Origin of the sequence: Necropsobacter massiliensis (assembly GCF_000827595.2) — a bacterium.
Taxonomy (GTDB): Bacteria; Pseudomonadota; Gammaproteobacteria; order Enterobacterales; family Pasteurellaceae; genus Necropsobacter; species Necropsobacter massiliensis.
Window position 1 is genome coordinate 1 of sequence record NZ_LN776184.1, and the last position, 115,343, is coordinate 115,343.

Annotated in this window: 111 protein-coding genes, 1 pseudogene, 1 CRISPR repeat array and 1 riboswitch (1 of these 114 running past the window's edge); of the genes and pseudogenes, 51 read left to right on the forward strand and 61 right to left on the reverse strand. The window is 46.9% G+C overall.

The genetic code is table 11. The annotated features are described in order from the left end of the window. Both BN3349_RS06310 and BN3349_RS06320 read right to left on the reverse strand, forming a co-directional pair. A pseudogene (locus BN3349_RS06310) lies at nucleotides 1-302 on the reverse strand (IS4 family transposase); the annotation flags it as partial. A gap of 261 nt (nucleotides 303-563) precedes the next feature. After that, a complete protein-coding gene (locus BN3349_RS06320) occupies nucleotides 564-1,154 on the reverse strand; it encodes a recombinase family protein (RefSeq protein ID WP_014064968.1) in 591 nt (196 codons plus the stop codon). 643 nt (nucleotides 1,155-1,797) lie between these two features. Here BN3349_RS06320 and BN3349_RS06325 point away from each other — a divergent pair. From BN3349_RS06325 to BN3349_RS06360, 7 genes are all read left to right on the forward strand, one after another. Beyond that, complete coding sequence (locus BN3349_RS06325) at nucleotides 1,798-2,142, forward strand: type II toxin-antitoxin system RelB/DinJ family antitoxin (protein ID WP_014064967.1); 345 nt, start codon at nucleotides 1,798-1,800, stop codon at nucleotides 2,140-2,142. After that, nucleotides 2,126-2,392: a type II toxin-antitoxin system YafQ family toxin gene (locus BN3349_RS06330; protein ID WP_014064966.1), complete on the forward strand. Its 267-nt coding sequence runs from the start codon at nucleotides 2,126-2,128 to the stop codon at nucleotides 2,390-2,392. The genes BN3349_RS06325 and BN3349_RS06330 overlap by 17 nt, the downstream gene beginning before the upstream one ends. A gap of 581 nt (nucleotides 2,393-2,973) precedes the next feature. Then, nucleotides 2,974-3,273 carry a hypothetical protein gene (locus BN3349_RS06335; protein ID WP_040976640.1) on the forward strand — a complete coding sequence of 100 codons (300 nt, stop codon included), beginning with the start codon at nucleotides 2,974-2,976 and terminating at the stop codon, nucleotides 3,271-3,273. Between the two features lie 273 nt (nucleotides 3,274-3,546). Continuing rightward, on the forward strand, nucleotides 3,547-4,797 hold the full coding sequence (locus tag BN3349_RS06340; protein ID WP_040976517.1) for a hypothetical protein: 1,251 nt from the start codon (nucleotides 3,547-3,549) through the stop codon (nucleotides 4,795-4,797). Between the two features lie 157 nt (nucleotides 4,798-4,954). Continuing rightward, entirely contained in the window at nucleotides 4,955-6,856 is a 1,902-nt protein-coding gene (gene mobH / locus BN3349_RS06345) for a MobH family relaxase (RefSeq protein WP_040976641.1), read from the forward strand. Between the two features lie 60 nt (nucleotides 6,857-6,916). Next, complete coding sequence (locus BN3349_RS06350; RefSeq protein WP_011271867.1) at nucleotides 6,917-7,759, forward strand: tyrosine-type recombinase/integrase; 843 nt, start codon at nucleotides 6,917-6,919, stop codon at nucleotides 7,757-7,759. Between the two features lie 639 nt (nucleotides 7,760-8,398). Further along, nucleotides 8,399-8,749, forward strand: a complete 351-nt coding sequence (locus tag BN3349_RS06360; protein ID WP_040976519.1) for a SirB2 family protein — start codon at nucleotides 8,399-8,401, stop codon at nucleotides 8,747-8,749. A gap of 52 nt (nucleotides 8,750-8,801) precedes the next feature. Here BN3349_RS06360 and yciH read toward each other — a convergent pair whose 3' ends face one another. The 7 genes from yciH to cmk all read right to left on the reverse strand — a co-directional run bounded on the left by yciH (nucleotide 8,802) and on the right by cmk (nucleotide 14,207). Then, nucleotides 8,802-9,122 (reverse strand): stress response translation initiation inhibitor YciH, encoded by a 321-nt coding sequence (gene yciH / locus BN3349_RS06365; protein WP_040976520.1) that lies wholly within the window; start codon nucleotides 9,120-9,122, stop codon nucleotides 8,802-8,804. 1 nt (nucleotide 9,123) lies between these two features. Beyond that, the gene (pyrF, locus tag BN3349_RS06370) at nucleotides 9,124-9,819 is read right to left on the reverse strand and encodes an orotidine-5'-phosphate decarboxylase (protein ID WP_040976521.1); all 696 of its coding nucleotides are present in this window, start codon (nucleotides 9,817-9,819) and stop codon (nucleotides 9,124-9,126) included. Between the two features lie 17 nt (nucleotides 9,820-9,836). Further along, nucleotides 9,837-11,027, reverse strand: a complete 1,191-nt coding sequence (gene lapB / locus BN3349_RS06375; RefSeq protein ID WP_040976522.1) for a lipopolysaccharide assembly protein LapB — start codon at nucleotides 11,025-11,027, stop codon at nucleotides 9,837-9,839. 2 nt (nucleotides 11,028-11,029) lie between these two features. Further along, nucleotides 11,030-11,323 (reverse strand): LapA family protein, encoded by a 294-nt coding sequence (locus tag BN3349_RS06380; RefSeq protein ID WP_040976523.1) that lies wholly within the window; start codon nucleotides 11,321-11,323, stop codon nucleotides 11,030-11,032. 94 nt (nucleotides 11,324-11,417) lie between these two features. Further along, nucleotides 11,418-11,702 (reverse strand): integration host factor subunit beta, encoded by a 285-nt coding sequence (locus tag BN3349_RS06385; protein WP_040976524.1) that lies wholly within the window; start codon nucleotides 11,700-11,702, stop codon nucleotides 11,418-11,420. A 70-nt stretch (nucleotides 11,703-11,772) separates the two neighbouring features. Then, a complete protein-coding gene (gene rpsA, locus BN3349_RS06390; RefSeq protein ID WP_040976525.1) occupies nucleotides 11,773-13,422 on the reverse strand; it encodes a 30S ribosomal protein S1 in 1,650 nt (549 codons plus the stop codon). A 68-nt stretch (nucleotides 13,423-13,490) separates the two neighbouring features. Continuing rightward, entirely contained in the window at nucleotides 13,491-14,207 is a 717-nt protein-coding gene (cmk, locus tag BN3349_RS06395; protein WP_048736557.1) for a (d)CMP kinase, read from the reverse strand. Nucleotides 14,208-14,520: 313 nt separating this feature from the next. On the opposite strand from cmk, the gene BN3349_RS06400 reads away from it, so the two are divergent. Genes BN3349_RS06400 through nadE form a run of 3 tightly spaced genes read left to right on the forward strand, consistent with a single transcriptional unit; the run spans nucleotide 14,521 to nucleotide 17,444 of the window. After that, complete coding sequence (locus tag BN3349_RS06400) at nucleotides 14,521-15,639, forward strand: nicotinate phosphoribosyltransferase (protein ID WP_040976526.1); 1,119 nt, start codon at nucleotides 14,521-14,523, stop codon at nucleotides 15,637-15,639. A gap of 5 nt (nucleotides 15,640-15,644) precedes the next feature. Next, the gene (locus BN3349_RS06405) at nucleotides 15,645-16,667 is read left to right on the forward strand and encodes a PTS sugar transporter subunit IIC (RefSeq protein ID WP_040976527.1); all 1,023 of its coding nucleotides are present in this window, start codon (nucleotides 15,645-15,647) and stop codon (nucleotides 16,665-16,667) included. A 30-nt stretch (nucleotides 16,668-16,697) separates the two neighbouring features. Further along, entirely contained in the window at nucleotides 16,698-17,444 is a 747-nt protein-coding gene (gene nadE / locus BN3349_RS06410; protein ID WP_040976528.1) for an NAD(+) synthase, read from the forward strand. A gap of 140 nt (nucleotides 17,445-17,584) precedes the next feature. Here nadE and BN3349_RS06415 read toward each other — a convergent pair whose 3' ends face one another. Next, nucleotides 17,585-18,496, reverse strand: a complete 912-nt coding sequence (locus BN3349_RS06415) for a VirK/YbjX family protein (protein WP_245853760.1) — start codon at nucleotides 18,494-18,496, stop codon at nucleotides 17,585-17,587. A 302-nt stretch (nucleotides 18,497-18,798) separates the two neighbouring features. Here BN3349_RS06415 and BN3349_RS06420 point away from each other — a divergent pair, with 302 nt between their 5' ends. From BN3349_RS06420 to BN3349_RS06435, 4 genes are all read left to right on the forward strand, one after another. After that, complete coding sequence (locus tag BN3349_RS06420; RefSeq protein WP_040976530.1) at nucleotides 18,799-19,803, forward strand: ornithine carbamoyltransferase; 1,005 nt, start codon at nucleotides 18,799-18,801, stop codon at nucleotides 19,801-19,803. Between the two features lie 12 nt (nucleotides 19,804-19,815). Beyond that, on the forward strand, nucleotides 19,816-20,745 hold the full coding sequence (arcC, locus tag BN3349_RS06425; RefSeq protein ID WP_040976531.1) for a carbamate kinase: 930 nt from the start codon (nucleotides 19,816-19,818) through the stop codon (nucleotides 20,743-20,745). Nucleotides 20,746-20,818: 73 nt separating this feature from the next. Then, complete coding sequence (locus BN3349_RS06430) at nucleotides 20,819-22,336, forward strand: YfcC family protein (RefSeq protein ID WP_040976532.1); 1,518 nt, start codon at nucleotides 20,819-20,821, stop codon at nucleotides 22,334-22,336. A 172-nt stretch (nucleotides 22,337-22,508) separates the two neighbouring features. Continuing rightward, on the forward strand, nucleotides 22,509-22,976 hold the full coding sequence (locus BN3349_RS06435; RefSeq protein WP_040976533.1) for an Lrp/AsnC family transcriptional regulator: 468 nt from the start codon (nucleotides 22,509-22,511) through the stop codon (nucleotides 22,974-22,976). Nucleotides 22,977-23,090: 114 nt separating this feature from the next. Here BN3349_RS06435 and argG read toward each other — a convergent pair whose 3' ends face one another. The 3 genes from argG to BN3349_RS06450 form a co-directional block, all read right to left on the reverse strand. Beyond that, nucleotides 23,091-24,422: an argininosuccinate synthase gene (gene argG / locus BN3349_RS06440; protein ID WP_040976534.1), complete on the reverse strand. Its 1,332-nt coding sequence runs from the start codon at nucleotides 24,420-24,422 to the stop codon at nucleotides 23,091-23,093. 101 nt (nucleotides 24,423-24,523) lie between these two features. Next, on the reverse strand, nucleotides 24,524-25,351 hold the full coding sequence (locus BN3349_RS06445) for an SDR family oxidoreductase (protein WP_040976535.1): 828 nt from the start codon (nucleotides 25,349-25,351) through the stop codon (nucleotides 24,524-24,526). A gap of 74 nt (nucleotides 25,352-25,425) precedes the next feature. Further along, nucleotides 25,426-26,286: a phosphoribosylaminoimidazolesuccinocarboxamide synthase gene (locus BN3349_RS06450; RefSeq protein WP_040976536.1), complete on the reverse strand. Its 861-nt coding sequence runs from the start codon at nucleotides 26,284-26,286 to the stop codon at nucleotides 25,426-25,428. Between the two features lie 203 nt (nucleotides 26,287-26,489). On the opposite strand from BN3349_RS06450, the gene prfC reads away from it, so the two are divergent. Both prfC and aphA read left to right on the forward strand, forming a co-directional pair. Next, nucleotides 26,490-28,070, forward strand: a complete 1,581-nt coding sequence (gene prfC, locus BN3349_RS06455; RefSeq protein WP_040976537.1) for a peptide chain release factor 3 — start codon at nucleotides 26,490-26,492, stop codon at nucleotides 28,068-28,070. A 163-nt stretch (nucleotides 28,071-28,233) separates the two neighbouring features. After that, a complete protein-coding gene (gene aphA, locus BN3349_RS06460; protein ID WP_245853762.1) occupies nucleotides 28,234-28,920 on the forward strand; it encodes an acid phosphatase AphA in 687 nt (228 codons plus the stop codon). Nucleotides 28,921-28,986: 66 nt separating this feature from the next. Here aphA and qseC read toward each other — a convergent pair whose 3' ends face one another. From qseC to BN3349_RS12225, 4 genes are all read right to left on the reverse strand, one after another. Continuing rightward, a complete protein-coding gene (gene qseC / locus BN3349_RS06465) occupies nucleotides 28,987-30,366 on the reverse strand; it encodes a quorum sensing histidine kinase QseC (RefSeq protein WP_040976539.1) in 1,380 nt (459 codons plus the stop codon). Further along, nucleotides 30,353-31,024, reverse strand: a complete 672-nt coding sequence (locus tag BN3349_RS06470) for a response regulator (protein WP_040976540.1) — start codon at nucleotides 31,022-31,024, stop codon at nucleotides 30,353-30,355. Before BN3349_RS06470 ends, qseC begins: the two co-directional genes overlap by 14 nt. A 46-nt stretch (nucleotides 31,025-31,070) precedes the next feature. Then, a complete protein-coding gene (gene tenA / locus BN3349_RS06475; RefSeq protein WP_040976643.1) occupies nucleotides 31,071-31,718 on the reverse strand; it encodes a thiaminase II in 648 nt (215 codons plus the stop codon). Nucleotides 31,719-31,800: 82 nt separating this feature from the next. Next, a riboswitch (TPP riboswitch) is annotated at nucleotides 31,801-31,895 on the reverse strand. A 42-nt stretch (nucleotides 31,896-31,937) separates the two neighbouring features. Further along, nucleotides 31,938-32,486 carry a YgiW/YdeI family stress tolerance OB fold protein gene (locus BN3349_RS12225; RefSeq protein WP_040976541.1) on the reverse strand — a complete coding sequence of 183 codons (549 nt, stop codon included), beginning with the start codon at nucleotides 32,484-32,486 and terminating at the stop codon, nucleotides 31,938-31,940. Nucleotides 32,487-32,605: 119 nt separating this feature from the next. Here BN3349_RS12225 and BN3349_RS06485 point away from each other — a divergent pair, with 119 nt between their 5' ends. Further along, nucleotides 32,606-33,979 carry an L-cysteine desulfidase family protein gene (locus BN3349_RS06485; RefSeq protein WP_082024887.1) on the forward strand — a complete coding sequence of 458 codons (1,374 nt, stop codon included), beginning with the start codon at nucleotides 32,606-32,608 and terminating at the stop codon, nucleotides 33,977-33,979. An 81-nt stretch (nucleotides 33,980-34,060) separates the two neighbouring features. Here the strand turns inward: BN3349_RS06485 and glyA are convergent, their stop codons facing one another. The 5 genes from glyA to BN3349_RS06510 form a co-directional block, all read right to left on the reverse strand. Beyond that, nucleotides 34,061-35,323 carry a serine hydroxymethyltransferase gene (gene glyA / locus BN3349_RS06490; protein WP_040976542.1) on the reverse strand — a complete coding sequence of 421 codons (1,263 nt, stop codon included), beginning with the start codon at nucleotides 35,321-35,323 and terminating at the stop codon, nucleotides 34,061-34,063. Nucleotides 35,324-35,482: 159 nt separating this feature from the next. Continuing rightward, nucleotides 35,483-36,772, reverse strand: coding sequence for a phosphoribosylamine--glycine ligase (gene purD, locus BN3349_RS06495; RefSeq protein WP_040976543.1), 1,290 nt, complete (start codon nucleotides 36,770-36,772; stop codon nucleotides 35,483-35,485). 69 nt (nucleotides 36,773-36,841) lie between these two features. Further along, nucleotides 36,842-38,443, reverse strand: coding sequence for a bifunctional phosphoribosylaminoimidazolecarboxamide formyltransferase/IMP cyclohydrolase (purH, locus tag BN3349_RS06500; protein ID WP_040976544.1), 1,602 nt, complete (start codon nucleotides 38,441-38,443; stop codon nucleotides 36,842-36,844). 155 nt (nucleotides 38,444-38,598) lie between these two features. Further along, nucleotides 38,599-39,003: a DoxX family protein gene (locus BN3349_RS06505; RefSeq protein WP_040976545.1), complete on the reverse strand. Its 405-nt coding sequence runs from the start codon at nucleotides 39,001-39,003 to the stop codon at nucleotides 38,599-38,601. 140 nt (nucleotides 39,004-39,143) lie between these two features. Beyond that, the gene (locus tag BN3349_RS06510; protein WP_040976546.1) at nucleotides 39,144-40,898 is read right to left on the reverse strand and encodes a protein-disulfide reductase DsbD; all 1,755 of its coding nucleotides are present in this window, start codon (nucleotides 40,896-40,898) and stop codon (nucleotides 39,144-39,146) included. Between the two features lie 195 nt (nucleotides 40,899-41,093). On the opposite strand from BN3349_RS06510, the gene BN3349_RS06515 reads away from it, so the two are divergent. The 3 genes from BN3349_RS06515 (at nucleotide 41,094) to arcA (ending at nucleotide 42,474) form a co-directional block, all read left to right on the forward strand. Next, complete coding sequence (locus tag BN3349_RS06515) at nucleotides 41,094-41,360, forward strand: type B 50S ribosomal protein L31 (RefSeq protein WP_040976547.1); 267 nt, start codon at nucleotides 41,094-41,096, stop codon at nucleotides 41,358-41,360. Nucleotides 41,361-41,372: 12 nt separating this feature from the next. Next, the gene (gene ykgO, locus BN3349_RS06520) at nucleotides 41,373-41,513 is read left to right on the forward strand and encodes a type B 50S ribosomal protein L36 (protein ID WP_032109749.1); all 141 of its coding nucleotides are present in this window, start codon (nucleotides 41,373-41,375) and stop codon (nucleotides 41,511-41,513) included. Nucleotides 41,514-41,760: 247 nt separating this feature from the next. Then, a complete protein-coding gene (gene arcA / locus BN3349_RS06525; RefSeq protein WP_040976548.1) occupies nucleotides 41,761-42,474 on the forward strand; it encodes a two-component system response regulator ArcA in 714 nt (237 codons plus the stop codon). Between the two features lie 100 nt (nucleotides 42,475-42,574). Here the strand turns inward: arcA and BN3349_RS06530 are convergent, their stop codons facing one another. Together BN3349_RS06530 and ubiD are read right to left on the reverse strand one after the other, a co-directional pair. After that, complete coding sequence (locus BN3349_RS06530) at nucleotides 42,575-42,760, reverse strand: NF038104 family lipoprotein (protein ID WP_040976549.1); 186 nt, start codon at nucleotides 42,758-42,760, stop codon at nucleotides 42,575-42,577. 27 nt (nucleotides 42,761-42,787) lie between these two features. Continuing rightward, nucleotides 42,788-44,272 (reverse strand): 4-hydroxy-3-polyprenylbenzoate decarboxylase, encoded by a 1,485-nt coding sequence (ubiD, locus tag BN3349_RS06535; protein WP_040976645.1) that lies wholly within the window; start codon nucleotides 44,270-44,272, stop codon nucleotides 42,788-42,790. A 132-nt stretch (nucleotides 44,273-44,404) separates the two neighbouring features. On the opposite strand from ubiD, the gene smpB reads away from it, so the two are divergent. After that, nucleotides 44,405-44,887 (forward strand): SsrA-binding protein SmpB, encoded by a 483-nt coding sequence (smpB, locus tag BN3349_RS06540; RefSeq protein ID WP_040976550.1) that lies wholly within the window; start codon nucleotides 44,405-44,407, stop codon nucleotides 44,885-44,887. Between the two features lie 70 nt (nucleotides 44,888-44,957). On the opposite strand, the gene xseA is transcribed toward smpB, so the two are convergent. From xseA to BN3349_RS06560, 4 genes are read right to left on the reverse strand one after another with little or no spacing between them, the layout of a single operon-like run. Beyond that, nucleotides 44,958-46,295 (reverse strand): exodeoxyribonuclease VII large subunit, encoded by a 1,338-nt coding sequence (xseA, locus tag BN3349_RS06545; protein WP_040976551.1) that lies wholly within the window; start codon nucleotides 46,293-46,295, stop codon nucleotides 44,958-44,960. A gap of 2 nt (nucleotides 46,296-46,297) precedes the next feature. Further along, nucleotides 46,298-47,512, reverse strand: coding sequence for a ribosomal protein uL16 3-hydroxylase (locus BN3349_RS06550; RefSeq protein ID WP_040976552.1), 1,215 nt, complete (start codon nucleotides 47,510-47,512; stop codon nucleotides 46,298-46,300). Next, nucleotides 47,505-47,867, reverse strand: coding sequence for an RnfH family protein (locus tag BN3349_RS06555; protein WP_040976553.1), 363 nt, complete (start codon nucleotides 47,865-47,867; stop codon nucleotides 47,505-47,507). The genes BN3349_RS06550 and BN3349_RS06555 overlap by 8 nt, the downstream gene beginning before the upstream one ends. Before the next feature lie 10 nt (nucleotides 47,868-47,877). Then, nucleotides 47,878-48,309: a type II toxin-antitoxin system RatA family toxin gene (locus tag BN3349_RS06560; protein WP_040976554.1), complete on the reverse strand. Its 432-nt coding sequence runs from the start codon at nucleotides 48,307-48,309 to the stop codon at nucleotides 47,878-47,880. Nucleotides 48,310-48,385: 76 nt separating this feature from the next. Between BN3349_RS06560 and BN3349_RS06565 the strand changes: the two genes are divergently transcribed. From BN3349_RS06565 to BN3349_RS06595, 7 genes are all read left to right on the forward strand, one after another. After that, nucleotides 48,386-48,802, forward strand: a complete 417-nt coding sequence (locus BN3349_RS06565) for an EamA family transporter (RefSeq protein ID WP_040976555.1) — start codon at nucleotides 48,386-48,388, stop codon at nucleotides 48,800-48,802. Between the two features lie 178 nt (nucleotides 48,803-48,980). Continuing rightward, nucleotides 48,981-49,565: an aminoacyl-tRNA hydrolase gene (gene pth, locus BN3349_RS06570; protein WP_040976556.1), complete on the forward strand. Its 585-nt coding sequence runs from the start codon at nucleotides 48,981-48,983 to the stop codon at nucleotides 49,563-49,565. Between the two features lie 29 nt (nucleotides 49,566-49,594). Then, nucleotides 49,595-50,686, forward strand: coding sequence for a redox-regulated ATPase YchF (gene ychF / locus BN3349_RS06575; RefSeq protein WP_040976557.1), 1,092 nt, complete (start codon nucleotides 49,595-49,597; stop codon nucleotides 50,684-50,686). A gap of 233 nt (nucleotides 50,687-50,919) precedes the next feature. Then, nucleotides 50,920-51,810 carry a homocysteine S-methyltransferase family protein gene (locus tag BN3349_RS06580; RefSeq protein ID WP_040976558.1) on the forward strand — a complete coding sequence of 297 codons (891 nt, stop codon included), beginning with the start codon at nucleotides 50,920-50,922 and terminating at the stop codon, nucleotides 51,808-51,810. 156 nt (nucleotides 51,811-51,966) lie between these two features. Next, nucleotides 51,967-53,361, forward strand: coding sequence for a basic amino acid/polyamine antiporter (locus BN3349_RS06585; protein ID WP_040976559.1), 1,395 nt, complete (start codon nucleotides 51,967-51,969; stop codon nucleotides 53,359-53,361). Between the two features lie 137 nt (nucleotides 53,362-53,498). Further along, the gene (locus tag BN3349_RS06590) at nucleotides 53,499-54,809 is read left to right on the forward strand and encodes a nucleobase:cation symporter-2 family protein (RefSeq protein WP_040976560.1); all 1,311 of its coding nucleotides are present in this window, start codon (nucleotides 53,499-53,501) and stop codon (nucleotides 54,807-54,809) included. 126 nt (nucleotides 54,810-54,935) lie between these two features. Beyond that, the gene (locus BN3349_RS06595; protein WP_040976561.1) at nucleotides 54,936-55,268 is read left to right on the forward strand and encodes a zinc ribbon domain-containing protein YjdM; all 333 of its coding nucleotides are present in this window, start codon (nucleotides 54,936-54,938) and stop codon (nucleotides 55,266-55,268) included. Between the two features lie 40 nt (nucleotides 55,269-55,308). On the opposite strand, the gene BN3349_RS06600 is transcribed toward BN3349_RS06595, so the two are convergent. The 5 genes from BN3349_RS06600 to BN3349_RS06620 are packed head-to-tail and all read right to left on the reverse strand — an operon-like array spanning nucleotide 55,309 to nucleotide 58,383. Beyond that, the gene (locus BN3349_RS06600; RefSeq protein WP_040976562.1) at nucleotides 55,309-55,950 is read right to left on the reverse strand and encodes an energy-coupling factor ABC transporter ATP-binding protein; all 642 of its coding nucleotides are present in this window, start codon (nucleotides 55,948-55,950) and stop codon (nucleotides 55,309-55,311) included. Beyond that, complete coding sequence (locus tag BN3349_RS06605) at nucleotides 55,937-56,593, reverse strand: energy-coupling factor transporter transmembrane component T family protein (protein WP_040976563.1); 657 nt, start codon at nucleotides 56,591-56,593, stop codon at nucleotides 55,937-55,939. The genes BN3349_RS06600 and BN3349_RS06605 overlap by 14 nt, the downstream gene beginning before the upstream one ends. Beyond that, nucleotides 56,590-57,201: a cobalt transporter CbiM gene (gene cbiM / locus BN3349_RS06610; protein WP_040976564.1), complete on the reverse strand. Its 612-nt coding sequence runs from the start codon at nucleotides 57,199-57,201 to the stop codon at nucleotides 56,590-56,592. Before cbiM ends, BN3349_RS06605 begins: the two co-directional genes overlap by 4 nt. 1 nt (nucleotide 57,202) lies before the next feature. Further along, on the reverse strand, nucleotides 57,203-57,700 hold the full coding sequence (locus BN3349_RS06615) for an HI_1622 family ECF transport-associated protein (protein ID WP_040976565.1): 498 nt from the start codon (nucleotides 57,698-57,700) through the stop codon (nucleotides 57,203-57,205). Continuing rightward, a complete protein-coding gene (locus tag BN3349_RS06620) occupies nucleotides 57,700-58,383 on the reverse strand; it encodes a DUF4198 domain-containing protein (protein WP_040976566.1) in 684 nt (227 codons plus the stop codon). Before BN3349_RS06620 ends, BN3349_RS06615 begins: the two co-directional genes overlap by 1 nt. A 79-nt stretch (nucleotides 58,384-58,462) precedes the next feature. On the opposite strand from BN3349_RS06620, the gene BN3349_RS06625 reads away from it, so the two are divergent. Further along, a complete protein-coding gene (locus tag BN3349_RS06625) occupies nucleotides 58,463-58,876 on the forward strand; it encodes a MerR family transcriptional regulator (protein WP_040976567.1) in 414 nt (137 codons plus the stop codon). Between the two features lie 19 nt (nucleotides 58,877-58,895). Here the strand turns inward: BN3349_RS06625 and BN3349_RS06630 are convergent, their stop codons facing one another. From BN3349_RS06630 to dsbC, 4 genes are read right to left on the reverse strand one after another with little or no spacing between them, the layout of a single operon-like run. Next, the gene (locus tag BN3349_RS06630; protein WP_040976568.1) at nucleotides 58,896-59,588 is read right to left on the reverse strand and encodes a 5'-methylthioadenosine/adenosylhomocysteine nucleosidase; all 693 of its coding nucleotides are present in this window, start codon (nucleotides 59,586-59,588) and stop codon (nucleotides 58,896-58,898) included. Between the two features lie 2 nt (nucleotides 59,589-59,590). Continuing rightward, entirely contained in the window at nucleotides 59,591-60,274 is a 684-nt protein-coding gene (locus BN3349_RS06635; protein WP_040976569.1) for a thiol:disulfide interchange protein DsbA/DsbL, read from the reverse strand. A gap of 5 nt (nucleotides 60,275-60,279) precedes the next feature. After that, on the reverse strand, nucleotides 60,280-62,001 hold the full coding sequence (recJ, locus tag BN3349_RS06640; protein WP_040976570.1) for a single-stranded-DNA-specific exonuclease RecJ: 1,722 nt from the start codon (nucleotides 61,999-62,001) through the stop codon (nucleotides 60,280-60,282). Nucleotides 62,002-62,034: 33 nt separating this feature from the next. Continuing rightward, nucleotides 62,035-62,721, reverse strand: a complete 687-nt coding sequence (gene dsbC, locus BN3349_RS06645) for a bifunctional protein-disulfide isomerase/oxidoreductase DsbC (RefSeq protein WP_040976571.1) — start codon at nucleotides 62,719-62,721, stop codon at nucleotides 62,035-62,037. Between the two features lie 255 nt (nucleotides 62,722-62,976). Here dsbC and prfB point away from each other — a divergent pair. The 4 genes from prfB (at nucleotide 62,977) to hypA (ending at nucleotide 67,486) form a co-directional block, all read left to right on the forward strand. After that, nucleotides 62,977-64,075, forward strand: a protein-coding gene (gene prfB / locus BN3349_RS06650; RefSeq protein WP_101430485.1) for a peptide chain release factor 2 whose coding sequence is annotated in 2 segments (ribosomal slippage) — nucleotides 62,977-63,051 and nucleotides 63,053-64,075 — 1,098 coding nt in all. Because the reading frame shifts where the segments join, the coding sequence is not laid out codon by codon here. 65 nt (nucleotides 64,076-64,140) lie between these two features. Further along, a complete protein-coding gene (lysS, locus tag BN3349_RS06655) occupies nucleotides 64,141-65,652 on the forward strand; it encodes a lysine--tRNA ligase (protein WP_040976572.1) in 1,512 nt (503 codons plus the stop codon). Nucleotides 65,653-65,875: 223 nt separating this feature from the next. Beyond that, nucleotides 65,876-67,114, forward strand: a complete 1,239-nt coding sequence (locus BN3349_RS06660) for an MFS transporter (protein ID WP_082024888.1) — start codon at nucleotides 65,876-65,878, stop codon at nucleotides 67,112-67,114. 30 nt (nucleotides 67,115-67,144) lie between these two features. Then, the gene (gene hypA, locus BN3349_RS06665) at nucleotides 67,145-67,486 is read left to right on the forward strand and encodes a hydrogenase maturation nickel metallochaperone HypA (protein ID WP_040976573.1); all 342 of its coding nucleotides are present in this window, start codon (nucleotides 67,145-67,147) and stop codon (nucleotides 67,484-67,486) included. 87 nt (nucleotides 67,487-67,573) lie between these two features. Here hypA and yedF read toward each other — a convergent pair whose 3' ends face one another. The 14 genes from yedF to BN3349_RS06735 form a co-directional block, all read right to left on the reverse strand. Further along, on the reverse strand, nucleotides 67,574-67,843 hold the full coding sequence (yedF, locus tag BN3349_RS06670; RefSeq protein WP_040976574.1) for a sulfurtransferase-like selenium metabolism protein YedF: 270 nt from the start codon (nucleotides 67,841-67,843) through the stop codon (nucleotides 67,574-67,576). 18 nt (nucleotides 67,844-67,861) lie between these two features. Then, entirely contained in the window at nucleotides 67,862-69,079 is a 1,218-nt protein-coding gene (gene yedE, locus BN3349_RS06675) for a selenium metabolism membrane protein YedE/FdhT (RefSeq protein ID WP_040976575.1), read from the reverse strand. 242 nt (nucleotides 69,080-69,321) lie between these two features. Continuing rightward, the gene (gene fdhF / locus BN3349_RS06680; protein WP_503102587.1) at nucleotides 69,322-71,478 is read right to left on the reverse strand and encodes a formate dehydrogenase subunit alpha; all 2,157 of its coding nucleotides are present in this window, start codon (nucleotides 71,476-71,478) and stop codon (nucleotides 69,322-69,324) included. A gap of 100 nt (nucleotides 71,479-71,578) precedes the next feature. Continuing rightward, nucleotides 71,579-72,040 (reverse strand): hydrogenase maturation peptidase HycI, encoded by a 462-nt coding sequence (gene hycI, locus BN3349_RS06685; protein WP_032109720.1) that lies wholly within the window; start codon nucleotides 72,038-72,040, stop codon nucleotides 71,579-71,581. Then, nucleotides 72,033-72,440 carry a formate hydrogenlyase maturation HycH family protein gene (locus tag BN3349_RS06690; RefSeq protein WP_040976577.1) on the reverse strand — a complete coding sequence of 136 codons (408 nt, stop codon included), beginning with the start codon at nucleotides 72,438-72,440 and terminating at the stop codon, nucleotides 72,033-72,035. Before BN3349_RS06690 ends, hycI begins: the two co-directional genes overlap by 8 nt. Nucleotides 72,441-72,449: 9 nt before the next feature. Then, nucleotides 72,450-73,226 (reverse strand): NADH-quinone oxidoreductase subunit B family protein, encoded by a 777-nt coding sequence (locus BN3349_RS06695; protein ID WP_040976578.1) that lies wholly within the window; start codon nucleotides 73,224-73,226, stop codon nucleotides 72,450-72,452. After that, nucleotides 73,223-73,795: a formate hydrogenlyase complex iron-sulfur subunit gene (locus BN3349_RS06700; protein WP_040976579.1), complete on the reverse strand. Its 573-nt coding sequence runs from the start codon at nucleotides 73,793-73,795 to the stop codon at nucleotides 73,223-73,225. Before BN3349_RS06700 ends, BN3349_RS06695 begins: the two co-directional genes overlap by 4 nt. Nucleotides 73,796-73,806: 11 nt before the next feature. Further along, a complete protein-coding gene (locus BN3349_RS06705) occupies nucleotides 73,807-75,537 on the reverse strand; it encodes a hydrogenase large subunit (RefSeq protein ID WP_040976580.1) in 1,731 nt (576 codons plus the stop codon). A 15-nt stretch (nucleotides 75,538-75,552) separates the two neighbouring features. Then, nucleotides 75,553-77,094 carry a hydrogenase 4 subunit F gene (locus BN3349_RS06710; protein ID WP_040976648.1) on the reverse strand — a complete coding sequence of 514 codons (1,542 nt, stop codon included), beginning with the start codon at nucleotides 77,092-77,094 and terminating at the stop codon, nucleotides 75,553-75,555. A gap of 4 nt (nucleotides 77,095-77,098) precedes the next feature. Next, entirely contained in the window at nucleotides 77,099-77,737 is a 639-nt protein-coding gene (gene hyfE, locus BN3349_RS06715; protein WP_040976581.1) for a hydrogenase 4 membrane subunit, read from the reverse strand. 9 nt (nucleotides 77,738-77,746) lie between these two features. Next, complete coding sequence (locus BN3349_RS06720; protein ID WP_040976582.1) at nucleotides 77,747-79,183, reverse strand: hydrogenase 4 subunit D; 1,437 nt, start codon at nucleotides 79,181-79,183, stop codon at nucleotides 77,747-77,749. Nucleotides 79,184-79,192: 9 nt separating this feature from the next. Continuing rightward, on the reverse strand, nucleotides 79,193-80,155 hold the full coding sequence (locus BN3349_RS06725; RefSeq protein WP_040976583.1) for a respiratory chain complex I subunit 1 family protein: 963 nt from the start codon (nucleotides 80,153-80,155) through the stop codon (nucleotides 79,193-79,195). Between the two features lie 10 nt (nucleotides 80,156-80,165). Next, a complete protein-coding gene (gene hyfB, locus BN3349_RS06730; RefSeq protein ID WP_040976584.1) occupies nucleotides 80,166-82,187 on the reverse strand; it encodes a hydrogenase 4 subunit B in 2,022 nt (673 codons plus the stop codon). A gap of 30 nt (nucleotides 82,188-82,217) precedes the next feature. Continuing rightward, nucleotides 82,218-82,817, reverse strand: coding sequence for a 4Fe-4S dicluster domain-containing protein (locus tag BN3349_RS06735; protein WP_040976585.1), 600 nt, complete (start codon nucleotides 82,815-82,817; stop codon nucleotides 82,218-82,220). 331 nt (nucleotides 82,818-83,148) lie between these two features. Between BN3349_RS06735 and hybG the strand changes: the two genes are divergently transcribed. After that, nucleotides 83,149-83,424, forward strand: a complete 276-nt coding sequence (gene hybG / locus BN3349_RS06740) for a hydrogenase maturation factor HybG (RefSeq protein ID WP_040976586.1) — start codon at nucleotides 83,149-83,151, stop codon at nucleotides 83,422-83,424. Between the two features lie 11 nt (nucleotides 83,425-83,435). Further along, nucleotides 83,436-85,697: a carbamoyltransferase HypF gene (gene hypF, locus BN3349_RS06745; RefSeq protein ID WP_040976587.1), complete on the forward strand. Its 2,262-nt coding sequence runs from the start codon at nucleotides 83,436-83,438 to the stop codon at nucleotides 85,695-85,697. 143 nt (nucleotides 85,698-85,840) lie between these two features. Here the strand turns inward: hypF and hypE are convergent, their stop codons facing one another. Genes hypE through hypB form a run of 3 tightly spaced genes read right to left on the reverse strand, consistent with a single transcriptional unit; the run spans nucleotide 85,841 to nucleotide 88,779 of the window. Continuing rightward, the gene (hypE, locus tag BN3349_RS06750) at nucleotides 85,841-86,854 is read right to left on the reverse strand and encodes a hydrogenase expression/formation protein HypE (RefSeq protein ID WP_040976588.1); all 1,014 of its coding nucleotides are present in this window, start codon (nucleotides 86,852-86,854) and stop codon (nucleotides 85,841-85,843) included. Between the two features lie 2 nt (nucleotides 86,855-86,856). Continuing rightward, a complete protein-coding gene (gene hypD, locus BN3349_RS06755; protein WP_040976589.1) occupies nucleotides 86,857-87,969 on the reverse strand; it encodes a hydrogenase formation protein HypD in 1,113 nt (370 codons plus the stop codon). A 9-nt stretch (nucleotides 87,970-87,978) separates the two neighbouring features. Next, the gene (hypB, locus tag BN3349_RS06760; protein WP_040976590.1) at nucleotides 87,979-88,779 is read right to left on the reverse strand and encodes a hydrogenase nickel incorporation protein HypB; all 801 of its coding nucleotides are present in this window, start codon (nucleotides 88,777-88,779) and stop codon (nucleotides 87,979-87,981) included. A 163-nt stretch (nucleotides 88,780-88,942) separates the two neighbouring features. Between hypB and BN3349_RS06765 the strand changes: the two genes are divergently transcribed. From BN3349_RS06765 to rnb, 6 genes are all read left to right on the forward strand, one after another. Then, nucleotides 88,943-89,698: a Nif3-like dinuclear metal center hexameric protein gene (locus BN3349_RS06765; RefSeq protein WP_040976591.1), complete on the forward strand. Its 756-nt coding sequence runs from the start codon at nucleotides 88,943-88,945 to the stop codon at nucleotides 89,696-89,698. A 95-nt stretch (nucleotides 89,699-89,793) separates the two neighbouring features. Next, nucleotides 89,794-90,105, forward strand: coding sequence for an ElaB/YgaM/YqjD family protein (locus BN3349_RS06770; protein WP_040976592.1), 312 nt, complete (start codon nucleotides 89,794-89,796; stop codon nucleotides 90,103-90,105). 71 nt (nucleotides 90,106-90,176) lie between these two features. Then, nucleotides 90,177-90,569: a phage holin family protein gene (locus tag BN3349_RS06775; protein ID WP_040976593.1), complete on the forward strand. Its 393-nt coding sequence runs from the start codon at nucleotides 90,177-90,179 to the stop codon at nucleotides 90,567-90,569. Next, nucleotides 90,569-90,847: a hypothetical protein gene (locus tag BN3349_RS06780; RefSeq protein WP_040976594.1), complete on the forward strand. Its 279-nt coding sequence runs from the start codon at nucleotides 90,569-90,571 to the stop codon at nucleotides 90,845-90,847. The genes BN3349_RS06775 and BN3349_RS06780 overlap by 1 nt, the downstream gene beginning before the upstream one ends. Before the next feature lie 93 nt (nucleotides 90,848-90,940). After that, a complete protein-coding gene (locus BN3349_RS06785) occupies nucleotides 90,941-91,729 on the forward strand; it encodes an SDR family oxidoreductase (RefSeq protein WP_040976595.1) in 789 nt (262 codons plus the stop codon). Between the two features lie 71 nt (nucleotides 91,730-91,800). Continuing rightward, nucleotides 91,801-93,780, forward strand: coding sequence for an exoribonuclease II (rnb, locus tag BN3349_RS06790; protein WP_040976596.1), 1,980 nt, complete (start codon nucleotides 91,801-91,803; stop codon nucleotides 93,778-93,780). 75 nt (nucleotides 93,781-93,855) lie between these two features. On the opposite strand, the gene miaB is transcribed toward rnb, so the two are convergent. Next, complete coding sequence (gene miaB / locus BN3349_RS06795) at nucleotides 93,856-95,277, reverse strand: tRNA (N6-isopentenyl adenosine(37)-C2)-methylthiotransferase MiaB (protein ID WP_032109699.1); 1,422 nt, start codon at nucleotides 95,275-95,277, stop codon at nucleotides 93,856-93,858. Nucleotides 95,278-95,486: 209 nt separating this feature from the next. Here miaB and BN3349_RS06800 point away from each other — a divergent pair, with 209 nt between their 5' ends. The 10 genes from BN3349_RS06800 to cas2 all read left to right on the forward strand — a co-directional run bounded on the left by BN3349_RS06800 (nucleotide 95,487) and on the right by cas2 (nucleotide 106,331). Then, on the forward strand, nucleotides 95,487-96,659 hold the full coding sequence (locus tag BN3349_RS06800; RefSeq protein WP_040976649.1) for an FAD-dependent monooxygenase: 1,173 nt from the start codon (nucleotides 95,487-95,489) through the stop codon (nucleotides 96,657-96,659). Between the two features lie 134 nt (nucleotides 96,660-96,793). Next, nucleotides 96,794-97,003 (forward strand): HD domain-containing protein, encoded by a 210-nt coding sequence (locus tag BN3349_RS06805; protein ID WP_048736564.1) that lies wholly within the window; start codon nucleotides 96,794-96,796, stop codon nucleotides 97,001-97,003. Continuing rightward, complete coding sequence (locus BN3349_RS06810; RefSeq protein WP_040976597.1) at nucleotides 96,991-99,495, forward strand: CRISPR-associated helicase/endonuclease Cas3; 2,505 nt, start codon at nucleotides 96,991-96,993, stop codon at nucleotides 99,493-99,495. Before BN3349_RS06805 ends, BN3349_RS06810 begins: the two co-directional genes overlap by 13 nt. A gap of 233 nt (nucleotides 99,496-99,728) precedes the next feature. Then, nucleotides 99,729-100,373 (forward strand): type I-C CRISPR-associated protein Cas5c, encoded by a 645-nt coding sequence (gene cas5c / locus BN3349_RS06815; protein ID WP_040976598.1) that lies wholly within the window; start codon nucleotides 99,729-99,731, stop codon nucleotides 100,371-100,373. After that, nucleotides 100,370-102,166 carry a type I-C CRISPR-associated protein Cas8c/Csd1 gene (cas8c, locus tag BN3349_RS06820; protein ID WP_040976599.1) on the forward strand — a complete coding sequence of 599 codons (1,797 nt, stop codon included), beginning with the start codon at nucleotides 100,370-100,372 and terminating at the stop codon, nucleotides 102,164-102,166. The genes cas5c and cas8c overlap by 4 nt, the downstream gene beginning before the upstream one ends. Before the next feature lie 12 nt (nucleotides 102,167-102,178). Continuing rightward, nucleotides 102,179-103,030: a type I-C CRISPR-associated protein Cas7/Csd2 gene (cas7c, locus tag BN3349_RS06825; RefSeq protein ID WP_040976600.1), complete on the forward strand. Its 852-nt coding sequence runs from the start codon at nucleotides 102,179-102,181 to the stop codon at nucleotides 103,028-103,030. Between the two features lie 2 nt (nucleotides 103,031-103,032). Next, nucleotides 103,033-103,686, forward strand: a complete 654-nt coding sequence (cas4, locus tag BN3349_RS06830; protein ID WP_040976601.1) for a CRISPR-associated protein Cas4 — start codon at nucleotides 103,033-103,035, stop codon at nucleotides 103,684-103,686. A gap of 11 nt (nucleotides 103,687-103,697) precedes the next feature. After that, a complete protein-coding gene (locus BN3349_RS06835) occupies nucleotides 103,698-104,852 on the forward strand; it encodes an HNH endonuclease (protein WP_040976602.1) in 1,155 nt (384 codons plus the stop codon). Nucleotides 104,853-105,019: 167 nt separating this feature from the next. Continuing rightward, on the forward strand, nucleotides 105,020-106,033 hold the full coding sequence (gene cas1c, locus BN3349_RS06840) for a type I-C CRISPR-associated endonuclease Cas1c (protein ID WP_040976603.1): 1,014 nt from the start codon (nucleotides 105,020-105,022) through the stop codon (nucleotides 106,031-106,033). A 4-nt stretch (nucleotides 106,034-106,037) separates the two neighbouring features. After that, nucleotides 106,038-106,331: a CRISPR-associated endonuclease Cas2 gene (cas2, locus tag BN3349_RS06845; RefSeq protein ID WP_040976604.1), complete on the forward strand. Its 294-nt coding sequence runs from the start codon at nucleotides 106,038-106,040 to the stop codon at nucleotides 106,329-106,331. Between the two features lie 188 nt (nucleotides 106,332-106,519). Further along, a CRISPR array of direct repeats spans nucleotides 106,520-110,933; the repeat unit is 32 nt; unit sequence CCGGCTACCTACGCGTAGCCGTGTGTTGAAAC. A 301-nt stretch (nucleotides 110,934-111,234) separates the two neighbouring features. Here the strand turns inward: cas2 and cpdA are convergent. From cpdA to BN3349_RS06875, 6 genes are all read right to left on the reverse strand, one after another. Beyond that, a complete protein-coding gene (cpdA, locus tag BN3349_RS06850; protein WP_040976605.1) occupies nucleotides 111,235-112,068 on the reverse strand; it encodes a 3',5'-cyclic-AMP phosphodiesterase in 834 nt (277 codons plus the stop codon). 150 nt (nucleotides 112,069-112,218) lie between these two features. After that, nucleotides 112,219-112,851, reverse strand: a complete 633-nt coding sequence (gene nudF / locus BN3349_RS06855) for an ADP-ribose diphosphatase (protein ID WP_032109685.1) — start codon at nucleotides 112,849-112,851, stop codon at nucleotides 112,219-112,221. Nucleotides 112,852-113,000: 149 nt separating this feature from the next. Continuing rightward, on the reverse strand, nucleotides 113,001-113,426 hold the full coding sequence (gene psiE, locus BN3349_RS06860; protein ID WP_032109684.1) for a phosphate-starvation-inducible protein PsiE: 426 nt from the start codon (nucleotides 113,424-113,426) through the stop codon (nucleotides 113,001-113,003). Nucleotides 113,427-113,429: 3 nt separating this feature from the next. Then, on the reverse strand, nucleotides 113,430-114,122 hold the full coding sequence (locus BN3349_RS06865; protein ID WP_032109683.1) for a M15 family metallopeptidase: 693 nt from the start codon (nucleotides 114,120-114,122) through the stop codon (nucleotides 113,430-113,432). Between the two features lie 22 nt (nucleotides 114,123-114,144). Next, complete coding sequence (gene dapE / locus BN3349_RS06870) at nucleotides 114,145-115,314, reverse strand: succinyl-diaminopimelate desuccinylase (protein ID WP_040976606.1); 1,170 nt, start codon at nucleotides 115,312-115,314, stop codon at nucleotides 114,145-114,147. Nucleotides 115,315-115,331: 17 nt separating this feature from the next. Continuing rightward, nucleotides 115,332-115,343: the end of an ArsC family reductase gene (locus BN3349_RS06875; RefSeq protein ID WP_040976607.1), read on the reverse strand. Its footprint extends 342 nt past the window's final position; 12 of the gene's 354 nt are visible here — the last part of the coding sequence; the start codon falls outside the window, past its right edge; it ends in the stop codon at nucleotides 115,332-115,334.

The window sequence follows — 115,343 nt, forward strand, 5'->3', positions numbered from 1 at the left end:
ATATCAGACCAGTCAACAAGTACAATGGGCATCGTATTGCCCGAACAGATAAAGCTAGCATGCCAACGGTATACAGCGAGTCGCTCTTTGTGGAGGTGACGATTACCTAACAATCGGTCGATTCGTTTGATGTTATGTTTTGTTCTCGCTTTGGTTGGCAGGTTACGGCCAAGTTCGGTAAGAGTGAGAGTTTTACAGTCAAGTAATGCGTGGCAAGCCAACGTTAAGCTGTTGAGTCGTTTTAAGTGTAATTCGGGGCAGAATTGGTAAAGAGAGTCGTGTAAAATATCGAGTTCGCACATCTTGTTGTCTGATTATTGATTTTTCGCGAAACCATTTGATCATATGACAAGATGTGTATCCACCTTAACTTAATGATTTTTACCAAAATCATTAGGGGATTCATCAGCTTAAGGCCTTTAAGTTCACCTGCATCATTTTTAATTTTTTTTTCAATTTTTAGTTTAATGAAATTTGTCATAAATTGACTCCTAGTTATTTAAATCCTAACTGCTTAGACAATATATTTTACATTAAATTCTTCATAAAAAAGAATTTATTAGTTAATTCTTATTCTCTCTGTTATAAATACCTTTTAGTCTCGCCACTGTTGATTTAGATAAATCATATCGTTTCATTACTGTTGAAATAGAATCACCAGCTTTAAAATCCGCATAAATCTTTTTACGTATTTTATCTGTCACTTTAGGTGGACGGCCGCCTAATGCATTTTTATGACCTGAAGCAAGTTTTGTTCGCTTCCCTTCCTGAGTACGCTCGACAATAAAACTTCTTTCCAATTCAGCAAAAATACCTAACAATTGAATTAAGGCCATCCCCATAGGATTGTTTTGGGTTCGGGTATCTATTCCTTGTTGTATTGCAACAAAACCAATATTTTTATTCTTAAATAGTTCAAGTGTATTCAAACACTGAGTAAGACTCCTTCCTAAGCGATCAAGCTTAGTTACTGCAACAACATCCCCCTCTCGAATGTAATCTAGTAATTCATTTAATTGCGCTTTATTTTTCTCAGCTTTACCGGAATGCTTCCCTGAAAAAATTTTTTTGCAGCCATATTCTTTTAATGCTTGAATCTGTTCACTTAAATCCTGCTGCTGGGTTGATACCCTGGCGAAACCTATTAATGCCATATCACTCACCTTAATTAGAAAAATGGAAATCATTCATTCTTATATAACCCTTCTGACTCGTGAAAATAAAATAATCATTTAAATGGATATCTGTAAACATATCCATTTCATCTATATTTACTTCACAATCATTTTCGCTTTTATCTAAAGTAAAGAATTATCTTCGTAACTTCGAGCCCTTTTCTATTTCTGACCTAGACTCCTGAAATTTCTCCTCTAAATTGTTTCATTCTATTAACCCAAACTCTTGCTGAAAGGTTTCTAAATCAGATTAGGAGCTACTTACTAGTGGTAATGGAGCAATATTTACTTCACCTTTCGTAGCCTGAAAGTATATTTGCATTTTATCTGTACGCTACCATAATTCCCGCCAGCTTTAGCTTAATCATCTCCACCTTTAGCTCCATTATTTTTAACTACTGGCATTAATTCTACATTTAGTTTTTTATCATTATTATCGTTATTAATCATTTTTTATCCTTATATGTATTTTAAGCTTAACAATATAAACATCTAAAAATCTTTTTACCCTCAATCAAATGTCTTGCATTGAAATACATTCTTCCATATAATAGGTGCTGTCTTTCAATGTAAGACATATCTAGTTGGTTATCCAACTGTAAGTAACTTAAAGGAGATTATCATGGCTATCACAAACACATCATCTTTCAGCTTTAGATTAGCTGGGGATTTAAAACAGGAGGCGTTCAATATTCTGGAAAATTATGGTTTCACCCCATCTCAAGCATTAAATTTATTTTTAACTGAAATTGTTAATACAAAAACAGTTCCATTAAACCTCTCTTACTTACAGCCAAATGCTACAACACTTAATGCGATGCAAGAAGCTGAAAGCGGAGAATTAGAAATTATCACCTCAGCTAACTCAAATGAGAATATTGTTGAGGTTTTACAAAAAGTAAAAGGAGACCAATTTGGACAATCATCAGCGTCCGACACTTCAAGTCGCTATGACAAAAGAGTTTAGGAAAGACATCAAAAAATTAGCACCAAATCAACTTTGTTCACCACAATTTTCTGAGGTCATGTATTTACTGCAACGAGATCTCACTCTACCGGAAAATTACTTAGATCATCCCTTAAGGGGTGAGATGAACGGTTACCGAGATTGTCATATACTTAACGATCTTGTACTTATCTATCAAATTTTGGAGAAAGAAAACAAAAAAGAACTTAGATTAATCAGAATAGGAACGCACGCAGCCTTATTCAAATAAATTCATACAAATAGACTAAAACGCCTAGCAAAATTCCTTGCTGGGCGTTTTAGTTTATAAAAATAGAACCCGACATTGAACTAGCATTACCTTGGATATTACCTAATACTTGGATATTTCAAGACATACTTTTGACTGAACCAAATACATTGCCACTTACATTTCTTGTTGACCTACGGAACCTTTACTCATAGAGGTATGGAGTATTTTTATAGTTTGACTGCCATTTATTCCTACGTTCAAGTTTTGGATGTTACCTTTAACTAAAATTTCTAAGTTGCTTATATCACATTCAGCAAATTTTCTATTGATAAAAATTCTAGTTTACACTTTCATCTCCTTATACATTCAAAACTTAAAACTTTTTAGACTACCCATGCAGTATAGTCCCAAAACTTTAACAAAGCAAGTTTTTAGACAGTCCAAAAACATGAATAAAAGTTTCTGCACTAAATCATAGTATTTTACCTCTCGTATTCACTGACAATCTGTTTTTATTTTTAAAAGACTTTCTAAATAAAACTACTTACTAGAAAATCGGATGTTTAGAATTGGTTAAATTTTCAAATACTGCCCCAAATATGAAACGCTACCTACTCTATATAACATGCATTATTACAATTCAAAGTACTGAATCTATAGCTAATATAAGAGACCCTCACGAAGGGGGAATTTGTCACGTTGAAGCAGAATATTTTTATCCAGGAGTATGGGAAAAATATGGCGAAAAGGAGTTGATTTGTAACTACTGGAAATTTTTAGGTGATGAAGAACGAAGAATACTCGAATCAGAATTAAATGAGGGAGAAACTGAATCAGAGAATGAATATGGTGATGAATACAGCGATTATGATAGCCAGGATGAAATGTATAGTAACTAAATCAAAAAGGTTAAAGGAGTCTCAAAAGGATTAAGGGTAATGTAATAAAGGTAACCTTTCCAAAGGAAAGGTCTTACCTAAAAAGGCCAAAAGGCTTTTTTTCAAAAGGCTAAAAATGGCATCAATATCATTGATTAAACATTATTAACGGAGTTCTAAAACGAATAAGGTTAAGATAAAATTTTACAACTTGAAAGATAACGTTTATGTGAATAAACGTAAATTATGAATGGTTATAGAAATTAGCAATGTGATAGAAAATAAGGAGAACTAATGATTATAAGTAAAGGATTAAAATGTGAGTTATGCGGACATCGCTACAGAATAAGGGTTGGAATTGGGTTTGATTCTTATCAGAAACACTATTTTGATTGTTCTAATTGCAATATTAATATAGTCTTTGCTATAAGGACTAAGCCTCCAAGAGCTGATGTAGAAGCCGTAGAAAATTGTTCTCTTTTTTCGGGAGAGCCAAACATTGAACTCGAAGTCTTAAATTTTCACCCAAATTGTGCATTTAATAAAGATGATTTACATGATCCTCTTTGTTTTCCTACATTAATTTCGTGGCCTCTAATAATTCCACATATAAGGTTTAAACCAGGTAGAATGCAAAGTTTTGATAATCAATTTGATATACCAAATGCACCACACAAATGGTCTTTGATTAAAGGAATGATAACTAATATCCAAGATAACAAAAAAGCTTCAAATTTTGTTTTGCAATACACTAAACATAGAAACAAGGATATGAACCCATCATCTAATTTTGTGCGCGATGAAGAAATTATAGTTTATAAATCAGGTAGTGTTTATAGTGAATTTGATATCATTCATGAATTTTTTGATTCCCTTTTTTACCCTATGTTAGAAAACATTGTAGAACCGATAATTAATACGATTAAAAATATTCCTGAAAGCAAGCTTTCTAGTTTTATTAGGTATTGGCAGAGTGAGTTAAAACAAGAAAATCAATATCGCTATTTAAATACATTCTCTGAATATTTTCGCCATAGAGATCACTTCGGTCAAATAGTAATGTATTCTAGAATCGGACATAATGTTGATGATTTAATAGTGTCATCTAATGGGTTTGAGCAGATAAAGCTATATTATGGAGATGCCTATGAAGCGCTAACTTCAAATATGACTATTATTGCTTGTTTGAATAATATCATGGACGGTAGAGAGTTTGATGAATTTAAGTCAATGAAGCTATCAAAATACCTAGAAATAAATAAAGCAAATAAATCAAATCCATTTAAATTAACTCCTATATTTTCGGTCTTTGCAGAAAATGATATTGAATCTTCTATTCGAAATGGTTCTCATCATGCGTCAATATGGCGTGATGGTGAAAAAATAATGTATAAAAGTGGAGGGACTGGAGCTGAACATTGCATTCCATACACTCGATATCTGGATTATTGTAACAGGTTGACCATTAAATTAGCCGCTTTATTTATAATAGAATGCTACCTTAGTGAATACGTTAATGATTCAAAAAGTTTTGTAGTAAATTAAGAATAAGTAAGAGTATCAATCTATCCATGCTTGGTAGCTACTCTTTCTAGCGATATTAAGCTTGTATTAATATTTATTCTTGAATCAAAGTCATTTATTTATTGAGATTAACTCATAAATCGGTAGCATTTTGCAAAAATTTATGGGTTATTTTTTTATGTTTTCATCAATTTTTTATCGATTAAAAGGGAAAAAACAAGATTCCTTTACTATTCCAGTTCTAGATTCCCATAACCATTCAATGTCAAAGATTGATAGTGAGGGATGGATAACTCCGTTCTCTGCGTCAGAATTACTCAATTCTGAATTACGCCAAAAATACTTAAATTTACTTTGGCAACAAGTATCAATGACGCAAGATATGTTTAATGAGCTCTATAAAAAACCTATCGAGCGCTACGCTGAAATGGTTCAATTATTACCTGCCTCAGAATCACATCATCACTCACATTTAGGTGGTATGCTTGATCATGGCCTAGAAGTTCTTTCATTTGCAGCTAAATTACGACAAAGTTATGTATTGCCACAAAATGCTGCTCCGGAAGAACAATCTAAGCAACGTGATGCTTGGACTGCTGCTGTTATTTATGCTGCATTGGTTCATGACATTGGTAAAGTTATTGTTGATATAGATATACAATTAAAAGATGGTTCTCGTTGGTTTCCTTGGTTAGGAGTGCCAACTCAACCTTATAAATTCAAATATATTAAAGGGCGAGATTATGATCTTCACCCGGTTATGGGTAGTTTTCTTGCAAACTATTTAATTCCTAAAGAAGCATTTGCATGGTTAGCAGAATACCCGGAAGCTTTTTCAGCTTTAATGTATGCCATGGCTGATCATAAAGATAAAGCTGGTTTATTATCTGAAATAGTACAAAAAGCAGACCAAAACAGTGTAACTCTTGCACTAGGTGGAGACGTATCAAAACTGACTCAGAAACCTATAACATCATTTGCAAAACAGCTAGTCATGGCTTTACGTCATTTACTGCAACATAAATTTAAAATTAATACACCTAAAGGCCCATCTGATGGTTGGCTTACAGAGGATGCACTATGGTTAATGAGCAAACCCACTGCAGACCAAATTCGAGCTTATTTATTGGAGCAAGGGATATCAGCTCCAGCAGACAATCCTAAATTATTTAGTGAAATGCAATCGCTGGGGATTATTGAAAGTACAAATGATGGTACAGCAATTTGGCATTGTCGAATTAAAGCTGATTCAGGCTGGTGCCCACCTAAAGCATTTTCTTTACTCAGAATTAAACCGGAAGTAGCTTGGGAAAATCTTAATGACAGACCTGGTATATTTTTAGGTCGAGTCGATATTGAAAATGAAGAACAATTAAATTCAGGTGAAGATACTAAAGAAGAAAATTCAGTGATTATGGAATCTGAAATGCCACTTCCTGCAATAACAGGTACACTGAATAAACCGGATTTGTCTGAAAATACATCCTCTCAAAACACTCAAATCAATACCCAAAACTCAGAAACCGAGACGGATATGACTGATTTGGTAATGAATTTATTTTCACCTGTAGAAGAATCTCAAGACTCTACTGATAAAAAACCATCTCAAGAAAGTGAAATAAATAAAATCGCCTCTACCCCATCTATAGCAACGGATGATGATACAAAGGAAACTGAGGCTGTCTCAGGAGAGATTTTTGTTGAATGGCTAAAATCCGGAATTATCGGGAATACCCTAACTATTAATAATTCAAATGCTAAATTACATATAGTCAAAGGCAAACTTTTCCTTGTAACACCTGGAATCTTTCAGCTATTTTTCAATAGTAAGGGCATTACTAACTTTACTAAAAAAGATATCGAAAATTTGCAATATAGTTTCCAAGACCTTAAATTACACAAGAAATACCGTCAATCAAACAATGATAGTATTAATTTTTGGCGCTGTAAGGTTATTGGCCCAAGAAGAACCTCTCAATTGATTGGGTATTTGATTGATAAAACCGACTATTTTTTCGGTAATAGAATTCCAATTGATAATTTGCATTTATCACTTATTGAGGAAAATGAAAGTGAATAGAACCACATTTGATATGTTACTTAGTAATTTTTTTTATACCGTCATTTACGTATAGATACTATTAAAAGCTATGAAAAAGCAATTAGACAATTACAGAAAAATTGTAGTATTCAATATCCTGATGAAATATCAGACTCATTAATACTCCAATGGAGAAAGAGAGTTGTTGGACAATCTATCATTGAAGTGACTTGGAACAGCTATATTCGTCAGCTAAAGACTATTTTCAAATTTGGAATTGAAAAACAACTTCTCCCATTTACAAAGAACCCTTTCGATGGTTTGTTCATTAGAGAAGGAAAGAAGAAAAGGAAAGTATATACTTCTTCAGATTTAAAAAAACTTAGCTTTGGAATCACTGAATCAAAGCATCTTCCTTCTATTCTTCGCCCATTATGGTTTACTAAAACCATAATTATGACTTTCCGCTATACGGCAATTCGACGCTCTCAGTTAAATAAATTAAGGATTAAAGATGTAGATTTGCTGAATCAAGTTATTCATATTCCATCTGAGATAAATAAAAATCACGAGTATCATATACTTCCTATATCAACTACGCTTTATCCTTATCTAAAGAAATTATTAACTGAACTAAGTAAATTGAATCAGCCTGTAGAATCTCAACTATTTAACATTAATTTATTTTCAAATGCTGTTAAACGAAAGGGAGAAAAAATGACCAATGACCAGGTGAGCTATATCTTCAAAGTTATTTCAAAATATACGGGAATTATTAGCTCCCCTCACAGATTTAGGCATACAGCAGCAACAAATCTAATGAAAAAACCTGAAAACCTGTATATAGCCAAACAATTACTAGGACATAAAGATGTCAAAGTTACATTGAGTTATATTGAAGATAATATTGATTCAATAAGAGAATATACAGAATTACTTTAGATAGTCATGCAAGGAGCATCCAAGGGTGTTCCTTGCGAAATAAATTTAAACCGCTCATTCTCAGCTTATTCATCCTTATAAAAATATTTTTAAAATTAATACATTCAGGCTTTACAAACTAGTATTTTTGTGTAAGATCTAACCTATCCACAGAGCGTTAGTGGGTAGATCATGGTGTATTGGCTAGGTACACGGAATTGGTCTAAACAAATAGTTTTCAAACTTAACAAATAGTTTTCAAACTTAAATGATGTACACAAGGGATTTAAAATCCCTCGCCTTTCGAGGCGTGGCGGTTCAAGTCCGCCCTCGGGCACCATCTAAAACGGCTAAATTTTAGCCAAAAGCTCATCTAAGAGCTTACTTTTTAGACAGAATTAAAAGATTTAGTTTAATTTTGATAAAAAGTGAGTTCGTCATGACAAGTTCAGTGCTAAATGCTTTTAAAACCCGGTTCGCAGTCACCGTGTTATCAATTAAAGGTGGCGCGAAAAGCACTAATGCCGCTAACAAATATAGCGCCTGTTTAATTTTTATGATCCAAATCAGAAAATCCATTCTTTCCCACCGCGGCTGATTTCTTTTCAACCGGCTGAATGTTAGAATCCCTGCAACTCAACGAACATTACACGATGACAAATGACATTTTCATTAATTTATCTTCATATTATCTGCGCTTTCACCAGCTTGGCATTATTAATTGTACGTGGATTGATGCAGCTTTTCGGTAAGAACTGGCGGGCGATAAAACTGTTAAAAATTCTACCGCACTTATCCGACACACTATTGATTATCAGCGGGGCGATTATTTTATTTACGATGTCATTCGGCTTCCCATGGTGGATTATCGGCAAACTGGTGCTGCTCATTTGCTATGTGATCTGGGCAACGAGCTACTTCCATAAAACGGCAACGCCCCCCAACGTCAGTAAATTATTGCTGGCTTGTGCGGCATTTGTCGGCGCAATGCTGTTAGGTTACTTTCATTAAAAAATGCCGAACGATATTTACCGTTCGGCATCCGCAATTTATTTATCGAGCGCTAACCACCCGCTAATTTCACGCTAAAGCCTTTCTGCACTAAGAGCTGCTTCAGTAATTCACGTTTTTCTCCCTGAATTTCAATGCAGCCGTTTTTCACCGCGCCACCGCAACCGCAACGTTTTTTTAATTCGGTGGCTAGTGCTTTCAGTTCATCATCATTTAAATCCAAGCCACTAATCAGGCTGACACCATTGCCTTTTCGTCCGCTCACTTGACGATGAATACGCACGATACCATCACCCTTTGGTCTGTCTGGCTGTTTTTTCTGCTCTTTTATTCGTCCGCTTGCCGTCGAATAAACCAACACGCTGTCTGACATATCAACCTTCGATTGACGCGTTAATCGCCCGTAATACTTCCGCCGGATTTTCCGCTTGGGTGATTGGGCGTCCGATTACCAGATAATCGGAACCGGCCTGAATCGCGGCTGGCGGCGTCATCACTCGGCGCTGATCGCCGAAATCCGACCCGATAGGACGAATTCCCGGCGTGACCAGCGTAAAATCTTTACCGCAGTGAGCTCGCAAAATTTCCACTTCCTGAGGCGAACACACTACACCGTCCAAGCCGGCACGCTGAGTTAAATTAGCCAAGCGAATCACCTGTTCCATCGGCGAGGCGTTAATTCCAATCTGCAATAAATCCAGATCCTCCATACTGGTCAACACCGTTACACCAATCAAAATCGGTGCATCTTTGCCGTACGGTTCGAGAATTTTTTTCGCTTCTTCCATCATGCGCAAACCGCCGCTGGCGTGTAAATCCACCATCCAGACACCTAAATCCGCTGCCGAGCGCACCGCTCTGGCAACCGTATTGGGAATATCATGAAATTTTAAATCCAAAAACACATCAAAATGACGCTGCTGCAACTGCTTGATAAAATGCGTGCCCAGCGTGGTAAACATTTCTTTTCCCACTTTCAAACGACATAAACTCGGATCGATTTGATCGACCAGTGCCAGCGCCTGTGCTTCTTTTTCATAATCCAATGCAACGATGACTTTACTGCTCATAACTTTTCCTTATTAAATCAATTGTGTTCAATTCCACGAATCGGTTTGATACTTTCCCACTGACGGCAGGACGGACAACACCATGTCAGTTTGTGAGTCTGATAACCGCAGTTTATACAACGATAATCAAATCCTTGTTTTATCCGTTCTCCGACCATTTTATGCAACAGAATCAGGCTGTCTTTGGCTCTTCCCGGCTCCGCATTATCAATCTGGTATTGAATAAAACGATGGAAAATAAACGTGCTTGGGTTCTGATTCAGCTGCTGATACAATTTAGTCTGGGCGGCAAACGAGCCGTCTTTTTCCGCAATCAGATCTGCAAGCGCCAAATCCACTGCGCTGTTACGACAAATCTGGCTAGCTTTAATCAAAAACAGCTCGAAATTATCCAGCTGATTTAATTCCTGATAACAGTATTTCAGCGCTGGCAACACTTCGCCGATATAAGCGGCATTTTGCTGCAAAATATTTTCAAAATTTTTGACCGCACTTTGGTAATCCAATCGCACCATGTAGGCTTCCGCCAGCAGCATTGAGGCGCGCACGCAATTCGGTGCAACTTTCAACGCCTGCTGTAAAATATCAATCGGTTTATCTTTGCTTTCCGCATTCAGCCCCAATGCATATTCACAATAATAATGAGCCAGTTCAATGTTATCTTCTTTGGGAGCGATTTTTGCCAGTTTCTCGGCAACATTAACGGCTTTTTTCCATTCCTTCGTTTTTTGATAAATAATCGCCAGCTGCTGTAGGGCGCCTTCAGCAAACTCCGGTTCATCCACTAATGTAATATACAGATTCTCTGCACGATCAAAAAAACCGACGGTCATAAAATCTCTGGCAAGCTGCTGTTTTGCCAGTAATTTTTGTTCAAAGCTATAATTCGGACTGCGATCTAACGCCTGATGAATGCGCAATGCGCGATCCACCTCACCGCGCGAACGGAACAAGTTGCCTAAAGTCAGTTCCGCTTCAAACTGAGAGGCACTTTCTATTTCGTTTTCAGCTTCCTGCTTTTGCAGCATATCTAAAAACAAATCCACCGCTTTATCCGGCTGATTAGATAACAAAAAGTTTACGCCGGTAACATAATCGCGGGAAAGTTTATTACTGATATCTTCCTGATCTTTTTTCGCGCTGCGATGCCCCATATACCAACCATAAGCGGCGGCAATCGGTAACAACAGAAAGAGCAGTTCAAGCATTATTAGGCGGCCTTATCGCGGCTAGTAGCTAATTCGTTAATTTGTAATGTCTGACGTTTAATCTGACGAGCAAGAGACATATTTTTTAGCTTTAATTTCAAATAAAAAAACGCGCAAATCAACCAGCCCAAAAATAATCCCAACCCGAATAAAATAGCAACCAGCGTGGAAAGCTGCACTTCGCTTTGCGCAACGATATAATTAAATGAAATGATTTGATCATTATTGGCGCCAACAGTAATTGCAACCAACACAACGGCGAGCAAAATAATAAATCCGAAAATATATTTAATCATAACTGTTCTCCCGGGAAATACGTGCGTATCATTATGCCAAAAATAAACACAAAAAACGACACTTAAAGTGTCGTTATTTCAATTAGTTGATATATTATGCCCGAACGTCCACGCGTTCTCTCAGCTCTTTACCCGCTTTAAAGTGAGGTACCGATTTGGCTTCCAGTTTTACCTGATCGCCAGTCTTCGGATTACGCCCGATACGCGGTTGGCGAAAATGCAATGAAAAACTGCCGAAACCGCGCACTTCAATACGATCACCCTTCTCTAACGTCTGCGACATCTGTTCTAAAATATCCTTTACCGCGTTTTCAACATCTTTCACCGCGATAGAAGGATTTTTTTGAACTAAATTTTCAATAAGTTCTGACTTGGTCATAATATTCTCCTCATCTCTTACCGATCGGCACGATAAAATACCGCGCCGACCATTTTAAGGGAATGCTTAATTATTCGCCTTTTGCCGCTTTGAACGCTTCAGCAAACGCATTCGGCATAGCAATATCTTCTTGCTTGTTGTTGACGCTTGCAACCGCTGCTGCTTCTTCAGCCTGATCTTTTGCTTTCACTGATAAGTGAACGATACGGGCTTTACGATCCACACCGGTATATTTTGCTTCAACTGTATCACCGGCAGCAACTTCGCTGGTTAAATCGCCTGCACGGATATAGCCTTCAACACCGCCGTCCAATTCGACTTTAGCGCCTTTTGCATCTGCTTCAACGACTTTAGCCGTAACGATAGCACCTTTTTTGTTTAATGCGACGAAGTTATTGAACGGATCTTCTTCCAGTTGTTTGATCCCTAAAGAGATACGTTCTTTGGCAGAGTCCACTTGCAATACGATAGCAGATACTTCATCGCCTTTCTTATAGCTGCGAACCGCTTCTTCGCCCGGTACATTCCAAGAAATATCAGACAAATGCACTAAACCGTCGATGCCGCCTTCCAGACCGATGAAGATACCGAAGTCAGTGATGGATTTGATTTTACCGGAAACTTTATCACCTTTATTGTGAGTTTCGGCAAATTGTAACCATGGGTTAGGTTTGCACTGTTTTAAACCTAAAGAAATACGACGACGTTCTTCATCGATTTCCAATACCATGACTTCAACTACATCACCAAGACTAACCACTTTAGACGGATGAATGTTTTTGTTTGTCCAATCCATTTCGGAAACGTGAACTAAACCTTCAACACCTTCTAAAATTTCCACGAAGCAGCCGTAATCAGTTAAATTGGTCACTTTACCGGTTAATTTGCTGCCGACCGGGTGGTTTTCAGCGATAGCAACCCATGGATCCTGACCTAATTGTTTTAAGCCTAAGGATACGCGAGTGCGATCTTTATCAAATTTCAATACTTTAACTGTGATTTCATCACCAACGTTCACGATTTCGCTCGGATGTTTAACGCGTTTCCAAGCCATATCGGTGATATGCAACAAGCCGTCAACGCCGCCTAAATCAACAAACGCACCGTAGTCGGTAAGATTTTTCACTGTACCTTTCACTTCAGCGCCTTCAGACAGGCTGGCTAAAATTTCTTCGCGATCTTGGCTGTTTTCAGATTCGATTACCGCACGACGGGAAACAACTACGTTATTACGTTTTTGATCCAGTTTGATAACTTTGAATTCCAGCTCTTTGCCTTCAAGATGTGCAGTGTCACGTACCGGGCGGGTATCAACTAATGAGCCAGGTAAGAATGCACGTACACCGTTCAGCTCAACTGTGAAGCCGCCTTTCACTTTACCGTTGATTAAACCGGTAACAGTTGCTTGTTCTTCGTATGCTTTTTCCAGTTCGATCCAAGATTCGTGACGAACGGCTTTCTCACGGGATAATTTAGTTTCACCGTAACCGTCTTCAACGGCGTCCAACGCAACATTGATCACATCGCCGACTTTCACATCCAGTTCGCCTTGAGCATTCTGGAATTCCTCCGCCGGAATACGCGCTTCGGATTTTAAACCTGCATCGACATATACGAAGCCTTTTTCAATCGCGACAACGGTACCGTTAACGATAGAACCCAAGCGGGTTTCCAGGCCTTTTAATGATTCTTCAAATAGTTGAGCAAAAGATTCTGACATAATTAATCTTCTAAGTTAGTTAATAACGTCCACTTCTTATCCATAAAAGTGGGGCTGATCATACATGTTTATTCGTTCCCTGAATAAACGGATTGCGATGATTTCGACCGCAAGTCAAGCCGTTGCCGAATATAGACTAACGCGCGCTCAACAACCTGATCAATACCCAATTCGGTACTGTCTAATAACAGCGCGTCCTGCGCCGGTTTGAGCGGCGCCACCGCACGGTTTCTGTCACGGCAGTCACGCGCCTTTATCTCGGCCAAAATCTGTGCAAAGTTACCATTAATCCCTTTATTTTGCAACTGATTATAGCGTCTTTTCGCTCTTTCTTCCGCACTGGCGTCTAAAAACAGTTTAACCTGCGCCTCGGGAAAAACCACCGTGCCCATATCACGCCCGTCGGCAATCAGCCCTTTTGGTGTGGCGAAATCGCGCTGTAGCTGTAACAACGCCGCACGTACCTGCGCAAATACCGCAATTTTGGAAGCCGCCTCCGCCACTTCTTGCGTACGAATCTGCGCACTGACATCATCCCCATCAAGGATAATCTTCACTTCCCCCGCCTGCGGCAAAAATTGAATCGCCAGCTTGTCCGCCAGCTCGGCGAGCGCAGCTTCATCTGTCAACGCCACTTGCCGTTGCAGCGCCGCCAACGCGGTCACACGATAAATTGCGCCGCTATCCAATAACGCAAAACCCAGCTGCTGCGCTAAGGCATAGCATAATGTGCCTTTTCCCGCCCCGCTCGGACCGTCGACGGTAATTACAATATTGTTTGTCATTATTTACTCTTTTAACCTAAAAAAATTCTTTAAATTCGACCGCACTTTTTACCTATCTCAATACGATCATTGCCCACCTGATTTTACCTGAAGATCGGGATAATCCATAAAGAATAATTTCACAGTAAAAAACTGTTTATCTTTCATTATGTTATAAATCGTAATCAGCATAACTCGCCGCATTCGCGTTAATTTGCCGGGTATCAGACTGACTAACGCTTGCTTTTTTGAAAAAATAGGTATAGTTTACGCCTATTATTTTGTAGCAAACACTTTCCATTTATACAATATATACCGATATAGGGAGACCAATATGGAAACGATAAATAAAGAATTCGAACTAAAACGGCAAGGAAAAATTCCACGTTTAACCAATAAAACCTTTAAGTTCGATCCCCGCATTAAAGACGGTTGGTTCTCCGCGGTGTATTTCCTGAAAACAGCAGAAATCATTAAACAGCGCCGACCAAAACAACGGGTGACAATGCAGTTTTTCCAGAAAAAAGACGCCATCCTGTGCGGTGTTGATGAAGCAATCGCATTGCTGCACACCTTTGCCGTTAATCCGCACGAGTTAACCGTTTGGGCATTACATGACGGTGATAAAATCAAACCTTTTGAAACTGTCTTAATGATTGAAGGCTATTACGAAGACTTCGGTTATCTGGAGGGCTTAATCGACGGCGTGCTGGCTCGCCGTACCGCGGTCGCAACCAATGTCTATAATGTGGTGCAAGCTGCTGGCAATAAACAGGTGATTTTTATGGGAGACCGCGACGATCACTTCTCTCAACAGGCGGGCGACGGCTATTCCGCTTATATCGGCGGAGTGGCAGCGCAAGCCACCCATGCAATGAACGAATGGTGGGGGCGAGAAGGTGTCGGCACCATGCCTCATGCGCTGATTCAATTATTCGACGGTGATTTAATCAACGCCTGCGAGGCGTATTTAGCCACTTATCCGGAAGATAATTTAGTCGCGCTGGTGGATTACCACAATGACGTGATCACCGACAGCCTAAAAGTTGCCCGCCATTTCGGCGAGCGTCTGTACGGCGTTCGTCTGGATACCGCCGCCAATATGGTAGATCAGTATTTTTTACGCAATCAACACGAATTCGGTCAGGAAGATCTGCGCGGCACCAATGTCTGTCTGGTACGCCGCTTACGTGAACATTTGGATGCCGCCGGCTTTCAACGGGTTAAAATTATCGTCAGCGGCGGTTTTGACGCCGATAAAATCCGCCGTTTTGAAGCGCAAAACGCACCGGTGGACTCTTACGGCGTGGGTTCAAGTTTGCTCAAAGTCAATATCGGTTTTACCGGCGACTGTGTCCGCCTTAACGGCAAACAACAGGCGAAACAGGGGCGCCGCTACAGCTTTAACCCGCGCCTAAGTGCGGTGCAATTTTCGGCAGTTTCTGAAGGCTAATCACAATGACAAACAAGACGTTGAAAACCTTTCTGGCTGCGCGCAATATTGAATTCAGCCTGCGCCGTTATGCGATCGATGCCATGAACTTTATGGCGCTGGGTTTATTCGGTTCCCTGATTATCGGGCTGATTCTGAAAAATCTGGGCGGCTGGTTGGCTCAACCATGGCTGGTTGAACTGGGTGCACAAGCTCAAGCAAGCATAGGAGCGGCTATCGGTGTGGGTGTGGCTTACGCCTTAAAAGCGCCGCCGCTGGCGCTACTCACCAGTACCACCACCGGCATGTTAGGTGCGGCATTAGGCGGACCTATCGGTTGTTTTATCGCGGCGGCAATCGGTGCCGAATGCGGTAAGTTGGTCAGCAAACTCACGCCGATCGATATTTTAGTCACCCCTGCCGCTACACTGATAACCGGCATGCTCGCGGCGACATTAATCGGTCCGCTGCTCGCCTCATTTATGCGCGAAACCGGTGAGTTGATCATGTGGGCAGTGGAACTTCAGCCGATTCCGATGAGCATTATTGTTTCCATCCTCATGGGAATGATTCTAACCCTGCCGATATCCAGTGCCGCAATTGCGGTAACCCTGTCATTAAGCGGTCTGGCAGGCGGCGCTGCAACCATTGGCTGCTGTGCACAAATGATCGGTTTTGCGGTGATGAGCTTCCGTGAAAACCGTTGGGCAGGTTTACTTAGCCAAGGACTTGGCACCAGCATGCTGCAAATGCCGAATATCGTGAAAAATCCTAAAATCTGGTTGCCGCCGACATTAGCCGGCGCCATTATCGCACCTTTTGCGACAGTCTGGTTTCAGATGCAGAATATTCCTTCCGGCGCTGGCATGGGCACCAGTGGACTGGTAGGGCAAATCGGTACAATCGATGCCATGGGTAACAGCTTGTCGGTCTGGTCGGCAATTATCTTGCTGCATTTTGTGTTGCCTGCCGTATTCACCTTATTATTGGCCGCCTTTATGCGCCGCAAAGGCTGGATTAAGCCGGACGACCTCAGACTTGATGTATAGTATTTGCTACAAACACCAAAGGACACCTTGATGAAAAATTATCTGAATTATTTATTGCAATGGCTGGAACAACAGCGTCTGGATTACGGCGCAAACGGTTATGTAGTCGGTATCAGCGGCGGCATTGATTCCGCTGTGGTCACTCATTTATTAATGCGCTGCGGTGCGCCGGTACAGGGCTTAATTCTGCCGTCCGAAACCACTTCCGTGCAGGATATTGAAGACGCCTATCTGGTCGCCGCAAGCGCACAATGCCCCGTGCTGGAAGTGCCGATTATCGACACCTACCGCACCTTTATGCAAACTATGCAATCGCTGTTCAACGCGCAGGCAGAACGTCAGAATGTCATCGCCGGCAATTTGCAAGCGCGTTTACGCATGATGTCATTATATGCTTATGCGCAAAGTCATCAGGCAATCGTGGTCGGCACCGATAATGCGGCAGAATGGCTGACCGGCTATTTCACCAAATTCGGCGACGGCGGCGTGGATATCGCCCCGCTGCTGCGACTGCGTAAAGAGCAAGTATACGAACTGGCGGCATTGTTACAGGTTCCACAACAATTATTGCAAAAATCACCAAGCGCGGGCTTATGGCAAGGACAAACCGACGAAGACGAAATGGGCGTCAGCTACCGCGATATTGACGCCTTTCTACGCGGCGAACCGGTATCCGCACAAGCCTTGACGCAAATCGAATTCTGGCATAACCGTTCACACCACAAACGCCGTTTGCCGCCAGTGCCAAAATCCGTCGAGGAAATTACAAGTGTATAAAAAACATTGAAAAAACCGACCGCACTTTGCATCTCACCTCAACCTCTGAGGCGACTAAGCTGACTAAAATGTTGCCCCCGTTATCCGCAGGGCTTTTAATTTAATGAGTGTTGATTCTGCACGCAAAGTGCGGTGGTTTTTTAACAGGTTTCTGTGGCAAAAAAAGCCTTAATCTGCTGTGCGGTGTGATCAAGCATGGCGTAGCGTTTGCGGTACATAGAACGCTTTTTGCTTGGAATCATCGTCGGACATTTGCGTTCAAGGTTGCGCGGTAACAGCCAATATCCGCGCGATTTGTCATAAACGCCGCCGTTTTCCCGCCAAAATTCGTCATAATTAAACAATAATTTAGTCGAATCATTCCAGCGGTATTTAGCCTGATTTTTATGCGGAATACCGCATAATTCACAGTTTAAGGTTTCACTTAGCAACTGAAAGGCGTTAATCAGCATAAACATCGGGCGCATGCCATGTAAATTTTTGGTTGTTTCGCGGATCAAGCTCTGTGCCTGCGCACCATGCGGTCCTTGAATTGAGGTAATCAGCAATGTGTTAGGTGGCAAAAAAGCAAAAGAGGCATCGTACATGCTTTCTTTATGCGAATTGATAATATTCAACGAAAAAAAACCTTCAAACGGATCGATTTTGTTGATATTTAAATACAAATCCAATGCTTCTGTCAGCGTCGCCAGCCGCAAACTCTCTTCCTGAATCAGCGATTGCGCTTTAGCATAGCTAAATTTTTGTTCCGCCAACATAAAATTCGCTGTAATCGCCCCAAACCGCCGCCTGATGCCAAAACGTTTGTCGCAGTATTTCGCCAGCAGCGTATTGATGCGATAAGGTAGACGGGCAAACAGAGTTTCCCATAATGGATGGAGGTGTAAAAAATACATTAATTCCCGACAATAACGGGCATAAATTAATGTATAAAAACGATAACGAAGATAGCTGCGGAGCTTTTTCTGCCAGCGTTTTTCGGCAGGATACATTTCCGCAAAAGTTGGAAAATGAGATAATTTATACATGTGATATACCATTAATACGAACATATTAACGGCGGCGGATTTTAGCAAAAAACAACCGCACTTTTAAGTCCGACACTTGCTAATCGTCGAAAAAAAAGTCAATCATCGGTAAAAATATTTCATTCTGTAAAATAGCAAGCCAGTCCAAATCTTAAAATTTAATATCAATTCACCACGTTAAATTAGAATTTAATTTCAAAAATTTACATTACATCGGTAAAAACGCAACCAAATTCAATTCAAGGACTGATACTCTTTTGCACGTCGTACAAGAGGATATGCAATATCCGTTTAATAATCCATCCGTTAATTAAGGAGAATTGATTATGGCTTTTAATCTTAAAAACCGGCATTTGCTCAGTCTGGTACATCATTCCGAACGCGAAATAAAATACCTGCTCGATTTATCAAGAGATTTGAAACGGGCAAAATACGCCGGTACTGAACAGCAGAATCTGAAAGGCAAGAATATCGCGCTCATTTTTGAGAAAACCTCAACCCGTACCCGCTGCGCCTTTGAAGTCGCGGCATACGATCAGGGCGCCCGGGTGACCTATATTGATCCCACTTCATCACAAATCGGACATAAAGAAAGTATGAAAGATACCGCGCGCGTGTTAGGACGGATGTATGATGCCATTGAATACCGCGGTTTCAAACAAAGCGTGGTGGACGAGCTGGCGCAATACGCCGGGGTGCCGGTGTTTAATGGGCTGACCGATGAATTTCATCCGACGCAGATGCTGGCGGATGTGCTGACCATGATCGAACATTGCGATAAGCCGCTTAGCGAAATCAAATATGTGTATATCGGTGACGCCCGCAATAATATGGGCAATTCTCTGCTGCTGATCGGTGCGAAACTCGGTATGGACGTGCGGGTGTGCGGACCGAAAGCATTATTACCGGATGACGAACTGGTGGACTTATGCCGACAATTTGCCAACCAAAGCGGCGCACGCTTAACCGTTACCGACGATATTGACAAAGCGGTGAAAGATGTGGACTTCGTACATACCGACGTTTGGGTCTCCATGGGCGAGCCGTTGGACAGCTGGGGTGAACGTATTGATCTGCTGATGCCGTATCAGGTCACCCCCGAATTAATGAAACGGACAGGTAATCCAAAAGTAAAATTCATGCACTGTCTGCCAGCATTCCATAACAGCGAAACCAAAGTCGGTAAGCAAATCGCGGAAAAATATCCTCAACTTGCCAACGGTATTGAAGTAACTGAAGCGGTGTTCGAATCGCCGATGAATATCGCCTTTGAACAGGCGGAAAACCGCATGCACACCATTAAAGCAGTGATGGTCGCCAGCTTAATTTAATCGGAGGATACCATGAGAATCGTTATCGCTTTAGGCGGAAATGCGTTGCTGCGCCGCGGTGAACCGTTATCCGCCGAAAACCAACGGCAGAATGTGCGCATCGCATGCGAACAAATCGCCAAAATTTATCCGAATAATGAATTGGTGATTACCCACGGCAACGGACCGCAAGTCGGTTTGCTGGCATTACAGGGCGCCGCGTATAAAGAAGTCTCCACCTATCCGCTGGATGTGCTGGGCGCGGAATCCGTCGGCATGATAGGCTATATGATCCAACAGGAGCTGGGTAATTTGCTGCCATTTGAAGCACCGTTCGCCACCCTGCTTTCACAAGTGGAAGTGGACCCGAACGATCCGGCGTTCAAAAAGCCGACCAAGCCCATCGGTCCGGTTTATACCAAACAAGAAGCAGAAAATTTGGCGCAGGAAAAAGGCTGGACAATCGCCCAAGACGGCGATAAATATCGCCGCGTCGTGCCAAGCCCGCTGCCGAAACGGATCTTTGAAATCCGTCCGGTGAAATGGCTGTTGGAAAAAGGCAGTATTGTGATTTGTGCCGGTGGTGGTGGCATTCCGACTTATTACGATAAACAAGGCAATCTGCAAGGGGTTGAGGCGGTCATTGATAAAGATCTCTGCTCTGCGCTACTGGCTGAAAATCTGGATGCCGATTTATTTATCATCGCCACCGATGTCTCCGCAGTATTTGTGGATTGGGGTAAACCGAGCCAAAAAGCCATCGCCAAAGCTAATCCCGATGCCATCGGGAAAATGGCTTTTGCCTCCGGCTCCATGGGACCGAAAGTGCAGGCAACACTGAATTTCGTGCGGCATTCCGGGCATGACGCCGTTATCGGCTCGCTTTCCGATATTGTCGATATCGTAAAAGGTAAAGCGGGAACAAGAATCACCGCACAGACAGAGGATATCGAGTATTATTAATCCGCTCGTCAAAGATGCGTCTGCATAGGCGCATCTCTGATTTTAACCTAAGCCGTATCACGAGGAGTTCATCATGGGCACAAAGAAAACATTTAAATTTCCTACGGCGTTTTCAATTTTATTCATTATTCTGATTATTGCCGTCGGACTGACTTGGATTATCCCGGCGGGTTCTTATTCCAAGCTCACCTACAACCCGTCCACGAATAATTTTGTGGTTAAAACTTATCAACAACCCGATCAAATTCTTCCGGCGACAACCGAATCGCTGGAGAAGCTAAATATCAAAATCGCATTAAACAATTTTACCGAAGGCACTATCAGAAAACCGATTGCGATTCCCGGTTCTTACCAACGGGTCGAACAAAATCCAAAAGGCATTAAAGATATCACCATTAGCATGGTGGAAGGCACGATTGAAGCCGCCGATGTCATGGTGTTTATCTTCGTGCTGGGCGGGATGATCGGTGTAATCAACAAAACCGGCGCATTTAACGCCGGACTGAGTGCGCTGGCTAAGCGGACAAAAGGCAATGAATTTCTGATTGTGTTCAGCGTTTGCGTACTCATGGCGATCGGCGGCACAACCTGCGGGATCGAAGAAGAAGCTGTGGCGTTTTATCCGATTTTGGTACCGGTATTTCTGGCGCTGGGCTATGACGCTATCGTCTGTGTCGGTGCCATTTTTCTTGCCTCATCCATGGGTACCGCCTTTTCTACCGTCAACCCGTTTTCCGTGGTGATCGCCTCCAATGCTGCCGGTATTCAGTTTACCGAAGGTATCGCGTTCCGCTTTATCGGGTTAATCTTAGGTTCCGCCTGCGTGATTAGTTATATGTACTGGTATTGTAAAAAAATCAAAGCGGATGCCAGTTTTTCTTATACCTATGATGATAGAGAAGAATTCTATCACCGCTATATGCACAACTATGATCCGAGTACGGAACTGCAATTCAGCACCAGACGAAAAATCATTCTCAGCATTTTCTGTATCGCCTTTCCAATCATGATCTGGGGCGTGATGGCGGGCGGCTGGTGGTTTCCGCAAATGGCGGCGTCATTCCTGACTCTGACAATTATTATCATGTTTATTTCCGGACTCTCGGAACAGGATATTATTGATTCCTTTACCCGCGGCGCCTCGGAACTGGTTGGCGTATCGCTGATTATCGGGCTGGCGCGCGGGGTTAATCTGGTGTTAGACGAAGGCATGATTTCAGATACCATTTTGGCTTATATGTCCGATATTGTCGCCGGTATGCCGACGACGATCTTTATTCTCACCCAACTGGTGATCTTTATCATACTGGGATTGTTTGTACCGTCGTCTTCCGGACTTGCTGTGCTGTCGATGCCGATTATGGCACCGTTAGCGGATGCAGTGGGCATTCCGCGCTATATCGTAGTCTCCGCCTATAACTGGGGACAATATGCCATGCTCTTTCTGGCGCCGACCGGTCTGGTGCTTGTCACACTGCAAATGCTACATATTCCGTTTGACCGCTGGGTCAAATTCGTATTGCCGATGATCGGCGCATTATTGGTGATCGGTTCCGCGTTGCTTGTCATTCAAGTGCAGATGTACGCTTAACCCCTGCAATATGAACAGGTTACTTTGCCTATCCAATAATCAAAGTAACCTGTCCGACCGTGAATTTTATATAATCAATCTCTTTTACAATAAAAATATGAATTCAGCATAACCGTTTCAGAAATGGATGTTCCCTGTCCCTGACAAAAAAGACAGATTTAAGGAGGAAAATATGTCCAATCAAATATTGGATAACATTAATACCCGAATCTTACGCGCCTTACAGCAAAACGGTCGTTTACAAAATAACGAACTGGCACAGGAGGTCGGCTTATCGAATTCCGCCTGTCTCAGACGCGTTAACCTGTTGGAACAAAACGGGTTCATCAACAAATATACGGCGATTCTCGATCCGAAAAAACTGAACTGCGGTCTGACCGTTTATGCCTTAGGATCATTTTTTGAAGAAGATGTAAAACAGCGAGAAAGGTTTATGTTTGAAATGAAACTGATTCCGCAAATCACCGAATGTCATTTAATGGCGGGCGATTATGATTTTATCCTGAAATTGCAAGTTTCCGATTTGGATGAATTTTACGCCTGTAAAAAGAAATATCTCACCAAAGAACTCGGTATAAAAAATCTAAAAACCGAGATTATTCTCAAAACCGTCAAAAATACCACCGAATTGCCGCTCTAACCCGATTTTACCGAAACCAACATAACACCGAATGTTAGGCCAAAAACGACCGCACTTTTTTCACCGGATTTCGCACCGGCAAAAGTGCGGTCATATTTTTCAGTGTTTTCTCACTTATTTTTTCAACTGCGGTAACAGCACATCGTTGCTCACCGCCAATAAGCCGGCATCGGAATAAACGCCCAGTTTAGCGCGCGTATCTACAATATCCAGATTCCGCATGGTCAGCTGCCCGATACGGTCGATCGGATCAAACGGCGCATTTTCCACTTTTTCCATGCTCAAACGTTCCGGCGCATAAGTCAAATTCGGCGAGTCGGTATTTAGAATGGAATAATCGTTACCGCGGCGCAACTCCAGCGTCACCTCGCCGGTGATCGCGCGCGCCACCCAGCGTTGTGCGGTTTCACGCAACATCAACGCCTGCGGATCAAACCAGCGTCCTTGATACAGCAAACGCCCTAACCGCAACCCATTGATACGATATTGCTCAATCGTATCTTCATTGTGAATACCGGTCACCAGACGTTCATAGGCAATATGCAACAACGCCATACCCGGCGCTTCATAAATGCCGCGGCTTTTCGCTTCAATAATGCGGTTTTCGATTTGATCAGACACCCCCACCCCATGACGACCGCCGATACGATTGGCTTCCAAAAACAACTCCACCGCATTGGCAAAGGTTTTGCCGTTTAACGCCACCGGCACGCCTTCTTCAAAACGCACCGTCACGGTTTCAGTGTTTACCGCCACTTTTTCGTCCCAGAACGCCACCCCCATAATCGGTTTCACGATTTTAATGCCAGTCGTTAAGAATTCCAGATCTTTCGCCTCATGTGTTGCGCCAAGCATGTTGGAATCGGTGGAATAGGCCTTTTCCACCGACATTTTATAATTGAAACCGTTGGCGATTAAAAACTCGGACATTTCATGGCGACCGCCTAGTTCATCGATAAACTGCTGGTCAAGCCAAGGTTTGTAAATTTTAAGATTTGGATTGGTCAACAATCCGTAACGGTAAAAACGCTCAATATCATTACCTTTAAAGGTACTGCCGTCGCCCCAGATATTCACATCATCTTCTTTCATCGCCGACACCAACATGGTGCCGGTTACGGCGCGCCCTAACGGCGTAGTATTAAAATAGGTCGCGCCGCCGGTGGAAACATGAAAGGCACCGCACTGAATTGCGGCAATGCCCTCATAGGCCAGCTGGCTGCGACAATCGATTAAGCGCGCATTTTCCGCACCGTATTCTATAGCTTTACGCGGAATCGCCTCATAATCCTCTTCATCGGGCTGCCCCAAATTAGCGGTATAAGCATACGGCACCGCGCCTTTTTGGCGCATCCACAGCAATGCCGCGCTGGTATCCAGTCCGCCGGAAAACGCAATACCGACTTTTTGACCGACAGGAAGATGTTGTAAAATTGTGTTTGACATAACTAATACCTTATTATTGTGATTAAGTAATCGTTTTCGTAACTAAAAATCGGCTTATTATCATTGAAAACAACGCCAAAGTCCACCGCACTTTAACGGCGTTATTCCAACGGCAGCATCTGATAAGGGTCGGGATATTGATAAACAAACCCTAGCTCGCGACAAATTTTATCCGCCAGAATAATTCGCTGCGGATCCTGCGCACTGCAAATAAAATGCGGCGGCACCAATCCCAATTGACGCGCCATGGCGCCGTAATATTCCGCTTTATTCGGATGCAGCGGTGCGGATAAATGATACAAACGCTGATAGCTCGGGGTTTCCAGCAACAACTGAATAGCGCGCGCGCAATCGTCCACATGCACCAGATTAACCGGCGTATTACCGCCACTTAATGCGGATTTGCCCGCCAGAAAACGCACCGGATGGCGATCTGAACCCACCAGTCCGCTGAAGCGAACGATATCGCAGTCAATATCAGATAGGCGAAACAGCCACTCTTCAACGGTTTTCAGCGCCTTTCCTATTTCGCTGTCCGGCTGCGGCGGCACGGATTCATCAAAACGACCAGAAATCTCGGCGAACACCGAGCTGGAACTGATAAAAATAATATGCTGCACACCCTGCAACAGCGCCTCGTTCACCAGATTTTGTACGCCTTGCACATAATGATTCAGGTCAAAAAAATATTGGCTCGGCGGAATATTAATCACCAGCGAACGAGCGGCAAACAGCGCGCTCAAATCATCCGGGTCGGCATTAATGTCGGGATTGAGTTCAAGATGATAGGTTTCCAAACGCAACAGGCGCATTTGCTCGACACCGTCGTGAGTACGTTTAGTGCCTTTGACTTCCCAACCCAGATTTTTCAAATGGCGGGCAAGGGGCAGCCCCAGCCAACCTAACCCGACGATTGCAACCGACCTCATAACACCTCAATGAAAATAGCCAAAAGTGCGGTCGATTCTAGCGCAAAATACACCGCACTTGGGGAAAAATTTCGCTATTTGGTTAATAAATCCAAGGCTTCTTGATATTTATCAACCGTTTTGGCAATAACCTCAGCAGGCACTTTCGGTGCCGGCGGTTGCTTGTTCCAGCCGCTTTGCTCCAGCCAATCGCGCACGAACTGTTTATCGAATGACGGCGGATTGGTACCTTCGCGATAGGTTTCCACCGCCCAGAAACGGCTGGAATCCGGCGTCAATACTTCATCCATCAGCGTCAGCACGCCGTTTTCGTCCAGTCCGAATTCAAATTTGGTATCGCAAATAATAATGCCTTTGCTCAGCGCATAGTCTGCCGCCGCCGTATAAAGCGCAATGGCCTTTTGCTTAACCTGTGCCGCCAGCTCTGCGCCAATCAACTTTTCGCACTGCGCATAGCTGATATTAATATCGTGATTGCCCACTTCTTCCTTGCTGGACGGGGTAAAAATCGGCTGTGGCAGCTTGCTTGCCTCCACCAATCCCGCTGGCAATGTCAAACCGCAAATAGTGCCGGTTTGTTTATAATCCTTTAATCCGCTGCCGGTTAAATAACCGCGCACGATAGACTCGATTTTAATCGGCTTCAAGCGTTTTACCACCACGGCGCGATTTTTTACCGAATCCGCTTCCGCCTTCAGCAACACGTCATAAACGGTTTCGCCGGTGAAGTGATTCGGCATAATCGGCGCCAATTTGTTAAACCAGAAATTAGAAATTTGAGTCAGAATTTCACCTTTACGCGGAATCGGATCATCTAAAATCACATCAAACGCGGATAAGCGATCGGTCGCTACCATCAGCATCCGTTTGTCGTCAATTTCATACAGATCGCGTACTTTACCAGAATAAATTTTTTTAAGGCTGAGTTGTGTCATTTGCTATACCTTTTTGGTTATACGAAAAATCGGCGCATATTGTACCGCACTTTTTTCATTTTTGCGCAAACGATTACGCCCGATTGTCACTTTTCTTTGTCAACGCAAAGAAAAGGTAAGCGATATTGCGCCGAAGTCAATTTTCGGCGACAATACGCCCCAGTTTTTTTCATCAATTTTTACAGCACACAGAAATACATCAAATGTCATATCCGGAACAAGTCAACAAACGCCGCACTTTTGCGATTATTTCCCACCCCGATGCAGGTAAAACCACGATCACCGAAAAAGTGTTACTGTACGGGCACGCCATCCAAACCGCCGGCACAGTAAAAGGCAAAGGCGCCGCTCAACATGCTAAATCCGACTGGATGGAAATGGAAAAACAGCGCGGTATTTCAATTACCACTTCCGTAATGCAATTTCCTTATAATGATTGTCTGGTTAATTTGCTGGATACGCCGGGACACGAAGATTTCTCGGAAGATACTTACCGCACGTTAACCGCGGTGGATAGCTGTCTAATGGTCATCGACAGCGCCAAAGGGGTGGAAGAACGCACCGTTAAATTAATGGAAGTGACGCGCCTGCGTGATACGCCGATTCTGACCTTTATGAACAAACTCGACCGCGATATTCGCGATCCGATGGAACTGCTCGACGAAGTGGAAAACGTGCTGAATATCCGTTGCGCCCCGATTACCTGGCCGATCGGCTGCGGCAAACTGTTTAAAGGCGTTTATCATTTATATAAAGACGAAACCTACCTGTATCAAAGCGGACAAGGGCATACCATTCAGGCAGTGCGGATCGTCAAAGGGCTAGATAATCCGGAACTAGATGCCGCCATCGGCGACGATCTGGCACAGCAGCTGCGTGACGAACTGGAACTGGTGCAAGGCGCATCCAATTCCTTTGCGCTGGACGCCTTTTTAAACGGTGAACTGACGCCGGTGTTTTTCGGTACTGCGCTGGGCAACTTCGGCGTAGATCATATGCTCGACGGCTTAACCAAATGGGCGCCAGCGCCGCAAGCTCGTCAGGCGGATGTACGCTTGGTGACAAGTGCGGAACCAAAACTGACTGGTTTTGTGTTTAAAATTCAAGCCAATATGGATCCGAAACACCGCGACCGCGTGGCGTTTATGCGCATCGTTTCCGGCAAATACGAAAAAGGCATGAAACTGCGCCACGTGCGTATTGGCAAAGAAGTGGTGATTTCCGACGCGCTGACCTTTATGGCCGGCGACCGTACTCAAGCGGAAGAAGCCTATGCCGGCGATATTATCGGGCTGCATAATCACGGCACCATTCAAATCGGCGATACTTTTACCCAAGGCGAAGAGCTGAAATTTACCGGCATTCCGAATTTTGCGCCGGAATTGTTCCGCCGTATCCGCTTAAAAGATCCGCTGAAACAAAAACAGCTGCTAAAAGGCTTGGTGCAACTGTCCGAAGAAGGCGCCGTGCAGGTATTCCGTCCGCTTGCCAATAACGATCTTATCGTCGGTGCGGTGGGCGTATTGCAGTTTGATGTGGTGGTATCCCGCCTGAAAACCGAATATAACGTGGAAGCGATTTATGAAAACGTGAATGTCGCAACCGCCCGCTGGGTGGAATGCAGTGAGGCGAAGAAATTCGACGAATTCAAGCGTAAAAACGAGCAGCATCTGGCACTGGACGGCGGCGATAATCTGACATATATCGCGCCAACAATGGTTAATCTGAACCTGACGCAGGAACGTTATCCCGAGGTCATGTTCTTTAAAACCAGAGAGCATTAATCTACAACTGGCGATTCGCCCGTTTTTTTCACCGCACTTCTGGGTTCATTGCCTATTTGCACAACCGGCATGCAATTATCAATATGCTTGCCGATTATTGCACAGTCCGTCAAACAATATTACTCAACACAAGGGGAACATAATGAAATTAAAATATTACATAATGAGCATAACACTTATCGGCGCTGCGGTTTCCAGCGCAATTGCCGCACCCAAAACACCTTATAGCCAACAAGGTGTGAACGCGCGCATGCTGGAACAACAAGCGCCGATAAAATGGGTATCCATCGAACAAATAAAAGACAGTCTCAAAGATCTGCCGCCGATAAACGTTAGCTTTGATATTGATGACACCGTTGCCGCGACCAGCGGCTGTTTCCATTACGGCAAACAAAAATATTCACCGGAAGATTTCAGTTATCTGAAAAATCAGGACTTCTGGGACGAAATCAATGCCGGCTGTGATAAATACGCCGTTCCTAAAGAAGTAGCAAAAGCGCTAATCAAAATGCATCAGGCGCGCGGCGATCAGGTTTATCTAATTACCGGGCGGACAGCCGGTAAAGATGATCAGGTCACACCAATTATGCAAAAAGCGCTGGGGATAACAAACATGCAACCGGTGAATTTTATGGGCGGCAAAGCGCACAGCACAACATATGATAAAACTCCGGCGCTCATTGCCCATAAAATCAGCATCCATTATGGCGACAGCGACGATGATATTTTAGCGGCAAAAGAAGCGGGAATCCGCGGGATTCGCGTCTTAAGAGCAGCAAACTCGAATTATCTGCCACTGCCGCAAGCCGGCGGCTATGGCGAAGAAGTGATCATTAACTCCACGTATTAACTCAACGTTATGAACAGCCGTACCGGACAACCGCACCGGTACGGATGCGAAGTTTATTTCTTATTTTCAGCGCAGCAATATACTGACTTGCAGCCCTGTTTCTCCGTTAGAATTCGTGACATTTTTTAACCGCACTTGATAATGGTGCAACTGTGCGATGCGGTAAACAATGGACAAACCAAGCCCGCTGCCCTTTTCATTCTGCCCCGCCGGGCGATAAAAACGCTGTCCGAGTTTTGCCAGATCAGCGTCTTCCACACCACCACCGTTGTCCTCTACAATAATTTGATCGCGCTCCAAGCGCAACGTAACTGTACTGCCTTGGTGACAATAACGAATGGCATTGTCGATCAGATTGCGTAACATCAAGGATAACAATAACGGCTGTCCTTGCTGTTTTTGCGGTAATGCCTGTTGCTCAAATACCAATTCTATGCGGCGTTTTTGCGCATTGAAATACAATTCGCCAATCAGCGAGGGAATCAGTTTATCCCAATGAATATCCTCCAAATTATCCAGCTGTTTAAGATTATCCAGACGAGAAAGAGTCAGCAGTTGTTCCACCAGTTGAGTGGCGCGATCGATGCCTTGAGTTAAATGTGTTAACGCCTGTTCGCGCACCGCCTTATCTTCACCGGCAAGCTGCGCTACTTCAGTCTGAATACGCAGCGCCGCCAACGGACTGCGTAATTCATGTGCGGCATCGGAAGTAAAACGACGCTCGCGCAGCAGCATGCCGGAAGTGCGGTCGAAAAACCCGTTTAATTCCTGCACCAGCGGCAAAATCTCACGTGGAATATGGTGCACCGATAACCGGCTGTTATCATCCGGCGCCCGTTGGCTGAGCTGTTCCCCCACCCGGCGCAAGGTACGCAGCTCGCGGCTGATAACCCACACGATTAAACCGAGCAGAAACGGTAGACTGGCAAACCAGATCCACATTTGCCCGAACACCATATTGTGAATCAGATTTTCCCTATATTCCAGCTCCTGCCCGACCGCCACAATCAAGCGTTCCCCCAGCGGCAGCCAGAAAATACGCCAGTGATCATCGCTGTCACGTATTTTCGCAACGGAAAATCCCCGCGCCGGTGCAAAAAGAAAATTATCGCCGTTTTCACCGTCGCTCAGCACGATTTCGCCGTTAGGCGTAAACACGGCGAATGCCAACGCATCGCTGTCATAGCCTTTTTTCGGTATAAAATGACGGCGGTTTTTGTAACCGTTGGTAAACTCGGGGCGACGCCGTTCAATCAATATCGTGCGCAAATCGGAAGATGCCAGCCGTTTGGCAAATAAAATCTGTTGGGCATCAAACACTTCGTTGACTTCTTTGCGCACCTGTAGCCATGCCAGCGCAGTGGACATCGCCCAGACAATCAGGGCGATAAACGATAACATCACAATTAAGCGAAAACGCAGGCTGGTAGGTTTAGCTGTGTTCATCCTGTTTTCCCAACGCATAGCCGACACCATGTACGGTGCGGATAAACTGTTTGCCTAGTTTCTGCCGCAGATTATAAATATGCACTTCCAGTGCGTTGCTGCTCACCTCGTCGTCCCAAGCGTAGAGTTTGTCCTCAATCGCCGCACGCGACAACACCCTGTCCTGATGGTGCATAAATAATTCCAGCAATTTGTATTCGCGGGTGGTCAGCGTAACTTCGTCGCCGTGCAGAAACACTTTGCGTTGATTCGGATCGAAACTGACCGCGCCGTGCTCAATCACCGGATTTGTGTGACCGTAACGACGCCGAATCAGCGCTTGCAAGCGCGCAACCACCTCCGCCAGAGCAAAAGGTTTACACAAATAGTCATCGGCGCCGCGCTGCAAGCCGTTGATACGTTCGTCCAGCGTATCTCGTGCGGTCAAAATCAGCACCGGCACATCTTCGCTGTCTTTACGCCAGCGTTGCAAAATGTCCAGACCGTCCATTTTCGGCAAGGTCAGATCCAGCACTACCGCATCATAAGGTGCGGATTTCAGCGCCTGCAACCCGGTTTTACCGTCAGTAAACCAGTCCACGCTGAAACCGGATTTGGTTAAACCGACTTTAAGCCCGTCACCGATTAACGGATCGTCTTCAATTAATAAAATTCGCATAATTTCGACCGCACTTTTTCTGTCATGATGTAAAAATCGGCACGCCCTAACTTAAATCCAGCCCCATTTGCCAGAACGCGGATTCCATTCGGGTCGCCGTGGTGAAAATTTGCTGAATAACGCGCAGCTGTTCCGCCGTTAACGGTCGGCATAGCGCATCCAACATGCGCGTAAAGTCTTGCGCTGCTTGCTGAAAATCCTCGCCGGCGTAAGTGTCGATCCACGCCTGATAAGGGTTATTTTCCGTTTTTACGCCCGCCAGCCGTTTCCCAATCGCCGCATAGCCCAACATACAAGGCGCCAGCGCAGTGTAAAGTTCTGCCAGACCACCTTTAATGCCGCAATCCAATACATAGCGCGTATATGCTACACAGGCGGGCGACTCCGCTTCGTTCATCAGCGCCTGCGGAGAAATGCCCCACTGACGGCAGAATTCAATATGCAGCTGAATCTCTTTCAGCAGCAGATCATTGGCTTGATGGGCATACTGGATCTGCGTGAAATTCTCCGCTTTAAAAATCCCGAGCGATAACGCGCGACTGTAATGAAACAGATATAAATAATCCTGTTTCAGATAATGCTGAAAACAGGATTTCGGTAATGTGCCGTCCGCTAAACGGTTAACGAACGGATGTTGAATATAGGCTTCCCAATCGGTATGTGCTGTTCGGATCAGCTGTTGTACGATAGACATTGATTCGCTCCCATAAAAATTGATCAAACGAAACTGTCGGAGAAGACCACGCGCGAAACACATCACGTTATCAATCAAACCGCTGATAACCAAATTAGTTTCCTACGTCAGTGCTAACTGCTTCAGGTTCACGGGTATGATCTCAGCGCGATAATTGGCGCACCCCGACTAATTTCAGTGATTGAGTTTAGCGTAAAAAAAATAATTTGCCACCGAAAATTATTCTTTTACTTTTTCAACATAGCGGATTTCGATTTCAGTTTTCTTCCAAGATTTATCCACTTCGCCGAATAATTTCACTGCATCGCTTGGCGTAATTTCCTGACCGTGCCATGCGCGGCGATCGATTTCGACTTCAATCTCACCGCTGGCATCACGGAACAGGAAATCTTGCTTACCGACCTGCTCGACAATGTTGCCTTGTAAGACAATAAATTGATCGTCTTTCCACGTACTGGCATCCGCCACTTTCATCGGCGGCAGGTTAAATTCCGGGCGATGCGGTCGACTGGCTTTTTCTGCCGCAGGCTTGCTCGGATCGTTAAATCCGCCGCGCATCTCGTCTCTGTCGTTCCAATCGCCGCGCGGTCTTTTATCCCCGTGATATCTGCCGCCCTGATAATCGCAACGGTCTTTATTTTTTTGCACCGGTTGTGTTATTTGGGTGCTGCTTTTTTCTTGCGATACGCTAATCTGTCCGTTCTGTGCCGCAGCGAACAGACTAACGGTTGATAATGTTAAAATTGTTGCTAAACTAAGCTTTTTCATAATAGGTCTCCCAAATAATGTCATTAATAACAAGACGTTTTTGTCTTGTTGAGGCTTATTAAAACAATTAAATATTAAGAAAAACTTAAGACTAAAAATTTTTTAACCAAGGAAAATTTATGCAGTGTAATCATTCGCTGTCGCCTGACACCTCGACCACCTCACAGACAATCCGTAATACCGCCAATTCGCTACATCGCGCATTCCATCCAGACATCGAACAATCACTGTTAGCGATCGTACAACGGGAAGTCGTGCCGGCACTTGGCTGTACCGAACCCATTTCGCTGGCGTTGGCGGCGGCTACTGCGCGCAAATACTTAGGTGCTTCGCCGCAAAAAATTGAGGCAAAAGTCTCACCGAATTTAATGAAAAATGGCATGGGCGTTACGGTTCCTGGAACCGGCACGCTGGGGCTGAAAATGGCGGCGGCAATCGGCGCAGTGGGCGGCGATCCCGACGCCGGTTTGGAAGTCTTAAAGCATATCAATGCCGAGCAGGTCGCTTGTGCCAAGACAATGCTGGAGAACAAACAGGTGAATGTGGCAGTGTTGCAAACCGAGTATATTTTATATTCCGAGGCAACCTTATTTCACGGGCAAGACTGGGTTTGCGTGCGGATCGCGGCGCATCACGCCAATATTATTTATATCGAAAAAAACGGTGAAATCCTGTTCGCTAAACCCTGTGCTGTTGAAAACGAAAATTCTCAGGAAATTTTCACCGCACTTTGCGCCAAGGATATTTTTGATTTTGCTATGCACGTCAATGAAGAGCGCATCGCCTTTATCGCCGAAGCAGCAGAACTGAACGAAGCGCTGTCGCAGGAAGGGTTGCGACAAGACTACGGTTTGCATATCGGGCGGACGTTACAAAAACAAATCCGCAACGGGCTGCTCAGCGATGATTTAATGAATCGAATCGTCATCGCAACCACCGCCGCATCTGATGCCAGAATGGGTGGCGCCAATTTACCGGCAATGAGCAACTCCGGTTCGGGCAATCAAGGCATTACCGCCACCATGCCGGTCGTGGTTGTGGCGCGCCACCTCAATGCTGACCGTCAGCGCCTAATTCGTGCGCTGTTTCTCTCGCATTTAATGGCAATTTATATTCACAGCAAATTACCGAAATTGTCCGCCTTATGTGCGGCGACCACAGCGGCAATGGGCAGTTGTGCGGGAATCGCTTGGCTGTTAAGCGGTAAATTCGACACCGTCAGCATGGCAATCAGCAGCATGATCGGCGATATCAGCGGGATCATTTGCGACGGTGCGGCGAACGGCTGCGCCATGAAAGTCTCCACCAGTGTAACATCCGGCTATAAAGCCGTGTTAATGGCGTTGGATAATATCAGAGTCACCGGCGATGAAGGCATTGTCGAACACAGCATTGACCGTTCAATCAACAATCTGTGCGACATCGCCTCGCGCAGCATGCAATATACCGATCGGCAAGTTATCGAAATTATGGTCAACAAGCCGGCTGCCTGAAAACCGTACACCGAATAAATTTAAGGCAAAAAATAAGCGGCGATATTGATCGCCGCCATATATAAACACCAAGATGAAAAGTTAAGCGTAAACCGGTAGCCGTTTACAAATTTCCAGCACTTTGGCTTTAGTGGAAAGCAGCACTTCTTCGTGATTATCTTTGCCGATACTGTCAAGCACATCGCACATCCAGCCTGCCAGCGCTTTGACATCGTCTTCTTTAAAGCCGCGGCGAGTTACCGACGGTGTGCCGACACGGATACCGGAAGTGATAAACGGTTTTTGCGGATCATTCGGTACGGAATTTTTATTTACCGTAATATTTGCTGCACCCAGTGCCGCATCCGCCGCTTTACCGGTAATGCCCTGTTTGATAAAGCTGACCAAGAACAAGTGATTCTGGGTACCGTTAGATACCACATCAAAACCGCGCTGTTTGAACACCTCAACCATCGCCTGCGCATTTTTCACAACCTGCGCCTGATATGCCTTAAACTCCGGCTCCAAGGCCTCTTTAAAACACACCGCTTTAGCCGCAATCACATGCATTAACGGTCCGCCCTGACCGGCAGGGAACACCGCACTTTGCAGTTTTTTATACATATCCTGATCGCCGCTGGCGGAAAGAATCAAACCGCCACGTGGACCGGCTAAGGTTTTATGCGTCGTGGTCGTTACCACATGGGCGTGAGGAACCGGGCTAGGATACACGCCAGCGGCAATCAGCCCCGCCACATGCGCCATATCCACGAACAAATAAGCGCCCACTTCATCTGCGATTTCACGCATTTTTGCCCAATCAACCACCTGCGAATAAGCGGAAAAGCCGCCGACGATCATCTTCGGTTTCACTTCCTGCGCCTGTTTACGCAAAGCGTCATAATCAATCAGCCCTTCTGCGGTAATGCCGTATTGTTCCGCATGATAAATCTTGCCGGAAAAACTGACCGACGCTCCGTGGGTTAAATGACCGCCATGCGCCAAACTCATGCCAAGAATGGTATCACCCGGATTCAACAGTGCCATATACACCGCAGCATTAGCCTGCGAACCGGAATGCGGCTGCACATTAACATAATCCGCCCCAAATAATTCTTTCGCGCGGTCAATGGCTAACTGCTCGACGATATCCACATATTCACAACCGCCATAATAGCGTTTACCCGGATAACCTTCTGCATATTTGTTGGTTAACTGCGAACCTTGCGCTTGCATCACACGCGGGCTGGCATAGTTTTCGGAAGCAATCAGTTCGATATGTTCTTCCTGACGGCGATCTTCATCTTGAATGGCTTCCCACAATACGGGATCATAATCGGCAATATTCATACTTCTTTTTAACATGGGGTTTTCCTCATTGTTGGTGATTGTAAAAAGGTATTTTACGTGTTTTCGGATAAAAGTTTTATTGGTAAATTTTCAATATGTAAATGAAAATTTTTCATTCCAAAACATTCGCAAAATGAACCGCACTTTTACTAACTGAAAAAGTGCGGTCAGTTTTTATTTATTTTTTTCTCTCGCCACGGCACGATAGCCGATATCACGCCGATAAAATCTGCCTTGCCATTGAATTCGTTCCGCTAATTTCAAGGCTTTCTGTTGTGCCTCAAAAACGCTATTGCCTAATGCGGTGGCACAAAGCACTCGTCCGCCGTTGGTGAGTAATTTATTGTCTTTGGCTTCCACACCAGCCAAGAACACTTTCTCATCAGCGTGATTTTCCGTTGGAATACCTGAAATTTCATCACCTTTGCGGTAATCGCCCGGATAGCCTTCTGCGGCAAGCACAATGCCAAGTGCCGCTTCTTTACGCCACTGGGATTTTACTTGAGCAAGCTCGCCTTGACAGGCTTTTAAGCAAAGCTCCACAAGATCAGATTGCATCCGCATCATAATCGGCTGGGTTTCAGGATCGCCGAAACGACAGTTAAATTCGATCACTTTCGGCTGAGCGTTTTTGTCGATCATAAGCCCGGCATATAAAAACCCTTTGTACGGATTATTTTCCGCCGCCATGCCGCGCACGGTCGGGTAAATAATTTGTTCCATCACACGCTGATGAATGTCATCGGTCACCACCGGCGCCGGAGAATAAGCGCCCATACCGCCGGTGTTCAGCCCTTTATCGCCCTCGCCGACGCGTTTATGGTCTTGCGAAGTTGCCATCGGCTCAACGTTTTTGCCGTCCACCATCACAATAAAACTGGCTTCTTCGCCGTCCAAAAATTCTTCAATAACAACACGGCTACCTGCATTACCAAAGGCGTTGCCTGACAGCATATCTTGCACCGCATCTTCTGCTTCTTGTAGCGTCATCGCCACAATCACGCCTTTGCCCGCCGCCAAGCCGTCGGCTTTCACTACAATCGGCGCGCCTTTTTCACGCAAATAGGAAAGGGCCGGTTCAACTTCGGTAAAGTTTTGATATTCCGCCGTCGGAATTTTATGGCGCGCCAAGAAGTCTTTGGTAAAGGCTTTTGAGCCTTCCAACTGTGCCGCCGCCTGACGCGGACCGAAAATGGTTAAACCTGCTTGCTCAAAAGCATCCACCACGCCCACCACCAATGGCGCTTCCGGACCGACAATCGTTAATCCCACCGCATTATCCTGCGCAAATTTCACTAACGCTGGTACATCCGTCGCGGAAATCGCAACATTTTCCACCGCACTTTCGCGCGCCGTTCCCGCATTGCCCGGCGCCACAAACACTTTATCAGCCAACGGCGACTGTGCCGCTTTCCAAGCCAGCGCATGCTCGCGCCCGCCGTTTCCGATAATTAAAATATTCATAATCACATTCCTTGAATAGCAAGTTTTCACTTGCAAAAATAATGAAAATTTCTACCGCACTTTTCTAAATTAATGGCGGAAATGTCTCATTTTGGTCAGCACCATCACCATATTATGCTCGTCGGCGGCGTCAATCACTTCCTGATCACGCATCGAACCGCCCGGATGGATCACACATTCAATGCCCACTTTTGCCGCCGCGTCAATACCGTCGCGAAATGGGAAAAAGGCGTCGGACGCCATCACACAACCTTTCACTGCTAAGCCTTCGTCTTGCGCTTTAATGCCTGCGATTTTCGCTGAATAAACGCGACTCATTTGCCCGGCACCAATGCCGATAGTTTGGTTGTTTTTGGCATAAACAATGGCATTGGATTTGACGAATTTCGCCACTTTCCAGCAGAATAATAGATCGTTTAATTCTTGCTCGGTCGGTTTACGTTTGCTGACCACTTCAAGATCCGCCATATCCACCATACCTAAATCGCTTTCTTGTACTAACAATCCGCCGTTAACCCGTTTAAAATCAAAACGTTGTTCTGCTTTGCTCCATTCGCCACATGCCAACACGCGTACATTTTTCTTTTTCGCGGTAATTTCTAATGTGTGTTTGGAGACGCTCGGTGCGATAATCACTTCTACAAATTGGCGTTCGACAATGGCTTGTGCAGTTTTGCCGTCCAATTCGCGGTTAAAGGCAATAATGCCGCCGAAGGCCGAAGTCGGGTCGGTTTGATAAGCGCGGTTGTAGGCTTCTAAAATATCTGCGCCTAATGCGACGCCACAAGGATTGGCATGTTTGACGATCACACAAGCGGGCTCAGCAAAGGATTTCACACATTCCAACGCCGCGTCCGTATCGGCAATGTTGTTGTAAGACAGAGCTTTGCCTTGTAATTGTTGTGCGGTAGAAACGCTGGCTTCTTTGATTTCATTTTCTACATAAAATGCCGCTTTTTGGTGTCCATTTTCACCATAACGCATAGTTTGTTTACGCACAAAATTCAAGTTTAAAGTGCGTGGAAATTGACCGCACTTAGCCTCGGCATCTTCTTCCTCTGCGACAAAATAAGGTTTGACTAATTGACCGAAATAGTTGGCGATCATGGCATCATATTGCGCGGTATGTTCAAAGGCTTTAATCGCAAGATCAAAACGGGTTTCAAGAGTAAGAGCATTTTGATGTTGATCCATTTCGGCAAGAATGGCGTCAAAATCATTGTTATTCACTACAATCGCCACATCTTTATGGTTTTTCGCGGCGGAACGCACCATAGTCGGACCGCCAATATCAATATTTTCTACTGCATCTTGTAAAGTGCAATTGGGTTTTGCTACCGTTGCCGCGAACGGATACAGATTCACCACCACCATATCAATAGGCTCAATGTGATGCTCAGTCATAACATCGTCATCAATGCCGCGGCGTCCTAAAATACCGCCGTGTACTTTCGGATGTAAGGTTTTCACCCGCCCGTCCATCATTTCCGGAAAACCAGTGTAATCCGATACTTCCGTGACAGGCAAGCCGTTGTCTGCCAAAAGTTTTGCCGTGCCGCCGGTGGAAAGCAGCTTAACGCCGCGCTGCACAAGACCTTGCGCAAAACCGACAATTCCTGTTTTATCCGAAACGCTTAATAGTGCCTGACGAATGGGACGATGTGATTGCATTGAAAAGTTTCCTTTTTAATTGATAAATAACCAGAAATAAAAAACCGGGGCATTATAACGCAAACGGTTGCCTTTATGTAGAGACAATTCACAATTTCACAACAAAAAACCCGCATCACATAATGCGGGTTTGTTCGACAGGGATCTGAAACGGGTTATTGTTTCGCGCGTTTGTTATCCAGCGCAAAAGCGCCGGCGCCGGCAAAGACAAAATATAAAAAAACCAATGAATATAATGCCGCCAGTTCGCCTTGATTGACAATCGGCAGCAACAGGTTATCCGCCGAGGCGTGAATCAGAAAATAGGCATACGCCATTTGACCGGATAACACAAATGCCGCCGGGCGAGTAAACAAGCCTAAAACCAGCAGTAATCCGCCGACAATTTCGATAATCCCGCCGATACCATATAGGGAAAGCAACGGCACGCCGCCGTTTCCGCCGGTCATTGAAACCGGGAATTCAAATAATTTTGCCGTGCCGTGCAGTAAAAACATATAACCAGCGATAATGCGTAATAACGCCAGAAAATATGGACTGTATTTGTTGAGTGCATTCATAAAGTGTTCCTTTGCTAACTAACTAAAAAATACCTGTGATTGCTCAACAGGTCCGAGGACTGGCATCATAACGAAATCCGCATTGCACCACAACCGCTACGTTGAGAAAAGCACTTTTTCATTTTAGTTAAAAATAAAAGTTATTGCGTTATATTTTTAATTAAATGATTAAAAAAAGGTTCCGCCGGCATAAATCCAGTAATCCGCGAATTGGCAATTTCTTCGCCTTGTGCGTTAAAGAAAATGATCGTAGGCAAACCGATAACCTTCAGTTTTTCTGTTAATTCCGTATTTTGCCGGCTGTTTTCGGTCATATCCACCTGTAACAGCAGTACCTGTTCAAATGCCGTTTGCACCTTCGGATCCCTGAAAGTATATTTTTCAAATTCTTTGCAGGCGACACACCAATCGGCGTATAAATCCAGCATGGCGATAGCTTTCGGGTTATCGCGCAAAACCTGCTGCAATTCGGCATAACTGTTAATTTGTTGAAAGTTTGTAGTCTGAGAAATTGCGGAATTTTGCACCGCACTTTTCTGCGCGTGCGGTGCTACGCCCCACGCCCAATCCTGCAACGGTTTAACCGAAATCAATGCGCTAATGAAAAACAAAATGCGCAATAGCCAACCGATACCGCTTCCTTTCATCTGCATCGCCAGCCATAGGGAAAATGACACGCCCCAAAGCGCCCACACCCGGGTTTCCCAGATTTCCGGCAACAGACGGGAAAGCAGAAAAATCGGCAACGCCAGCATCACAAAACCGAATCCCTGTTTGACTTTTTCCATCCATTCGCCGGATTTCGGCAAAATGCGATTGCCGAACAGCGTAATCAACACCAACGGCAAACCCATGCCCAATGCCAGTAAATACAGGGTTAACGCACCGGTCAGCAAATCACCGCTTTGCGCCACATACAGCAAGGCGCCCGACAACGGCGCGGAGGTACAGGGCGAGGCAACTAATCCTGCAATCATCCCCATCACAAACACGCCTCCGAACGCACCGCCCTTTTGCCGCTGGCTGAGCAAGGTTAGACGGGTTTGCCATGCACTTGGCAGTTGCAATGTGAACAGCCCAAACATCGACAGTGATAACAAGCCAAACACAATGGATAAACCAATCAGTACATAAGGGCTTTGCAGCGCAATCTGAAACGGCAGTCCAATTGCCGCCACCGCTAAACCGAGTAAGGTATAAGTGAGCGCCATTCCCTGCACGTAGGTCATACTTAACGCTAACGCGCGCGCCGTATTCGGGCGTTGCCCGCCGCCAATCACAATCGCAGATAGCAGTGGCAGCATCGGTAACACACAAGGCGTGAACGCCAGTCCGATACCGAGTAAAAAGAATCCGAACACCGCATAACGGCTGTTAAACAAGGTCTCCGCCAGCCGATCCTGTTCTGTCAACTCGCCTGCAACTGCGCTACGTTTCGGCGCTGAATGCGCAGACTGCGCACTTGTCGCAACATCACTGGTCACTGCGCCTAACGAAATTTCCCGCGTTTCCGGCGGATAACAAAAACCGGCAGTACAACCCTGATAGGTCACGCGCAGCATACTGTTGGCATGCGCTTGAGTTAACGGCACTTGCAAGGTTAAGGCGTGGCGATAAACGTCCGTATCGCCGAAAAATTCATCATGATGATTTTCTGCCGGCGGATAATCAAGATGCTCGATTTTGCCCTGCGAATCCTCGATCAGCAGTTCTTTTTTATACAGATAGTAACCCTCTGCAATTTCCCATTGCAGCAACAGACGGTTCGCTTGTTGTTCAGAAACCAACCGAAACGCGTCATCCGCTTTTAAAAACGCCGATTTGCCGCCGAACAAGCCTGCTTGTACCGACAGTGCGGTGAAAATCAGAGCGATAATAAGCACATACTTTTTCATAGCTAAACATTATCATTATCAACAAAACTATTCCGACCGGATTTTAACACAATCACCGGCAAGACAGAAAAAAATCATCAGCGGCAAAAACCAAGCTAATTTATTTTAAAAAAATAAGTTTGATAATTGTTTTTATTTGGTGTAGTATGCGTCACAGAATTATTTTTCGTCACAAAATAAGAGGCATTTTAAACCATGAAAAAAGGCATTCATCCGGAAAACTACCGCACGGTATTATTCTATGACAGCAATGCGAAACAGGGATTTTTAATTCGTTCCTGCGCACGCACCAGCAACACGATGAAATGGGAAGACGGTAAAGAATATCCGGTGTTTATGTGCGATACTTCCTCGGCTTCTCACCCGTTTTATACCGGTAAGACCAGACAAATCGCCAATGAAGGTCGCGCCAGCGAATTCGCCAATCGTTACGCCCGTTTCGGTACGTTAAAAGCAAAATAAGGAGCGCTCTGCATGCAGGTATTGTCATCTTTAAAAAGCGCCAAAAGTCGCCATCCGGGCTGTAAGATCGTGCGCCGTCACGGTGTGGTGTATGTTATTTGCAAAGAAAATCCTCGTTTTAAAGCTCGCCAAGGCGGCAAGAAAAAAAGATAGTTTTTTATTTTTTTGGTATCACTCCTCAACATTTCTCCCTTCGTTTACGGAGGGAGTTTTTTTGCTTTAAAAATCAATATCCATGATATAGATCATAAAATTACAGGTTAATTAAATAAATTCAATATTTCCCGCTTGTTACAATAATGTTGCAATTATACAATTACGAACTTAAAATACCTGAGGTTAATCATCCGTTTAAACCGATTAAACGGACACCGAATGTTCGCGAGTAAGGAATACGATAATGGTGACTCCACAAATTTTAATTGTTGAAGACGAAGCAATTACCAGAAATACGTTAAAAAGCATCTTTGAAGCGGAAGGATACGACGTATTCGAAGCCTGCGACGGCACGCAAATGCACAAAATCCTTTCCACACAGGAAATCAATCTTGTCATTATGGACATCAATTTGCCGGGCAAAAACGGTTTGATGCTCGCCCGCGAATTGCGTGAAAACACCGATACCGCCCTGATGTTTTTAACCGGCAGAGACAATGAAGTAGATAAAATTTTAGGTTTGGAAATCGGCGCCGACGATTATATTACGAAGCCGTTCAACCCGCGTGAGCTGACTATTCGCGCCAGAAATTTATTGCAGCGTACCATGCAGGAAAACCACAAAACCGCAAATCAGCATATTGAACAATACCGTTTTAACGGCTGGACGCTGGATCTGAACAGTCGTTCACTGATTAATCCAGAAGGCGAAGACTATAAACTACCACGCAGCGAATTCCGCGCAATGCTGCATTTCTGTGAACATCCCGGCAAAATTCAGACCCGTGAAGAATTATTAAGAAAAATGACTGGTCGCGAGCTTAAACCGCAAGACAGAACCGTCGATGTGACTATCCGCCGCATCCGCAAACATTTTGAAGATCATCCCGATACGCCGGAAATCATCGCCACGATCCACGGTGAAGGTTATCGGTTCTGTGGCGATATCGAAGACTGAGAATAAACTTGAATAAAGCGAATTGAAACTCAAAAGTGCGGTGAAATTTCACCGCACTTTTCGTCTGTTTTCCGTTTATGCCCTTTACACTGTGGCACAATTAATCGTCGTCATCCTCGTCATCGTCCGGCGTAACCGCATCAATCACCGCGCCGGTGGTTTTGACCGCCACCTTGCCGGCGGTGGCGACCGTACCGACCGCCAATCCGACCGCCGAAGTAACGATACATCCGTTTAACAGCGCACAACCAAGCGCGATACACAACAATCGGGTAAACAATGTCATTTTGTTCCTCAAAAATCAGTCATTCAATCACAAACCGTCAGCAGACGGGAAAATCCCCAAACTATCCCAAATGGCATCGATTCTTTCCACCACCTGCGGATCTTTTTTAATCGGCGTGCCCCACTCGCGCTGGGTTTCGCCCGGCCATTTATTAGTGGCGTCAATGCCCATTTTCGATCCTAATCCTGCCACCGGCGAGGCGAAATCCAAATAATCGATCGGAGTGTGCTCAACAATCGTACAATCACGCGCCGGATCGCTGCGGGTGGTAATCGCCCAGATCACATCTTTCCAATCGCGCGCATTAATGTCGTCGTCGCACACAATCACAAACTTGGTATACATAAACTGGCGTAAAAACGACCACACGCCCATCATCACCCGCTTGGCATGACCGGCATATTGCTTTTTAATCGTCACCACCGCAAGACGATAAGAACAGCCTTCCGGCGGCAGATAGAAATCGACGATTTCCGGAAATTGCTTTTGTAAAATCGGGATAAACACCTCGTTCAGCGCCTCCCCCAACACCGCCGGTTCATCGGGCGGACGCCCGGTATAAGTGGAATGATAAATGGGATCCTTGCGCATGGTAATATGAGTGACGGTAAACACCGGGAAATATTCCTGCTCATTATAATAGCCGGTATGATCGCCATACGGACCTTCAAGTGCGGTTTCATTCGGATCAATATAACCTTCAATCACAATTTCCGCTCCGGCAGGCACTTCCAGATCATTGCTGATGGATTTCACCACTTCGGTTTTATTGCCGCGCAGCAAACCGGCAAACGCATATTCCGACAAATTATCCGGCACCGGCGTCACCGCCCCCAAAATGGTCGCGGGATCGGCGCCCAGCGCCACAGATACCGGAAAAGGTTGGTCAGGGTAAGCCGCTTGCCAGTCCTGCAAATCCAATGCGCCGCCGCGGTGAGAAAGCCAGCGCATAATCAGTTTGTTCTTCGCGATCAACTGCTGGCGGTAAATGCCTAAATTCTGCCGCGCTTTATGCGGTCCGCGGGTGATCGTCAGCCCCCAAGTTACCAGCGGCGCCACATCGTCTTTCCAGCATTGCATAATCGGCAGCTGATATAAATCCACCTGCTCGCCGCTCAGCACTTGCTGTTGGCAATCCGCCTTGCCCAGCACTTTGGTCGGCATATTTAATACCTGCTTAAACTGCGGTAAGGTTGACCACAAATCCTTAAATCCTTTCGGCGGCTGCGGTTCTTTCAAAAACGCCAGCAGCCGCCCGACTTCGCGCAACGCGGAAACCTCTTCCCGCCCCATGCCCATGGCAACTCGTTTCGGTGTGCCGAACAAATTGCACAGCACCGGAATACGATAACCTTTCGGGTTTTCAAACAGCAGCGCAGGACCGCCGGCGCGCAAAGTGCGGTCGGAAATTTCCGTCATTTCCAGATAAGGATCGATCTCCTGCGTGATCCGTTTCAGTTCGCCGTTTGCTTCCAATAAAGCGAGAAAATCGCGTAAATTTTTATATTTCATAGGGTTATTATTATCCTGATTAATGATTTCCGCATTGTTATAAAGAATCCCCGCCAATGCAAGCCTTTTTGCTATATTTTCCAATATTCGGTAGAATGAGCGCCAATCAGATTCAGGAAATCAGCAGGCAATATGACCAAGAAAAAAGCAAAAGTCGGTTCAAATACGATCGCGCTAAACAAACGGGCACGACACGACTATTTTATTGAAGACGAAATCGAAGCCGGGCTATCTCTGCAAGGCTGGGAAGTAAAATCCATGCGCGCCGGTAAAGCCAACATCAGCGACAGCTACATCATTTTTAAAAACGGGGAAGCCTATTTATTCGGCGCCAGTATTCAGCCGTTGAGCGTTGCCTCCAGCCATGTGGTATGCGATCCGACCCGCACACGCAAATTATTATTGAACCAGCGCGAACTGGCATCTTTATTCGGCAAAGCCAATCGCGACGGTTTCACCATCGTCGCCCTAGCCTTATATTGGAAAGGCGCTTGGGCAAAAGTTAAAATCGGTCTGGCAAAAGGTAAAAAACAACACGACAAACGAGAAGACATTAAAGAGCGCGAATGGCGGCTGACCAAAGATCGAATTATGAAAAACGCAGCGCGCGGCTAGCGGCGCTGTTTGCTCAACAAAGGTGTACAAGTGCGGAAAAATAGCCATTTTTGACCGCACTTTTTTATGCCTATTTATCGTTGACCGCTTCCACCCGACTGCGCACGCTGCCTTGTTGTAGACGGATGGTAAGGCGTTCGCCGATAGTCACCTGCGCGGCATGGCTAACGGCGATGCCCTGTGCGTTATAAGCAATGGAATAACCGCGCGCCAGCACTTTCAGCGGGCTGAGTCCGTCCAATTTACCACATAATGCCGCAATCCGATGCTGTTTCTGGGCGAGATGTTTTTCCACCGCCAAATTCAACCGCACTTGTAGCTGGGCGATATCCCGATGTCGTTGCTGTAATCGATAAGGCAGCGGATTGTTATTCAACCGCTCGCAAAGTGCGGTCAGAACATGGCATTTTTTTTCTGTCAAACGCACGATTGCCGCATGCAGGCGCTGTTCGCACTGCTGCATTTCACGCCGGCGTAATTGCAGCCGGGTGTGCGGGTGCTGGTGTTGTAAACGCAGTAAAAGCTGATCCAATATCTGACGCTGTTGCCCGAACAGGCGATCGAACGCCATTTCCAATCGCTGCCGCTTGTCCTGAATGCGGCGCTGTAATTCCTGTTGATCGCGGCTCACCAATTCGGCAGCAGCGGAAGGCGTCGGCGCGCGCAAATCCGCGACAAAATCGGCAATCGTCACATCGGTTTCATGTCCGACGGCGCTGATCACTGGCAGCGCAGAATGAAAAATTGCCCGCGCCACCGCTTCTTCATTAAAGCACCATAAATCCTCCAGCGATCCGCCGCCGCGTCCGACAATCAATACATCCACTTCCTGTCGCCGATTTGCCAGTTCAATGGTGCGCACGATTTCCGCCGTCGCCTCTTTGCCTTGTACCGCAGTGGGATAAATCACCACCCGTAAGCCCGGGTCGCGGCGCTGCAAAATATGCAGAATATCCTGCAATGCGGCACCGGTGGCTGAAGTAACGATGCCGACCGCACGGCAAAAGTGCGGTAGATTTTTTTTCAGATTCTGCGCAAACAGACCTTCCGCCGCTAGTTTCATTTTCAGCGCGTCAAACTGCTGTTGTAATAAACCCTCGCCGGCCGGGTGCATGCTGTCGATGATCAGCTGATAATCACCGCGCGGTTCGTATAAACTGACATTCGCCCGTACCAGCACCTGCATGCCGTTTTGCGGACGAAACGCCACGCGCAGATTTTTCATCCGAAACATGGCGCAACGCACTTGTGCATTTTCGTCTTTTAAGGTGAGATACCAGTGACCGGATACCGGCTGGCTGAAATTGGAAATTTCGCCGGTTAGCCACACTAACCCGAGCTGCCCTTCCAACAATTGACGTACCGACTGATTCAGTTGCGAAACGGAATAAATGTTTGCTTCGTTCATTATTAATCGTCCAATAACACCCAACCGTCATCCAGCCAGTTACAAATGCTGTCCGTCAGTAATACAAGTGCGGTCTCGTTTTCTTGCGTTTTTTCCAGCGTTTGTGCCGCCAGCGCTAAAATAGCCTGCCAATTCAGGCGGGCGCCGTCCGCCAGCCGTTTTAAAATCTGTGCCTCCAGCGGATTAAGCTCATCCAGCCATTCGCCGTTGGCGTAAATCCGTAGCGGTTGCTGCGTATAAACCAGTTTGCAGTTGTTATCCTGTACCAGTACGCCGTTTTCCTGCGCTAAAAATGACCGCACTTGTTCCGGCTCGCACATTTCTTCCGTCGGCAGCAATTCATAGCGACGCGTGCTGACTGTCGCGGCGATAGCCTGTTGCAACAGACAATCAAACTGCGGCGATTCCGCCAACGCCGCCAGTAATTGCTGTTTCATTTCCGCCACCGTTGCCGGAGCGAGTTCGCCACATTGCTGTAGCGATGGGCGCAAACGCAGCGGAAGGATAAATTCATTTAGGTCAATCTCGGGATTAGGTTGACAGAATCCTTTATTGACGTTTTCCAGTAAATCCGCCAAGCTCGGATAGCGCAGTCCGAAAGAAAAAGTCAGGCAATCATCCTGTGCCACGCCGTAATGGGATAAGCGCGACGGAATATATAACACGTCGCCCGGCGCCATTATTTCATCCAGCACTAATTCGCCCATATCGTCAAAAATACGGATCGGCTGATTCGGCTTAAACTCGCTACCAGGATCGCACCATCTGCCTAGTTGCCAACGTCGATGACCATAGCCCTGCACTAAAAAGACATCATATTCATCGTAATGTTTGCCGACCGAACCGCCTTGCGGTGCGTAAGACACCATAATATCGTCGCGCTGCCATTGCGGGATAAAACCGAAAGCCTGCCAAAGCCGCCCCAGTTCCGTTGACCACTGCTCCATATTCTGCACCAGCACACTCCATTGCAGCGGCAGATCGGCAAAATCCGCCTCCGTCAGCGGGCTGAGCGTCAGCGTCCAGTTATCTTCGTCATACTGCTTAAGCAAACGGGCGGTGACGTCCTCACTGCGCGCCAATTCAAGAATATCCTGCGGTTCAAACTGACCGACAATCTGCGGCAATCCGTTACGAATCAGCAGCGGTTTTTTCTGCCAGTAATCGCGCAAAAAAATTGCCGGCGTAATAGATTCAGGCAAACAGAAATTAGTCATTTTGCGCCTCCTTTTGTGCCGCTTTGGCAGCTTTTGCCGCCAGTTTTTCCGCTTGTTTCTGCGCCTGCTGTGCGTGTTGCTGCTGTTCCGCCCGCTTGCGGCGAATATCTTTCGGATCAGCCAACAACGGACGATAAATTTCAATGCGATCGCCGTCTTGTAGCGGATCGGTCAGCTTTGCCGGACGGCTGAAAATCCCGACCTTATTTTCACGCAAATCAATCTCGGTAAATTGCTGTAACACGCCCGATTGCAAAATAGCCGTCTGTACGGTGGTGCCCGCTTCCAGCTGAAAACGTTTTAAATAATAATGATCAGGAAAGGCATAGGCGATTTCAATGTTTATCTGTGGCATCACAAGCTCCTTATCGATAGATCGCTTTCGCCCGCTGTTTGAACGCATCCACCATTTTGCCCGTCAAATGGGTGAAAATCCGCCCGAACGCCAGTGCGATAATCGGATTAGCAAACTCAAATTCTAAATGCAGCGAAATTTTACAGCATTGTTCGTCGAGCTCCTCAAAAGTCCATTGACCGTGCAGAAAATCAAACGGTCCTTCCGCCAAACGCATGCTAATGCAGCGCTCTGGCGTCATCCGATTGCGGGTGGTAAAACGCTGGCTGATCCCCGCTTTACTGATGGTCAGTTCCGCCGTCAACTCCTGCGGATTTGGCGTCACGGTACGGGCGGCAACACAACCCGGCAGAAATTCCGGATAACGTTCGTAATCATTGACTAAAGCATACATTTGCGCAGCGCTGTAAGGCACCAGCGCACTTTGATTCACACGTGGCATGGCAATCGCTATTATGTAGTTAAAAAAACTTTGCTATTATAGCGAAAAAGTGCGGTCACAAAAATAAGGAAAATTCATGAATTGGTTATGGTTTGCGTTCGGTTCGGCATTCTTTGCCGGTCTTACCGCAATTTTCGGTAAACTCGGTGTGGAAGGGATGAACAGTAATCTGGCAACCTTTATTCGCACCATCGTTGTATTGTTCGTTGCCGGTGGCATTGTGACTATACGCAACGAATGGCAGCTGCCGCAGCATATCGCCGCCCGCCCGATGACATTTTTGCTGCTGTCCGGGGTCGCCACGGGGTTATCTTGGCTGTGTTATTACCGAGCGCTGCAACTGGCGCCCGCATCTTGGGTGGCGCCGATTGATAAGCTCAGTGTGGTGATCGCCATTATTCTGGGCGTCGTCCTGTTAGGCGAACCGCTTAGCGGCAAACTGATTATCGGCTCGATATTGATTTTATCAGGCGTACTGGTGCTGGCGTTATAGACGTTAAGCAAGAAAAAATGGCTGACAAGCGCAGCCGACTGAAACTCGGTCAAATCCGACTGATTAATCGAAGCGCACAAGTGTCTGCTTAGGAAATACATTTGTCGGAAAGGGGCTAGAGCCGCCCGCCTTTTTCCGCTACAATAGCCCACTATTTTCAGCTTATGGAAGCAGACTGATGTCAGAAATCAAATTAATTGTCGGACTGGGCAACCCGGGCGATAAATACGCGGATACCCGCCATAACGCTGGCGAATGGCTGATTGAGCGCTTGGCGCGACAATATAACTTCAGTTTAAAAGAAGACAACAAATTCTTCGGCAAAACCGCACGCGCCCTGATCGGCGGGCAAGAAGTGCGGTTTTTAGTGCCTTCGACCTTTATGAATCTCAGCGGCAAAGCGGTCGGTGCGTTGGCGACATTTTATCGAATTAAACCGGAAGAGATCCTGATTATTCACGACGAACTGGATTTACCGCCAGGCGTGGCGAAAATCAAACTGGGCGGCGGACATGGCGGGCATAACGGCTTGCGCGACAGCATCGCCCAGCTCGGTAACAATAAAAATTTCTATCGGTTAAGAATCGGCATCGGTCATCCGGGCGACAAAAATTTGGTTTCTGCTTATGTGCTGAGTAAACCTGCGCCGGCAGATCGCCTGCTTATCGACAAAGCGCTGGACGAAGCCACACTTTGCGTGGATATTTTAATGCGCGAAGGCATCACTAAAGCCACCAACCGATTAAACGGTTTTAAAGCATAAATAAAAAATGACAATGAAAGGAAAATATTATGGGATTTAAATGCGGTATCGTAGGCTTACCAAATGTAGGCAAATCAACTCTTTTTAATGCGTTGACCAAAGCCGGTATTGAAGCGGCGAACTACCCGTTTTGCACGATTGAACCGAATACCGGCGTTGTGCCGATGCCCGACCCGCGTTTAGACGCGCTGGCGGATATCGTAAAACCTGAGCGCGTTTTGCCGACCACGATGGAATTTGTCGATATTGCGGGCTTAGTCGCTGGCGCCAGTAAAGGCGAGGGACTGGGCAATAAATTTTTAGCCAATATTCGCGAAACGGACGCTATCGGGCATGTGGTACGTTGTTTTGAAAACGACGATATCGTACATGTCGCCGGCAAAATCGACCCGGTGGAAGATATTGAGACTATTAATACCGAACTGGCGCTGGCGGATTTAGACAGTTGCGAACGCGCCATTCAACGCCTGCAAAAACGCGCTAAAGGCGGCGATAAAGAGGCGAAATTTGAGCTTACAATCATGGAAAAAATCCTACCAGTATTGGAAAATGCCGGCATGATTCGTTCTGTCGGACTGGATAAAGAAGAATTACAGGCGATTAAAAGCTACAATTTTCTGACCTTAAAGCCCACCATGTATATCGCCAATGTCAATGAAGACGGTTTTGAAAACAATCCATATCTGGATCGCGTGCGCGCAATTGCCGAGCGCGAAGGCGCCGTGGTGGTGCCGGTATGCGCGGCGATTGAAGCCGAAATCGCCGAGCTGGAAGACGACGAAAAAACCGAGTTCCTGCAAGATTTAGGCATTGAAGAGCCGGGCTTGAACCGTGTGATTCGCGCCGGTTACGCGCTGTTGAACCTACAAACCTACTTCACCGCGGGAGTAAAAGAGGTGCGTGCGTGGACAGTTTCCGTCGGCGCCACCGCGCCAAAAGCCGCGGCAGTTATCCACACCGACTTTGAAAAAGGTTTTATCCGCGCCGAAGTCATCGCTTATCAAGATTTTATTCAATATAAAGGCGAAAACGGCGCCAAAGAAGCGGGCAAATGGCGGTTGGAAGGAAAGGATTATATCGTCCAAGACGGCGATGTTATGCACTTCCGGTTTAATGTTTAAATCGTTGCCTTGCTTTTGGGTTTGTGCAGAAAATCGCCAAAAATACACCGCACTTTGCCGTTCAAGGCTGCGTGCGGTATTTTTTACCGTCAATAACGTTTGCTAATAATTAAGGTCTTTATCTACACTGTTTGAACAGGTCACTCTTTTGTATCCGAACAATAAAGCAAGCCTGTTGCAACTCAAGCAAGGTCGCGATATATCATATTTAATACAGGCAGGAAAATACAGCAATGACAATCACTCTCCTCGACGGCGGTATGAGCCGTGAATTAATGCGCTTGAATGCGCCGTTCCGCCAGCCGGAATGGTCGGCGCTGTCGCTATATGAGCAACCGAGCGCCGTGCAGCAGGTGCATGAAAACTTTATTGCCGCCGGCGCACAAATCATCACCACTAACAGTTATGCCGTGGTGCCTTTTCATATCGGTGAGCAACGTTTTCATGCCGACGGCAAAATGCTGGCGCAACTCGCCGGACGGCTAGCCCAAAGTGCGGTGAAAAATTCAGGCATTTTGACCACACAAATCGCCGGTTCATTGCCGCCGTTATTCGGTTCTTATCGCCCGGATTTGTTCTGCCCTGAGCGGGTGGAAGAAATCGCCCGACCAATTATCGACGGTTTGGCGCCCTATGTGGATCTGTGGCTGTGCGAAACCCAAAGCCGCATTATCGAACCGCAAACCGTTAAACCGCTGCTGCCGGATAATCGCCCGTTTTGGGTTTCGTTTACGTTGAAAGACGACGAACCGACGCCAACACCGCAACTGCGTTCGGGCGAAACAGTGCAAAGTGCGGTGGAAAAAATGGCAGAATTAGGTGTTGACGCCATTTTGTTCAATTGCTGCCAACCGGAAGTGATTGAACCCGCCTTGCACGTTACCCGACAAACTTTACATGACTTGCAAGCAGAACAGATTCGCCTCGGCGCCTATGCCAATGCCTTTGCCTCACAACAGGAAAATACCGCCAATGATGGCTTAGACGAAGTACGCAAAGACCTCGATCCGCAGGCGTATTTAAATTGGGCGAGACAATGGGTCAATGCGGGCGCAAGCATCATCGGCGGTTGCTGCGGCATCGGGCTTGAGCATATCAAAGCATTATCTCAGAATCTTAAATAATGCAACCGACACAATAGATTTACCCGAACAAATCGCTATCCGTGATTTATTCGGCGCATTTCTCTTTGCCCGACTTTTATGCCAATAGAAGAAAGGCGATCGCCGTTTGCGCAATTTTTATGCTTATAACAGGAAAGCGACTATGTCTAATAAAAAATCGGTTTAATCTCCCTTACCGCGCTGGTGCTCAGTTCCATGATCGGTTCCGGCATTTTCAGTCTGCCACAAAATATGGCTGCCGTCGCCGGCGCCGAAGCCTTACTGATCGGTTGGTTGATTACCGGCATCGGTATTATCTTCCTCGGTTTATCCTTCTTTTATATTTCCCGCTTAAAACCCGAACTGGACGGTGGCATCTATACCTATGCGCGTGAAGGATTCGGCGATCTGATGGGCTTTATCTCCGCTTGGGGGTATTGGCTGTGCGCCACTATCGGCATTGTCGGCTATCTGGTTGTGGCATTCGAGGGAATCGGTATCTTTACCGACAGCGAAAGTGCCGTTTTATTCGGACAAGGCAACACCTTCGCCGCTTTTATCGGTTCTTCGCTCATCCTATGGCTGGTGCATATTCTGATCGCGCGCGGCATCAAAGAAGCCGCCGCCGTGAATTTGCTCGCCACGATGGTCAAGGTTTTTCCGCTAATCTTATTTATTGTATTGGCGTTATATTATTTTTCACCGCAGACGTTCATGCAGGATATGCAAGGCGCCAGCTTGAATGTTTCGGTTACCGATCAGGTTAAACACACCATGCTGATCACGCTGTGGGTGTTCACCGGCGTGGAAGGCGCGGCGGTGTTGTCTTCCCATGCCAAAAAAAGAAGCGATGTAGGACTTGCCACGGTGCTGGGGATCAGCATCGCCTTAGTGCTTTATGTGGCAATTACCTTGCTGTCTCTCGGTATCTTACCGCGCAAGATTATTGCCAGCATGTCCAATCCGTCCATGGCGGGACTGTTAAATGCGATGATCGGTGCAAGCGGTAAAATCATCATTACCGTTTGTCTGATTGTCTCCGTACTGGCTTCTTACATCAGCTGGACGATGTATTGCGCCGAAGTGCCTTACCGCGGCGCAAAACACGGCGCTTTCCCGCAGATTTTAAATAAGCTCAACCGCAACGATGTGCCGATTAACGCCTTATGGTTCACCGGTTTGGTGGTGCAACTTTGTTTGCTGCTGGTATTGATGACCGGCAAAAGCTACGAAACCTTGTTGCTCATTTCCACCTCAATGATTCTGGTGCCGTATTTATTGATCGGCGCTTACCTGCTGAAACTGTCAATACGACAAAAGGCGGCTTGGTACATCAAACTGACCGGTTTTATGGCAACGCTATACGGATTGTGGATTTTATACGCGGCGGGATTGCAATATTTACTGTTGTCCGCGGTGCTGTATATGCCGGGCATTCTGCTGTTTTTGTATTCCAACTGTCGCTTCCATCATAAATTAAAATTAACCGGCATTGAAAAAGGTATTCTTAGCTTTATTTTGGCGGTATTTTGCTACGCCTTGTACCGCTTGCCGACATTACTGGCGGCCTAATTGTCGGATAAACTAACCGAAAGTGCGGTTAAAAAAACAAAAATTTTTAACCGCACTTTCGCTTATCTGAGCAACCGTTTGCTTAAGCCTGAAATTACAGTATAATTCGCCATCTTTTTATCATCTCAAGGGAAATTATGAACACGAATCTGCTTTATTCCGTCGAAGACAAACCGCCGTTCGGTTTAACGCTGTTATTAGCCGCTCAGCATTTATTAGCCGCCCTAGGCGGTATTATCGCGGTGCCGTTGGTAATCGGCAATGTTTTGCAGTTGCCGACTGAAGATACGATCACGTTGGTCAATGCCGCACTGCTGATTTCCGGCGTGGTCACAATTATTCAATGCCGCGGACTCGGACCTATCGGCATCCGCTTGCCCAGTGTTATGGGCACCAGCTTCACCTTTGTCGCTGCCGCGCTGGCTATCGGGTTCAGCGAATCCGGTGTGGCCGGCATTCTCGGCGCCTCGCTAGTCGGTTCGTTGGTGATGATTATCGGCAGTTTTTTTATGCCTTATATTCGCAAACTGTTTCCACCGGTGGTAACCGGCACCGTTGTAATGATGATCGGGCTGAGCCTGATTCCGGTTGCGGTGGACTGGTTTGCCGGCGGTCAGCGCGGCGATGCCAATTACGCCACGCCGGAAAATCTGATGATGGCAAGTTTCGTGCTAGTTATCGTGGTCATTCTGGTGCAATGGGGCAAGGGAATTTTTTCGGCCGCCGCCATCGTTATCGGAATGCTGACCGGCTATATTGTCGCGTTGGCGCTCGGCTGGGTTAGCTTTGACGGAGTAAAACAGGCACAAGTTTTCGCCCTGCCGCAACCGCTGCACTTCGGTCTGGAATTTCCTATCGCCGGCATTATCGGTATGTCTATCGCCTATCTGGTGACGATTGTCGAATCCAGCGGTAATTTCTTAGCCTTGGGCAACGCCACCAAAACCGAAATCACCGGCAAACATTTGCGCGGCGGTGTATTGTGTGACGGGTTAGGTTCCGCACTGGCGGCGATTATGTCCACCACGCCGTTTTCCTCTTTCTCGCAGAATATCGGCGTCATTTCCTTAACCGGCGTTGCCAGCCGTTATGTGGTGGCATTTACCGGTGGATTGCTTACTCTTGCCGGTCTGTTTCCAGTATTCGGTGCCCTCATTGTGTCCATTCCGCTGCCGGTGTTAGGCGGTGCTGGCTTGATGATGTTCGCCATGATTATCGCGGCGGGTATTCAAATGCTGGATAGCATTGAACGCAGCAAACGCAACGGGTTGATTATCGCCATTTCCATCGGCTGCGGGCTGGCGGTGACCACTCGTCCGGAATTGTTGGATAAACTACCGCACTTTTTCAAAGAAGTACTGGGTTCAGGAATTACTGTCGGATCATTACTGGCGTTGATTTTAAATCTGATTTTGCCGCAAGATAAACCGACTAAAAATGCGCAATAAATCCCAAGGGCAATCGCTGAATACGCACTGCTCTGAGTACGATACGCAAGTGTACAGCGTGTTTTTGGCAATAGCGTATATTTTTGCTATACTGCGCCGTCGATTTTATCAGCGAGGAAAAAACCAATGGAACAAATGCCAACTTGCCCGCAATGTCAAGGTGAATATGTTTATCACGACGGGCTGAATTTTGTTTGCCCAAACTGCGCTTACGAATGGTCGGGTGAAGAATCCGCTGCCGAACCAGAAACAAGCGTTAAAGACAGCAACGGCAATATCCTGCGCGACGGCGATGCGGTGATTCTGCTCAAGGATTTAAAAGTGAAAGGCTCTTCTCTTGTGCTGAAAAAGGGGACGAAAGCCAAAAATATCCGATTGGTGGAAGGCGATCATGACGTAGATTGCAAAATCGACGGGCAAAGTTTTTCATTAAAATCCGAGTTTCTGAAAAAAGCCTGAATACAGCACGATGCCGACACTGATGTCGGCATCGTCATAGTTAATCCTCGCTATTCTTCGCTAAAGATAAACAGGCATCCGCCAGCGCTTCGCTAAATTGCGCATCATGCGAGGCAATCAGCATCGGGAGTCGTAACTCGCGCAAAAGTGCGGTTAGTTTTGCGATATTTTTGGCATCCAGTCCGTTGGTGGGTTCATCCAGCAACAAAACCCGAGGTCGCATTGCCAGCACGCCCGCCAGCGCAGTAAAATTTTGCTCGCCGCCGGACAGTGTATTGACCGAGCGATCTTTTAATCCCATCATATTCAGCCGTTCCAACTGCTGCAAGGCAAGTCGGTATGCCTGTGCGTTATCCAGCCCCTGATTCAGCGGTCCGAACGCCACATCATCAAGTACCGTCGGACCGAACAGCTGATCACCGGCATGTTGAAAACAGAGACCGACTTTGCCGCGCAACGGTACAAAATCCTTTTCCTGCCGGCAGGCACGCCCAAACCAGCGGATCTCCCCTTGCTGCCGCGGCGTAAAGCCGAGCAAACTATGCAGTAAGGTCGATTTACCGCTACCGATATCGCCCTGTAAAAACAGGCGCTGATGCGGTGGCAGCACAAAAGAAAGATTATCGATAATCACGCGTCGGTCGCGCACCAGCCGCAATTGGCTGACTTCAAGGACATTCATGAGGATTTGCCTTTCGTTTTTTTACATCATGCAGCCGAAAACCGCGTGCTTTCAGTGCCATTTCCGTTTTTTCCGCCTTAATCAGCGCATGAATTAATAATAAGGCGACTCGTTGCGCCGCCACAAAAAGCGTTCTGCGGTTAAATCCAGTTCGGTAGCCGCGCGCGCGCATCGCTCTATCCATATTGTAATGCACTTCGCCCAATACCGCGATATAACGCACAGTCAACACAAACAGATGGCGCAGTTTCGCTGGCAACGGCAAACGACACAGCGCCTGTAACAATAAACTTTCGTTCATATCAATTAACAGCAGCCGTGTCGAACCCAGAATCAGATTAAGGCGCAAACTGATCAACAACGCCAGCTGGATGCCCGTCGGATTTGCGACGATACCTTGCTCATTGAGTTTCCAGCTTAACGTCAACCATACCAACAGGGTAAACAGGTTCAGTTTCAGCCAGTACCCGATATAGTGCGTAAGCGATTTACCGCTTGTCGCCAGCGCAATCGACAGTAGCGCGAACACCGCCAAATTTAAGCCGACCAGCAACGGAATATGCTGCAACGCGCTGACCGCCAATCCCCATAAAAACACATAAATCAACCGTAAGTGCGGTTGAAAAACGGTGGAAATCTTCATTTCACCGCACTTAGTACCGTCGGATACATTTTATGCAGCAACAGAATCACCCCGACGCTGACGATACTGTCGATAACAAAAACCGGAATGTGCGAGATGAGCAACAGCACAATTAAATCGGCATAATCTCTGCCGCCGTCCAGTGCCAGCACCGATGATGCCAGCAATGCCGCACCGCCAACGCCAATCACCCCAGCACCGATACCGGCGGCGATTTGAGTGCGGCGGGAATGGTGGCGTTCCAGCCGATGAGCAAACAACATATGCACACACAGCGCCGGAAGCGCCATTACGCATAAATTCACACCCAATACGGCAAACCCGCCGAAGGAAAACAGCAGCACCTGCAATACCAAGGCGATGAAAAAAGCCGGAAATACCGCCCAACCGAGAAACAGCCCCGCCATGCCGTTTAAAATCAGATGTACGCTGCCGATTCCCACCGGCACATGAATGGTACCGGCGACAAAAAAAGCGGCGGCAAACAGCGCAGTGAGCGGCAAGCGCTGCGGTTCAATTCGACGTAAACCGAGCATAACGCCGCCGATGGCAATCAGCGCACCACCGAGCAGCACCGGCGTATGTAACACGCCCTCCGATAAATGCATATTAACTGTCCTTATTCGATGCTGTACGGTTTAGACCGCCGGCCCGATATAACGCCCAGATACCGGCAATGCCCAAAATATAACCGATCCCGCCGAGAATATCGTGCAGGTAAATTTTATCTTTCAGTTTAGCAATATCTTCACGCACCAACATTAAGGCATTATCGCCGTGATTTGCCGGTTGCGGCGATATTCTGTCGGCAACCACCGCAGCTTTATGCCCTTCTTCGCCCTCCACCACGACTTTAAGCGAGCCTTCGGTATTCAGTGCATAAGAAAAGCGCCCTTCGCCGTCGGTTTTCCCCTCAAGCAACGGTGCGGTCTGTCCAAGCTGAAAAATTTCCAGATAAGTGTCCGCCGCTGGCGTCATATCCGAATAATAGGCTTTGCCGGAAACCGTCTGTCCATCATATTGGGCGAACAGATACAGGCTGTGAGCGAATACGGATTGCGTGCAGAGCAGCGCGCAAAGTGCGGTTAAAAATACCAATGTTTTCATTATTTCACATCAAAAGTCAGCATATATTCAATACTGCGTTCGTTATAATCAGGGTTCTCCGCCACCGGCTCATCAAATTCTGCCCAGACTTTATTGTAGCCGGCTTTAGGGGTAAATTGCGCGATACCTTTTTCATCAGTCAGATTAAATGGATGATCTTCACCCAAGCCGACTTTCACGCCATGCGCCGGTTTGCCGTTCACCAACACCAAAATATCCAGCGGCTGCCCGGTCTGAGGTTTGCTCTGTGGAATCAGTTCATAATCCATATTATGCGCTTTATAGGCTTGCTCATCCCAAGCCAGTATCGCTTTGCCGAATTTCAGCGGATTAATGCTCAATACTGCGCCCGGTGCCTGTCGTTTAGTTTTTTCCACATATTTACCGTTTGCCAGTTTTGACCATACGCCGTTATCAAAACGCACAAAAACAACGGACGTGTGCGGGGCGGCAAAATAAGCTTCGCCCTGCTTAAAGGTCACGTCCGCGTCACGCAGTTGCCCCTTGTCATCCAGCAGGCGCACCGCTTTTAATTTGCTTGGCGGATAACTTTCCGTTTCCTCATGACCGAATTTGATCACATATTGCCCGCCGTTATCGCCGGCGGGTTCAAGCCAGACATTGTGCGCGTTCGTCACTGCCGCAGTAAAAAGTGCGGTCAAAAATACAGCTGTTTTTTGCATTATCGTTTCTCCTTTTTTATATTGTGGGTATTATGATAAAGTATGAAGTAACTTCAGAGTCAAGGGGATTTAACAAAAAATGAAAATCGGTCAGTTAGCCGCTGTCGTCGGTTGTAGCGTAGAAACCGTGCGTTTTTATGAAAAACAGGGATTAATTGAGCCGGCGGAACGGACAAGTGGCAATTTCCGCCTTTATACGGACGAACATCTGAAACGCCTTTCTTTTATTTGTTATTGCCGCAGTCTGGATATTTCACTGAAAGAAATCAAAATGCTGCTCAATCCGCAACATGCCAGCAAAGCGCAAGAACGGGAAATCAACGCCCTGCTGGATCGACATATCAAGGAAGTGGCGAAACGCATTCATGAATTGGATCATCTGAGAATTCAATTAATTCAGTTAAAAGGTAAATGCCGTCATTTCGAGCAGGATAATGATTTGATGAACACCCTGCTACAACATAGTGGGGTTAATTTTGTGCGGTTAAAATAACCGCACTTTTCATGACGGTTTACGCCAACACATCCAACATCGCCAAGACCATTGCTGACGAACGCTGTGCGGCTAAGGGCAGAAATTCTTCAAAGGACATGCCGGCTGCGCCGTCGCCCGCATCAGAAACGGCGCGTACCACCACGAACGGCAACGCAAAGGCATGACAAACCTGCGCGATTGCCGCCGCTTCCATTTCCACCGCCATAACTTGCGGAAAATCCGCTTTGATCCGTGCCAGCGCCTCACCGCCGTGAATAAAGCTGTCGCCGGAACAAATCAACCCGAATGTCACTCGCAGCCCCTGATGTTCCGCCGCCTGCGCCGCCAGCACGGCCAGTTTTCGATCGGAGGGAAAGGTCGGCGGGCAACCCGGCAGCTGTCCTTTAACATAACCGAAAGCGGTTACATCCGCATCGTGATACGCGATTTCATCGGAAATGACAATATCTCCCACCTGCAATCCCGGCGCGACACCGCCCGCCGAACCAGTATTGATTACCACATCAGGCGCTGCCAGTTGCAGCAGTGCCGTAGTGCCCATTGCCGCCGCCGTTTTGCCGATGCCCGATTGCAGCAATGCCACGGCTTTGCCGTGAATCAATCCTTGATAAATGGTACAGCCGGCGATATGGGTCACGCATTTCTCCGTCATCAGAGAAGATAAGATTTCGACTTCCTGCGCCATGGCGCCAACAATTCCGATTTTCATCATTATTTTCCTTGTGTGAGTTTGGTCATTAAAAAATCCAGCACCGCGAAACTGTAATCGTCATTATATAAGGTGCTTGCGGTCAGCACGTATTTGCCGCCCACAATCACGTAAGGATAGGTAAACACACCGTAATCTTCGGTCATTTTAATCGCATCGCGCACCTTGGCGCGGATTTCGGCGGAGGCATACAATTTTTTAAAGGCTTCGGTATCCACGTTCTGGGCCTGTAACCAACTAATCAGCGCGCTGAATTGGGAAAGCTCAATAAAACGCGGTTTTTCTGAACTTTCAAACAATAATAAATCCGACACGCTACCGGCCCGTAATGCCTGCAAAGTGAAAAAAACCGTCGCGCCGGCATTGGCTTTTTCCGTTGCCACCGGGCTTTCAAGCAAAATCACTTTATCCGCATTAATTTGGCTGTAGAGAGTCAGAATATCTTGCGCCAATGAGCAGACGCGGCAATCATAATCAAAAAAGAACTGGATCAAAATTTTTTTATCGCTGCGCGCCGGCTGCGGGAGCGCTTCCTGATAAGAAAAATAATCCCGCCCGTCTTTAAATTGGGTAATCCGCAATGTAGGCGGCTGTTCGTCACTCGGCGCCGCGGCTGTCCGGCCGTTGTCAGCATAAGCCGCACCGCACAGAAGAAAAAACATTAGCAAAAACCCAATTCGTTTCATTTCCGTTAACCTGCCATCGGCTCAATATAATCCACTAATAACTGAATGGTACGATTACCGCGGTATTCATTAATATCTAATTTATATGCCAATTTCGCATTTTTAATGGAAAGATCAGGATAACAGCGGGTATCCACATTAAATGCGATAGCATCCAGCAGCGGGCCGCCCTGTGCCGGTTCCACCATCATTTTCAGATGCCGCTCGCCGATCAAACGCTGTTGCAGCACGCGAAACTCGCCGTCGAACAACGGTTCCGGAAAAGCCTGCCCCCAAGGTCCCGCCTGTTTTAAGGCTTCCGCCGTTTCCAAATTCATAAAGCCGACGTTTAATTCGCCGTCGGTCCATACCACACCGCGCAGTTGTTCCGCATCCAGCATATCACACACCACCTGATTGAACGCCTGCTGAAATTGTGCAAACAGCGCCTCTTGAATGCTCAACCCCGCCGCCATCGCATGACCGCCGAATTTCAGGATCATTTGTGGATGGCGGGAATGAATCCGTTCCAGCGCATCACGAATGTGCAAACCTTCGACAGAACGCGCCGATCCTTTCAGAACCCCCGGTTGATCCTGCGCAAACGCAATAACCGGGCGGTGAAACTGATCTTTCAGGCGCGATGCCAATATCCCCAGCACACCCTGATGCCAGTCCGCCTGATACAATGCGATGCCAAGCGGTAAATCTTGCTTAAGTGCGGTCAGATTACGGCAAATTTCCAGTGCCTCCAGTTTCATGCCCTGTTCAATTTCCTTGCGGGTTTGATTCAGCCCATCCAACTCCAGCGCCAAGGCTCGCGCAGTCGGCATATCTTCCGCCAGCAGCAACTCCACACCGACCGACATATTGTCCAGCCGTCCCGCCGCATTCAGGCGCGGGCCGACGGAAAAGCCCAGATCCGAAGCGGTAAAACGGCTAATATCCCGATTAGCCACTTCCGCCAGTGCGCGAATACCGCAACGGCAGCGTTCAGCACGAATCCGCTGCAAACCTTGATAGGCCAAAATCCGATTATTCTGATCCAACGGCACTACATCAGCGATAGTTCCCAGTGCCACCAAATCCAGCAATTCGGTAAAATTCGGCTGCGATTGAGCGCTGAAAAAACCTAAATCGCGCAATTTCGCCCGCAACGCCAGCATCACATAAAACGCCACCCCGACACCGGCTAAAGATTTGGAGGGAAAACCGCACTGCGATAAATTCGGATTAACGATGGCATCCGCCGGCGGCAATATATCGCCGGGCAAATGGTGATCGGTCACAATGACCTTGACCCCGCGCTGTTTCAAAAACGCCACACCATCGTAAGAGGACACACCGTTATCCACCGTAATCAGCAGCTCCACCTGCCTATCCAATGCCGCCTGCGCCACTGCTACGCTCAGACCGTATCCCTGCTCAAAGCGATTCGGCACCAGATAATCCACCGCCGTAAACCCCAGCCGACGCAATGCCAGCACACTCAGCGCGGTACTGGTGGCACCGTCGGCATCAAAATCACCGACAATCACGATCTTTTGTTGCGCTTCACGCGCCTGCACCAATAAATTTATCGCATTTTCCATCCCGAGTAATAAATCCGGCGACAGTAGCGCGCTTAAAGTGCGGTCCAATTCCTGCGCGTTTTTCACCCGCCGGGCACGGTATAGTCGATCCAGTAAAGGATGCTCGCAGACAGGCGCGCCCTGCGGCACCAAACGACGTTGAATCACTTTATTCACAGCTTGAGTTAATCCTTGAATTCCGGCTGAAAACTATTTCCCTTCCAATACCTCTAATAATTTTTTCGGTTCCAGATAGCCGCCGATTACCTCGCCACTTTCGGTGATAATGCTCGGTGTGCCGCGCACGCCGAACTGCACGCCCAGTTCATAGTGCTTTTTCACCATATTCGGGGTTTTCAATTCCTGCGGTAAATTGCCGTTTTCCGCTTCATTAAGCGCAAATACCGGATCTTTCGCCGTCCAAATCGCCTCCATTTGTTTCGCCGTATTATTGTTTAAGCCACTGCGTGGAAACGCCAGATAACGCACAGTAATGCCTAAATCATTATATTCTTTAATCTGCTGATGTAATAAATGGCAATAATGGCAAGTAATATCCATAAATACAGTGACGGTATGTTTCGGTTTGCTTGCCGGATAAACGATCATTTCGTGTTGATAGGCGTTTAATTTATCCACCAACATTCGTCCGCTTAAATCCACCGGTCCTTTATCCGTCAGCTCGTAAAGCTGCCCTTGCAGCACATAGCGACCGTCTTCGGAAATATAAAAGACGCCTTCATTGGTGATCACGGTTTTCAATCCGTTAATCGGAGAAGATTTGATTTCAATCTCGGACGCGCCGAGTTTGTTTAATTGCGTTTTAATCGCCGTATCATCGGCACTTGCCCCTAAAGACAACAACGCAAATGAAAGTGCGGTCAATATTTTTTTCATAATTATAGATTCCCCTAATGCAACATCCTAAAACTAAAATGCGGCGGAATTTTATCACAATCGGACAAAACAAGCTAATTCGGTAAAGCACTTTTGCCACCCGTTCCATCGCCGTTGACCCCAGCGGTCGCAATGCACAACGCTGCAACCGCTAACAAGTCGACCGGGACAAAGGAATTCTCCGCCGCCTCTATTAAATTTTCCCGAAATAGCATATAATTTGGCGCTTAATTATCTTAACGGAAATCTTTTTTTATGTTTGAAATTAACCCGGTTAAAAATAAAATTGCCGACCTCGCCGAGCGTACTCAGGTGCTCCGGGGGTATCTTTGACTTTGAGGTAAAAGTCGAACGCTTAGAAGAAGTCAACGCCGAGCTGGAACAACCCGATGTATGGAACCAGCCGGAAAAGGCACAGGCGCTGGGCAAAGAACGTGCCGCTCTGGAAACGGTGGTCGATACAATCAAAAATCTGGAGCAAGGGCTGGAAGATGTGGACGGTCTACTGGAACTTGCCATCGAAGCCGATGACGAAGACACGTTCAATGAAGCCCTTGCCGAGCTTGCCGAGCTGGAACAAAAACTTGCCGGGCTAGAATTTCGCCGCATGTTCAGCGGACAACACGACAGTGCCGACTGCTATGTGGATCTACAAGCCGGTTCCGGCGGTACGGAAGCGCAAGACTGGACGGAAATGCTGCTGCGTATGTATTTACGCTGGGCGGAAAGCAAAGGCTTTAAAACCGAATTAATGGAAGTCTCCGACGGCGATGTCGCCGGCATTAAATCCGCGACGGTTCGCGTCTCGGGCGAATACGCCTTCGGTTGGTTGCGTACCGAAACTGGCATTCACCGCTTAGTGCGCAAAAGCCCGTTTGACTCCAACAATCGCCGGCATACTTCTTTCAGTGCGGTGTTCGTTTACCCGGAGATCGACGACGATATTGATATCGACATTAACCCGGCAGATTTGCGCATTGACGTTTATCGCGCCTCCGGCGCCGGCGGTCAGCACGTTAACCGCACCGAAAGTGCGGTGCGCATTACGCACATTCCAAGCGGCATCGTGGTGCAATGTCAAAACGACCGCTCCCAGCACAAGAACAAAGATCAGTGTATGAAACAGCTGAAAGCCAAGTTATACGAAATGGAACTACAGAAAAAAAATGCAGAAAAACAGGCGCTGGAAGACACTAAATCCGACATCGGCTGGGGCAGCCAGATTCGTTCCTATGTGCTAGATGACGCGCGGATTAAAGACTTGCGTACCGGTGTGGAAAATCGCAACACCCAAGCGGTACTGGACGGCGATCTGGATCGCTTTATCGAAGCCAGTTTAAAAGCAGGATTATAAACATAACAGGCAGGTCGCAATGCTCTGCCGCAAATCAATTCAAACCAATATTTAAGGTCATAACAATGTCACAACAACAAACCTCAGAACTTGATTTTCATGGTGAAATGGCAGTTCGCCGTGAAAAACTCACCGCGTTGCGCCAAAAAGGCAACGCGTTCCCGAACACATTCCGCCGCGATGCTTTAGCACAAGATCTGCATGCGCAGTATGACACTATCGACGGTGAAGCGCTGAAAGCACAGCAAATCGAAGTAAAAGTCGCCGGACGAATTATGACCCGTCGAGCCATGGGGAAGGCCACCTTTATTACCTTACAGGATATGAGTGGGCGCATTCAGCTTTACGTAGCGCGCGATAATCTGCCGGAGGGCGTGTATAAAGACGATGTGGGCAACTGGGATTTGGGCGATATCGTCGGTGTGAAAGGCACATTATTCAAAACCAAAACCAATGAACTGACCGTCAAGGTGCATGACGTGCAGCTGCTGACCAAAGCACTGCGTCCGCTGCCGGATAAATTCCACGGCTTAAGCGATCAGGAAACTCGTTACCGCCAGCGTTATTTGGATTTGATTTCCAACGAAGAATCCCGTCGCACCTTTATTATTCGTTCTAAAGTGATTGCTGGCATCCGCGACTATTTCATCAATAAAGGCTTTATCGAAGTGGAAACGCCGATGTTGCAAGTGATTCCCGGCGGCGCGGCGGCACGTCCGTTCGTCACTCACCATAATGCGCTGGATATTGATATGTATCTGCGTATCGCCCCTGAGCTTTATCTAAAACGGTTAGTGGTTGGCGGTTTTGAGCGGGTGTTTGAATTAAACCGCAATTTCCGTAACGAAGGGGTTTCCGTACGCCATAATCCGGAATTCACCATGATTGAATATTATCAGGCCTATGCCGATTATCATGATTTAATGGATAATACCGAAGAATTGCTGCGCAAACTGGCGCTGGATATTCTGGGCACGACGCTGGTGCCTTACGGCGAATACCAATTTGATTTCGGCAAACCGTTCGAGCGGATTACCATGCACGAAGCGGTGGTAAAATACGGCGCGGACCAAGGCATTGTGAAAGAAGATTTATACGATTTGGAACGGGCAAAAGCGCTCGCCGCCAAATTAGGCATTGAAGTACAGAAATCTTGGGGTTTGGGCAGTTTGGTCAACGCGATCTTTGAAGAAGTGGCGGAACATCACTTAATCCAACCGACATTTTTAACCGCACACCCGGCGGAAATTTCCCCGTTGGCACGCCGCAATGATGATAATCCAGAGGTGACTGATCGGTTCGAGCTGTTTATCGGCGGTCGTGAAATCGGCAACGGATTCTCCGAGTTAAACGATGCCGAAGATCAGGCTGAACGCTTTGATGCGCAGGTTGCCGCAAAAGAAGCCGGCGATGACGAAGCCATGTTCAAAGACGATGATTTTGTGACCGCACTTGAACACGGTTTACCGCCGACAGCCGGTGAAGGGCTGGGCATCGACCGTCTGGCAATGTTGTTTGCCAATGCGGCATCAATCCGCGATGTGATTTTATTCCCGGCGATGAAACACAAAGGTTAAAAATAAATAAGATCGGTATCCGGCGGATACCGATTTTTTATAAAAAACGTCGTAAAAAACGACCGCACTTTTTTGAATGATCGATAGACCTGCGACAATAACGCGATACAATATACGCACATTTCAATTTCACAGCTAATCGAAAGCCTACAATACAACTTCGCTACGATTTTCGATAATCAAATGCGAAATGAATGAGCCGCTCTCTTAAACAGGATTGATTATGCAGAATAAATTTGCCATTTATCTTGCCGCCGTCGGACATTTAGTTACCGATATGGCGCAAGGTGCACTGCCTGCCTTATTACCCTTGTTGATTAAAAATTACGGATTGAGTTACCAAGAAGCGGGGGGATTGATCTTTGCCAATACCGCGCTTGCCTCCGTCACGCAGCCTTTGTTCGGTTATCTAGCGGATAAACGTTCGATGCCTTGGCTGATTCCTCTGGGCATGTTGTTGTCAGGATGTTGTATTGCCGCCATGGGGTTCGTACATTCTTACCAAAACTTATTTATTTTCGCGATGATTGCCGGCATCGGTTCTGCCTTATTTCACCCGGAAGGGGCGCGGCTGGTTAATCGTATGTCAGGAAAACAAAAAGGCAAAGCGATGGGTATTTTTGCTGTAGGCGGTAATGCGGGTTTTGCGATAGGTCCAATGCTGGCTGGCTTGGCTTATATTTTTAACGAGCATACATTAAGTCTTTTCGCTTTGACAAACAGCCTCATCGCTCTCATTCTGTTTTTACAATTACCTAAATTAACCGGTGTTAAACACTCAAATAACAAAAAAGTGAACTTAGCCGCCGAGCTTAAAAACGACTGGCAAAGTTTCAGTAAATTATCGGTTATTATCTTTGTGCGCGCGACTAACTTTACGGTACTTAATGCGTTTATTCCTATTTACTGGATTAGCGTTCTGCACCAAAAAGAAACCGATGCCAACCTTGCGTTAACCTTATTCTTATCCGTCGGGGTGCTGATTACCTTCCTCGGCGGTTTGCTGTCCGACCGCTTAGGTTATGTACGCGTTATTCGTTATGCCTATGTAATTTTCCTCCCGACCATTTTTATTTTCACGCAAAGCGAAACGTTATGGCTTTCTTTGTTATTACTCATACCGCTCGGTTTAGGCGTATTCACACAATACAGCCCAATTGTAGTACTCGGACAAACTTATTTAGCCAAAAGTGTCGGTTTTGCCGCGGGAATTACGTTAGGTTTAGGCATCACCATGGGTGGGGTATTCTCACCAATTGTAGGTTGGCTTGCCGATCACTACGGAATTCAACTTGCGTTACAAACCTTATGCGTGTTGAGCCTATTCGGTTTGGCATTTTCGTATTGGCTTAAAAGCGGACAGGAGAAAAATAACAACGGCGCCCCGGCGGGCAAAAGTTCTGAAATTTCGACCGCACTTCAAGCGAAGTCTAATATCAAATGTGATGAAAAAACCGATTAAAATGTATACTGTCGCTGATTAGGAAAAACTATGCACGAAATGTCACTCGTTCAAAACATCATGGAAATTGTGGAAACCCAATGCCGTCATCATCAGGTGAAAAAAGTCACAGATATTTGGTTAGAAATTGGTCCGCTTTCCTGCGTGGAGCCGCAAGCCATTGAATTTTGCTTTGAGGTAAGCTGCAAAAACACCATAATGGAAAACTGCAAGATTCATTTCGTCCCCGTCCCTGCTCTCGCCTATTGCTGGCACTGTGAGCAGATGGTGGAAATTCAAAGTCACCAAGACGCCTGTCCGCAATGCGGCAGTATTCATTTGCAAAAACAAGGCGGAGACGATTTACGTATTAAAGAAATTGCAGTGAAATAAAAAACATGCGATTTTTTAACCGCACTTTTGCGATCTCATTCTCCTCCGATAATTAGAGGAGAACCCGAACGGTTCTCCGCTTTAGTTTTAGCGCTGGATCAAATAGCGTAATTTGGTGCCGTCCTGCTCCACGCTCAATAAAGTATATCCGTGATTTTTAGTATCAATCGGAATATTATTGATCGACTGTGCACAATCGCTCAGCAATTCAAGAATTTCGCCTTTTTGCAGTTGCGGCATGGTTTCCAGCATGACAATCGCTGGATAGGGGCAAGGCTCGCCCAAGGTGTCCAAGGTATAATCCGGAGTAATCTCTTTCGGATCTTTGTCTAGTTTTTGTATAACGGTAAATGCCATCGTCAGTTCTCCTATCAGTTAAGCCAAATTAATTGATGTGTTGGCTATTTTAGCCTTTGCTTTGGCTAAGAAACGCTTTTCCCACCACAGTACGGCAATTAAGCACACAATCAATAATCCATAATTCACCAGTAATCCGCCTACCGGACCGAATTCTTTCAGTAAATTCAGTTTGTCATAATCCAACGCCAGCACCGGCGCGATATCGTCCCACACATACGCCAGCAGCGTCGAACCCGCCACATTGCCGACACCAACCCACATAAAATGCACCTGCCCTTCCATCGAGCGATACATCCAACCAGTTTCGCAACCGCCGGCCAGCACGATGCCGAAACCGAACAGTAATCCGCCAATAATCGCATTCGGTCCCGCCCACATGATTTTTGCCGGAACGCCGAGTTGAATATAAGAAAAGACGCCGATAGTACCAGCGAGAATGCCGAAAATAATCGCTTTCGCCATATATGCCCGCCCGGTTACCCATAAATCGCGGAAGGCGGAGGTAAAACAAATCTGCGCTCGTTCAATCAGTAAACCGAATGCCAAACCGCATAACATAGCAAAGCCCAATTTGACAGAAGACTGCATCACATACAGCGAGGCAATAAAATACGCGAAGAACACCAGCATACCGAGACGAAACCGGCGGGCAGCTCGTTTCGGATCGGTTTCTTGTAGCTTTGCCGCGCCTTTTTTCAGTTGTAATTTGACCCGAAACATCGGCAGCAAGGTAAATTTCACCCCGAAATAAGTACCGATTGCCGTGGCGATAGTAAAAAACCAGGCGTGTACGGAAAACTGCGGAATACCAGTAAACAACGACGCCAGATTACAGCCCATGGCCAGACGCGCACCGAACCCCGCCAGCGCACCGCCAACCAACGCTTGCAAAATGCGACGTTTATGCGGCTGATTGCGCCACTTGAGATTATTCGCCCATAACGCCGCCGAAATACAGCCGGCAAACATGCCTAAAATCATCACGCCATCAATACGGGTAAATACCGTACCGTCCATGCCGATAATTTTGTAATAGCTCCATTGCGTGACATCCACGCCCAAGGCTTGCAGCGCATGACCGCCCCAACGGGTAAATTCGCCGGTCACTGCCCAGTAAGTGCCGGTAACACCGAAATAATAAGCGGAAATCAGCCCTGCGGCGATCACCGCCACGACAGGATTCCAATATTTAATCAGATAATTTTGTTTAAACTGTTGCCAAATCTCTAACATAAGTTCTTAAATCCTAAGAAAAGTTAACGATTTGCAAGAAAGGTATATGATGAAAAAACTGAAATTGAGTCACACAACCAATTTGATTTGATCATTTCCTATACACAAGACTTGCGATATATCAATGAATGCGGTGAGGCAAAGGGATTATAACCAAATTTGCGCGTCGGGCAAATAATTGAACAGAAAAAAATCGGGCGAACCGTCAAGTTCGCCCGTAATACAACATCATCTTTATGGCATCAAGCCACAAGTGCGGTCTGTTTTAAACGCGTTTTTAACTTCGCGTATTCCGTCACCACATAACGTTCCGCCCAGTGCTGATCGTCAATTTTTTCGATGCGCACCGCGCTGTATTTGTATTCCGGCGTTCTGGAACCCGGATTCAAATGTTCGGCGGTCAGTTCGTTACATTTGCCGATCCACCACTGATAAGTCATATAGCAGGCGCCCTGGTTAGTACGGCTACTCACCTCAGCACGCGAAATCACTTTCCCGCGCGGCGACGCAATCCACACCAGATCGTTATTTTTAATGCCGAGTGCGGCGGCATCCTGATCGTTCATTTGTACGAATCCCGGTTCATCGGCAAGCGCCGCTAACGCGCGACAGTTGCCGGTCATAGAACGGCAGGAATAATGCCCTACTTCACGCACGGTAGAGAGAATCAACGGGAATTCTTCGCTGACCTCTTCCATCGGCGGCGCCCAATCGGTAGCAAAAAACTCAGCTTTGCCGTTCGGGCGATCAAATATCTGGCCTTTGTATAGATAACTGGTGCCCTGATCCTGCGGTCCCTCATCGGTACAAGGCCACTGAATATAGCCCAACCCGGCCATTTTTTCGTAGGTTGCGCCTTTATAAATCGGGCACAAGCCTCGCAGCTCATCCCAGATTTCCTGCGTGTTATTGTAGTGCATCGGGTAGCCCATGGCGGTGGCGATTTCGCTGATAATCACCCAGTCGTCTTTCACATCGCCGGTCGGTTCCACCGCTTTATAGAAACGTTGAAAACCGCGATCCGCCGCACTGTACACGCCCTCATGTTCGGCACAAGAGGTTGCCGGCAACAGCACATCGGCTTCCGCGGCGGTCTGAGTCATAAAAATGTCCTGCACAATCAGAAACTCCAGCTTTTCAAAAGCTTTCTTCACCGCATTTACATCGGGTTCGGTCTGCAAGGTATCCTCCCCCATAATATAAAACGCTTTGATTTTATCTTCCATAATCGCTTCCGGCACTTCACTAAGCGGCACGCCCGGTTTCGGATTTAATGCCGGCACACCCCATGCTTTAGCGAATTTTGCCATCGCCTGTTCATCATCCAAGCGCTGATAACCCGGCAATGTATTGAACAACGCGCCCATATCACAAGCGCCCTGCACATTATTCTGACCGCGCACCGGATTAACCCCCACGTTCGGTTTGCCCAGATTACCGGTCAACATGGCAAGACTTGCCAGCGCGCGCACGGTTTCCACTCCCTGGCGGAACTGACAAACACCCATGCCCCACAAAATTGTGGCGGTTTCCGCTTTCGCATAAGTGCGCGCAATTTCGCGCAGCATTGCCGGTTCAATGCCGGTGATATGTTGTGTGCTTTCCGGCGTATAGGCTTTCACCACCTCATAAAAGGCGTCGAAATTTTCCGTATGCTCATCAATAAAGGTTTGATCCTGAAGGTTTTCTTCTAAAATGACATGCATCATGGCATTTAAAAACGCCACGTTGCTGCCATTCGCAAGTGGGGCGTAAATATCCGCAATACGCGCGGTTTCTATTTTACGCGGATCACAGACAATCACTTTCGCGCCTTTTTGTTTGGCGTGGTTAATCCGTCTCGCCACAATAGGGTGTGATGTGGAGGCGTTATAACCAAAAATAAATACGCATTGAGTTTCTTCAATCTCAACAATGGAGTTGGACATTGCGCCGTTACCGACCGATTTGAGCAGACCTGCTACAGAAGGGCCGTGTCAGACACGTGCGCAACAGTCAACATTGTTATTGCCCAATACCGCACGGGCGAATTTTTGCATTACATAATTGACTTCATTGCCCGGCCCGCGCGATGAGCCAGTAACCATAATAGATTCGTTGCCGTATTTTTGCTTGATTTCCTGTAAACGCTTGGCGGTATAGGAAATCGCTTCCTCCCAGCTGACCGGCGTAAAGGCCTCACCCCGTTTATAGCGGATCATCGGCTGGGTTAAACGCGGCGTTAAAATTTTGGTGTCATGAACAAAGTCCCAGCCATAATAGCCTTTAAGACAGAGTTCGCCCTCGTTGGTTTTGCCGTTTGCACCTTCCGCCCCCACGATCTTGTTGTTTTCGACCAATAAATTGATCTTACAACCCGAGGCGCAATACGGACAGACAGTAATCACTTTTTTCATCATGTACGTCCTTAATGGTTAAGCTAATGCTCAGTTGTAATTTTATTTCTGAATTAAAATAATCGTTTATAGAACAATGTATTACCATTCAGATTTATTATTTTTACAACGCCGTAAGCGTTGCAAAATCCCCCTGATTTTGTAAAAAATCATAAATAAAATGCACCGCACTTTTCACCTTATCTGTCATCGGAAAAGCAAACGACACAATATCCGGCTGAATACCTAAAAAAATAACCTGTTCAATATCTTCTTCCAATTGTTCAATTAAAAAATTCAGCGGCAAATTGTGGGTGCTCATAAAAAACATCTCGGCAATCATCTCTTTATTGATAATTCGGATTTCACCCGGTGCCAGCCCCATATCCGCCGCATCCACGATCAACAGGCGCTTCGGTCTTAATTCACGCACGGTATGCACACTGTTTTCCGGAGCCGAACCACCATCAAGTGCGGTCCAATTTTCGATAGTTTTTTCCTGCATCAGGCGATACAGCAACGGCCCTGCGCCGTCATCGCCCATCATGACATTCCCCACTGCCAACATAAGATTTTCGTTATTCATCACGTCGTTTCACCATAATATACATCACCGGTTCTTTCTGAATTGCCGCCAGCGCTTGCATCAGAGTATCCGCCCATTGCCGGTGCAGCGGGTCAAAATGCGCTCGGTTGTCGTCAATCGCTTTTGCCAGTAGAGCCACATGGCTGCTGTCGATCACAATTTCGCCGAAACGCAGCAAACCTGTCAGCTTGCGTTTTGCCTCTCCTTCGGCAAAACTGTCCACAAACCGTCGGTATTCCGACTCATCGCACACCAGCAGCTTTTTAAAGCAATCAATCACCCCGACGTGGTGTCCGATTGCCAGCGAGTAGTACATCACTTCCTGTGCCTGCGCCGGAATCTGTTCATCGTTTTCCACAAAACGTTGGTTTAATAAATAAAAAATAACCTGTGTCGTCATCATTTATCCTTATCCGGAAAACGGCATACTAATGGCGTGCAGCCGGTTTAGGATCTCACTGAGGCGCGGGTCCCCTTCGCGTTCCAAATATTCGCCCAAACGCACCCCGAACGGCACCTCGCTTTTTTCCGTCATCATAGACATAAAATGATCCGCCAGATCGCCGCCCTGCCGATACCCCGCCAGCCGGCGCGCCTCACGCTCCAGACAAACGCGTAAATCATAAGGAATCGTCGGAAAACGCAGCTGTGCCTGTGCGTTCGGATCGGCTTTTTCCTGTTTGCCTTTTAATTTCTGATCCAGCAGCCCCAGCGCCATAGCGAACCCGTAAATGGTCGCTGCTGGGGTTGGTGGACAGCCCGGAATATACACATCGACCGGCACAATCTGATCACTACCGCCCCACACGCAATACAGATCATGAAAAATACCGCCACCGCAACCACAGGCACCATAAGAAATACAGATTTTCGGATCAGGTGCTGCCTGATAAGCGCGCATCGCCGGAGTGCGCATGGCACGGGTCACCGCACCGGTAAACAGCAAAATATCTGCATGACGTGGCGATGCCACTACTTTGATACCGAAACGCTCGGCATCAAATGTTGGCGTAATGGTACTGAAAATTTCGATTTCACAGCCGTTGCAACCACCGCAGTCTACGCGATACACATAAGCGGAGCGCCGAATGTCTTTCAACAGCGTTTGTTTCATTTTCGCCAATTGCTCATCCACGCTAAACGGTGTGGAAATACCGTTTACCGGCATCGGAATCTGTGTGTTCATTTCATCCCTCCCTGCTGCTTAAACATGGCCAGTTTCAGGCGCATATGCGCTTCCATATCCGCGGTTTTTTCCAAACTGTTATGCCGTTTGCAATCCGGACAGGTATGCAATACCACCAGTTTTTGTGCAACCGATTCAGGGTTATCCGCATTTTGTTTCATCAGCTCAACGGTATAATTGAGTTCTTTGTAAGAAGTGAAAGGCTTACCGCACTGCTGGCAGTTCACCGTAGCAAAGGTGGTTTCCTGATACAAATCCTGTTTATTGCGCACCGACAGCTCAAAATCCTGACTGAGGCGAATAGCTTTAGTCGGGCACACTTCTTCGCAACGACCGCAGAAAATACAACGTCCCAAAAACAACGACCATGTACGCTCGCCGTTTTGTGCATCGGTGCGCATTGTCAGTGCATTGGCCGGACAAGCAAGGGTACAGGCACCACATACAATACATTGTGCGGCGTTCAGTTCCGGTTTACCGCGAAAATTTGGATCGACCGCATAAGGTTTAAAGGGATATTTGGTTGTGGCATCGCCCGTTTTAAATACCGTTTTAAGTAACTTAAACATCATCACTCTCCCTATTTCAGCGGTGAATTTTTGCGTTCGACGGCGTAACGTTCGATTTCTTTATATTCGACGGTTTTAGCTTGCCGTTTACGCACATCCACCACCGTAACGCGGTCGGTACAGGAATAACATGGATCCACACTGCCGATAATCAGCGGTGCATCCGATACCGTATTGCCGCGCAACATATAACGCAGTACCGGCCAGTTGGCATACGTCGCCGCCCGACAACGCCAGCGATACAGTTTCTGATTGTCACCCAACATCGACCAATGCACATCTTCACCGCGCGGTGCTTCGGTAATACCTAAGGCGAAACGCCCCGGTTTATAAGTAAAGCCTTCCGCCAGCAAGTCGCCGTTCGGTAAGTTATCCACCATATATTCAATAATATTAATACTTTCAAACAATTCTTGAATCCGCACGGAAAGGCGTGACATCACATCACAGTTATCGCCGGTAAAAATCTTAAAGGGAACCTCACCGTAACCGGAAAACGGATGAATTTTGCGCACATCGCGGGCAAAGCCACTACCACGAACCATAGGACCAACCGGACTATAATCGCGAGCAATCTGTTTTTCCAACCGACCGATGTTCACCGTGCGCTGTTCAATATTCGGCGTATTCAGCAAAATATCCACCAGTTCTTTAGCGCCGTCTCGAATAGCATGAATCAGCGTAATACATTCCTGCCGCTGACGTTTGAGCATATCGCGCCGTACACCGCCGATAAGGTTAATACCATAGGTTTTACGCGCACCGGTCAATACTTCCGCCAATGTCATGGATTTTTCCCGTACGCGGAAAAACTGCATAAACCCGGTATCAAAGCCGACAAAATGGCTAGACAGCCCGATATTCAGCAAATGACTGTGTAGCCGTTCCACTTCCAGCAAAATAGCTCGAATCCATTGCGCGCGCGGCGGTACCACCAACCCAAGGGCATTTTCCACCGAATTGGCATAAGCGACGCTGTGGGTAAAACCACAAATGCCGCAAACCCGATCTGCCAGAAAAGTCACTTCGTCGTAACCCATGCGGGTTTCCGCCAGTTTTTCCATGCCGCGATGCACATAAAACAGACGGTAATCCGCATCAATAATATCTTCACCGTCCACAAACAGGCGAAAATGTCCCGGTTCGTCGGAAGTAATATGTAACGGTCCGATCGGCACAATTCGCGCCTCGCCTTTTTCGTTAATGAATTCATAGGTTTCGGTCGCCGTGGTCGGATCGGGGCGCAACCGATAATCCATGGCATCTTTGCGCAGCGGATGCAAATCATCCGGCCAGTCATCGGGTAAGACCAAACGTCGCTGATCCGGCAGCCCGACGGCTTTTAAACCGTACATATCAAACAATTCCCGTTCTCCCCACACTGCGGCGGGCACTTTCGGCGTTACCGACGGAAATTCTAACGAAACGGGATCCACCAACGCCTTAATAGTGATGAATGTTTTTACCACCCCTTCCATAGACAGCACGTAATACACTGCATAACTGCCGTGTATCGCCCGTTCATCATTGCCGAATACCAATGGCAACCAGCCTTCGTGAGTATAATAAAGATAGCTGACAACATCAGGCAACATATTGGTTTTTATGGTTAAAGTGACCTGATTCGGCGTTGACCATGCTTCATCCAGCACCGTATCCGGAAATGTTGCTCTCACCGCCGCAAGATAATTTTTGCCGAGCATGCTACTCGGATCAATCGTTGTATTTTTGCTTAATTCCATTTTTATTCCCCCGCACTACTGACCGAAACGCTGCCAAGGCAGAATCAACATATCACCGAAAGCCACACTTTCCTGTCCCAGAATAATGCCTACCGCATTTTTCAATAATTGCAGGAGCGGCTCAGCGAGATATAAGCCCATCATTAATAGCAACAATAAATAAACTGCCATAACCACCAAAGAGGTTTTATCGGTTTCACCTGCTTCAACCCCTTCCGTCGGTTGCCCCAACACTGTTTTCAGCAGCATGGTCGTCAATCCTGCCAATGCGATGGTTAAGAAAATCAGGCAAAGCACCGCCAACCAAACATTGCCGGTGTAAATACCTGCCACGATAATGGCAAACTCACTGGCAAACATCCCGAAAGGCGGCACGCCACCTAAAGCCAACGCCCCACCAGCAAATAATACGGCGGTGAGCGGTGCCACCTTCCACATACCGCGCACATAACGCAGATCCCGCGATCGGTATTTCAGTAAAATATTGCCCGAGGCACAAAACAATAGGGCTTTAGCGAGGCTATGCGTAATCGTGTGCAGCAGCCCGGCAAACATTCCGATAGGACCGCCCAACCCAAAAGCGAAGCTGATCAACCCCATATTTTCTATACTGTGGTAAGCCAGTTTGCGTTTAATATCATGCTGCATAATGATGAAAAATGATGCGATACCGGTCGATAACAATCCGAACACCAATAACAAAGTTTGCGGATAGTCCGGTCCGACCGCTTTTGACACTAAAATATAATAGCGCAGCACCACCAACATCGCGCAGTTCAGCAACACGGCGGATAAAATGGCACTCACCGGGCTTGGCGCTTCACTGTGAGCATCCGGCAGCCAAGTATGCATCGGAAATAGACCGCACTTGGTGCCGAATCCGATTAAAATAAACACAAACGCCAGGTGCATTAAAGTCGGATTCAATCCGCCGGCTTGTTGATTAATGGCAGACCAGAAAATCGCTTGCGTCGGATCACTGAGCAGACTGTTAGCATCGGAGAAGGTCAGAATCGTACCGTATAGCCCGAACGCCACCCCGACAGAACAGATAATGATATATTTCCACGCTGCCTCCAGCGAGCTGCGGTGCTTATAAGTCCCCACCAAAAATGCCGAGCTTAGCGTCGTCGCCTCAATACCTACCCACATTAAAATCAGATTGTTGGTCGTCACCGACACCAGCATGGTAAAGAAAAACAGATGCAAAAATCCGTAATAACGGGCATAGCCTTGCCCGTCGATATGCCCTTGCGCCGCTTCGGTATTGATATAACCGATAGAATACGTGCCTGCCAGCACACCAACGATACCGATCAAACCGATAAAAATCGCCGCCAGACTGTCGATATAAATCCACTCACCTAACGCTGTTAACGCACCATACGCTAGTACACCGGCGATGACTTTCAGACTGAAAAGAAACATTAATACAAGCCCGGTAATATGAAGTGCGGTACAAAATTTACGATTTTCTATGTTGGCTGCAATAAAACAGGCGATAGAAACACATAACGGCGCGATTAATAACCCGTAGATCCATCCTAATTCAAGCATCATCTCACCCCTTTAATTCCATCAGTTGTTTCGCATCCAGCGTATTGATTTTGCGGTAAATTTTATTCACCAACAGCAGCATAATCAGCACGGTGAACAAAGCGTCCGTGGCAATCCCGATTTCCACCAGCTCCGGCGCTTTATTCGCCAGCAGCGCCAAGGTTAAATGCGAGCCATTTTCCATTAAGCAGTAACCGAACACCTGCTTAAGAATATTGCGCTGACTGACGATACACAGCAAGCCGAGTAAAAAATGGCTGAGCGAAACCGACAGCACCGGTTTTAAATGCGCCGATAGCGGCAGTTCAATCGGTACGACCAACCAATAACACAGCACTACAATCAGCGCGACAATAGGCAACAGCCATGCGCGGTTCATCCCCCGCGGCGTGGTACTCTCGTCTAATTTTTTAGTGGCGTAAAATAACAGCGCCGGCACTAATAGCACCTTAGTGATAAACGCGCCAATCGACCACATATACAGTTCATGCGCCTGCATTTCATGCGCCAGACACACAAACAGCAGCACCAATACAAAAGATTGCAGTGCATAAAAGCCGGCGGACTTGTGCGCCGTTTTCGCGCCAATCACGCACAACGATGTCAGAATCAGCAAACCTGCTAATGTATTGATTATCAACATAATTCCCCCTTAACTCAGCCACCATGCGGCAATCACACTGGACAATACCGACATGATCATCAACGTTATCAGCACAATTCGCATAGAAAACGGCAATGGCTGTGCGTTTATCACATCTTCCGACGGTGCGCCAATTACACATTGCCCGAATTTGTACAACAGCCAAACAAAGGTCGCGATACTTTCAAGCAGCGCGATAACCATCAGCACGGTGATCCATGTATATTCACCGCCCAACTGAAAACCCGCTGCAAACAGTGGAAATTTACTGAAAAATCCGTTAAACGGCGGCACCCCAGCAATCGCCAATGCAGCGATCCCAAATCCGGCTCCCACCAACGGCAGAGTGCGCATAATCCCACGCAAGCGCGGCATTATGCGGCTGCCGGTGGCATAACTTAACGAACCGGCGACCAGAAAAAACAGACTTTTCGCAAAAGCATGGTTAAAAATATAGGCGATGGCAGCGATAAAAGCGAGCTTGGAACCCAATGCGGCTAACGACAGCCCGATAAAAATATAAGCAAGCTGAGTAATGGTGGAATATGCCAGCAGGCGTTTCAAATCGGTCTGCGGCAAATACATTAAAAATCCGTAAATTAAGGTGATCATCGCCATGAACATACCGACTTCACCGACGATATGCGGAATGTCACCGGCGGACATCACGGCACGGGCAAAAATATACACGCCGACTTTAACCATTGAGGCGGCATGCAAATAGGCACTCACCGGAGTCGGCGCTTCCATCGCGTTCGGCAGCCAGATTTGCATCGGCAGCTGCGCCGATTTGCCCCAAGCGGCAAACATTACTCCAAACAGCACGATTGTTTTTGTGCTAGGCTCAAGCTGCGCCAACGCATTGAGGGAAAAAGTGCCGGACCGACTGAATAAAAACGCGGCGGCAAGATATAAACCGATAGCGCCAACATGGGTAATAATTAACGCCTTCATGGCAGAAGCCATCGCTTTCGGGGTCTGATAATAACTAATCAACGCCCAAGAACAGGCACCGGTAATTTCAAAAAACAACAGCTGCCCCACTAATGTGGAAGACAGCACCAAACCTGCCATGGCGCCGACGAAAACCAGCAACAGCGCATAAAAGCGCGGCAGCCCATTATGCGGATGTTCGCGGTTTTTGTCGGTTAAATAACCGCAGGAATACAGAATAATCAAAAAACCGAGCGCAACCACTGCAAAACAGATCAAGGTACTGACGGCATCCAGTGTAATACCAAAAATCACGGTTTGCCCAAATGCAACCAGATCATAGGTAATGGCTTGCCGACCATAGGCATACCATTGCTGCGCCAGCAAAAGACTGAATAAACTGGTAAGTGCGGCGATAATCGTCGCCATTTTCGCAAAACTTTTCTTATTCGCCCCCACCAGCACGGCGCCAGCAAAAGGTAAAATGATTGTAATTAGAGCTAAAGATTCCATTTTTCCCCCTTACAATCCGGTCAAATAAAACACAAACGCCAGCACCGAAATGCCAAAGCCAACCACGGTAAAACGCCCGGTCAGCATAAATCGAGTACGTGCTAAACTGTTTTCGACAACACAGGCGAGCACATAGGCAACGGTCAGTTTGACAAAGAAGAAAACTATGCCGAAAATCACCGCACTTACGCTCATCTCCCGTGCAGCGCCGAAGGGCAACAGCACGCTAACTAAAATCGCTGCAACTACCATTGATTTCAAACTCAGACCGAGTTTAATCAATGCCAGCCCCGGACCGGAATATTCCGTCAGCGGTCCTTCCTGCAATTCTTGTTCGGCTTCCGCCAGATCAAAGGGAATTTTGCCCATTTCGATAAATACCGCAAACGCGCAGGCAATCAGCGCTAGCATAGTCGCCACCGGCAATGCCCAGCGCTGGGTCGCCAGTGCGGTACTGATAACACCGAAATTGGTAGAACCGACAATCAGCGCAATCACTAACAATGCCAACATTAACACCGGTTCCACCAACACTCCTAGCGTCACTTCGCGGCTGGCGCCCAAGGCTGAAAACGTACTGTTGTTGTCTAAACCAGCAATGGAAAAAAAGAAACGGAACAGTGCGAACAAATAAATTGCCGTAATTAAATCTCCGCCGGCACCGAACGGCGAAGTCAGAGTAAACAGTGGCAGGCTCATCGCAACTGCTAGCACCGAACTGATAAGCACATAAGGCATGAGCTTAGACACCACACCTGCGTTATCCGGCAAAATATTCTGCCGCTTCATTAATTTGGCAATATCACGATAATCCTGTAACAACCCTGCGCCACGACGGGACTGCATCCGGGCGCGGATCAGACGCGAAAGACCGGAAAACAGCGGCGCCAGCAGCAATAATAGCAACGCTTGCAACACCGCCAGTAGGAACATAGTGCCGTTGGTAGCGATTTCTGAAGGTAATGTCATCATCGTTCTCTCCTTACACTATCGCCGTAGTGAATAGCAGTATCACCAATGCAATCACGAAATATACGCAGTAAATGCGGAAATCGCCCCCCTGTAGCCATTGCAGCTTCTGTGCCAGTCGTGGAATACAATGTGCAATCGGCATAGTGACTTTTTCTTCCCAAACCGGTTCTAGTTTGCTCGCACCATGAATTGCAGCGTTTATCCCTTTCTGTCCGAGCGGAGCAGGATCCATCGTACGTCGAATGGTATAAAGCGGTTTAAATATCGTACGCAACGGTCGGGTGAAACTACTTGCAGAGGCCGACATATCCGCTTCATAAGCATAACCGCACGCCCACGGATTACCTTTCGCCCGAGCGGCAGGGCGAGCTTTTTTGGTCAGCGCATAATAGCCCAACGGCAGCAAGAAAAACGCAACCAGCATTATTGTCAGCAACGGCATGGAAAGTGCGGTATAAGGTCGGTCGGAAGAGACCAAAATGCCCTGTTCCGCCAGCGGGAATGATTGGCTATGGGAAAGTGCGGTCGCAATTTGCGCAATAATTGGTGTAATTACCGAGGCGCCGACGCCCAGCAACACACAACACAGCGCCAACAATGCCATACTCGCCAGCATCGGTTTCGGCACCTCACGCGCCTGCGCGGCTTTCTCGCTGCGCGGCATACCGCCAAAACTGATACCATATACTTTGACGAAACATAATGCCGCCAAGGCGCCGGTTAATGCCAGCATAATGATCGCAATCGGACCGACCAATTTAAGCGCGATATGCGATTCCAAACTCAAACTGAACAAAGATTGGTAAGTAAACCATTCGCTCACGAACCCGTTAAACGGTGGTAAGGCAGAAATCGCCATGGTGCCGATCAGAAAACAGAATGCAGTATAAGGCATTAATTTGCCTAGACCGCCCATTAAATCCATATCCTTGGTATGCAGACGATACATTACCGAACCCGCGCCGAGAAATAACAGTCCTTTAAATACCGCATGATTTAATAAATGATATAAACCGCCGAGCAAACCGACCACCGCCAGCACAGGCTGTTTAATCGCTATGCCGATCATACCGACACCAACGCCCAGCATAATAATGCCGACATTTTCTACCGTGTGATAAGCCAACAGGCGTTTAATATCATGTTCAGCAAGCGCATACAGTACGCCTAGCACAGAAGACACCGCGCCGAAGCCCAACACAATCACGCCGAACCATAAACTTGTTGCACCTAGTAAATCAATACCGACTTTGATGATCCCGAAAATACCGATTTTCACCATCACCCCCGACATTAAAGCAGAGGCATGAGACGGCGCTGCCGGGTGAGCTTGCGGCAGCCAGCCGTGTAGCGGAATCATGCCAGCTTTGGCGCCGAAACCTAGAAATGCCAGTATAAACACAGTAAAGGCAAGCGGTTCGGATAGCACGGTGTGACGAAACGCCTCAAACTCAAAACTGCCGGCATAGCAATAGAAAATAAAAAAGGCGATCATAATCAAAACGGAACCGGCATGAGCGATGAAGAAATATAACAATCCCGCATTCACCGCATTGTCATCCTGTTCGGTCAGCACCAGAAAATAGGACGCCAGCGACATCATTTCAAAAAATACCAGAAAATAAAACGCATTATCGCAGACCACCAAAGCAATCATAGAAGCGATAAAAAGGTTCATAAAAAAGCCCATGCAGCCAGCGCCTTTGCCCTTGTATTCCTGCACATAAGAGAAAGAATACAGTGCAGTAACGATCACCAGCAGTGAAATCACGCACACCATAAAGGCGGCGAGTCCGTCTATACGGAAAGTAAATCGGGCAAAGTCGAAAGGTGTTTGGAATACCTCAATGACGGGGTTGCTGCTCATTAACACGGGGGCGCAGGCAATGATGCCCAATGCTCCACCAATGATACCGGTCACGCCGGCTATATTGATTGAAAGTTGCTCGTTTCGGCTGACACAGAGCGAAACGAACGCACCGGCGAGATAAATCAACAAGGCAGCGATGAGTACAGATATCGGATAACTCATAATTCACTCCATTGATTAAAACGAGATAATTTATTTTGCAATCGCAGGCGATGCGGTCATTGCCTGTTCCCGTTTCGTTTTATTGGCTTGTGTCATACTTTCGTCGCTGATTAAAAACAGCGTTTTAGTCGGACAAGTCTGCACGCAGGCCGGACCGTCCGCGCGGAAATAGCACAGATCGCATTTCACTGCAACGGCACGCACGCCCGGCTGCCACGCCAGCATATTATGTAGATCGGTATTATCCGGCGCAGTGCGAATATCACGGGCGACGGCATCCTGAAAAGAAAAATGTTCGTAATAAACCGGCATATCCAGCGGCGAACTGCCGTGCTGGGTAATAGCGCCGAAAGGACAGGCAATGGCACACAGCTTACAGCCGATACACAGACTTTCATTGAGCTGAATGGTTTGATTTTTATGCGTAATCGCATGTACCGGGCACACCGTGGCACAGGGCGCATCATCGCAGTGACGACACAAAATCGGCACCGTAATATCCTCATTGCGCATCACTTCCAAGCGCGGATGCGCCTGTAGCCCGAAGGCTTTATGTACTTCACTGCAAGCCGCCATACAGGTATTGCAGCCGATACACCCTTGCGGATCACCGATCACAAAACGGTTCATACTCTCCCCCTTAAACAAAATAGATACTTGTTATAATAACCACTCAGTTTATAAGGATACTCCTGTCAAAAATTAAAGCTCAAGAAAGAATATTGAAAATTTTGATTCAGATCATAAAGATTTTCACGATTAGTAAAAAATCCCCAGATGAATGTAAAACAATATAATTTCATGCTAAAACAATTAGTTAAAATTTAATAAAATGTTATCGACGAACCAGTTTAAATATCGCTGCAAAAATTTATATGATAAAATCACCGCCCGACAGCAGGCTATCGCACAGCAATAGCAAACGAAAAATTCTCATTTCAATCCCAACTAAGGATAAATTATGTGTTTAGGTATTCCGGGGCAAATCGTTCAGGTGGCGGACAGCGCATTGCAGCTTGCCGTAGTGGATGTGTGCGGGGTAAAACGAGAGGTTAATATTACATTAATCTGCCAGGAGGATCCGCAAGCCCTGCTCGGTAAATGGGTGCTGGTGCATGTCGGCTTTGCCATGACAATCATTGATGAAGAAGAAGCCAAACAGACTCAGCAAGCCTTAATCGCCATGAGTCAACTGGAACACGAAGTGGGTGATTTCCTCGGTTTAAACCAACAATAACGGAACGGTTTATGCAAGGGATTGAATTACGCATTAAAGGTAAAGTACAGGGTGTGGGGTTCCGTCCTTTCGTCTGGCGGCTAGCCAACCAATATGGGCTGACAGGCGATGTCAATAACGACGGTCAAGGGGTGCTGATTCGCTTTTCTAGCCCCGCCCCCGAGGCAGTGCAACAGTTTTTATCCGCGCTACAACGCGAACTTCCGCCACTGGCACGAATTACCGAAATCATCCGCCACGAAAGGGACTGGTCGCAAGTTCCCGACAACGCGTTTGTCATTCGGGAAAGCGAACAAACTCAAATGGATACTCAAATTATTCCCGACGCCGCCACCTGTCCGCATTGTCTGGCGGATTTATTCGACCCGAACAATCGCCGCTATCATTATCCTTTCACCAACTGTACCCATTGCGGACCGCGCTTTACTATTATCAAAGCCATTCCCTACGACCGAAAAAACACCGCCATGGCGGATTTTCCGCTTTGTCCGCAATGCGAAAAAGAATATCAAGATCCCGCCGACCGCCGTTTTCATGCCCAGCCCAATGCCTGTCCGGTTTGCGGTCCGCATATTTGGCTACAGGATCAACGGCACATACTTGCCGAGCGCGAAACAGCGTTAAAACAGACCGCACTTTTACTCCAGCAAGGCAGCATTATCGCGCTCAAAGGGCTGGGTGGTTTTCACCTGGCTTGCGACGCCACCAATCCGAATGCGGTACGTCTGTTGCGTGCGCGCAAACATCGCCCGAGCAAACCGCTGGCGGTCATGGTGCCGGATTTAAATGTGCTGTCAGCCCTAAGCCCGCAAGAAATCACCCTGTTAACCGGCACCGCCGCGCCAATTTTGCTGCTCGATAAACGTAAAGTGCCACCGCTTGCCGACGAAATCGCACCGCACTTGCAGGAAATCGGTGTTATGCTGCCGAGCAATCCGCTGCAACACCTTATTTTGCGCGCCGTTAACCGCCCTTTGGTGATGACTTCCGCCAATCCGAGCGGTCAACCGCCGGTGCTGGATAATCAAAGTGCGGTGGAAAATCTGGCGGATTTAGCGGATTTTTACCTTTGTCACAACCGTGACATTTTACAGCGCGCCGACGACAGCCTATTGCGCGTCGCCTTTGATGGCGTGGAAACCTTGCGCCGCGCCCGCGGTTATGTGCCGGACGAAACCCCGCTGACCCTACCGAACTGCGCAAACGTACTGGCGCTAGGCTCAGATCTGAAAAATACCTTCTGCCTGCTACGCGGCGATCATGCAGTGGTCAGCCAACATATCGGCGATACCGCCAATGAAAAAGTGCGGTCACAATTACGCGAGAATCTGAGCTTATTTCAGCAGATTTATCAGTTTAAACCGCAACGGATTGCCGTGGATGCGCACCCGGGTTATGTTTCCTCCGCCATCGGCAAACGGCTCGCCGAGCAACAATACATTATGGCGGTCGAAATATTACATCATCACGCCCATATCGTCAGCGTCATGGCAGAACATCATTGCGATGAAAACGTTATCGGATTGGCATTGGACGGCATCGGCATGGGCGAAAATGGGCAGCTTTGGGGCGGCGAATGTTTATTGGTGAATTACCGTCATTGTCACTATTTGGGCGGCTTGCCCGCCGTTGCATTGCCCGGCGCTGATCTGGCGGCAACACAGCCTTGGCGCAACTGGCTTGCCCATTTGCAGCACTTTGTCACCGACTGGCAATCCATCATCGCACAAAGCTGTGCCGATTATGATTGGCAATTATTAAGCCGTGCCATTGTACGCGGCATTAACTGCCCGCCGATTTCCTCCGCTGCTCGCCTCTTCGACGCCATTGCCTACGGCTTAGGCATTGCGCCGCCGACAATTTCTTGGGAAGGTGAAGCCGCCTGTCGATTGGAAGTGATCGCCGCGCAATCGCCGTTTGCCGAGCATCCGTCGCACGCGGTGACAATTCCGGTCCGCATGCCGTTGCGCGACAATAAGCTGGATCTCGCCTGCTTCTGGCACAGCTGGTTAAATTACCGCGCCGATACGGCAGACAAAGCCTTTGCCTTTCATTATGCGCTGGCGCAAGGCTTCGCCGAGCTGGCACGCCGTCAAGCGCAACGCCATCAATGCCGTACGGTGGTGTTATCCGGCGGCGTGATGCACAATCAGTTATTACGGCATTTATTAAAAGATAATTTGCAGGATTTTAACGTTCTCAGCGCTCACCAATTCCCGATGGGCGACGGCGGGCTGAGTCTGGGACAGGCGGTAATTGCGGCAAGCCGATAATAACGGCGATGATAATGCCAAGTTATGTGCAACCAAAGCACGAAAATATGCCGCGACAAGGCAGCGAGCGTTATGCTTGCAAGATGTATTCATTTAACCCGCGGAAATTTATCCTCCCAATATCAATTCCCGCGGTTTTTCGCTTAACAAATCCGCGGTAGCGGTTCGTTGGTGGGTAAATCCAGTAGCCGACTTTGTCCGAAAATCCCGACGGCGCGCACTTTGTTATCACCAGTGATCTCGCCGATAAGCGCAGCATTTTTTCCCAACGGATGACGACGAAGTGCGGTCAAAATTTCCATCGTTTTCGCTTGTTCGGCAATAATCACCAGCTTGCCCTCATTGGCAAAATTTAGCGCATCCAACCCGAGCAGTTCGCAAATTCCGCGGACTTCCTGCCGAATCGGCAAGGCGGTTTCGTCAATCTGCACGCCCAGCCGTTGCGCCTGCGCAAACTCATGCAGCACCGCATTGACGCCGCCACGGGTAGCATCGCGCACCGCTTTCACGCCGGAAATCGGACGCAATACATCAATCAGCGGGGTCAATACGGCACAATCGCTTTGCAGCGCCGTTTGAATGCCGAGTTTCTCGCGCAGATTCAGAATAGTCGCGCCGTGATCGCCCAAGGTGCCGCTGACAATCACCTGATCGCCGGCCTGAATGCGGTGTGCGCCCCAATCCAACCCGGTCGGGATCACCCCGATGCCAGCGGTATTGATGAAGATTTTATCCACCGCCCCTTTCTGCACGACTTTGGTATCTCCGGTGACGACCTGAATATTCGCCGCATGACATGTCTGCGCCATGGATTGAATCAGGCGTTGTAAATCGGCTAACGGCAAACCTTCCTCCAAAATAAACCCACAAGACAGGTATTTCGGCACAGCCCCGCACACCGCCACATCATTCGCGGTACCGCATACTGCCAGTTTGCCGATATCGCCGCCAGGGAAAAAAATCGGCTCGATGACAAAGCTGTCGGTAGAAAACGCCAGCTTTTCGCCGCACCGGGTCATCTCGCTCAGCGCAAGACGCGCTTGATCCTCGCCCTGCGCAAGAATTGGATTATTGAATGCCGCGACAAAATAGTCCCGAATCAGGGTTTGCATCGCCGCACCGCCATTGCCGTGCGCCATAGTAATAAAATCAGTCATGCTTATTCTCGTCGGTATTGATAATAAGCGGCGCAGGCACCTTCGGAAGACACCATTAATGCGCCGTAAGCATTATCGGGGTTGCATTTTTGCGCAAACAACGGGCAATCGGCGGGTTTACATTTGCCGATCAGCACATCGCCACAGCAGGAATCGGGATCATCTTCCACTTGCTGCGGCTTGCTGGCAAACTGGATTTCGGCATCGAACCGGCGATAAGCGTCGCTCAGTTCCACGCCTGATTCGGCGATTTCGCCCAAACCGCGCCATTCGCTGCTGGTTTTCAGGCGGAACACGTCCGCCATTGCCCGTTGCGCCAACACATTGCCTTGCGGCTGCACAATGCGTTTATATTGATTTTCCACTGCGCAGCGGTTTTCGGTAAACTGGGTTACCAGCATTACAATAGATTGCAGAATATCCAGCGGTTCAAAGCCGGTGATCACAAAAGGCTTATGATATTCCGCGCACAGCGCCTGATAAGGTCGGGAGCCGATCACCATACTGACATGTCCGGGCGCGATAAAACCGTCAATATTGACTTGCTTGCGCGCCAATAAACTGTGTAAGGTAGGAATAATGGTAATATTTTGACATACCACGAAAAAGTTGTCGGTTTGCTGTTTTTTTGCTTGTTGCAGGGTCACTGCCGCACTCGGCATGGTGGTTTCAAAACCGAGGGAAAAAAAGACAACCTGCTTATCCGGATGATGCTGCGCAATATTCAACGCATCCAGCGGCGAATACACAATACGCACATCCGCGCCCTGCGCTTTGGCTTCCAGCAGCGAGCCTTGCCGTCCGCGCACTCGCATGGCATCGCCGAACGTACAGAAAATGACGCCCGGTCGCCGGGCGATCTCAATGCAAACGTCAATCCGTCCCATCGGCAAGACGCACACCGGACAACCCGGTCCGTGAATAAACTCAATGCTGTCCGGCAATAACCTGTCCAACCCGAATTTAAAAATGGTATGCGTATGCCCACCACACACTTCCATCAGATACAACGGATTGTCTCGCGTAAAGTGCGGTAGTTTTTCCATTAGTTTCCGCAGTCGCGCCAACAGACTTTTTGCCAGCGCCGGATCACGGAATTCATCAACAAACTGCATTGCACGCCCCTATTTCCGCTGCAACCAAGCCAACCACTGCGACAAACCTTCGCCGCTTGCCGCAGACAATTGAATCACCTCAAGCGTCGGATTGACCCGTTTGGCGTAAGCAATACATTTCTGCACATCAAAATTCAGATAAGGCAATAAATCCGTTTTATTTAAAATCATTAATTGCGCGGCAGCGAACATATGCGGATATTTTAACGGTTTATCCTCACCCTCCGTCACCGACAAAATAACAACTTTCGCTTTTTCGCCCAAGTCAAATTCCGACGGGCAAACCAAATTGCCCACATTCTCAATAAATAACAGACTGTTTTCTTGCGGCTGTAATTTGGCGAGCGCATTGCCGATCATCTGCGCATCCAAATGGCAGCCTTTTCCCGTATTAACCTGAATGGCCGGCACGCCAGTGGCGCGGATACGCTCCGCATCATTTTCGGTCTGCTGATCACCTTCAATGACATAGCAAGCGCGTTTATCTTTTAACGCATTTAAGGTGACAGTGAGCAACGTGGTTTTGCCCGAGCCCGGGCTGGAAACCAGATTGAGCGCCAGAATATGTTGTTTAGCAAAAAAACTGCGGTTGATTTCCGCCAGTCGGTTATTTTTACCTAATACGGCCTGCTCCACTTTCAGCAGTCGCTGTTCGGTTTCATCCGATTGCGCGCCGCGGTCAGGACGAAAGGAAGAATGAGAAAAGTTCGGTAATTTCACCGCACTTTTGGCGGCGGAATTATCATGTGCATGCGGTAATTCTCCGATTCTGACTTGTTCGGGATGCCCACAGCCACAGGTTGTACACATAAGTCACCTCGATAATGTTGATTTGTGCCGTAAATACCCGGAATTTGTGAAAATTCATCGGCGTTAGAATAACATATTCTCGATTTCAAAGATATTTCTTCTTATTTTGCATCAAATCCTTTACCATGATTTTTCTCTAACCCATATCAATAAACGGATGAGTATGAATCACTTAATATTAGAACGCATTATCAACCAGAAACTTAACAGCGAGGCGATCTCCGACTATGCGCCGAACGGATTGCAGGTGGAAGGTTGCGCTGAGGTGAAAACCGTTATTACCGGCGTGACTGCCTGTCAAGCGTTGCTTGATTACGCCGTCACTCGGCAAGCCGACGCTGTTATCGTGCATCACGGTTATTTCTGGAAAAACGAAAATCCCTGCATCCGCGGCATGAAAGGGCGCCGCATCAAAACGCTGCTGACGCATAATATCAATCTGTATGCCTATCATCTGCCCTTGGATGTGCACCCCGACCTCGGCAATAACGCCCAATTAGCGCGACGACTCGGCATCGAAAATCTACAGCCGCTGGAACCAGGTAGCTTCAGCGTTCCGATGTACGGTAGTCTGTCTCAACCGTTAAGCGCGGACGCCTTCGCCGCCCGCATTGAACAGGTGCTGCAACGCAAACCGCTATTTTGTGGCGAAAACGCACCGCACTTTATTCGCACGGTCGGTATTTGCAGCGGTGGCGGTCAGGGCTATATTGAGCTGGCCGCCGCACAAGGATTAGACGCCTTTATCAGCGGTGAAGTCTCGGAGCAAACCATACATTGCGCGCGGGAACAAGGTATCAATTTCTTTGCCGCCGGGCATCATGCCACCGAGCGTTACGGCATTCAGGCCTTAGGCGCATGGCTGGCGAAAGAATACAACTTAGACGTGGAATTTAAGGATATTGATAATCCGGCTTAGGTACTTATATGCATCCTGCTTAACTTGACATCCTACCCAAAGCCATGTATAAAAATTAACAGCTATTTCATTTTTAACACTAGAGGAGAACTATTATGAGCGAATCATTTGAACAAAAACGTACAGAATTATTAGAAGAATTGAACGAGATTCTGAATAATGCCGAAGAACTATTTAATGAAAAAACCGAAGCCGGTGCCGATGAGTTGAAAAAGCTGAAAAAACGCTTGAACGCACAGGTTAAAGAGGCAAGAGGTCAATTCGGTTCTCTGCAAGAAGAAACCGTAAGAAGAACCAAGCGGGCAATTCAACAAACCGATGAACTGGTACAGGAAAATCCATATAAAGCCATTGGCGTTGCTGGCGTTATCGGCTTGTTGCTCGGTGTTCTGATCAGCAAAAAATAATCATCTCGGACAAGGCTGTCTCACACAGCCTTTTTTCATTTAATTACGGTTCCGAATATTAACGTGTAAAAATGCAGATTATCACTAAAATTAAACGGGCGTTCATCACCTCGGTCGAATTGGCGCAAATTCGTTTACATATGCTGAGTATTGAGCTGATTGAGCTTAAAAATTCGTTGCTCGCCATATTCAGCGTACTGTTGCTGGCATTTATTGCGTTACTGACCGGGCTCATCAGCTTGCTGTTCGGATTGGAACATTACCTGACGCCGGAGAGCAAAACCACCGTTTTTTTCAGCATTAGTGCGGCAGCGTTTCTACTGGTGCTCGGATTTATCTTGCTAGTATTGCGATTAATCAGCCGACAACGGCGCTTTATGCTTTCAACATTAAGCGAAATACAACGCGACGTCGGCGCCTTAAAACATGCGCTCGGTGCCTCGGACAATGAGCGGGAGGTTTGATGAAAATGACATTACAAGAAGAAAAAGAACTGCTGCGTCTGAAAGGGGAAATTTTACGCCTAAAATTCCGTTCGCAAACCGCCTCGGTCAAACAAGAGGTGTATCAGCCGATACAGCATTTCAATGCGCTTCGTTCCTCTTTATTGCAGCCGGTTATCCGTTCATTATGCTTGAATTTATTAAGCCGCCGACTGTTAACCCCTCGTAATGTACTGTTTTCCGGTATGGCTGTCGCGCTTGTCGGTCTACTCGGCAAACCCCGCTCACCAGATCACTAATTACCCCTTGACGCTTGCTGGTCAGACATAATTGCCCTGTATAGCAGAAACGGGTATAATTGCCGCAATTTTTATCACAGCAAGGAAAACACAATGGGTTTCTTAACAGGCAAACGTATTTTAATCACCGGTTTGGCCAGCAACCGCTCTATCGCTTACGGTATTGCAGCGGCGATGAAACGTGCTGGCGCCGAACTGGCGTTCACTTATTTAAACGATAAACTGAAAGCCCGCGTAGAAGATTTCGCGTGGGAATTTGACTCCGACATTGTCCTACCGTTAGATGTTGCCACCGACGAAAGTATTGAAAACTGCTTCAAACAATTAAGCGCACATTGGCAAAAATTCGACGGTTTTGTCCATGCCATCGCCTTTGCACCGGGCGATCAGCTTGATGGCGACTATGTTAATGCGGCAACACGAGAAGGCTTCCGTATCGCTCATGATATCAGCGCGTACAGTTTTGTCGCTATGGCGCAGGCGGCACGTCCGATGCTCAACCCGAACGCCGCGCTGCTGACCCTCACTTATCTTGGTGCGGAACGCGCTATTCCGAATTATAACGTGATGTGCTTGGCTAAAGCTTCGCTGGAAGCAAGCACCCGCGTAATGGCGGCGGATCTGGGCAAAGACGGCATCCGCGTTAACGCCATTTCAGCCGGTCCGATCCGCACACTAGCGGCTTCCGGTATCAAAAACTTTAAGAAAATGCTGGCGACCTTTGAGCATACCGCTCCGCTGCGTCGTACCGTTACCATTGAAGATGTGGGCAATTCTGCCGCGTTTCTGTGTTCCGATTTGGCCTCCGGCGTCACCGGCGAAATCCTGCACGTCGATGCGGGTTTCAGTATTACCGCAATGAGCGAATTAGGTGCGGAATAGTTTTTTACCTCATTCAGCGGGCAGACCAATGTGTCTGCCCTTTTTTATCAAATATCAGATTGACTATATTTATGTTTCAAAATAATCCCCTGCTGTCTCAATTAAAACAACAAATTCGCGCCAGCAAACCGCATGTCGAAGGCGTCGTCAAAGGATCAGATAAAGCATACGGTTTTCTTGAATGCGACAAAAAGAGTTATTTCCTGCCACCGCCAGCGATGAAGAAAGTCATGCACGGTGATAGAATCAAAGCCGTGATTGATACCGTCGGCGACAAAGAGCAAGCGGAACCGGACGAATTAATCGAACCAATGTTAAACCGTTTTATCGCCAAAGTGCGGTTCAATAAAGACAAGAAATTACAGGTATTGGCGGATCATCCGCAAATCAATCATCCCATCAGCGCCAGTCAAAGCAAAGCGGTGCAGGAAACGCTGCAAGAAGGCGATTGGGTGGTTGCCGAGTTAAAAAATCACCCATTGCGCGACGATCGTTTTTTCTCCGCCCGGATCAGCGAATTCATTTGTCGCGGCAATGATGAATTTGCCCCTTGGTGGGTCACCCTGGCGCGCCATGAGCAATCCCGTTATCCGGTACAGGGCGCCGCCCGTTATGACATGCTCGACCAGCAAAACCGCCAGGATCTGACCGCACTTCATTTTGTTACCATTGACAGCGAAAATACGCAGGATATGGACGATGCGCTATATATCGAACCGGTCGAACACGACGGTACACAAACTGGTTGGAAACTGGTCGTAGCAATTGCCGATCCGACGGCCTATATCGGGATAGATTCGCAAATTGAACAAGATGCTCGCCAACGCTGTTTTACCAACTATCTGCCGGGCTTTAATATTCCGATGCTGCCGCGCGAATTATCCGACCAACTCTGTTCCTTAATGGAAAATCAAACCCGCCCGGCACTGGTCTGTTTTATTGAAACGGATTTACAAGGTGAGCTCAGCGCCAAACCGCACTTTGTGTCCGCCTATGTGCAATCCAAAGCAAAACTGGCGTATCACAAGGTATCCGATTATTTAGAAGGGAAATCAGACGACTGGCAACCGGAAAATACAGCGACCGAACAGCAAATTGCTCACCTGCACCGGTTTACGTTGGCACGCATCCAATGGCGCCAAACGCATTCTTTGTTATTTAAGGAAAAACCCGATTATTCCTTCATACTGGCGGAAAACGGTAAGGTAGAGGAAATCAAGGCAGAATATCGCCGCATTGCTAATCAAATCGTTGAAGAATCCATGATTCTTGCCAATCTCTGCGCCGCGCAGTATCTGGATGAAAAATTGCACTGCGGGATTTTTAACACCCATGCAGGGTTTGACAAAAAATATTTGGACGCCGCGCACCATTTTCTGCTGGCGAATCTGGCAAATGAGGAAAACTACAGCCAACTGGCAGCGCGTTATTCCGTGGAAAACCTTGCCACGCTGCAAGGTTATTGCCGTATGCGCCATGATATTGAACCGATTGAAGGTGATTATCTAGAGCTGCGCCTGCGCCGTTTCCTGACTTTTGCCGAATTTAAAGCCCAATCAGCACCGCACTTCGGATTGGGACTGCCCGCTTACGCGACTTGGACTTCACCGATCCGAAAATATTCCGATATGGTTAACCATCGGTTGATTAAAGCGAGTTTAACCGGACAGCCTTATGAAAAACCGTCGGAAACCGTGTTACAGCGTTTACAGGAAGCTCGCCGACAAAATCGGCTGGTCGAACGGGATATCGCCGACTGGCTGTATTGCCGTTATTTAGCCGACAAGGTAACACAGCAGCCGCAATATGCGGCAGAAGTGCTGGATGTCATGCGCGGTGGGTTGCGGGTGCAATTATTGGAAAACGGGGCATCGGTGTTTATTCCGGTTTCAACCCTGCACGATAACAAAGAAGAAATTCAACTTAATGCCGATGAGATCGCATTATATATTAAGGGTGACAGACGCTATAAAATCGGTGATATGATCCATGTTCGTATCACGGAAGTCAAAGAAGAAACCCGCAGTATTATTGGGCAGATCGCGGCATAAAGAAAAGGCGCCGCCGCGCCTTTTATCAAAAATCTCACCGCAAAGGGCGGAACAATATCCGCCCGCATAACAAACTTAAGCGCTATAGCGTCCCACGCCCAGTTCGTCTTCCTTACGGGTGCGATTGATTACCGCCTGCGGCGACTGCTGTACGCGTAGCCCCATTTGCTCTTCGGTACGCACGACTTCACCGCGTAACGAATTGGTAAATACATCGGTAATTTTAATATCGACAAATTTACCGATCATATCTGGGCTGCCGGCAAAATTGACGATACGGTTGTTTTCCGTACGACCAGTTAATTCCATCAAATCTTTTTTCGACGGCCCTTCCACCAGCACTCGTTGTTCCGTTCCCAGCATTGCACGGCTGTACTGCGCCGCCTGATTATTGATGCGCTGTTGCAATAAATATAAACGTTGTTTCTTCTCTTCTTCCGTCACATCATCGGGAAAATCCGACGCTGGTGTGCCCGGACGGGCGGAATAAATAAAACTGAAACTCATATCAAAATTGACTTGCGCAATCAGGTTCATCGTATCTTCAAAATCCTGCTCTGTTTCGCCCGGAAAACCGACGATAAAATCCGAGCTGATCTGAATGTGCGGCCGCACTTTTCTTAACTTGCGAATAATGGATTTATATTCAAGCGCCGTATGACCACGCTTCATCATATTCAACACACGATCGGAACCGCTTTGCACCGGCAAATGCAAAAAGCTGACCAGCTCCGGCGTATCGGCGTAAACGTCAATAATATCATCCGTAAATTCAATCGGATGGCTGGTGGTAAAACGCAGTCGATCAATACCGTCAATGGCCGCCACCAACCGCAACAGCTCGGCAAAGCTACAAATGCCGCCGTCATGCGTCGGTCCGCGGTAGGCATTGACATTCTGCCCCAACAGATTTACCTCACGCACGCCCTGCTCGGCAAGTTGCGCGATTTCAAACAGCACGTCGTCCAACGGGCGGCTGACCTCTTCACCGCGGGTATACGGCACCACGCAGTAAGTACAATATTTATTACAACCTTCCATAATGGATACGAACGCCGTCGGACCTTCCGCTTTCGGTTCCGGCAGGCGATCAAATTTCTCGATCTCCGGAAAACTGACATCCACCACCGCACTTTTACCGCCGCGGATCTGATTGATCATTTCCGGCAAACGGTGCAAAGTCTGCGGTCCGAAAATAATATCCACATAAGGAGCACGATGACGAATATGCTCGCCTTCCTGCGATGCCACGCAACCGCCCACCCCAATGACCAGCCCTGGATTTTTTTGCTTCAATTCTTTCCAGCGCCCCAATTGGTGAAACACTTTTTCCTGCGCTTTTTCGCGAATCGAACAGGTATTTAACAACAATACATCCGCCTCTTCCGGCATTTCGGTTAATTCCAGCCCGTGCGTACTATTCAGCAAATCTGCCATTTTCGAGCTGTCATATTCGTTCATCTGACAGCCCCAAGTTTTAATATGTAATTTCTGCATCTTTTAATTCAACGTCATCATCCGATAAAAAATTGATTGGCTATTTTACAGGCTTGCAGCAATGGTGGCTAGTTAAAATCGGATTTTCTTTTCTATTTCGTGCATTAAGGATAAAATCAATGGCAACAAAATCTCCGAAAAAAACAACCGCACTTTTAGTGCTGGAAAAATGCGGACAATCCGGTCCACAGCAAGGAGCGAGGCAAATTATGACAAAGCAAAAAGACATTATCGTCATCGGTGGCGGCATGATCGGCGCTGCCTGTGCGGCTGGACTGGGCAAACTTGGGCTGCAAATTCAGCTGATTGAACGTGCGCCGCTGCCCGCATTTAACCCCGACACGCCTTATGACATCCGCATTTCCGCCATTAGCGCGGCTTCGGTCGAATTACTGAAACAACTCAATGCCTGGCAGCACATTGAAGCAATGCGGGTGTGCCCATATCGTGCCTTGGAAACGTGGGAAATCGACGGCTTTTCAGCCTATTTTCACAGCGACGAGCTAAACCTGCCGGAGCTCGGCTATATGGTAGAAAATAATCTGATTCAGCTCGGATTATGGCAGGCACTGCGCACCTTTGAAAATATCCAAAGCACAATCGGCAGCGCAATTACCGACGCGAAAAAGTGCGGTGAAAATTGGCAGATTTTTTTAGATAACGGCGACAGTTACAGCGCGCCACTGCTTATTGCCGCCGACGGTGCAAATTCACAAATCCGCCAAATTGCCGGCATCGGTCTGAGTGGCTGGCAATATCGCCAGCATTGTATGCTGATTCTGGTGGAGACGGCATCACCGCAGCAGGACATGACTTGGCAGCAGTTTTATCCTTCCGGCCCGCGCGCATTTCTGCCATTGTGCGGGCAACGGGCTTGTTTGGTTTGGTATGACAGCCCGCACAAAATCCGCTTACTGCGTCAGCTGTCAAAAGAAAAGCTGAGCGATGAAATTCATCAGTCGTTTCCGTCGCGTTTGGGCGACATTCAAGTGCTGCATGCCGCCGATTTTGCCCTGACCCGCCGCCACGCGCAAGATTATGTAAAACAAGGCGTGGTGCTAGTCGGCGATGCGGCGCATACCATCAACCCGCTGGCGGGACAAGGTGTCAATCTGGGCTTTAAAGATGTAAAAGCGCTGCTGAATGTGATCGAAAGTGCGGTGCAAAAAAACCAACATTTTGCGGCGGATGACGTGCTGTTGCGTTATCAGCACCAACGCAAAGCAGATAATTTATTCATGCAATCAGGCATGGATCTATTCTACAAAGCCTTTAAAGAAGACCTGCTGCCGCTGAAAATCGCTCGTAATTTGGCGCTTGTCATCGCCGATAAAGCCACGCCGTTAAAAAAACAGGCGTTGAAATACGCACTAGGGCTATGATTCAAAAATCGTTTTTTTACACTATAAAAAAACCCATTGAATATATTCCTAAATTTGCTATGCTGTCTGAGCAATTTCTGTAGCTATATGATGTTGATGTGACGGACAATTTGACTACCACAAGGAGATACGTTTTGGCTGCAAGATATATCGCCCACCTTCGTCGCACAGACGGCGCCATTCAATCCGTAGAAACCCACCTGACAGAAACCGCTGCCATTGCACAAGTTTTGGCGAAAAAACTCAATTTAGCGCCAGCCGGCGAACTCCTCGGGCTTATGCATGATTTTGGGAAATATTCCCATGTTCTAATTTTATCGTGGAGAAATAAATGTCCGACATGATCGCCCATGCCCGCCAAGGCTCATCCCAAAACTGGCATTCCCATCCTTTGCAAAACCACCTGCAAAAAGTCGCCAAACTTGCCAAGCGTTTTGCGGGGCGTTACGGGGCGCTATTTGCCGAATATGCGGGAATTTTGCACGACTTGGGGAAATTTCAGGCGGCTTTTCAAGAATATATACGTCGGGTTTCGGGCTTTGAACGGGAAAATGCACACCTTGAAGATGTCGAATCTTCTAAACCGCGCAAAATTCCCCATTCCACCGCAGGAGCAAAATATGCTGTCCGCCGTCTCGATCCGTTTTTCGGGCATTTGCTGGCTTATCTGATTGCAGGGCATCATGCGGGTTTAGCGGATTGGTATGACAAGGGCAGTTTGAAACACCGTTTGCAACAGGCGGATTACGAATTGGCAAAGTCTTTGTCAGGGTTGGTAGAAAGCGGATTGCCCGAAGATTTTTTCTCTTTATCGGATGATAACTTGGAGCAGAGTTTTTTTGCTTTTTGGGAAAACGGGGCAAATTTGGACGAACTACATATTTGGATGCGTTTTCTTTTTTCCTGTTTGGTGGACGCCGATTTTTTGGACACTGAAGCTTTTATGAACGGCTACACCGATGCGGATGCCGCGCAGGCGGCTGGATTACGCCCACGATTTCCCGACTTGAATACATTACACCTGCGCTACGAACAATATATGGCAAAGCTTAGCCAAAAGGCAGATAAAAATTCGACTTTAAATCAAGAACGCCATAGCATTTTACAGCAATGCTTTTCTGCTGCAGAAACCGACCGCACTTTATTTTCTTTGACCGTGCCGACCGGCGGCGGCAAAACTTTGGCAAGCTTAGGGTTTGCTTTGAAGCACGCACTAAAATTCGGCAAAAAGCGCATTATCTACGCCATTCCCTTTACCAGCATTATTGAACAAAATGCCGATGTTTTTCGCAGGGTGTTGGGCGATGATGTGGTGTTGGAGCATCACAGCAATTTGGAAGTAAAGGACAACAAGGAAACCACCAAAACCCGCCTTGCCACGGAAAACTGGGATGCGCCGTTGATTGTTACCACCAATGTACAACTGTTTGAAAGCCTGTTTGCGTCGAGAACCAGCCGCTGCCGCAAGATACACAATATTGCCGACAGCGTGATTATTTTAGACGAAGTTCAGCAGCTGCCGCGTGATTTTCAAAAACCGATTACCGACATGATGCGGGTGCTAGCACGCGATTATGGCGTTACCTTTGTGCTTTGTTCGGCGACCCAGCCTGAACTTGGCAAATATATTGATTCGTTCGGGCGTACCGTTTTGGAAGGTTTGCCGGATGTGTGTGAGATTGTTGCGGACAAAGTCGCCTTATCGGAACGACTGCGTCGCGTCCATATCAAAATGCCGCCGCCAAACGGCAAGACGCAAAGCTGGCAGGAAATCGCTGATAAAATCGGCGAACGTCCCTGCGTTTTGGCAGTGGTCAATACCCGCAAACACGCCCGTAAACTCTTTGCCGCCCTGCCTTCACACGGCATCAAACTGCACCTGTCCGCCAATATGTGTGCCACGCATCGCAGCGAGGTAATTGCGCTGGTTCGCCGATATTTACAGCTGTATCGTGAAGGTCGCCTGAAAAAGCCTTTGTGGCTGGTCAGTACACAACTGATTGAGGCGGGCGTGGATTTAGATTTTCCTTGTGTTTATCGGGCAATGGCGGGGTTGGACAGCATTGCCCAAGCGGCGGGACGGTGTAACCGCGAAGGCAAATTGCCGCAACTGGGTGAAGTGGTCGTATTCTGCCCGGAAGAAGGTGCGCCCAATGGCAGCCTGAAACAGAGCCAGGGCATTACCGAAGAGATGTTGAAAATCGGGCTGCTTGACGATCCGCTCTCCCCATTAGCATTTGCCAAATATTTCTCCCGTTTTAACAGCAAAGGCGATTTGGACAAGCATGGAATAACAAAACTTTTAACGGCGGAAACGTCCGATGACAATCCGTTGGCAATCAAATTCCGTACTGCCGCCGAGCGCTTCCGCTTGATTGACAATCAAGGGATTGCACTGGTTGTGCCGTTTATTCCACTTGTTCATCAGAACAATGAAAATAAAACGTCGCAAATCGTCAAAGCAAACGAGCTGGATGACTTTTTCAGACAGCATTTGGACGGGGTAGAAGTTTCGGAGTGGCAGAAAGTTTTAGGCAAATATCGTTACCCGCAGTCGCCCGACAACCAATTCGGGCAAACTGATAAACCGCCTTTACCTGAGCCTTTTGAAAACTGGTTCGGGCTGCTGGAAAACGATCCGCTCAAATACAAATGGGTGTACCGCAAACTGCAACGATACACGATTACCGTGTATGAACACGAACTGAAAAAACTGTCTGCAAATGCCATTTTTCCCAGAGCAGGATTGCTGGTACTGGATAAAGGCTATTATCAAGACGTGCTTGGTGCGGATTTTGATGATACAGTTTGGCAGCCAGAAAGTTCGGTTTTATGAAAAATGCCCCTATCGTTCGTTAGGGGCATTTTGCCATTTTTAACATAGCATCATAGTTTCAACACACAGCCGCCAAAAAGCGAGCGAGCACTAACTAACTTCATAACGAATTGTATGAGAATAGTTTAGCGTAAGCATATTTTACAACTTATTAGGAAAATAAGCGAATTGTACTTGACATATCCGTCGATGTAATTTATAATATAGCTTCATAGAATAATAAAGGAGGCAAAATGAGTTTTATCCTAGAAATCAGCGGTGATTTTGCATGCTTTACAAGACCTGAATTCAAGGTGGAAAGGGTAAGCTATCCCGTGATTACCCCCTCTGCAGCTAGAAACATCCTGATGGCAATTTTATGGAAACCTGCCATTCGGTGGAGGGTGCTGAGAGTAGAGATTTTAAAGCCAATTCAATGGGTTAATATCCGTCGCAATGAAGTCGGCAGCAAAATGAGCGAACGCAGCGGTTCTCTTTATATTGAAGACAACCGTCAGCAGCGCGCATCCATGTTGCTCAAAGACGTTGCCTACCGCATTTACGCCGATTTTGAAATGACACACGAAGCAGGCGAGGGCGACAACTACGTCAAGTTTGCCGAAATGTTTAAACGACGTGCCAAAAAGGGACAGTATTTTCACCAACCTTATTTGGGTTGCCGCGAGTTTCCTTGCCATTTTAGATTGCTGGAAAAAGCCGAAGACGGCTTGCCACGTGAAGACATTACTCAAAATTTTGGCTTTATGCTGTACGACATGGATTTCAGCAAATCCGCTCCACGCGATTCCAACAATGCCGAGCCAATGTTTTATGAGTGTAAAGCTGTAAACGGCGTAATTATCGTGCCACCTGCTGACAGTGATGAGGTGAAACGATGATTCTGCATGCATTAACCAAATACTATCAGCGTAAAGACGGTGTCGCCCCTGAAGGGTTTGAAAATAAAGAAATCCCGTTCATTATCGTCATAGACAGGGACGGTAAGTTTATCCGGCTTGAAGATACTCGCGAGCAAAAAGGCAAGAAGAAAATAGGACAGAAATTTCTTATCCCCAAAGACCAGCATACGACTGGTAAAAGTGCTTATAAAGCAAGCAATATTTTATGGGATCACTATGGTTATGTACTAGCCTTTCCGAAGGAAGTAGAAGGTATTGCTAAAAAAACTCCAGAAGAGATCGAAGTTGAAAAGGAAAAAAATCGCCTTTTAGCCAATAATCAGCACGCCAGTTTTACCGCCAAAGTGAACGAGCTAAAACAGGCATTGCCTGATGATGCAGGTATTGCCGCCGTTGCCGCTTTTTTGGCTTCTGCCGAAGAAAAAGGCAAAGTTATGCAGTCTGAAAACTGGGCAGAATGTGCCAAGGTTAAAGGCTGCAATCTCAGCTTTCGTTTGGTGGAAGAGGCGGTGGATTTGGTTTGTCAGTCAAAGGTGGTTCGGACATATGTGAGCCAAACCAATCAGGCGCAATCTGATAATGTCCCCAAAGGCATTTGTCTGGTAACGGGCAAACCTGCACCGATTGCGCGATTGCATAACGCCGTCAAAGGCGTGAATGCCAAGCCTGCCCCGTTTACATCGGTAAATTTGTCGGCTTTTGAATCTTACGACAAAGAACAAGGCTTTATCTTTCCCGTGGGCGAACAAGCCATGTTCGAATACACCACCGCCTTAAACACCCTGCTTGCCGGCGACAACCGTTTCCGTATCGGCGATGTAACTACCGTATGCTGGAGCGAAAAGCCGACCCCGCTGGAAAGCTGTGTTTCAAGATTGCTAAACGGTGGCGGCAAAGACAATCCCGATGACCATATCGATGCCGTCAAAACGCTCTATAAAAGCCTGTACAACGGCAAATACACAGAGCCCGACGGCAAAGACAAATTCTACCTTTTAGGTTTATCGCCCAATTCCGCACGTATCGTCGTCCGCTTTTGGCACGAAACCACCGTTGCCGCTTTATCCGAAAACATCGCGGCATGGTATGACGATTTAAAAATAGTGCGCGGCGAAAATTCGCCTTATCCCGAATATATGCCGTTGCCGCGTCTGCTGGGCAATTTGGTGCTGGACGGCAAAATGGAAAACCTGCCCTCCGACTTAATCGCTCAAGTAACTGATGCCGCGCTCAACAACCGCGTTTTGCCCGTCAGCCTTTTGCAGGCTGCTTTGCGGCGCAATAAAGCGGAACAGAAAATCACCTATGGCAGGGCAAGCCTGCTCAAAGCCTATATCAACCGCGCAATCCGCGCAGGTCGTCTGAAAAATATGAAGGAGCTGACTATGAGTTTGGATAGAAACCGTCAAGACATCGGTTATGTGCTGGGGCGGCTGTTTGCCGTGCTGGAAAAAACACAGGCCGAAGCCAATCCCGGCTTGAACGCCACCATTGCCGACCGCTATTTCGGCTCGGCAAGCAGTACGCCGATTGCCGTGTTCGGCACGTTGATGCGCCTGCTGCCACACCATTTAAATAAACTCGAATTTGAAGGGCGCGCCGTTCAATTGCAATGGGAAATCCGCCAGATTTTGGAACATTGCCAAAAGTTTCCAAACCATCTGAATTTAGAGCAGCAAGGCTTGTTCGCCATCGGCTATTACCACGAAACCCAATTCCTATTCACCAAAGACGCATTGAAAAACCTGTTTAACGAAGCAAAAACCGCATAAGGAGCAAACATCATGACTATCGAAAAACGCTACGACTTTGTCTTTTTATTTGACGTGCAAGACGGCAATCCCAACGGCGATCCCGACGCAGGAAACCTACCGCGTATCGACCCGCAAACCGGCGAGGGATTGGTAACCGATGTCTGCTTAAAACGTAAAGTGCGCAACTTTGTTCAGATGACCCAAAATGACGAACATCACGATATTTTTATCCGTGAAAAAGGCATTTTGAATAACCTGATTGATGAAGCGCACGAACAGGAAAACGTAAAAAACAAAGAAAAAGGCGAAAAAACCGAAGCCGCCCGTCAATATATGTGCAGCCGTTATTACGACATCCGCACATTTGGTGCAGTCATGACCACCGGAAAAAATGCAGGGCAAGTTCGCGGGCCGGTACAACTGACTTTTTCCCGCTCCATTGACCCGATTATGACCTTGGAGCACAGCATTACCCGCATGGCGGTTACCAATGAAAAAGACGCCAGCGAAACCGGCGACAACCGCACCATGGGACGCAAATTCACCGTCCCTTACGGCTTATACCGCTGCCACGGCTTTATTTCCGCCCACTTTGCCAAACAAACCGGCTTTTCCGAAGAGGATTTAGAGCTGTTTTGGCAGGCTTTAATCAATATGTTCGATCACGATCATTCTGCTGCACGCGGACAAATGAACGCACGCGGACTTTATGTATTTGAACACAGTAGTAGCCTGGGCGACGCGCCTGCCGACAGCCTGTTCAAATGCATTCAGGTAGCCAAAAAAGACGGCGTGGAAGTTGCCAGAAACTTTGACGATTACATTGTCAGCGTAGATGAACAAAACCTTGGCGAAACCAAACTCTTACGCAGACTAGGCTGAAAATGACTGCACTTTTAGCAGAAAACCAAGGGGAAAATCAGGACATCCGCCTGATTCCCCTTTCCGCCCTGCAACACTACGCCTTCTGCCCGCGCCAGTGTGCATTAATTCACAACGAGCAGGCGTGGGCGGAGAATTATTTGACCGCGCAAGGAAGTGCACTGCACGAGCGGGTGGATTCTGGCGAGCCGGAAACGCGCAAGGGCGTGCGTTTTGAGCGGACGGTGCACGTTGCGGCGGAAAAACTGGGTATCAGCGGCGTGCTGGATTTGGTGGAGGTTGAGACGAAAACAGGTCGCTTGAAACCGGTGGAATACAAACGCGGCAAGCCCAAACCCGATCCGATGGACGAAATCCAGCTTTGCGCTCAAGGCTTGTGCCTGGAAGAAATGACCGGGAAAATCATCAGCGAGGGCGCACTGTGGTATATGCAAACTCGCCACCGCATCCCCGTCGTGTTTTCAGACGACCTGCGCACCAAAGCCCTCGCCACCATCGCCGCCGTCCGTGAACTCTTAAACAGCGGCCTAACCCCGCCGCCCGACTACAGCAAACACTGCAAAGCCTGCTCGCTGGTGGAAATCTGCCAGCCGGAACTGCTGGGAAAACGGGATAGGAGTGTGGGGTATGTGGAGGGGTTGTTTACCAATGATTAAAGGATATAAACATGAATTGCATATATTGTAGGGAAGAGAAACAAATTGATGAATTCAGCTTGGAGCATGTTGTCCCACAGTTTCTTGGTGGAAATTTTGTATCAGATAAATTTAAAACAAGAAATGTGTGTAAAAAATGTAATAACAATCTAGGACTTTTTGTTGATGCTGCATTTGAAAAAGATTGGTTGGTATTCAATTATCTAAAGAGTCAGGCGCATGCATTTTTTAATCCGAAAGCACCAACATCTCTTCCTTTGCATTACATGGGGCATAGTGCAATAAATCCACCGCATATGGTAGATGGAGAAATATGTGAGTGTTGGTTAGGGCCACTAGGGGAGCAAATCTTTTGGATTAGACCGGATGATGAAAAGTTATATTGGTATGCTGGAGGAAATCCGCGTACAGTTAAAAAGCAGAAAACAAGAGCATATTTTATTTTTGCTGAACGTTCTTTAAAAAATTTTGAGTTGGCATTACTGTCATTTAAAGATGCTTTTGAGGGCAAGCCTGTCAAGAAAATTATGTGTACTCGTCTAGACGAAGAAAATATTTTACCTAGAATAGGCTTTTCAAATCCTGATGACATAGATCAAGAAAGAATAGGATTCTTTTTAGAAAGTGTAAGAGGTGGAAAAGAACAGCATTGCAAATACCATAAAAACGTATTTGCTGAAAATCGATTTATTGCGAAATTAGCACTTGGAATTTTGCATTGTTTATTCAATAAGAGCAAATTTTCTAGTGAATACATGGAAGAGCTTTATAAGGGATTGTGGTATAGAACAGGAGATAACATTCCTAAAATCCCTGGTTCAAGGGCACTTCATGAAGGTAAAGATTTAAAAAGGTTATTAGGTGTTCCGTATGGCACGACTATATCTATTTTAAAGAGTAACAATCTATTGATTATGAATTTAAATATTGGTACAGAACTTAATTATTCTATTCAATGTGGAGAAATTGAAGAGTTAGATAGTCAAGAGGCAGAAATATTTGATCAAGGCGGGTTATGTATTGTTATTTATAAACCTTTACAACGTTTTATTGAGTTGGGACTGTATGAATTTATAGCGCATAAAAGTGGAGATTATATTAATGATGACTTATCTGAGATTGAAAGTATGCTCCACAATAATGAGGATTATTTTAAGAATTTATAGTCTGAGTAGGTCGTATATTTTTATCCAACAACATTTTGATATTTATATAGTTTAAAATCATTTCTGTAATTTTGAAAATGTCGGATTCGAGAATCCGACCTACCGATTTTCAGGCAGCCCAACCATGCCAATCCTAAAACTGCGGTCAAACCCCAAGGAGTTTTCCCATGCGCAAACTGCAAAACACGCTGTATATCACCACCCAAGGCAGTTATCTGCATAAAGAGCGGGAAACGCTGGTGGTGGAGCAGGATCGTAAGAAGGTGGCGCAGTTGCCGGTGCATTCCATCGGACATATTTTCTGTTTCGGCAATGTGCTGGTGTCGCCGTTTTTACTCGGATTTTGCGGTGAAAATAATGTGAATCTGGCGTTTTTTACCGAAAATGGGCGTTTCTTGGGGCGGCTTCAGGGGCGGCAAAGCGGCAATGTGCTGCTGCGTCGGGTGCAGTATCGGGCGTCGGAGCAAAATCCAGTGCCGATTGCGCGCAACATCATCGCGGCAAAAATTCAGGCGTCAAAACGCGTATTACAGCGACGACTGCGAAATCACGGGGAGCATCAAGCCGTGCAATCAGCGATTTCAGCCTTAAATATCAGCTTGCAACAATTAAAAAGAGCTGAAAATCTAGACTTTATTCGAGGCATTGAAGGTGAGGCTGCATCGCGCTATTTTGGCGTATTTGCAAATTTATTCACCGAGAAAAACGAATTTACGTTTGATGGTCGTCACCGTCGTCCGCCACGCGATGGTATTAATGCGCTGTTATCATTTCTGTATAGTATCCTAGGCAAGGACATCAGCGGCGCGCTACAAGGCGTGGGGCTGGACCCGCAGGTAGGATTTCTGCACGCAGATCGTCCGGGAAGAGATAGTTTAGCGCAGGATATTCTTGAAGAATTTCGAGCTTGGTGGGTTGATCGTATGGTGCTGAGTTTAGTCAATCGCGGTCAAGCCAAACCACAGGACTTTATTACCGAGGCGAGTGGCGCAGTCAATATGAAGCCTGAATTACGTAAGCTGATATTTCAAACGTTACAACTGAAAAAACAAGAAAAAATTATTCATCCTTTTTTACAGGAAGAAGTTGAAATCGGACTACTCCCCTATATCCAGGCAATGTTATTAGCACGGCATCTTCGTGGCGATCTGGCAGAATATCCACCGTTTTTAATGAGATAAAACCATGCTTATGTTAATTACTTATGATATATCATTTGAAGATCCCGAAGGACAGGTCCGATTACGTCGTATCGCCAAACATTGCTTAGACTACGGGGTTAGGGCACAATACTCAGTATTCGAATGTGATGTGACGCCTGAGCAATGGGTAAAACTAAAACGGAAGTTATTAGAAACCTATAATCCCGAATCAGATAGCCTCCGCTTCTATCATTTAGGTAGTAAATGGCGAAATAAGGTGGAACATCACGGCGCTAAACCTGCGCTGGATATTTTTAAGGATATATTAATTCTCTGATCGCTAACCGCTGGTTCACATAAAATCCTTCTAGGTTAGCGAATTTTATGTTTCTTTAACAAATCAGGTACTTAACTTATTGATATAACATAAATACAACTATGTTATACTTGCAACCTGCCTTTTTGTTGAATATCAGCGAATTCTTGCATTTCAAGCCAGAACCCTCGCCTTTTGCCAACAAGGCTCCGGCTACCTACGCGTAGCCGTGTGTTGAAACCACCGCACTTTTTAAGATTGCCGCGGCGCGGCGCCGGCTACCTACGCGTAGCCGTGTGTTGAAACAAAATTTAATAGGGGCTAGGATCTAATTTTTTGAACCGGCTACCTACGCGTAGCCGTGTGTTGAAACCCTACATAATCCTCGCGCAATGCTTTCTGCCGTTTCCGGCTACCTACGCGTAGCCGTGTGTTGAAACTAAAAACACGTCTCCTATCGCTTTAGGCGCATATCCGGCTACCTACGCGTAGCCGTGTGTTGAAACAATTTGCACAAGTTGAAGATCCGGGGTATTTACAGACCGGCTACCTACGCGTAGCCGTGTGTTGAAACCGTTTAATATTCTGAATATAGATAAGTGCAGCGAACCGGCTACCTACGCGTAGCCGTGTGTTGAAACTCTTTATCATTATCTAGGACAACCCACTCTTTCCCCGGCTACCTACGCGTAGCCGTGTGTTGAAACAACAGTGCCCTCTTTAGTATATTGATTATAAGCGCCGGCTACCTACGCGTAGCCGTGTGTTGAAACATTATCAGATGCTCAAATTGGCGAACGTGTAATAACCGGCTACCTACGCGTAGCCGTGTGTTGAAACCAAAGGTTTTAACTTATCAAATTTTAAATCTAGCCGGCTACCTACGCGTAGCCGTGTGTTGAAACAATTTATACTTAGTTTGACTTCTGATCGAAAATCCCGGCTACCTACGCGTAGCCGTGTGTTGAAACTAAATGCTTTTCTAAAAGATCTAGCCACGTTGCCCCGGCTACCTACGCGTAGCCGTGTGTTGAAACTTCATATAATTTTAAAGTTTGGTTCATTGGGTTAGCCGGCTACCTACGCGTAGCCGTGTGTTGAAACTAACGTTTAGCTATGAATTTGATGAAATTGTTTAACCGGCTACCTACGCGTAGCCGTGTGTTGAAACAGCGTACCGCCTTTTAATCCGACTAACGGAATATCCGGCTACCTACGCGTAGCCGTGTGTTGAAACATCACAATCCGAAGCAGATCATGCGTTAATTAATATCCGGCTACCTACGCGTAGCCGTGTGTTGAAACAAATAATATTTTTTCTTTAATATCAAAACATTCTGGCCGGCTACCTACGCGTAGCCGTGTGTTGAAACCATTGGACAGGGTATTCAAAACCTTGACTATTGGCCCGGCTACCTACGCGTAGCCGTGTGTTGAAACCATATTGTTTTTAATTTTTCAGCGTTTTGTTGAACCGGCTACCTACGCGTAGCCGTGTGTTGAAACTTTATGCCCTCTGTCAAATAAACGTTTCAGTCTAGCCGGCTACCTACGCGTAGCCGTGTGTTGAAACTAACTCTGTTTCAAGTGCTACGTCTTTTAATTCACCGGCTACCTACGCGTAGCCGTGTGTTGAAACTTAAAATTGAAACTGTCTTCATCGTTATCATCTCCGGCTACCTACGCGTAGCCGTGTGTTGAAACTGCAATTTTATTTAACGTCTGATTAAGGGCGTTCCCGGCTACCTACGCGTAGCCGTGTGTTGAAACACCCAAACCGATGAATGTTCGTGCTAATGGTTGCCCGGCTACCTACGCGTAGCCGTGTGTTGAAACCACTGTTGATGATTACCTCCGATATATGTATTTGGCCCGGCTACCTACGCGTAGCCGTGTGTTGAAACACCCAATCTTTAGCATTGCCTGGCGCAACCCATGCCCGGCTACCTACGCGTAGCCGTGTGTTGAAACAATTCTTTTGTCAAATTCCCATAAGCCAGATCGTCCGGCTACCTACGCGTAGCCGTGTGTTGAAACTAATTGGCTGCCTCGTTGCATATCGGGGGATTGGCCGGCTACCTACGCGTAGCCGTGTGTTGAAACCATGCTTTAGGCTTTTAAAAAGAGGATTAAAAAACCGGCTACCTACGCGTAGCCGTGTGTTGAAACAATTACACTAACGTTGAATGTAGTGATGTTGAATCCGGCTACCTACGCGTAGCCGTGTGTTGAAACTCTTTGTCGAAAGCGTCCACGGGCTAAATTCAGGAACCGGCTACCTACGCGTAGCCGTGTGTTGAAACTAAAGTATAGCGGAAAATAATGCGAGAATAATGCCCGGCTACCTACGCGTAGCCGTGTGTTGAAACACTGATATGTAGTACCAATGCGCGCGTTTACAATACCGGCTACCTACGCGTAGCCGTGTGTTGAAACCATGCTTTAGGATTTTAAAAAAAAAGAGGACTTGCCGGCTACCTACGCGTAGCCGTGTGTTGAAACTAATTCACGGGTAGCTTTTGTTTCATCTGCTTTGCCGGCTACCTACGCGTAGCCGTGTGTTGAAACATTTTTATCCAAAAATCCATTATACTTTATACTTCCGGCTACCTACGCGTAGCCGTGTGTTGAAACACTTTACAATGTAGGTATTTACGGCTGGACTTGTGCCGGCTACCTACGCGTAGCCGTGTGTTGAAACGTTAAGCCAAATCTCAAAGCGTTGTGTAGCAATTCCGGCTACCTACGCGTAGCCGTGTGTTGAAACCCATCCAAACATTGGGGATAACCTCCAAAGCGTACCGGCTACCTACGCGTAGCCGTGTGTTGAAACAATACCAAAATCTTGCAGATGCGCTTGTACATTACCGGCTACCTACGCGTAGCCGTGTGTTGAAACTGGAGAACTATTTATTTGATTATCACAAAATTCATCCGGCTACCTACGCGTAGCCGTGTGTTGAAACAGTAACTTACAAAGTATAATGTACCATTCATAAACCGGCTACCTACGCGTAGCCGTGTGTTGAAACAATTAAAGAGGGATATTTAGCGCCGCTTATTCCTAACCGGCTACCTACGCGTAGCCGTGTGTTGAAACTGCAATTTTATTTAACGTCTGATTAAGGGCGTTCCCGGCTACCTACGCGTAGCCGTGTGTTGAAACACCCAAACCGATGAATGTTCGTGCTAATGGTTGCCCGGCTACCTACGCGTAGCCGTGTGTTGAAACACTACTGAAAACGCTTTGAAATTATTAGGAGATTCCGGCTACCTACGCGTAGCCGTGTGTTGAAACGGCAAAGATAAAAACGCTGGGCGCGGAATTGACGCCGGCTACCTACGCGTAGCCGTGTGTTGAAACCATTGCTTAACGAAACCGCCATTGCTATGCACTGCCCGGCTACCTACGCGTAGCCGTGTGTTGAAACCTCGATGATAGAGGTCACGCCATCTTGAATTATTCCGGCTACCTACGCGTAGCCGTGTGTTGAAACTAGCGCTGTTATATCCCGCCGGAATGGTGACATATCCGGCTACCTACGCGTAGCCGTGTGTTGAAACTCGTAAGCATGAAGAGGTATCTGAGAAATTATCTCCGGCTACCTACGCGTAGCCGTGTGTTGAAACCAATTTATGCTCACTTTCTCTGGCCAAATCATTGCCGGCTACCTACGCGTAGCCGTGTGTTGAAACCGCATAGGTATCAATAAAATTATTATAGATAGCTCCGGCTACCTACGCGTAGCCGTGTGTTGAAACCTGACGTTGTTATTGACAAGTTGCACAAATGAGCCGGCTACCTACGCGTAGCCGTGTGTTGAAACTGTTGCTGTAAGTACCGTCGATGGCGCAATTATCGCCGGCTACCTACGCGTAGCCGTGTGTTGAAACTAATCCAATGAACCAAACTTTAAAATTATATGAAGCCGGCTACCTACGCGTAGCCGTGTGTTGAAACTTCCTTTTTTATCCTTGCGTATATCCAAAATCATCCGGCTACCTACGCGTAGCCGTGTGTTGAAACATCAACCAAGCTGTCCGATAACGCCTCAAAAAATGCCGGCTACCTACGCGTAGCCGTGTGTTGAAACTCAATCCAGTCTGAATTGAATCCCATCTCGTGTAGCCGGCTACCTACGCGTAGCCGTGTGTTGAAACGGCAATGCCAAAAAAATGGTACGCTGGGAGGCGACCGGCTACCTACGCGTAGCCGTGTGTTGAAACTATTTCTGCGATCTATGATTTTCATAATTTTAACCGGCTACCTACGCGTAGCCGTGTGTTGAAACTTTCCCATCTAAAAATTTTTGCATCGTTTTGCGATCCGGCTACCTACGCGTAGCCGTGTGTTGAAACTATTTCTGCGATCTATGATTTTCATAATTTTAATCCGGCTACCTACGCGTAGCCGTGTGTTGAAACATTAATAAAATCATCAATTGTCGGATAATTTGCACCGGCTACCTACGCGTAGCCGTGTGTTGAAACCGTGCCTAATTGATAATTACTCCATTGCCCATTACCGGCTACCTACGCGTAGCCGTGTGTTGAAACGAGGTCTCTGTCGATTTCATCTAACGTAAACCGACCGGCTACCTACGCGTAGCCGTGTGTTGAAACAAACATACTTATATGACGGAAATTTTGTTTGAGCCAGCTACTTGCGCTTGGCTTATGTTGAAACAAATATCAGTACGATGGAAGATTTTTCCGGTGATTAAACGCAGGCTCTTGTTACCGCATTGATTTGAAAATATTGAATGAAATGAAGAATAAGTAGCGTTAAAATTAAAAGGACTAAGCCCTTGCAATGCAGAACTCAGTCCTTGAATTAAGTGAGTCTAACTTTTTGAGGTCAGATCAACACAGTCTTTAATCTCATCGTTTTGCCTTAAAAGCTGATTAATTCCACCGCACTTTGTTAATAACCGTCGCCTAGCATATTCGGCAGGAAAACGGCGTGTTGAATGCGTTTTACCCGCGATTCAATGCGTCCGTCGTCATACAATTCGATTTCACGCCAGCCGGGTTGTAATGTGTCCAGTGCAAAACTGTTGCTGTCCGGCTTGAACTGGACACAGGTGGAAGGTGTTGCCAGCACGCGATAACCATACCATTCGCCGTCCACTTCCTGATGAATATGCCCGTATAAAATACCTTTCACGTTACGAAACGGTGACAATGTATAAGCCAGATCCAGCGAATTACGCAGGTTGTGTTGATCCAGCCAAGCTGAATGAGTAGACAGAATATGATGATGCAACACAATCAGGGAATAACGTTCCGGATGATCTTTCAATTTTGCTTGCAACCAATCTATCTGATATTGTCCCAACTGACCGTGTGGGACACCAAATACTTGGCTGTCAAGCATTAAAATCTGCCAATGCTCACCGAGTAAAACATGTTTTATCGGGCTGATATTACCGTGTCTCTGCTCTAAAATATCAAACATTTTTGGCTGAAAATCATGGTTGCCCGGAATCCAAAACACCATTTTCTGCAACTTTTTGATGCTTTCGCAAAAGCGCAGATAACCTTCGTCACTGCTGTCTTGCACCAAATCGCCGGTGGCCAGTACAAGATCATAATTAAAATCGCTTTGGCAAATCTCGGTTAATACTTGATTAAAGCTCGCCTGGGTGTTGATTCCGAGCAATTCGCCGTTTTTTTCATCTTTAAACAAATGGGGATCAGTAATTTGGATTAACCGTATAACCTTCTCCGAGGTTTGATATGTATAAGTGTTTACCAAGTGATCCGTCCTCCCTTAATATCCTTATATTTTATGTTCCAAACTGAGTTATAACTTACGGATTTGAAAAAAATTTGCATCAGTAAAATCCAAAAAATGTTAACACTGTCATATTTTCACAGCGATTTTATGCCAAAAATAAAAGCTGTATCACATTTTTCCGTCCCATTTTTGCTGCAACATGAGGTAATTCAGCTGTAACCATAGCAAACCGGTCACCGCAATGCCGTTATCAATTTTGCCTTGGCAAACCCATTGATAAGCGGTTTCCCGCGCGATCACATGGACGCGAATATCCTCATGTTCCTCCGCCAGTCCATGAATGCCTTTTGCCTTTGCGCTGTCCACCTTGCCGGCAAAAATATGAATACGTTCAAGCACGCCGCCCGGGCTGTCCCACATGCTCAGAGCATGGGTTAACTGCGTGACCTGTATGCCGGCTTCTTCCTCACTTTCGCGTAATGCCACTTCATCCGGTCGTTCGCCCTCTTCCACCATGCCGGCGATTAATTCAAACAACCAGGGCGATTGAGCTAAATTCGGATCATATGCCCCAATGCGCACCTGTTCGACTAAAATCACCTTATCCGCCTGCGGGTCATAGGCAATCACAGCCGACGCTGCACCTTTTACCAGCAATTCGCGAGTAACCACATCGCTCATACCGCCGGCAAACAATTTGTGTTTAAACTGAATTTTTTTCAACGTAAAGAAACCGCTGTACAGGGTTTCCTCGTGCAAAATTTGAATATCCTGTTGTGTAAATTGTTGATCTGCGTTCATCTTACAATCCTTAAGCGTGGTTGACGCCAATTTCCGTATATCACATAACATCGCACCATAGGCGAAAACAGAATACCTGCGATTATTTTTGACTTTGCCGATAAAAAAAGGTTCACTCACGTAAACCCTTTATTTGAGCGAAAACCGCCTCAGCTTTTTCGTAATCGCTCGGTACTGACTAAAAACAAGGCGATAACCATCAACAAAATCGCACCGGAAAATAATATTGCATTAATCGGGCTTGAATGATCGACAATGATTAAACGCACCATGGCAGTAATACCGATATAGATAAAATAGCGCAACGGAAAATGGTAATTGGTTTTAAAATATTTGACGATTAGCGCCAGAAACTCAAAATAGAGAAAATACACTACGATTTTTTCCACCAGCAGATAAGACGCCTCTTTCGATGGTTCAAATAAAACCAGCACCAATCCACAGATTTCTTTTGCCAGAAAAACCACCAAAATCGCCGCTAGCACCAGCAAGGAAATATTCAAGATCCATTGCAGCAGAGCAGAAACGCCTTTACTGAAATAATTTAAGCTTTCTTCCGTTGTATGTTTTGTCATAATTTAGTGAATAAAAAACTGTTCAAAAAGCTGCGCGAAATGCGCGGTTAACGTGGCTTTACCGGCAATACTTTCATGCTGCCATGCGGCAAGCAGTATATCCGGTCCGAATTGGCGCTGAGCCTGATCGGCAATCGGCAGGTAGCTGATATGCCAAGGTTCGCGCCCGATCGCCAGCTGTGGGGCAAGATGCAAAAACGGCAAGGCGAAATCAAAGGCATTTAAGTTTTCCTGCAACCATTGACTTAATTCAAAAAAATAACCGTTTTGTTCATATTCCCAAGGCTCCAACTGCAATTTTTGTTGCGCGGGCAATAAATCAGGATCAAAAACGTCAATCTCCGTTCCCCAATGGTGTCGGCTGCCGCCCGGCAGCGCCGACCAGCGTAAAATTGCACGACATTTTTCCCAATCGGAAAGTGCGGTCAGATTTAACGGATTTCCTTGATCATCATGCACCTTGCGTTCGCCGCAAAATTTTTCGTTCCAGATTTGCTGCTGACGAGAAAAATCCCGAAAACTGCTAGCTGGCTGTAAATTAAAGCCATTTTGCACCGCACTTTTTTGCAACGCCTGAAACGCCTTTAATGCTTGCGGTTGTAGAAAATGGTTATCCGAAAACGGACAGGGAAGATGCTGTAAATGCGCGCGAGATTTTCCGCTCAGCATCTCGGGGGTAAATAACAGGGTCGTCATGCTTGGTATTGCCTCTTTCGGTCTAGACACCGCTGTTGTTGTGCGCAGTTTCAACCGCAGAATCGTCCAGCAGTTTAACCAGCATGGACTGATACACCCGCCCCAGCAGTGTCAAATCATCGCAGCTAACACATTCATTGACCTTATGAATGGTGGCATTAAGCGGTCCGAGTTCCACCACTTCCGCCCCCATTAAGGCAATAAAACGTCCATCGGAGGTGCCACCGCCAGTTTCAAGCCGCGGGCGAATATGAGCGATTTGGTGCAGGCTTTCTACCACCGCATTGACCAATCTGCCCGGCTCGGTGAGAAACGGTTTGCCGGATAAATTCCATTCAATACGATAAGTCAAACCATGTTTTTGCAGCATCGCCGCAACGGTATTTTGGATGATTTCATCAGTCACTTCAGTGCAATAACGTAAATTAAATTGGACAAAAAGCTCGCCTGGAATCACATTATTGCTACCCGTGCCAGCCTGAATATTGGCGATTTGCAGGCTGGTCGGCGGAAAAAAAGCATTGCCCTGATCCCATTGATAAGCGGTCAGTTCACTCAGAAACGGCAGCGCTTTATGTACCGGATTTTGCGCCAAATGCGGATATGCCACATGCCCTTGAACGCCTTCAATATATAGATCCGCCGTGATTGAACCGCGGCGTCCGTTTTTCACCACATCTCCCACACGTTGCGCGCTGGAAGGTTCGCCGACCATACAATAATCAATGCTTTCACCGCGCGCCATTAAGGTTTGCACCACCCGAACCGTGCCGTCTTTCGCCGCCGCTTCTTCATCGGAGGTAATCAACAACGCCACAGTGCCGCTGTGCGTCGGGTTGGCTTGCACATAGGCTTCCGCCGCAACAATCATCGCCGCCAGCGAGCCTTTCATATCCGCCGCGCCGCGCCCGTATAGCATATCGTTGTCAATATGTGCGCTAAAAGGTGGATAGCGCCATTGAGTTTCATCCCCTGCTGGCACCACATCAGTATGCCCGGCGAACGCCACTACCGGCGCACCATGACCGTGTTTTGCCCATAAATTTAAGGTATTGTTAAAAGGCAACCATTCAATACTGAATCCCAGCGCTTGTAAACGCTCGGCAATCATCTGCTGACACCCCTGATCATCGGGGCTGACAGAAGGTCGTTGAATTAACTGTCGGGCTAAATCAACAATGCTTTTTTTCATTTTTTACATCCTGTTAATTATTCGCCTTG

What these genes read in the sequence shown, in the direction of transcription:
- hypB (WP_040976590.1), bottom strand. Translation starts at nt 88,779, where the DNA reads ATGTGTACAACCTGTGGCTGTGGGCATCCCGAACAAGTCAGAATCGGA.
- BN3349_RS06445 (WP_040976535.1), bottom strand. Translation starts at nt 25,351, where the DNA reads ATGAGGTCGGTTGCAATCGTCGGGTTAGGTTGGCTGGGGCTGCCCCTT.
- BN3349_RS06630 (WP_040976568.1), bottom strand. Translation starts at nt 59,588, where the DNA reads ATGAAAATCGGAATTGTTGGCGCCATGGCGCAGGAAGTCGAAATCTTA.
- BN3349_RS06780 (WP_040976594.1), top strand. Translation starts at nt 90,569, where the DNA reads ATGAAAATGACATTACAAGAAGAAAAAGAACTGCTGCGTCTGAAAGGG.
- yedF (WP_040976574.1), bottom strand. Translation starts at nt 67,843, where the DNA reads ATGGCATTTACCGTTATACAAAAACTAGACAAAGATCCGAAAGAGATT.
- BN3349_RS06620 (WP_040976566.1), bottom strand. Translation starts at nt 58,383, where the DNA reads ATGCAAAAAACAGCTGTATTTTTGACCGCACTTTTTACTGCGGCAGTG.
- psiE (WP_032109684.1), bottom strand. Translation starts at nt 113,426, where the DNA reads ATGACAAAACATACAACGGAAGAAAGCTTAAATTATTTCAGTAAAGGC.
- yedE (WP_040976575.1), bottom strand. Translation starts at nt 69,079, where the DNA reads ATGTTAGAGATTTGGCAACAGTTTAAACAAAATTATCTGATTAAATAT.
- lapB (WP_040976522.1), bottom strand. Translation starts at nt 11,027, where the DNA reads ATGCTTGAACTGCTCTTTCTGTTGTTACCGATTGCCGCCGCTTATGGT.
- BN3349_RS06450 (WP_040976536.1), bottom strand. Translation starts at nt 26,286, where the DNA reads ATGACACAACTCAGCCTTAAAAAAATTTATTCTGGTAAAGTACGCGAT.
- BN3349_RS06810 (WP_040976597.1), top strand. Translation starts at nt 96,991, where the DNA reads ATGTCCGACATGATCGCCCATGCCCGCCAAGGCTCATCCCAAAACTGG.
- BN3349_RS06635 (WP_040976569.1), bottom strand. Translation starts at nt 60,274, where the DNA reads ATGAAACGAATTGGGTTTTTGCTAATGTTTTTTCTTCTGTGCGGTGCG.
- qseC (WP_040976539.1), bottom strand. Translation starts at nt 30,366, where the DNA reads ATGAACACAGCTAAACCTACCAGCCTGCGTTTTCGCTTAATTGTGATG.
- BN3349_RS06775 (WP_040976593.1), top strand. Translation starts at nt 90,177, where the DNA reads ATGCAGATTATCACTAAAATTAAACGGGCGTTCATCACCTCGGTCGAA.
- BN3349_RS06770 (WP_040976592.1), top strand. Translation starts at nt 89,794, where the DNA reads ATGAGCGAATCATTTGAACAAAAACGTACAGAATTATTAGAAGAATTG.
- cas2 (WP_040976604.1), top strand. Translation starts at nt 106,038, where the DNA reads ATGCTTATGTTAATTACTTATGATATATCATTTGAAGATCCCGAAGGA.
- argG (WP_040976534.1), bottom strand. Translation starts at nt 24,422, where the DNA reads ATGTCAAACACAATTTTACAACATCTTCCTGTCGGTCAAAAAGTCGGT.
- cas4 (WP_040976601.1), top strand. Translation starts at nt 103,033, where the DNA reads ATGACTGCACTTTTAGCAGAAAACCAAGGGGAAAATCAGGACATCCGC.
- mobH (WP_040976641.1), top strand. Translation starts at nt 4,955, where the DNA reads ATGTTTTCATCAATTTTTTATCGATTAAAAGGGAAAAAACAAGATTCC.
- BN3349_RS06360 (WP_040976519.1), top strand. Translation starts at nt 8,399, where the DNA reads ATGACATTTTCATTAATTTATCTTCATATTATCTGCGCTTTCACCAGC.
- pyrF (WP_040976521.1), bottom strand. Translation starts at nt 9,819, where the DNA reads ATGAGCAGTAAAGTCATCGTTGCATTGGATTATGAAAAAGAAGCACAG.
- prfC (WP_040976537.1), top strand. Translation starts at nt 26,490, where the DNA reads ATGTCATATCCGGAACAAGTCAACAAACGCCGCACTTTTGCGATTATT.
- BN3349_RS06560 (WP_040976554.1), bottom strand. Translation starts at nt 48,309, where the DNA reads ATGCCACGTGTGAATCAAAGTGCGCTGGTGCCTTACAGCGCTGCGCAA.
- BN3349_RS12225 (WP_040976541.1), bottom strand. Translation starts at nt 32,486, where the DNA reads ATGAAAAAGCTTAGTTTAGCAACAATTTTAACATTATCAACCGTTAGT.
- BN3349_RS06800 (WP_040976649.1), top strand. Translation starts at nt 95,487, where the DNA reads ATGACAAAGCAAAAAGACATTATCGTCATCGGTGGCGGCATGATCGGC.
- BN3349_RS06695 (WP_040976578.1), bottom strand. Translation starts at nt 73,226, where the DNA reads ATGAACACACAGATTCCGATGCCGGTAAACGGTATTTCCACACCGTTT.
- xseA (WP_040976551.1), bottom strand. Translation starts at nt 46,295, where the DNA reads ATGAACGAAGCAAACATTTATTCCGTTTCGCAACTGAATCAGTCGGTA.
- BN3349_RS06600 (WP_040976562.1), bottom strand. Translation starts at nt 55,950, where the DNA reads ATGAATGTCCTTGAAGTCAGCCAATTGCGGCTGGTGCGCGACCGACGC.
- yciH (WP_040976520.1), bottom strand. Translation starts at nt 9,122, where the DNA reads ATGTCAGACAGCGTGTTGGTTTATTCGACGGCAAGCGGACGAATAAAA.
- BN3349_RS06725 (WP_040976583.1), bottom strand. Translation starts at nt 80,155, where the DNA reads ATGATGACATTACCTTCAGAAATCGCTACCAACGGCACTATGTTCCTA.
- BN3349_RS06550 (WP_040976552.1), bottom strand. Translation starts at nt 47,512, where the DNA reads ATGACTAATTTCTGTTTGCCTGAATCTATTACGCCGGCAATTTTTTTG.
- cas1c (WP_040976603.1), top strand. Translation starts at nt 105,020, where the DNA reads ATGCGCAAACTGCAAAACACGCTGTATATCACCACCCAAGGCAGTTAT.
- hycI (WP_032109720.1), bottom strand. Translation starts at nt 72,040, where the DNA reads ATGAATAACGAAAATCTTATGTTGGCAGTGGGGAATGTCATGATGGGC.
- BN3349_RS06865 (WP_032109683.1), bottom strand. Translation starts at nt 114,122, where the DNA reads ATGACGACCCTGTTATTTACCCCCGAGATGCTGAGCGGAAAATCTCGC.
- BN3349_RS06510 (WP_040976546.1), bottom strand. Translation starts at nt 40,898, where the DNA reads ATGAAAAAGTATGTGCTTATTATCGCTCTGATTTTCACCGCACTGTCG.
- arcC (WP_040976531.1), top strand. Translation starts at nt 19,816, where the DNA reads ATGAGAATCGTTATCGCTTTAGGCGGAAATGCGTTGCTGCGCCGCGGT.
- BN3349_RS06415 (WP_245853760.1), bottom strand. Translation starts at nt 18,496, where the DNA reads ATGTTCGTATTAATGGTATATCACATGTATAAATTATCTCATTTTCCA.
- purH (WP_040976544.1), bottom strand. Translation starts at nt 38,443, where the DNA reads ATGCAATCACATCGTCCCATTCGTCAGGCACTATTAAGCGTTTCGGAT.
- cas7c (WP_040976600.1), top strand. Translation starts at nt 102,179, where the DNA reads ATGACTATCGAAAAACGCTACGACTTTGTCTTTTTATTTGACGTGCAA.
- rnb (WP_040976596.1), top strand. Translation starts at nt 91,801, where the DNA reads ATGTTTCAAAATAATCCCCTGCTGTCTCAATTAAAACAACAAATTCGC.
- cbiM (WP_040976564.1), bottom strand. Translation starts at nt 57,201, where the DNA reads ATGCATTTATCGGAGGGCGTGTTACATACGCCGGTGCTGCTCGGTGGT.
- BN3349_RS06615 (WP_040976565.1), bottom strand. Translation starts at nt 57,700, where the DNA reads ATGAAAACATTGGTATTTTTAACCGCACTTTGCGCGCTGCTCTGCACG.
- BN3349_RS06530 (WP_040976549.1), bottom strand. Translation starts at nt 42,760, where the DNA reads ATGACATTGTTTACCCGATTGTTGTGTATCGCGCTTGGTTGTGCGCTG.
- rpsA (WP_040976525.1), bottom strand. Translation starts at nt 13,422, where the DNA reads ATGTCAGAATCTTTTGCTCAACTATTTGAAGAATCATTAAAAGGCCTG.
- BN3349_RS06420 (WP_040976530.1), top strand. Translation starts at nt 18,799, where the DNA reads ATGGCTTTTAATCTTAAAAACCGGCATTTGCTCAGTCTGGTACATCAT.
- tenA (WP_040976643.1), bottom strand. Translation starts at nt 31,718, where the DNA reads ATGTCTATCGTACAACAGCTGATCCGAACAGCACATACCGATTGGGAA.
- BN3349_RS06435 (WP_040976533.1), top strand. Translation starts at nt 22,509, where the DNA reads ATGTCCAATCAAATATTGGATAACATTAATACCCGAATCTTACGCGCC.
- hybG (WP_040976586.1), top strand. Translation starts at nt 83,149, where the DNA reads ATGTGTTTAGGTATTCCGGGGCAAATCGTTCAGGTGGCGGACAGCGCA.
- nadE (WP_040976528.1), top strand. Translation starts at nt 16,698, where the DNA reads ATGAAAAATTATCTGAATTATTTATTGCAATGGCTGGAACAACAGCGT.
- arcA (WP_040976548.1), top strand. Translation starts at nt 41,761, where the DNA reads ATGGTGACTCCACAAATTTTAATTGTTGAAGACGAAGCAATTACCAGA.
- pth (WP_040976556.1), top strand. Translation starts at nt 48,981, where the DNA reads ATGTCAGAAATCAAATTAATTGTCGGACTGGGCAACCCGGGCGATAAA.
- BN3349_RS06690 (WP_040976577.1), bottom strand. Translation starts at nt 72,440, where the DNA reads ATGACGACACAGGTTATTTTTTATTTATTAAACCAACGTTTTGTGGAA.
- BN3349_RS06765 (WP_040976591.1), top strand. Translation starts at nt 88,943, where the DNA reads ATGAATCACTTAATATTAGAACGCATTATCAACCAGAAACTTAACAGC.
- BN3349_RS06595 (WP_040976561.1), top strand. Translation starts at nt 54,936, where the DNA reads ATGGAACAAATGCCAACTTGCCCGCAATGTCAAGGTGAATATGTTTAT.
- smpB (WP_040976550.1), top strand. Translation starts at nt 44,405, where the DNA reads ATGACCAAGAAAAAAGCAAAAGTCGGTTCAAATACGATCGCGCTAAAC.
- glyA (WP_040976542.1), bottom strand. Translation starts at nt 35,323, where the DNA reads ATGTTAAAAAGAAGTATGAATATTGCCGATTATGATCCCGTATTGTGG.
- BN3349_RS06705 (WP_040976580.1), bottom strand. Translation starts at nt 75,537, where the DNA reads ATGGAATTAAGCAAAAATACAACGATTGATCCGAGTAGCATGCTCGGC.
- aphA (WP_245853762.1), top strand. Translation starts at nt 28,234, where the DNA reads ATGAGCATAACACTTATCGGCGCTGCGGTTTCCAGCGCAATTGCCGCA.
- BN3349_RS06320 (WP_014064968.1), bottom strand. Translation starts at nt 1,154, where the DNA reads ATGGCATTAATAGGTTTCGCCAGGGTATCAACCCAGCAGCAGGATTTA.
- BN3349_RS06430 (WP_040976532.1), top strand. Translation starts at nt 20,819, where the DNA reads ATGGGCACAAAGAAAACATTTAAATTTCCTACGGCGTTTTCAATTTTA.
- BN3349_RS06565 (WP_040976555.1), top strand. Translation starts at nt 48,386, where the DNA reads ATGAATTGGTTATGGTTTGCGTTCGGTTCGGCATTCTTTGCCGGTCTT.
- ychF (WP_040976557.1), top strand. Translation starts at nt 49,595, where the DNA reads ATGGGATTTAAATGCGGTATCGTAGGCTTACCAAATGTAGGCAAATCA.
- dapE (WP_040976606.1), bottom strand. Translation starts at nt 115,314, where the DNA reads ATGAAAAAAAGCATTGTTGATTTAGCCCGACAGTTAATTCAACGACCT.
- hyfE (WP_040976581.1), bottom strand. Translation starts at nt 77,737, where the DNA reads ATGTTGATAATCAATACATTAGCAGGTTTGCTGATTCTGACATCGTTG.
- lysS (WP_040976572.1), top strand. Translation starts at nt 64,141, where the DNA reads ATGTCACAACAACAAACCTCAGAACTTGATTTTCATGGTGAAATGGCA.
- BN3349_RS06785 (WP_040976595.1), top strand. Translation starts at nt 90,941, where the DNA reads ATGGGTTTCTTAACAGGCAAACGTATTTTAATCACCGGTTTGGCCAGC.
- BN3349_RS06590 (WP_040976560.1), top strand. Translation starts at nt 53,499, where the DNA reads ATGAACACGAATCTGCTTTATTCCGTCGAAGACAAACCGCCGTTCGGT.
- hypD (WP_040976589.1), bottom strand. Translation starts at nt 87,969, where the DNA reads ATGCAGTTTGTTGATGAATTCCGTGATCCGGCGCTGGCAAAAAGTCTG.
- BN3349_RS06735 (WP_040976585.1), bottom strand. Translation starts at nt 82,817, where the DNA reads ATGAACCGTTTTGTGATCGGTGATCCGCAAGGGTGTATCGGCTGCAAT.
- BN3349_RS06505 (WP_040976545.1), bottom strand. Translation starts at nt 39,003, where the DNA reads ATGAATGCACTCAACAAATACAGTCCATATTTTCTGGCGTTATTACGC.
- ubiD (WP_040976645.1), bottom strand. Translation starts at nt 44,272, where the DNA reads ATGAAATATAAAAATTTACGCGATTTTCTCGCTTTATTGGAAGCAAAC.
- BN3349_RS06330 (WP_014064966.1), top strand. Translation starts at nt 2,126, where the DNA reads ATGACAAAAGAGTTTAGGAAAGACATCAAAAAATTAGCACCAAATCAA.
- BN3349_RS06400 (WP_040976526.1), top strand. Translation starts at nt 14,521, where the DNA reads ATGGAAACGATAAATAAAGAATTCGAACTAAAACGGCAAGGAAAAATT.
- hypE (WP_040976588.1), bottom strand. Translation starts at nt 86,854, where the DNA reads ATGACTGATTTTATTACTATGGCGCACGGCAATGGCGGTGCGGCGATG.
- BN3349_RS06335 (WP_040976640.1), top strand. Translation starts at nt 2,974, where the DNA reads ATGAAACGCTACCTACTCTATATAACATGCATTATTACAATTCAAAGT.
- BN3349_RS06720 (WP_040976582.1), bottom strand. Translation starts at nt 79,183, where the DNA reads ATGGAATCTTTAGCTCTAATTACAATCATTTTACCTTTTGCTGGCGCC.
- cmk (WP_048736557.1), bottom strand. Translation starts at nt 14,207, where the DNA reads ATGACAAACAATATTGTAATTACCGTCGACGGTCCGAGCGGGGCGGGA.
- ykgO (WP_032109749.1), top strand. Translation starts at nt 41,373, where the DNA reads ATGCAGGTATTGTCATCTTTAAAAAGCGCCAAAAGTCGCCATCCGGGC.
- BN3349_RS06340 (WP_040976517.1), top strand. Translation starts at nt 3,547, where the DNA reads ATGATTATAAGTAAAGGATTAAAATGTGAGTTATGCGGACATCGCTAC.
- cas8c (WP_040976599.1), top strand. Translation starts at nt 100,370, where the DNA reads ATGATTCTGCATGCATTAACCAAATACTATCAGCGTAAAGACGGTGTC.
- BN3349_RS06485 (WP_082024887.1), top strand. Translation starts at nt 32,606, where the DNA reads ATGCAGTGTAATCATTCGCTGTCGCCTGACACCTCGACCACCTCACAG.
- BN3349_RS06515 (WP_040976547.1), top strand. Translation starts at nt 41,094, where the DNA reads ATGAAAAAAGGCATTCATCCGGAAAACTACCGCACGGTATTATTCTAT.
- nudF (WP_032109685.1), bottom strand. Translation starts at nt 112,851, where the DNA reads ATGAACGCAGATCAACAATTTACACAACAGGATATTCAAATTTTGCAC.
- hyfB (WP_040976584.1), bottom strand. Translation starts at nt 82,187, where the DNA reads ATGAGTTATCCGATATCTGTACTCATCGCTGCCTTGTTGATTTATCTC.
- BN3349_RS06325 (WP_014064967.1), top strand. Translation starts at nt 1,798, where the DNA reads ATGGCTATCACAAACACATCATCTTTCAGCTTTAGATTAGCTGGGGAT.
- BN3349_RS06580 (WP_040976558.1), top strand. Translation starts at nt 50,920, where the DNA reads ATGACAATCACTCTCCTCGACGGCGGTATGAGCCGTGAATTAATGCGC.
- BN3349_RS06660 (WP_082024888.1), top strand. Translation starts at nt 65,876, where the DNA reads ATGCAGAATAAATTTGCCATTTATCTTGCCGCCGTCGGACATTTAGTT.
- purD (WP_040976543.1), bottom strand. Translation starts at nt 36,772, where the DNA reads ATGAATATTTTAATTATCGGAAACGGCGGGCGCGAGCATGCGCTGGCT.
- BN3349_RS06835 (WP_040976602.1), top strand. Translation starts at nt 103,698, where the DNA reads ATGAATTGCATATATTGTAGGGAAGAGAAACAAATTGATGAATTCAGC.
- BN3349_RS06385 (WP_040976524.1), bottom strand. Translation starts at nt 11,702, where the DNA reads ATGACCAAGTCAGAACTTATTGAAAATTTAGTTCAAAAAAATCCTTCT.
- BN3349_RS06710 (WP_040976648.1), bottom strand. Translation starts at nt 77,094, where the DNA reads ATGCTTGAATTAGGATGGATCTACGGGTTATTAATCGCGCCGTTATGT.
- miaB (WP_032109699.1), bottom strand. Translation starts at nt 95,277, where the DNA reads ATGCAGAAATTACATATTAAAACTTGGGGCTGTCAGATGAACGAATAT.
- hypF (WP_040976587.1), top strand. Translation starts at nt 83,436, where the DNA reads ATGCAAGGGATTGAATTACGCATTAAAGGTAAAGTACAGGGTGTGGGG.
- BN3349_RS06700 (WP_040976579.1), bottom strand. Translation starts at nt 73,795, where the DNA reads ATGTTTAAGTTACTTAAAACGGTATTTAAAACGGGCGATGCCACAACC.
- BN3349_RS06380 (WP_040976523.1), bottom strand. Translation starts at nt 11,323, where the DNA reads ATGATTAAATATATTTTCGGATTTATTATTTTGCTCGCCGTTGTGTTG.
- BN3349_RS06625 (WP_040976567.1), top strand. Translation starts at nt 58,463, where the DNA reads ATGAAAATCGGTCAGTTAGCCGCTGTCGTCGGTTGTAGCGTAGAAACC.
- dsbC (WP_040976571.1), bottom strand. Translation starts at nt 62,721, where the DNA reads ATGAAAAAAATATTGACCGCACTTTCATTTGCGTTGTTGTCTTTAGGG.
- BN3349_RS06605 (WP_040976563.1), bottom strand. Translation starts at nt 56,593, where the DNA reads ATGAAGATTTCCACCGTTTTTCAACCGCACTTACGGTTGATTTATGTG.
- cas5c (WP_040976598.1), top strand. Translation starts at nt 99,729, where the DNA reads ATGAGTTTTATCCTAGAAATCAGCGGTGATTTTGCATGCTTTACAAGA.
- BN3349_RS06555 (WP_040976553.1), bottom strand. Translation starts at nt 47,867, where the DNA reads ATGCCACAGATAAACATTGAAATCGCCTATGCCTTTCCTGATCATTAT.
- BN3349_RS06470 (WP_040976540.1), bottom strand. Translation starts at nt 31,024, where the DNA reads ATGCGAATTTTATTAATTGAAGACGATCCGTTAATCGGTGACGGGCTT.
- BN3349_RS06405 (WP_040976527.1), top strand. Translation starts at nt 15,645, where the DNA reads ATGACAAACAAGACGTTGAAAACCTTTCTGGCTGCGCGCAATATTGAA.
- hypA (WP_040976573.1), top strand. Translation starts at nt 67,145, where the DNA reads ATGCACGAAATGTCACTCGTTCAAAACATCATGGAAATTGTGGAAACC.